Origin of the sequence: Saccharobesus litoralis, from assembly GCF_003063625.1 — a bacterium.
GTDB classification, from domain to species: domain Bacteria; phylum Pseudomonadota; class Gammaproteobacteria; order Enterobacterales; family Alteromonadaceae; genus Saccharobesus; species Saccharobesus litoralis.
Genome location: NZ_CP026604.1, coordinates 865070 through 980412 on the forward strand (window position 1 = coordinate 865070; position 115343 = coordinate 980412).

A 115343-nucleotide genomic window follows, 5' to 3' on the forward strand; every position below is an offset into this window, starting at 1 on the left:
GTGGTTATCAAATAGCAATGCTTTTAATGTCACCAACCCAGCCGACCAAACTCTGTTAATGGCCATAGCCGATGTTACTGAACAGCAAGTCGAATATGCGATTCAAAGTGCTAAAACAGCCCAGATTAATTGGCAAGCGTTATCGGCAAATGAACGCTCACGCATACTCAAAAATTGGTTTGCGCTAATCAATAAGCATCAAGAAAAACTCGCAAATATATTAACTCTTGAACAAGGTAAACCGCTAGCGGAAGCAAAAGGCGAAATAGCCTATGGCGCTTCTTATATCGAATGGTTTGCAGAAGAAGCCAAGCGTTGTTATGGCGATACCATCCCTGCGCCAAGTGGTGACAAACGCATCGTCGTTATCAAACAACCAATAGGCGTAGTCGCGGCCATTACGCCTTGGAATTTTCCTAATGCCATGATTGCCCGTAAAGCCGCAGCCGCGCTGGCAGCAGGTTGCAGTTTTATTGTAAAACCATCAGAGCTCACACCTCTTTCAGCCTTAGCCATGGCTGAGTTAGCACAACAGGCCGGTGTGCCAGCGGGAGTGTTTAACGTCATTGTCGGGAGCGATGCAAATGCAATTGGCCGGCAACTCACACAGCACCCAGATATAGGTAAATTTTCATTTACCGGTTCAACTAATATAGGCAAATTGCTTGCCTCGCAATGTGCAAGTACAGTCAAACGCGTATCATTGGAACTAGGCGGAAATGCGCCTTTTATTGTGTTTGACGACGCTGATATCGACGCAGCGGTAGCTGGCGCCATTGCTGCAAAATTTCGCAATGCCGGCCAGACTTGTGTTTGTAGCAACCGCATTTTTGTCCACAATAATATTGAGCAAACCTTTACGCAAAAATATCAGGCAGCAATGTCTAAATTGACTGTTGGTAATGGTCTGCAAAGCGATGTTGATATTGGGCCGCTTATTAACCAAAAAGCGATTAGCAAAGTACAATCGTTAATCGATGATGCCATCAGCCAAGGTGCAAAACTGTTATGTGGTGGCAAACAAGAAAACATAAACAACTTGTTTTATCCACCCACTTTATTAACCCATGTGACTAATGACATGGCGATTGCCCAGCAAGAAATATTTGGGCCAATTGCAATTATCATTAACTTTGCAAGCGAACAAGAGGTCATTAACACTGCCAATGACACCGAGTACGGTTTGGCCGCTTATTTTTACAGCCAAAATTATGCGCGAGTTTGGCGTGTTGCCGAGCAACTGGATTTTGGCATGATAGGCATTAACGAAGGTATTTTATCCAATGCCGCCGCACCATTTGGTGGCGTTAAACAATCAGGCTACGGAAGAGAAGGATCAAAGTACGGGCTAGATGACTATTTACAGACCAAGTACCTTTGTATGGGTGGGCTCTAGTTGTCTAGTTGCACATTCAAACGCGCATCGCTATGCTAGCGCCAATTTTAACGTGATTGAATACAGGTATGTCTAAAATTAGGATCGCCGTTTATGCCATTTATGTTTTTGTCGGTTTAATCGTCGGCTTTAGCTTTATTTTGCCAAACAACTACTCGGTTTATCGGGGTGTCATCGTTGATGCTCAACCAAATGAAATTCATGAATATGTCGGTAATTTAGACAATTGGTCTGATTGGACATTATGGCAACAACAGGATCCCAGTTTAAAAATTGCGGTACTCAAACCAACAGGTGTTGGAGCTAACCAGCGCTGGGGCGGCGACAGTGGTACCGGCAGCTTAACTTTTATTCGCGAAGATACTTGGTATGGCGTTGACTATGACCTTATTGTTGATAACAACCCGCCAATGCGAGCAAGTATTTTATATTCTCTTGATGGCAATATGACGAGGGTTGAATGGTTTATGCGCGGTAAAGTTAATATCCCCATTGCCGGTCCCTACATGGCTCTAATGATGGATGGCATGTTAGGCAGTATGCTGCAAGATAACTTGGACAATCTTAAACGCGTGGTAGAGTCGGCAAATTAAACGTTTGTTGGGTGTTTGTCAGCACTTGCTGTTGAATATGTGTACTATCTTCGGCGCGTAATTCAGTTAAGGTGTTAAATACATCCAACAGGGTTAACGGCGTATTGCGTTGCCCTTGCTTGCCACTCACTGGCATATCTGGCGAGTCCGTTTCTAGTAGTAAACAATCTAATGGCACTTGACTGATAACCTCTCGCGTTTTTCTCGCTCGAGGATAGGTTATTGTTCCTCCCACCCCTAGTTTGAAACCTAAATCAAGAAACATTTTAGCTTGCTGGTAACTGCCTGAAAATGCATGTAAAACACCCCCACAGTTAAATCCTGATTGACGGATTACTTTAGCCATCACATCTAAACTTTTTCTGTGATGTAAGATCACAGGCTTTCTTATCTCGCGCGCTAACTTTAATTGCTCAGTAAACACCTGCGTTTGCAACTCAAAACTATGATCGGCTAGCGAAAAGTCCAAGCCTATTTCACCAATGGCCACAAAGTTAGGATTATCTATTTGCTGTTTTATTATCTTTTTTAATTCAACTAAATCCTGCAATTGATGCTGTGCTATAAATACAGGATGTAAACCAAGGGCAAAATAACACTCATTAACTTGCTGACATAATTCAATGAGTTTATGCCATTGACTGGCTTGTACCGCAGGAATAATAAACTGCCTAATATCTGCAACTTGGCATTTGGCAAGCAACGACATTCTATCGTCATTAAAACAGTCAAAATCTAAATGGCAATGGCTATCGATAAAGCTCAATGATTCATTCATCAACCACCCCTATTAACCGCAATTAAGAAAATATAAAACAATTCACTGCATAACATACCAATAAAAATCAATAATTAGAATGCTACATTAAATCGCACTAAATCAAACTCAACTGTAATGATTCTGTAATAAAGCACTGCTACGGTGCGCTCGCTTTTATTTGCTCGATACGATTTTGGAACCCAATGAAAATTTCTAGCTTTTCACTTTTATCCGCCAGTGTTTTGCTGACCATAGCCTTTCTTTTACTTGGTGTTATTCATTGGTCTGCTGGACAACAAGAAAGCGCGCAAATAACCTTTAATCAATACCAAAAAGCAAAGAGCCAAGTCTCACAAACCTTTAAGCCTTTGGTTGATGAATACTTAGCTACCGGTAATACGCTAAAGTTAACGGAAGCAGAAAATACCCTAAAAGCTATTCAAAAAGATATATCAGAACAAGATAATGCAGCCTTGCAAGCCATTAATAACAATATAGATGGTTTACTAACAACCCTATCAGGCGATATTCGAACAACAGGAAAAATAAGCGCAAACCTATACAGTTTATTAGAAAATGCAGAGAAAGAACTATTAAGCTACACCCAAGATTTAAGTGAATACGCACTCGAAGGCTCGCAATTTAACTCCTCTTTAGCCATAAACTACCTAGCAAACATTCAAGATTTATTTGCTTTGGTCAGCCAAATTAGTCATCAAAGGGATCGTTTGTTTGCCAATTTAACCGCCGACAACCAAAACTACTTTGAACAGCAAGTTAATCAAACTGTACAACTGATTGAACAATTAGACGAATTAGATAGATTTGACCTATTTCCAGAAACTGAACAAGAGTCAGACGCTGACGAATTTGACTTACTATTAGATGATGAAGACGAAGCCGAAGAATTAGGTGATACCATTATTTCAGAGCTGTTTAGTTTAGCCCGCCGTTACCCAAAAGAATTAAACAACACATTAAACAACAAACGTAAAATAGAACAAGAATATCGTCATCTGCGTCAGCAAGTCAGTGAATTTGAGCTGAGCTTTTATCAAGCAGAAGAAGTCGTGAAAGCTTCCGTTGCCGACATTCAAACAATGACGACAAATTTACTATTTATTGCAGCTATTTTATTAATTATTGCCGCGATTATTTCAACCATTTTTCAATATACCTTAATTGTTAAACGGATCAGTGTTTTACGCCATGCGTTCTCAGATTTAGTTAAAAAAGGCGTATTAGCAGAGCTGCCGGTTTCAAATTCAAAAGCTGAAATCAATTCAGTATTTAAAAACTTTAATATTCTTTTACAAAAAATTGATGGCGAAGAACAACAAAAATCCCAACAACTACAACAAGTATCGGGTGCATTAGAGCAATTAGTACAAGAAACTAACGGCATTCAAGTTGCGACAACCCAAATAGTTGAACAGTTAAATCATTCTAATTCGTCTAGCCATCAATTGATTAAACTGGCGGAAGAAGTGTATGAAGGCTCAGCCAATGTGCAAGATGACGCCCATCAAACACAAAATGCTATCGAATTAAGTAACCAGCATATCTCACAGATGAGTGCTGAAATAAAAGTCATCGCCAATCATGTCGCTAGTAGTCATCAGTCAGTTGAAAGCTTACAGAGTTCAGTAACAGATGTATCGGCTATTGTGGAAGCGATTGGCACAATAGCCGAACAAACGAATCTATTGGCATTAAACGCCGCTATTGAAGCAGCGCGAGCCGGTGAGCATGGTAGAGGCTTTGCCGTTGTGGCCGATGAAGTCAGGAATCTATCGCTTAGTACGCAAAACTCACTGGCTGATATATTACGTATTCTCGACAAGCTTAAGCAAAGCTCCAATCAATTACGTGACAATGTGAATGATATTAGTCGATTAACAGAAAACCAAAACGTCATAAATCAACAACTGACGCAAAACAGTCAAGAGATCATTGCCAAAGCGCAAAACTCGGCGGCTGCCGCTAACCAGTGTGTATTAAATGCGAAAAGTCAGGTCGAATTTATCAATCAATACCGTACCGAAGTTGCCGCAGCCGTGAGCTCAGCGGAACATTCAAAAAACACCGCGAAAAAGGTCGCACAAAACACCGAAATTCAAGCCAACATGATTATGGATACATTTAAAGTGAGTTAGACATATCCATAGGGAAATTCTTCTAACATAACTGCATTCTTGTCTACAGATTGTCATCAAGTTTGTGTACAATCGCGCCGAAATTCGAATTTAACAAAAGGTTAACTATGTCTGGGAACTCAATACTCAGTGTATTTGCAAAATCGCCGTTCAAACCAATTGAAGAGCATATTTGCGAAGTCACCAAAGCAGCGCAGAAACTCATCCCGTTTTTCGATGCTGTGTTTGCAAAAGATTGGGAACAAGCAGAAGCTATTCGTTGTGAAATATCTGAATTAGAGCGCACTGCTGATAAGCAAAAACAGGATATCCGTATTCATTTACCTAAAGGTTTATTTTTACCTATAGACCGCTCTGACTTAATTGAGCTGCTTAACCACCAAGACAAAATTGCCAATAAAGCCAAAGACATTGCAGGGCGCATTGTCGGCCGCGAAATGGACATTCCAGCCAGTTTACAACAAGACTTTAAAACTTACTTACAGCGCTGCATTGAAGCGGTAGAACAAGCTTCACGTGCCATCAACGAATTAGATGAGTTAATCGAAACTGGATTCCGTGGTCGCGAAGCCGTTTTAGTAGAAAAACTCATTACCGAAGTGAGTAAAGTGGAAGAAGACACTGACAAGTTGCAACGTAAAATTCGCAAAGAGTTACACAAAATAGAAAATAGCATTAATCCAATAGATGCGATTTTCTTGTATGGCGTTTTCGAATGGATTGGTGGCTTAGCAGATAGCGCAGAAGCAGTATGCGGACGCTTAGAACTCTTACTAGCAAAATAATTAGCTGAGGCAGATCCAGTGGATATTTTACAAACATACGGTTTATTTTTAGTCATTTTTGCTGCTGTTGTCGGCTTTTTTATGGCATGGGGCATAGGTGCTAACGATGTTGCTAACGCAATGGGTACCTCAGTTGGTTCAAAAGCATTAACTATCAAACAAGCTATCATTATCGCGATGATTTTTGAGTTTGCTGGTGCTTACTTAGCGGGTGGTGAAGTAACATCAACTATACGTAAAGGTATTATCGATTCAACTCCTTTCTTACCTAATCCTGAACTTCTCGTTATTGGTATGATTTCGGCGTTAATCGCCGCAGGAACATGGTTAGCCGTTGCATCTTATATGGGTTGGCCAGTATCAACTACTCACTCAATTGTCGGCGCGATTATTGGCTTTGCCGTGGTCAGTGCGGGAGCTGATGCAGTTAATTGGGCTAAAGTATCAGGCATTGTCGGTAGTTGGATAATCACTCCTTTATTATCAGGCGTGGTGGCTTATCTCATATTTATGAGTGCTCAAAAGCTGATATTTGATACCAACAACCCTATTAAATACGCTAAACGCTATGTTCCTGTTTATATGGCATTAGCGGGTTTTGTATTATCGTTAGTTACCATTAAGAAAGGCTTAAAGCATGTTAGTGATATCAAATTTACTACATTAGAGTCTTACCTTGTTGCTATTGGTATTGCAGTGTTAGTTGGTTTAATTGGCGCTTATTTTGTTTCACGCGTTAAAATTGATCCAGAAGCTGACAAAGAAATGCATTTTAACAATGTAGAAAAAATCTTTGCTGTATTAATGATTGTTACCGCCTGTTGTATGGCATTCGCACATGGCTCTAACGATGTTGCCAACGCAATTGGTCCGTTAGCTGCTGTAGTCAGCATTATTTCGAATGACGGTCAAATTGTCGCTAAGTCATCATTAGCTTGGTGGATATTGCCATTAGGTGGCTTTGGTATTGTGGCTGGTTTAGCTATTTTCGGCCATCGCGTTATCGCCACTATCGGTAAAGGTATTACTCATTTAACACCTAGCCGTGGTTTTGCTGCTGAGTTAGCCGCAGCGTCAACCGTTGTTATCGCATCAGGTACTGGCCTACCTATTTCGACAACGCAAACTTTAGTGGGTGCGGTTTTGGGTGTTGGCCTTGCTCGCGGTATTGCGGCCCTTAACTTAGGTGTCGTGCGTAACATTGTTATTTCATGGGTAGTGACACTACCTGTCGGCGCCGGTTTAGCGATTATTTCTTATCTAATCTTAACCGCTGCGTTACTATAGTCAAAGCGATCAGGTTTTAGGGGAAGCCGTCAAGCTTCGAGACCCCATGAGCATATGCTCTATTATGTGATTGGGGCGAGTAAGCGCTGACAATGAACCATAAAGCCTGAGCGAGAAGACTATATAATTTGCATCCCGCAGCAGTTCACATAAACTGCTGCTTTGCTAGCTAACAATAAAATTACCTATTTCCCCAAAAATACGCAACTGCATTATTGACCTGCTCAAAAATAATGCAATGCCCTATTTAGTGCTTTAATCCCTATCAGCAAACACCTATTATGCGACTTCAGATGACGCCATTTCTTCGGTTCGTTTACAAAAAAAAATGATTAATTGAAAGTCTCTAGACAATAAGAAAAACCAAACTTATATAGGTCGAATTTAATTCGACAATAGCAGCTAAGCTGCTTCAGGCTTGGTTTGTTGGTCGAATCAGCCGCTTCATCAAAGCCTTAAAATACGAGACTAGCGTCGAACCTACAACAAGCTAGTCTTGTCTCAATTAATCAAAATTAAATTGAAAAAAGACTAGCAAACCTTACTTGGAACAATTCTTGATTGTACTTAAAACAACAGAGTATATCCCCCATTCGGTATTCAAACACGGAGACGATAAGTCATGAAAGAAAACCAAGTTAAACTCGTTCAAGAGTCATTTAGTAAAGTTGTTCCTATTGCTGAGCAAGCTGCTGAACTTTTCTATGGCAAGTTATTTGAAATAGCGCCACAAGTTAAGCCGATGTTTAAATCGACGGACATGAAAGAACAAGGCAAAAAGCTAATGCAAACCATAGGTTTAGCGGTTAATGGATTATCTAACCTTGAATCTATTGTACCTGTTGTGCAACAACTTGGAGTGAAACACATTGATTATGGTGTAAAAGATGAGCACTTCCCTATTGTAGCAGAAGCTTTACTTTGGACACTGGAGCAAGGATTAGGCGATGCTTGGAACGAAGAAGTTAAAGGTGCTTGGGTTGAAGCTTATACCGTATTGGCTAATACAATGATCGACGCAATGAATGAAGCTCGAGCGGCACAAGAAGCCCCTAAAGGCGGTTTTTTCACTAAGCTAAAAGGTATGTTTGCTTAATTTATCGAACACTAAGCTGATGTCAACGGCGATAGCAGCTTAAATCTCCTCTCTAATCATTAACTCTTATCCATAACTCCTTTACTGCCTCCGTTTCTCACCTCAATATATAGTCAAAGCGAGAAGACTATAGTCAAAGGAGATCATTTTTTAACCTCATATTTACTCCCATACAATAGTTGTCATATTTCTGTTTGAAAATAAACCAGCCACAATTGGCCAAGATTATTACAAGTAACAAAAACGTAATATTACATAATTATTTCATCCAAGAGATCACAGTGAAATACCGGCAGGTTTTTGAATTTTAAAGGCTTTTACTGTACAAAGACGGCTAAATTTATTTGCCGCTTTTTTAGACTTAAGCCTGTGTGACAGTGTGTAACAAAAGTGTCATAAAAGTATCATATACTGCGCGGCAATTTCCGTAGCCTAAGGTTAAAGATGTCCCATCTACTCACCCAAACATCTAACAAAGACCATTTTCGTAAGGTTAAAGATAACGTTGCGAAATATGGTGTCACAACAGGTGGCTTGCTAGTTCTTGCAGCCTTGTTGATGATTTTCTTTTACTTACTTTATGTAGTAAAACCCATATTCAACGACGTTGAGATCCATAAAGCAGAAGATTTATCGATAGCTTTATCTGATCAAAATACATTGGCGTTAGGTTTAGATGAACATGTCGAAAACGCTTATCGCTTTACCTCAAAGCCATCATTAGAGTTTTACGACATTCATAATGATATTGGTCGTAAGACTTTTGACCAGACTTTAGAGTTTGACGCTAATATCAGTACATTCTCGGCCTCTGCACCACATTTAAAGCAATTTGCGTTTGGTTTTGATGACGGAACGGCTGTGGTTATTAAACCAGGGTTTCGTGTTACTTTTCCAAACGACGTACGTAAAATCAGCCCAACTTATAAATACCCTTTAGGTAAAACACCAATTATCTTGAGTGAAGCGGGTGAATCAATTGAGCAAATTGCCTTTACAGTAAACGAAGAAGCAGCTGGTTTTCTTTTTACTACACAAAGTGGTGAGTTGAGCTACACCTATTTAGTAGCCGAAGAAAACTTCATGACTGATGAACTTGAGTGGCAGGGTGAAACACTCACGTTTGATACAATTCGTGGCGATATACAAGCATTACATATTAGCCCAGACTTAAGTCGTGCTTTTGTCATTCAAGATAAATTACTCTCAGTCATTGATTTGCGCGATATAGAAGAAGTTGACGTTTTATATCAATTGAATGTAGCTAACACGGAAATAGTTGCATCAACTTTATTACCTGGCGCTAACTCGATCTTAATTGCAGAGACTTCAGGCGTAATAAGCCAATGGTTTGAAATCAACGGTAAAAATGGTCGCGAGTTTATCAAGGCGCGTCAATTTGAAACCGGCAATACACAAATTAATGCACTTTACCCTGAGTTCTATCGCAAAACCTTTTTTGCCGCCAGTAACAATGGCCAGTTAGGTGTATACCACACAACAAGTGAAGCTAACCTGTTTGAAGATGCGATGTCTGATAGCAACATTAGCCACTTTGCCGTTGCTCCGCGTTCTAATGCGGCGATTATGCAAACTAACAACAGTTTGCAAATTATTAAAATTGAAAACGAACATCCAGAAGTTACCTGGTCTGCTATTTGGCAGGAAGTCTGGTATGAAGGCTATCCTGAGCCTGACTATATTTGGCAATCAACCTCAGCTGGCGATGACTTTGAATCTAAATTCAGTTTGGTACCTATTTCATTTGGTACGATAAAAGCGGCGCTTTATGCCATGCTATTTTCTGTGCCAATTGGTTTAGCTGCCGCCATCTATACCGCTTACTTTATGCCATCACGCGTGCGTAAAGTGGTTAAGCCCACCATTGAAATTATGGAAGCCTTGCCGACTGTTATATTAGGTTTCCTTGCCGGTTTATGGTTAGCACCATTAGTTGAAGAGAACTTACCCGGTATTGTTGTCCTTATGCTATTGATGCCTGTCGTGATTATAGGCGTTGCCTATGCTTGGCATGTTATGCCTAAAGCCCTAACTCAGCGCATTCCGGAGGGTATGGACTCGATTATTCTTATTCCAGTTATTCTATTGTTAGGTTGGGTTTGTTTCTCAATTAGCCCTGCAATTGAACAAGGATTATTTAACGGTGACATGCGTTTATATATAACGGATGAACTAGGAATCGATTTTGATCAACGTAACTCATTCGTTGTCGGTATCGCCATGGGATTCGCGGTTATTCCAACCATCTTTTCGATTACCGAAGACGCAGTATTCTCAGTACCTAAACAATTGTCACATGGTTCATTAGCGCTTGGCGCAAGCCAATGGCAAACATTAACTCGCGTTGTGTTATTAACCGCTAGTCCTGGTATTTTCTCGGCTGTCATGATGGGTCTAGGACGTGCAGTAGGCGAAACCATGATTGTATTAATGGCAACGGGTAATACGCCGGTTATGGACTGGTCAATCTTCCAAGGTATGCGTACCTTGTCTGCCAACATTGCAGTTGAAATGCCGGAATCTGAAGTCGGTAGCTCGCATTATCGAATATTATTCTTAGCTGCATTCGTTTTATTTGTATTTACTTTCTTGTTCAACACAGCCGCTGAATTTGTTCGTCAGCGCCTGCGTGAAAAGTACAGCTCATTATAATATCAGGAGACGATAATGAATAAGTGGTTTAAATCAGGTTCTCCTTGGATTTGGATGACAGCGGGTGCGGTTAGCATCAGCTTGATCTCAGTAATAGGTTTACTGTTACTGATTGCATGGCGCGGTTTAGTTTATTTTTGGCCCTCTGATATAATTGAATTTTCGATTGAGCAAAACAATCAAAAATACACCGTCATTGGTGAGGTCTACGACAGCGAAGAAGTACCGACATCTCGTTTACGTCAAGCGGGTGTAGAACTGACTAATTATCAACAAGACACAGTAGAGCGCTTTTTAATTAAAACCGGTAACCGTGAGTTTGTTGAGTTAGATTTCCGTTGGATACTGCAAACGGATATTCAAGATAAGCAAGCAAAGCCTGGCTTAGCTAAAATAGAGCGTATTAAAAACGGTAACTTCTATGGCTATATTCACGCCGTAGTAGAGGATGGCCAAACTTATGCAGGTGAGCAAAAGTTAGCCAAACTAGATGCCGTTATTGAGCGCGCTGTAGATTTAAATGAAGACATGCTTGATATTCAAAATAGTGACATTGGCGCTATTAACTATCAGCTGGAAAATATTCGTTTAGAACAACGCGCCATTGAGCTTAAAGGTAAACTAACTGACGCCGTCATTGCTGATTTTGCTAAACAAAAATCTGACTTACAAGCAGAGTACCTAACTTACGAAAAAAGCTTAAATGAGCTGCGTGTTGCAAGCCAACGCGACAAAATTATTGTCCGTGACATGCGTGGCGAGTTAGTTGAGATACCAGCCTACCAAATTTTGGATATTCAATTTCCAAACGATATGAATGGTTTTTCAAAAGCCATTAGCTTTGTCGCGCAAATCGGTAAATTTATTTCAGACGATCCACGTGAAGCGAACACCGAAGGTGGGGTATTCCCAGCCATATTCGGCACAGTATTCATGGTTTTATTAATGGCTGTCATCGTTACACCATTTGGTGTTGTTGCTGCGATTTATTTACATGAATATGCAGCAAAAAATGCCATCACGAAAATTGTCCGCATTTCGGTTATAAACTTAGCCGGTGTACCGAGTATCGTTTATGGTGTATTTGGTCTTGGCTTTTTCGTTTATATGCTAGGTGGCAACATTGACGCCTTGTTTTACCCAGAAGCGGCACCAAACCCAACATTTGGTACACCAGGGGTAATATGGTCTGCTTTAACCTTGGCTATACTAACCTTACCAGTCGTTATAGTATCAACTGAAGAAGGTTTATCACGCATCCCAAGTGCATTAAGACAAGGTAGCTTAGCACTAGGAGCAACCAAGGCTGAAACGCTATGGCGTATTGTTATCCCCATGGCGAGCCCAGCAATCATGACAGGTTTGATTTTGGCAGTTGCTCGAGCGGCAGGTGAAGTTGCACCGTTAATGCTGGTCGGTGTAGTTAAAATGGCTCCGACTTTACCGTTAGATGGTAACTTCCCATTTATCCATCTCGATCGTAAATTCATGCACTTAGGTTTCCATATTTATGATGTAGGTTTCCAAAGTCCAAACGTCGAGGCGGCACGACCACTCGTTTATGCTACAGCTTTCTTATTGGTTACCGTGATTGTCACATTAAACATTACGGCTATCGGTATACGTAACCATCTACGCGAAAAATATAAATCGCTAGAACACTAAAAGCCAAGCTAATTTAAATAGTAACCAAATTAATTAAATAGATGACGGTTGTAGGCCGTCATCATTAAACAGAATACTTAGGGTAATTTTATGATTTCAGTAGCCCCAGATATTGCCAAGATCACCAACGCGGTCGACCCAAAAGATTTTAAGCCTGAGCAAGTGGCATTAGAAATGCAAGACCTCAGCTTACACTATGGTAACAAGCAAGCGCTTTACAACATCAATATGAAAATTCCTAAAGGTAAAGTTACCGCCTTTATTGGACCGTCAGGTTGTGGTAAATCAACCTTATTACGTTGTATTAACCGCATGAACGACTTAGTAGATATTTGTCGAGTTGACGGCGCCATCAACCTTGAAGGTAAAAATATCTATGATAAAGACGTAGATGTTGCCACATTACGCCAAAATGTTGGTATGGTGTTCCAGCGCCCTAACCCTTTTCCTAAGTCTATTTACGAAAATGTGGTCTATGGTCTACGCTTAAAAGGTATCAACGATAAACGCCATTTAGATGAAGTTGTAGAAAGCTCTTTACGTAAGGCCGCTCTTTGGGAAGAAGTAAAAGACAGACTAAACGACAGTGCGTTTGGTTTATCTGGTGGTCAGCAACAGCGTTTAGTTATTGCCCGCGCCATAGCCATAGAACCAAAAGTACTTCTGTTGGATGAACCGACATCAGCGCTCGATCCCATTTCAACTTTAACAATTGAAGAATTAATCAACGAATTAAAAGAAGCCTACACTGTGGTCATTGTGACACATAACATGCAACAAGCTGCACGTGTATCAAACTACGCCGCATTTATGTTTATGGGCGAATTAATCGAATATTCTGATACAAACAAACTATTTACGGCTCCGTCTATTAAGAAAACGGAAGACTATATTACAGGGCGTTACGGTTAAACCCGCACGAAAGAGGTATCAAGATGGAATTAAACTTAGATAAACACATATCCGGACAATTTAATAAAGAGCTGGAACAAGTACTAAGCCATGTTCTCGAAATGGGCGGTTTGGTAGAAAACCAATTAAAAGATGCGTTAACTGCCATGAATGATTTAGATTCATCTCTGGCTGATACTGTTATTGCCAATGACAATAAAGTTAACTCGTATGAAACGATTATCGATGAAGAGTGCACGCGCATTATTGCTAAGCGCCAACCAGCGGCAATTGATTTACGTTTAGTTTTAGCTATTGCAAAAACCATTGCCGATTTGGAACGTATCGGCGATGAAATATGCCGTATAGTAAAAACGGCTCGTGACAAATACTCCAATGAACAAAAGCAGTTATTAGTCGATTTGGACCATATGGGACGCAAAGTGCTAATCATGTTATCTAAGGTGCTAAATGCCTTAGCCCGCATGGACAGCAACGAAGCATTTGAAGTTTACCAAATGGATACACAAATTGATAAAGCTTATGAAGCAATTAACCGCCAACTCATGACTTACATGATGGAAGACCCAAGAGCCATTCCTAAAATTATGGATGTCATGTGGGCAACGCGTTCATTAGAGCGCATTGGTGATCGCTGTCAAAATATCAGTGAACACGTCATTTACTTCATTAAAGGCACAGACGTTAGACACTTCAATCGTGATCAAATAAAACAAACTATTGCTCAATAACCTTTTTCATAAAAAGCTCCTACTTGGAGCTTTTTTTCTTCAATAAATTCAAACACTAAGTCTACAAACTCCCCAAAAACCCACTTATTTAACTTTTAGCGCTGGTAAATTAAACATTTGCATATACAGTTATTTTTAAGCAGCAATTTCAGTAGCTTGAAACTTTTATTACAGTTTTATTTACCCTGTAATATTAGTGTCATATTAGGTACATAAAATCGCAACCAATTAGAAATGTAACTGAAATACATCTGTCATCTTTCAGTTTTAAAAATCGTAATAATTCACTTTTTGTAGTGGGAATAAATCATGAAATCACTAGTTACCGCCACCCTTATCACGTCAGCCATGTTTGCTTCTTTTGCACAGGCAGACGACAGTAAAGCCATTCAACTTTATGGTAAAGCCAACTTAGCAGTAGTCGTTGCTGACGAAGGTGTAGACACTTACAGTGATATTAAAAGTCACGCTTCACGCTTTGGTGCTAAAGGTGAGTTTAAATTAGACAATGGTCTAACTGCACTTTATGTTTACGAATGGCAAGTAAACCCAGATGACAAAAAGGATAACTTAACAGCTCGTAACCAATATCTTGGTGTTAAAGGTAACTTTGGTGAAGTGGTTATTGGCCGTATTGATACAGCATTTAAGAAGTCTCAGGGTAAAGTGGATTTATTCAGCGATTACAAAGCCGATATCAAAAACCTTTGGGAAGGCGAAAACCGTTTAGCCGACGTAATTAACTTTAAATCTGCATCATTTAACGGTTTTAAAGTTGCTGCGACTTACGTTACTGAAGCAAGTGACGATCCAGAAGCTAAGCCAGGCGTATCACTAGCTGTTAGCTACGGCGACGAAAAATTGAAAAAATCTGACACTTATTTTGCCATTGCAAATGACAGTGAAGTTGATGGTGTCGACGCAACGCGCTTTGTTGCTTCAATAAAACTTGACCAATTAAAGCTTGGTGCAATTTATCAAACTGAAGAAAAAGTTGACGGCACAGACGAGTTAGACGGTATTTTTGTTAGTGCTGCATATAAGCTAGGTAGCGCAACATTAAAAGCCCAATATCAAACAGCTGACCAAGACATGGGTGCCAACAAAACCAGCACTACATTAGGTGTTGATTACAAGCTAGGTGCGGCAACTAAAGCCTACACTTGGTACTCTCGTATTGATAACGATATCGACGGTTCTGACGAAGGTTACTTCGCGCTAGGCCTAGAGCAAAAATTCTAATCAATAGTCTTCTCGAACAGGTCTTATAGTTCATTGTCATCGCTTACTCGCCCCAATCACATAGTAGAGCATATGCTCATGGGGCCTCGAAGCTTGACGGCTTCCTCTAAAACCTGCTCGCTTTGACTATTTAGTTAATCTATAGCCACTTTTTAGTGGCTATATTCTCTTAATTACCCTTAATCAAACTAATTTATTTTCGCGATTGTCGTGCGTTTTCGGCTGCGTTTTACCCAGAGAAATTATCTGAAAATAAAACGTACTGAAATAACTGACTGTAATATTACTGACATAAAATCGTCATAAAATTTATCGCAATTAAATACGACACCGTTTGGAGTTAATAATGAAACTTAAAGCACTCGCAAAAGTAGTAGGTTTTGCTGCTGCGACTTTATTCGCCGCACAATCTGTTGCTATCGATGAAAATTTACCTAAATACAAAAAGACCAGTGGTATTTCTGGCAAGCTATCATCTGTTGGCTCTGATACATTAGCTAACATGATGACTTTCTGGGCTGAAGAATATAAGCGAATTTATCCAAACGTAACCATTCAGGTTCAAGCTGCTGGTTCATCTACAGCTCCGCCAGCGTTAACAGAAGGTACTTCTCAATTCGGTCCTATGAGCCGTAAAATGAAATCAAAAGAAATTGAAGCGTTTGAAAAACGTTTCGGTTATAAGCCAACGGGTGTACGTGTTGCTATCGATGCATTAGCGGTATTTGCTCACAAAGATAATCCATTAAAAGGCTTAACAATCAAACAAGTTGATGCCATTTTCTCAAGCACTCGTAAATGTGGCGGTAATGAAGATATTGACCGCTGGGGCCAATTAGGTCTTTCTGGTGAGTGGACACGTAAAGATATTCAATTATTTGGTCGTAACTCTGTATCAGGTACTTACGGTTACTTTAAGTCAAAAGGCCTTTGTAAAGGTGACTTTAAAAATAACGTAAATGAGCAACCGGGCTCAGCATCAGTAGTACAATCTATCTCTTCTTCTTTAAATGCGATTGGTTACTCTGGTATCGGTTATAAAACATCGGGTGTTAAAACAATTCCTTTAGCGAAAAAAGGCACTAAGTATGTTGATGCAACAATGGCAAACGCGATCTCTGGTAAATATCCGCTTTCTCGTTACCTATATGTTTACATCAACAAGCACCCTAACAAAGCACTAGACCCGTTAACAGCTGAGTTCTTACGCATGATTTTAGCGCAAAAAGGTCAGCACATTGTTGAAAAAGACGGCTACATTCCTTTACCAGCTGCAGTGGCTAACAAAGAATTGAAAAAGCTTGGTTTACTATAAACGTTAACCAACTAGATAATGCCAAAAGCCAGCGATAAGCTGGCTTTTTTGTATCTTCATACCTAAGTTTTTTTCTTTTTAAGCAGAATACCTAGTTGGGTTTTAATTAAACGTTGACCAATTACAGTTCCGCAAAGAATTGATCAGTTGAGGCGAAGTAATATTAAGAAAAATCTAAAATAGGTTACTGTGCGCTGTTCCAGACGCTTTACTGCATTCCCACATCCATGTAGGTCGAAATTTATTTCGACAATAGCAGTAAAGCTGCTACAAGCTTGGTTTCTAGCTATTAAATTGCCTAATATTTGATCCTTTGGCGAGACTTGCTTATGCCCCCCTACTTTTGGTGCCTGCTGGGATGCGGTACTTAGAATTTGCTGGGAACAAAATTCTGTAATCTTACTCTTTTAGTCAGTAAGGTTTTCTGGCTCTGCAAGCATAAATGCTCGCCCACAAAAACTTTAGATTTTTAAACGATTATTTTCGACAAAAGTCGGTGGATTAATTACCTTACTCGAAGTGATTAGGCTTAATAGTTAATAGAAAAACTAATAACTCGCAATATTGAGGTTAAGGCGTTTTAAACTCAACTTACGTAGTTCAATGATCTCTTGAGTGGAAATTTGGTTTACCGCAAAAAACGCTTTTGCTTCTTGCTTTGAAATTAAATTATGGCGCTGCAGCATTTTATAACGCGCGTAGGCAATACCTTTAGACAACAACTTAGTCGCTTCAGAATACTCATCAAAGCTCACATCGCTGGCGTAATCTTCAATTAGTGGCAATACCATCATGCGTTTCAGGTTAAAACTTTCCACTATATTGGCACTAATAGGTGCTGAAAATTCCATCATCAAATTACGTAGTTTGATTGGATCAGGCTCTAAATCGACTAACGCATCATGCTCTTCTTTCATGCGACCATCACGCGCTTCAGTTAATTTTTTCTTCCACACTTCGTCAAAAACGCGATAATACAAGCGAATTATGGCTGATTTGCCAATGTCATGAAACATGCCTGCAACAAATAAAGCACTTTCATTTTGATCATAGATTTGGGCTAATTTACGACAGCATATTGCCGTTGCTAGGCCATTTTCCCAAAGCTTACGCTTCATCAATCGAAACGGCTCTGTGCTATGTGGCACCCACTGGCGCAATGCAAATGAAGGGATAACAAAAGGCAGGTTTTCTAAGCCAATATAACTTAACGCCGTTTTAAGTTTATCTACCCGTACTTTTTTCGCTTCTGCCGATTTACGATATACAGGCAAGTTAACAAATTTAATCAGATCTTCCGTTAACCATTGCTGAGATGCGACTAGCGGCTCTAATCGGCTAATAGATGCAGCTTTAACCGACAATATATCTAATGAGGCTGGAACGGCATCTGAAGTGCCTATTGTTCGCTCTACGACACTGTCTGTTTCTAAAATACGCTCGCGAAAAAGCAAATCGACTTCAGAATTGACCTCGCTGGACATTTCTTGTTTATGAACTGCTTTACTAAACTCTTGAGCTTGACGGCTTTCGCGAGCGTTTTTCTCTACATCCAGTAATCGGCGAGCATCATTTACATAGTCGTCTTCTTCGTACTCACCCAAAGCAATCATACGCTGACGACGGGCAAAGTCGTAACTTATCAGCAGGTCATGAAATCGTTGCTGAATACTCTCAGCGGTTGCATCTAGTGGCATATAGTTTTATTTATTCAGCATTATTTTCGGGGTAGATTTACGATCACAAACCTTAATCGGCACCACTTTTATCAAAAAGCTCTCCAATAAAAAATAGGTTTGGACACCAAACGTTTATCAGCAACCCTAACTTTGCCCTAAACATTAAAGTAAAAGATAGCCAAAAAGCTCAGCTATCGCAATGGTAACCATTACAAATCAGCAAAGCCATTTTGCAAAGGTTAAAAATGCCAAACTGTGAAACAAAGCTTAAAGTGATAAAAAGTTCTCTAACAGCTGGTAACCGTATTCAGAGGTCACTGATTCAGGGTGGTACTGAACCCCCCACAAAGGCAAAGATTGATGAGCAATGGCCATTATAGTTTGTTGATCATTATCTTGGGTTGTCGCAGTCACAGTAAAATCACGACTCAATGTATTAGGTTGAATCATTAAGGAGTGATAGCGAGTAACTGAAAAATTGCTAGGTATGCATTTAAACATTGCATGGCCGCTATGGCTAACAACGCTGTTTTTTCCATGCATGATCACCGGCGCTCGAACAATTTCAGCCCCATAAACTTGAGCAATGCTTTGATGGCCCAAACATACCCCTAAAATAGGAATATCACCAGCTAGCTCAGTGATCACATCTAACGACACGCCTGACTCATTTGGCGTACACGGACCAGGAGAAATGACAATGTGCTTGGCCTTGGCACGCTTAATGGTAGCAAGATCCCATTCATCATTACGCACCACTTTGACTTCAACATCCAATGACTGGAAATAATGCGCTAGGTTGAATGTAAATGAATCGTAGTTATCGATGAGCAGTAACAAGATATAAAACTAAAAAAGCAGGAAATTAAACAAATTATACTGGTTTTATTGGCCCATGTAACGCGGTACATGACACTGCTCAAGATAAGTAATAGATAGGGGCGAGAATGAAGAACAACAAACATAAAAAAGCCGCTGCAGAGTTAGTTATACTCGCAGCGGCTTTCAATTAACGTTATAAAAGCAACTAAATCAATGACTCTTGATCAGCACCTTCTTTTTCAACTACGGTTGGGATCAAGTCTTCTTTGCTAATACCAAGACTTAACGCGATTGAACTCGCAACATAAATAGATGAGTAAGTACCAACAAACACACCAAATAATAAAGCGGTTGCAAAACCGTGGATTAAGGCACCACCTTTAAAAAATAACGCTAACAATACTAGAATCGTCGTCACAGAGGTAATCATAGTACGGCTTAATGTTTGCGTTAACGAGATATTAATAATCTCTTCAGGCCCACCTTTACGTAATTTACGGAAGTTCTCGCGAATACGATCAGATACTACAATGGTGTCATTTAATGAGTAACCGATTACCGCTAATACAGCCGCTAAAACGGTTAAATCAAACTCTAAGCCCAAAATTGAAAATAAACCTAAAGTTAATAACACATCGTGTGCCAATGCCGACACAGAGCCTAAAGCAAAACGCCATTCAAAGCGAAATGCCACATAGATCAAGATACAAATAAGCGCGGTTAACATGGCAAGACCACCTTGCTCAGTCAACTCTTTACCGACATTAGGCCCTACAAACTCAATACGGCGCATGTCGACTTCACCTTGATCCGCTTTGCGCAGTGCTTTTAATACCGAATCACCAATTTCAGCGGCTTTAGCCCCTTCACGCGGTTCTAAACGGATCAACACTTCTGAGCTTGAGCCAAAATGCTGTACTACTGCATCGTCAAAGCCATTTTCATCTAGTACCGCACGAATACCTTTAAGTTCAGCTGATTGCTCAAAACCAACTTCAATTAAGGTACCGCCAGTAAAATCTAGGCCGAAATTTAACTTGTTCACCGCTAACGATGCCAGTGAAGCAATCATTAACAAAGCTGAGAATGCCATCGCAATTTTACGCGCTGACATAAAGGCGATAGTTTTAAAATTTACAGCTAACATATGACCGCCTCCTTATATTGAAAGTTTTTTAACATTACGACCACCATAGGCCAAATTGATTACCGCGCGTGTACCAACAATCGCAGTAAACATAGATGTTGCAATACCAATCGCTAGCGTAACGGCAAAACCTTTAATCGGCCCTGTACCCACAGCGTATAGAATAACCGCAGCAATAAAGGTGGTGATATTGGCATCAGCAATGGTCGAAAATGCACTATCGTAACCATGATGGATTGCTTGCTGTGGCCCTCGGCCATCGCGCAACTCTTCACGAATACGTTCAAATATCAACACGTTAGCATCTACCGCCATACCAACGGTTAATACAATACCCGCCATACCCGGCAAAGTTAGGGTTGCACCAGGGATCATCGACATCACGCCAACAATCAGTACCAAGTTTAAGCCCAATGCCAAGTTTGCCACCATGCCAAACCCCTTATACCAAGCTACCATGAATAACAACACGCCTAAGAATCCCCATTGAATAGCTTGCATACCTAAATCAATGTTTTCTTGGCCTAAGCTTGGCCCCACTGTGCGCTCTTCAACAATTTGAATAGGCGCAATCAAAGCACCCGCTTTGAGTAATAAAGCTAAATCATGTGCTTCTTGCGGTGAGCCTGCCCCCGTAATACGGAAGCTACTACCTAAACGCGCTTGAATAGTGGCAACACTGATAACGTCAGCCACTTTCTTAAATACTGGGTTACCGTCTTTGTCACGTTTACCCGTTGGCTTGTATTCAATAAACAGGGTGGCCATTGGTTTGCCAATCGCATCTTTGGTGGCACGCGAGAAAATGCTACCGCCCTTGCTGTCTAAGTCGATATTAACTTGCGGGCTACCGTATTCATCAAAGCTAGATGCCGCATCAATGATGTGATCACCGGTTAACATAACGCGACGTTTTAACAATACAGGCTGGCCATTATCACGACGATAATACAACTCTGAACCAGCAGGTACACGACCGCTTTGTGCCGCATACGGGTCACCGTTTTGGTCAACCATACGGAATTCAAGCGTTGCGGTGGCACCTAAAATACGTTTTGCTTGGGCGGTATCTTGTACACCCGGCAATTCGACAACAATACGGTCAGAACCTTGGCGCATAACCACTGGCTCTGCAACACCAATTGCGTTAACTCGGTTACGTATGATGGTGATGTTTTGTTGCAGTGAGCTTTCTTTAATTTCTTTAACTTTTTGCTCACCCATTAATGCAGTTAAGAAAAAGCCTTCATCGGTAGAATCATCAAAGGTAAGATCACCGTGTTTTTTCTTTAAGGCACGCTTGGCGTTAGTTAAATCTTCTTCAGATTTAAATTCAACTTTTACCCCGTTGCCAAACTCACCAATACGCGCATAACGAATTTTTTCTTCACGAAGATCGGTACGGAACGACGAAACCGTTTCTTCCTGATTTTTCTTAATCGCCACGCTCATGTCGACTTCCATTAAGAAGTGAACACCACCACGTAAATCTAAACCTAATTTCATAGGATTAGCATTTAAGTCGGCTAACCATTGTGGTGTGGCAGGCGTTAAATTAAGTGCAATAATATAGTTTTCACCATAAGCATGATTTAACGCTTCTTTGGCTTTTAACTGTTCTTCCGTATCAGCGAAACGAACTTCAACTTGGTTGTTAACTAAACCTGCAGATTGATAAGCTAAACCCGCTTTATCGAGTTCACCTTTAACCTTATCTAAATCAGTTGCTTCAAGTTGCACACCACGTAAGCCTGAAATTTGCAACGCGGGATCTTCGCCGTATAAATTGGGTAGCGCGTAAAGAAAACCTGCACAGATAATAAATATCAGCATCAGGTATTTCCATAAAGGGTATTTGTTTAGCACGGAAACATACCTTCTTTGAAATGAAAAAAGCGCTCAATGAGCGCTTAATGATTAAATTGACTTAATAGTGCCCTTTGGCAATACAGCTGTAATAGCTGATTTTTGCACTGCAATTTCAACGTTATCCGCGAAAGACACCTGAACAAAATCTTTGTCTTCAGCAACTTTAGTGATTTTACCCACTAAACCACCTTGTGTGAGTACTTCATCATTTTTAGATAGTGAAGCAACTAAATTTTTATGCTCTTTAACACGCTTAGCTTGCGGACGGTAAAGTAAAAAATAAAAGATCAATACCATCACAGCCAACATAACTAGGCTCATGAAGCTACCACCTTGTGGTTGCGCAGCATCGTTGGCATACGCAGAAGCGATAAATAAATCCATTGGGTTTCCTCGAATTTAAATTTTAGTGATTTTTTAAGCAGCGCACAGCACTGTACAGTGCGCCACATTATAATATTGTGTTATTTAATTGGGGCAATGGCTGGGTAATCAAGCCAAACTGCCTAATTAATTATTTCAGCTAGTTTGATTCAGCCTTGTTAAAACCAATATCGGCTAAAGGCGGCACGGGTAAATCACGTGCTGCGTAAAAGTCTTCAACAAACTTAGCAAAAGCGCCTGCTTCAAGTGCATCACGCATATCACTCATCAGTTTTTGGTAAAAACGTAAATTATGAATGGTGTTTAAACGCGCACCCAAAATTTCATTACATTTATCTAAATGGTGTAAATATGCGCGAGAGTAATTTTTACAGGTGTAACAATCACAATTTTCATCCAGTGGGCCAGTATCTGTTTTGTGTCTCGCATTGCGTAGTTTTAAAACACCGTCAGACACAAAAATATGACCATTACGTGCATTACGTGTCGGCATTACGCAGTCAAACATATCAATACCACGACGCACAGCTTCCACTAAATCTTCTGGCTTACCTACTCCCATCAAATAGCGAGGTTTATCTTCTGGCATTTTCCACGCTAAATGATCAAGAATGTTGATCATATCTTCTTTCGGTTCACCAACCGACAAACCGCCAATGGCGTAACCATCAAATTCAATATTAACCAAACCTTCAAGGCTTTCATCACGTAAGTGCGGGTACATGCCACCTTGCACAATACCAAACAAAGCATTTGGATTACCGTCATGTGCGTCTTTTGAACGCTGTGCCCAACGCAGTGACAATTCCATAGAATCGCGAGCTTCTTTTTCAGTCGCTGGGTAAGGTGTACATTCGTCAAAAATCATGACAATGTCAGACCCTAATTCGCGCTGCACTTGCATGGCTTTTTCAGGTGTTAATTCGATACGCTCACCGTTAATGGGGGAACGAAAGATAACCCCGTCTTCATTAATTTTACGTAAGTCACCTAAGCTAAATACCTGAAAACCGCCAGAGTCGGTTAAAATTGGCCCTTGCCAATTCATAAAATCATGCAGATCACCATGTTGACGAATAATTTCAGTGCCTGGACGCAGCATAAGATGGAAAGTATTGCCTAACACAATATGCGCCCCGATATCTTTAATTTCATCAGGCGACATACCTTTAACCGTACCGTAAGTACCGACCGGCATAAATGCGGGGGTTTCGACAACTCCGCGCTCAAAAATCAAACGGCCGCGGCGCGCTTTGCCTTCTGTAGTGATCTTTTCGAATTTCATTAGCTAACTTCAGTTTCAAGCTCTGAATATCCGAGTCGAATAACGAGCTTCAATTTGCCTAAATTTAAAGGTCGCTAATTTGACCAAAAACCCCCTTGAAAAGCAATGAAACTGGCGTTTTATTTACAGTTTGTTAGTGATTGTGTCATGATCATGCCATTATTCATTTTAAGATAGCGGCTGAAACACCCATGGCTCGAAAAATTCAATACACCTTTAAAGGTGAAACAAAACTCATCAACTTTGCTTTTGATCGATTTAATGACGCACACGAAGCTGCGGCGGCCGCTGAAGGCATCGACATCACTCGTTTTTTGGCTATGGAACAACAACTACAAATGTCAACGCGCGATAAAAAAGCTTGGCGCAGCTATCGTGATGGGGAATTTCAAAAAATGGGCTTTGGCGACATTAGGTTAGTTAAAGACGAAGAAGGCGCTTAGAGATTAGATCTCAAAAAGTAACGTCTATTGTACTTTTGACGAAGCCACGGCTTCGTCAAAGGCTTTAAATACGACGCACCGGATTTTTGTTACCGACAAATCCTATGTACCTGCTGTCCTGCAAGCACAGGATTTTGTTCCCGACAAATCCTAAGTACCTGCTATCCTGCAAGCACAGGATTTTGTTCCCGACAAATCCTAAGTACCTGCTATCCTGCAGGCACCAAAAACAGATGCCTAATGCGAGCGTCTAACCTACAAAGTAGCGCCTATTTATCAATCATATCTTTCGCGACTTTGCCGTTAGGCATCCGCATATCACCGCGATACAATACATTGGGTCGCTGAGTTTCCCCTGCCGCCAACGCAAGGCCATCTTGCACTATATTGGCTTGGCTTAAATCAACTGGAAAAAAGCCCACTTTAGCAGATTGGTCTCCTATTTCAGTCGCAGATAATTGCGAAAGAACTAATACAGGAGCGGTAGGAAATATTAAATACCAACGTTGACCAGAACGATTGCGCTGTAAGTCATTGCGTGAGATCGTTTGTAAGTTTTTACCTGTCCGTTTAGCTAAATATTGTCGGTTGGCTTGACTAAGAAAGTAAGTCGCCAGATTACCCACTTCCGCCACTGGTTTATCAAAAACCGTTTGGCGTAAAATAATATCGCCGGTAATAGTCAAATTATTAATCCGCCCTCGAGTTAAATCTCGACACCTTGTTTTACAAGCAAAAGAACCTTTGCCAATAAGCAACGCTGTACCGCTGTCTATCGCTTCAATATTTTCGACATGAATATTTTTCATTATTTTGCTGTGTGCTTTTAGCCAAATGCCCGTAAAGCCATTAGTCACTTTAACGTTTTTAATACTAATGTTATTCATAGATGAATAATACGGCCCAGCACGGTTGTTATTATCCTTGTTCGTACCATTACCGGCTTCTAAACGTACCGCAATGCCATTAAATGATTCGATATTTTCTATCTCAACCCAATCACCGCCATAAACTTGAACCGTACCGTAGCCTGTATGCACAGTGTGCGCTTTAACGTTTTTAATTGAGCCTTTTATTGGTGTTCGACCGTACGTCGGGTTACGCACAATAGCAAACATATCAGGAATAACATTACCAACATCATCAACAAATTGACCTTGGTCATTAGTGGCTAACGCGACGTTGGCCGAGTTCATGGGTTTATTTTTACTAATGACAGGCGTTTCACCTTGTTTAGTAATAACACTTTTCGGGTTTGGCTGATAACGCGCCTGCAAATAAACAGGCTTTTTGCCAAACCGATACGCGTAAGCACCATCTTTATAATCGCGATCAGATGTTAATTGCACTGAAACAGATTCGGTGTGGTTATCCAAAATGGTTACATTCGATACCGCAAAATTTTCCACAAAGTAGTAACCAAATGGAATGGCTCTGGTTATGTTCACTTTACCATTACCAAAACCACCATTCATTTTCCCATAGTTCAATGGCATATTGGTGCGGGCGTCAACCGTAAAATTACGAGCTGGATCGGTAGAGCGGATCTCTACATTCTTGACCCGTTGTTTAATTAGTTTATTAGTATTCATGCTGCGCCCAAACGAGAATAAAAACGCTTTGTTAGGACGATACCCCGCTTTACCTGTTGGATGGGAATTTTCTTTAATACCACGCATTTCCAACACAACCTCAGGTTCGATTTCAAGGCGCACATTCGAAGGCACTGGAACATGGGCTAAGCTAAAACGATTATTGTTGCCATTTGGTGCAACCCGTAACCGTACTACACCGCCATTTTGCTCTTTAGAAGCTTGCTGCAATGCCTGTATTAAGCGTTTAGTGTCATTAACTTCAGCATTAAAAAGCTCAGTTGCAAATAACTCGGTTGGCGAGTCATCAAACACTTTGTTCTCGAAATAGCCTACATATTGGCCGGTATTGGCAGATAAGTCCGTATCGGTACCTGTTGACCATAAAGGCTTATTGCTGGCATAAAGCTGCTCAGCAACGGTTGGAATATCGCTATTCGTATTCGCTACCTTGACCTTGTTGCTTAAAATTTGGTTTTGCTTATTACCGTCACCCTTGGCAGCACCAGTACTCGTGCAGGCTGTGGTTAATAAAAGACTTAGGGCAGCGCAAGACAAAATGTAGCGATACACCTTGGCGCGATTCAATTTCAATTGACTTGTCATGACTAAGTGTCACCTCTAACGATTAATAAATGCGATTGACTTAGTTTTTGCTGTGTTTAGGTTGCTTTGCCGACAACGCTTCAACCTTAAGTCTATCCTGTAATGTTAATCGTGAGTAACAATAAAGTGATAATTATTGTAAAGGTAGGATGTTTTAGCTATTAATGATAGTTTGAGTTATCAAGCACTGCGCTCAAACCTAGTGAGAGCTAGCGGTGATTTAAGCCCTGTGGGCGGCGACTTTACAACTATGCAGACACTTTGTTGATGCTCTTCATTTACAGGAGGGGTATACATTAACCATAGCGTATTTCCCCATATCCGACGCATTCCAAGCCTTGTTAGGGTCGACACTGTCTGTATAAATACCTCGGATACTACCCGCCATACCCGGTGCAACTTATCGCCCCTTGTAATGGTTCATTTTAAGGTGTCAAATTAGCAAACTTAACAATTTGTTACTGGTTTACAGTCGACAGGAAGCCTAAAATTTAGCTATCGCTAAACGACAATATAAAATATGCAAGAAACGCTAATAGAATGGCCTATCTTTGTGCGCGCCGTTATCCCCTTCACCGCTGCCCACCTTTTTTTGATGGTACTCATTTATTTTACGCTAGTTAGGCGATATATCGGTGAGGCTTACATTTACTTAGCAATTTTTCTCGGCAGCTTTGCCTTGTTTTTGTGTGGCCCGTTAGTCAATGTATTACCTTTTACTGAGCTAAAACCTTGGTATAGCCTATTCAGAAACCTATTACTGTTTTCCATTGGTATCCCGACGCTAGTGAATGGCTTGTTTATTTTAGCCCAACGAAAACTGCCACTTGCATTAAGCTTGTTACCGTATGCCATAGGTTTGGGTTGGTCTATCTTCTTTGCTCTAACCAGCTTTCGTTACGCCGCATTAGGCTTACCAGCATTACAAGGCATGAATATTACCGATGCTTGGGCTGGGCAAATTGCCACCATTGCATTAATCCTAATTGCACCTTGTATCTATTTATTAACCACTAAACCAAGTAAAAAAGTCGCCATGTACATATATGGCGTACTTAGTTTCTGTACCTTTATGATTATTGGCAACGCTTCGCGTGCGTGGGAAGTTTATTATGCAGGTAGCAGTTTGACCGCTATTATTTGGGGCTGGGTGGTAGTCAAAGACATCCAACGCACAAGTCGTAAAGCGGAACAACATCATCAACATGAAAAAGCCCTAGCGAAAGCGCAATTTGCTACGGCTTCTAAACAAGCCTTCAGTGAATTTTATCCCGCCGAGCTAGACGTTAAATACCCATTTAAGGAACGAGAAGAGCTCATTGAAGTCGTTAAAACAGCCAGTCATGGGTTAGTTGAACAATATGCTAAAACACTGACTATTGCCCTACAACAATACACTAATGACAACTTAGCCACATTTAAACTACGGACTCGTGAGTTAATGTTTATGCTGTACGACGTGACTATTTTTGCTAGCGGCGAATCGCAACCACTTATCCGACGCCTTGAATCTGTTGGTCAAGAAATTGAGCAATGCCAAGATTTAGAGCAAATCCAAGAAAACGTAATCGGCGAATGCCTGTACTTAGTTAGTGTCATTGCCGCCCAACCGACAAGATCGACAGACAGCAACGATTTAGTCGATTCGATAAAAAGTTTTGTCTTAAATAACTATTATAAAGAGTTTTCTAATCATGATATTGCCAAAGCGATTGGCACTAGCCAGTCGCACATGATGAAAGTCTTTAAGCAAGTAACAGGCACTACCATTAATCAATTCTTAGTCGAGATCCGTATTGAAAAAGCCAAACAACGCTTGTTGTCTCAGAACGTCACAGACACCGCACTGGACGTAGGTTTTAACAACTCAACCTATTTTGCCACCGTTTTCAAAAAGCACACCGGCTTGTCGCCTAAGCAATACCAGAAACTAGCCAAGCAGCAAGGCTAATTAATTCATCTCGTTACTGCTAAATAACGATCTGACTGACTACAAAAACATTCACCTTGCTGCGTAAGTATTTGCCTACAAATGAAAAAGCCCGCGTATTGCGGACTTTTTTCTAACTTAAGTTTGTTAACAAAAAATCAATTATCTGAATATCAATTTACTTAATATCTATAGTGATTTTTTGCTCGGCTAAGCCTTTAGCACTGGCCGTGATCGTAACTGGTCCAGCTTGTTTAGTTGACTGAATTATCGCTAACGCTCGCCCTTGGTCTGTATCTAAACTATTGGCTTGAAAGTCTTGGATATTATCCGGCGCACCATTATCTACACCCAATAATTTTGCAGGGCCTTCAATAGTAAAGGTAACGTGAGTGTCGGCCACTTTAACCGCATTACCGCGCTTATCACGCAACTGTACCACAAGATGAGCCACATCATAGGCATCGGCTTTTAACTCAGTTTTATCTGTAGTAAAAGTGAATGCCACGGGTTTTGTGGTAGTCGCCAAGTGTACTTCTTGCTCTTGGCCTTTAAGCCCTGCTTTAGCAGTTAATGTTCCGGCCTCAAAAGGCACAACCCAACGCATAATTCGGTTGCCGCTTTCTGACATACTGCGATAGCCCAGTGAACGACCATTAAGCAATAACTCAACTTGTGCATGGTTAGATGCCACCTCAACTAAAACCTCTTCACCTTGCTGATAGTTCCAATGCATTTCAGATTGGCGCCATTTGTAACTACCACCCCAAGCGGAATCCGATTTAGATTTTGGCAGGGCAAAACCTGATAACGGATCTTTCTTAAAGCCTGATTTAGCGATTGGCAATGTGCCTATCGATAAGTGTGGTGTATCTACCCAAATGCTTTTAAAGTAGTTCCAACCTTGGCGTTTAAAACCAGCTAAGTCGAGCATATCACCCCAACCGCTTTTTTCTGGCCATTTGTTATGACGCTCACCCATGTAGTCGATACCTGTCCACATGAAAATACTAAACACACCTGGATTTTCCAGTACTTGTAACCAATCGCCCCATACACCTGGGTTTTCATTAATAGTGATCAACTTATCTGGGAAATGTTTTTGCGCCCAAGGAATAGTAATGTTGCGATAGCTAAAACCGGCAATATCGACCGCATCGGCATAACCAGTAACCATACTGACTTGTGGGATAATCATGTTAGTCGTTACTGGGCGTGTTGTATCAAGCTCGCGCGTCCACTTAGCTAATTTTTGCGCGGTTTCATGCAACAGATATTCGTTTTTAGGCGTTTCGTCGTAGCGTTTTTTCAACTCTTCTGGCGAGAATTTAGGTTGACCGCCCCAAAAGTTGCTGTTGGCTTTTTCTGGTTTGTTGGGATCCCAATAGCCTGTAACGTAACGATAGTTAAGATACGTCCATTCAATTTCGTTACCTATACTCCATTGCACAACACTTGGATGGTTACGATCACGCAACATGGTGCGGGTTAAGTCACTTTTATTCCATTTTTGAAAATGTCTATCATAACCGCGCGATATATAATCATCATGTCGGTCATGTTTGTTTAAGCGCTTATCTTTAGGGTAGTCAAACTCATCAAAAAACTCGTTTTGCACCAAAATTCCCATTTCGTCGCATAATTGCAAAAACTCTTTAGAGAACGGATTATGCGCAGTTCGAATAGCGTTAACCCCACCGTCTTTCAACATTTGTAAACGGCGTTGCCAAACACCTTTAGGTACAGCGGCACCAACTAAACCACCATCGTGATGCAAACTAACCCCTTTCATGAAAGTAGGTTTGCCGTTTAAGAAAAAGCCCTTTCCGGCTTCAAATTTAATATCACGTATACCAAAACGAGTTTCGTATTGATCGACCACTTTATCGTCGCGGATCACTCGCGTGATCGCGGTATATAAATTAGGCGTTTCTGTATCCCATAGTTTTGGCTCAAATACGTTAAGCTCTTGCTCTATTTCTTTAGTTTTTTGGCTGCTTAAACGATACTTTTTACTAACCTCTGCAACATGCTGGCCTGAACCATCGACAATTTGCGTATTCAACAGGAAAGACGCGCGACGGCTATTTTGATTAGTGACATTAACCTTTATATTAACCCTAGCTTTTTCATTTGAGATTTCAGGTGTAGTAACAAAAGTTCCCCAAACCGGAATATGCAACTTATCGACTGTCACTAATTTTACGTTACGATAAATACCACTACCTGTATACCAGCGGCTATCTACGTAGCGCGAATGGTCAACATGGACAGTTAGTACGTTCTGACTACCATCGGTTTTTAACTTATCGGTTAAATCCCAATAAACCGGTGAATAACCGTAAGGGTTTTCTCCTAAACGCTGACCATTTAACCAATACGTTGCATTATTATATACACCGTCAAACAACACATAAGTGGTTGTGTTGTTTGGATCGGCAGGTGTCGCAAAATGTTTTTGGTAAATACCTACACCGCCAGGTAAATAACCGGTTGCGCCTTCCCATTTTTCAGCAAATGAAGCTTCAACACTCCAGTCATGCGGCAATCGTACATCTCGCCAACCACTGTCATTCAGAGGTAAGTTTTTAGGTAAGGCAGTATCGTTAACTAAAGTAAACTTCCAATCAAAGTTAAAGTCGACTTGACGCTTAACAACACTGGCTTGCACTGCGCTGATACACGCAAACAAAGCTAGTCCAGTTAGGCATAACCAACGCGCTATTTTATTCGTTTTCATGAGGCTCGGTACCATTAATTACAATCATTAAATGTGGTCGACAAACCCTAATTAGCTTACACAACCACATTTATCAGTAGAGTCGTAATTTTATATTCTAATGAATAAAAGTTTATTGTTGACAAATTTTTCGTTTATTTACAATTTTTACGTTGCTATAAGTAAAACAATACTAATTTTGAACATCTATTTGCTATTTTAAATTCGCCTTTCACCACACATTAACTCCACTCAAAGTCAATACATGAATATTACTCATGGTTTTATTAGTTTTTACCATTTTTATTCATTAAAAAAACCACGTATAAATTCTCGCAAGCTTTAAACAGGTGACTAAATAGTGATGGCTTAAAGTCGGTCTGGCTTCCACTCAGACAGCCGCCATTACGTAGCTATTACATAACAATGACTGCGACTATAAAGACGGTACGCAATTATCAACGAATTAATTAGGATGCTAATTCATCATGAACCACGAATTTACTTTCGCAATTAAACGCATTTTGTTTGACGAGCATTATCAACCCGCAGACAACACACGCATAACCACCAACTTTGCTAATTTAGCAAGGGGCGAGCGCAGACAAGAAAATTTGCGCAATGCGTTAAAGATGATAGATAACCGCTTTAACGCCATGGCGCATTGGGATAATCCACAAGGAGATCGATACTCAGTTGAACTCGAAATCATCTCAGTCGAGATGAGTTTGCAAGGCAGTACGCAAAGCTTTCCATCAATCGAGATCTTAAAAACTCATATTATCGACCTGCTAACGGGTAAACGCAGTGCCGGTATTGTCGGCAACAACTTTTCATCATACGTACGCGACTATGATTTCAGTGTAGTTTTACTAGAGCACAATAAACAGCAAGCACAATTTAGTATTCCGGATAACTTTGGTGAGCTGCATGGCAAACTGTTTAAACATTTTGTTAATTCAGACACTTACCAGCAAAACTTCGAAAAACCACCAGTTATTTGCCTCAGTGTGTCAGATAACAAAACTTATTTTCGAACGGAAAATCAACATCCGGTATTAGGGGTGGAATACAAACCTAACGACACTTCGTTAACGGAGCACTATTTCAAAAAAATGGGCTTGGCCGTGCGTTATTTTATGCCGCCAAACAGTGTAGCGCCATTAGCTTTTTACTTTTTTGGTGACTTGCTAACCGACTACACCAACCTTGAATTAATTAGCACCATTAGCACCATGGAGACGTTTCAAAAAATTTATCGACCTGAAATTTATAACGCCAATGCTGTCGCTGGGAAATGCTACCAGCCTAATTTAAAAAATAGCGATCATTCACTAACTCAAATCAATTATGACCGCGATGAACGCAGCCGTTTAGCGATACAACAAGGTAAGTTTGCTGAAGAAAACTTTATGAAACCTTATCAAACCGTGCTGGAACAATGGTCGGCCAACAACGCGAATAGATGAACAGAACACAGGTAAACATAATGAAACGATTATTACCCACTTCCACGGCTGGCAGTTTGCCTAAGCCATCTTGGTTAGCTGAGCCTGAAAAACTTTGGTCGCCATGGAAGTTAAAAAACCAAGCATTAATCGATGGCAAACAAGACGCGCTGCGTATTGCATTACAAGAACAACAAAGTGCAGGGATAGATATTGTCAGTGATGGCGAACAAACTCGTCAGCATTTTGTCACCACCTTTATCGAGAACCTGAGTGGGGTCGATTTTGAGAACAAAAAAACGGTGCGAATTCGTGACCGCTACGACGCCAGTGTACCTGGGGTTGTCGGTCCAATAGCAAGACAAAAGCCGGTATTTGTTGAAGACGCCAAGTTTTTGCGTTCACAAACCAAACAACCCATAAAATGGGCATTACCAGGTCCCATGACCATGGTTGATACCTTATACGATGATTACTACCAAGACCGCAAAACATTAGCCTTTGAATTTGCCAAAGCACTTAATGCCGAAGCCAAAGAGCTTGAAGCTGCTGGCGTCGATATTATTCAATTTGACGAACCCGCTTTTAATGTTTTTCTTGATGATGTTTGTGATTGGGGAATAACGGCACTGGAAAAAGCCACGCAAGGACTTAAATGCGAAACAGCTGTGCATATTTGTTATGGCTACGGGATTAAGGCAAATACTGATTGGAAAAAAACCTTAGGCAATGAATGGCGTCATTATGAGCAGACCTTTCCCGCATTACAACAATCGAGTATTGATATTGTCTCGCTCGAATGCCATAACGGACGCGTACCGCTAGAGGTACTTGAAATGATCCGCGGTAAAAAAGTTATGGTAGGCGCTATTGATGTCGCCAGCGAACAGATAGAAACACCTGAAGAAGTGGCAGAAACCTTACGAAGTGCACTTAAGTATGTTGACGCAAACCAACTATACCCTTGCACTAATTGCGGTATGGCGCCATTACCACGTCATATCGCCCGCGCTAAGCTCAATGCACTGAGTGCTGGCGCAGCCATTGTAAGGCAAGAGCTAGAACAAGCTTTATAGTCTGTATGATCTGATTTTATGCTTCTAAATTAGCGCAATAAGCAAATGCTCACCAAAAAAAGCGGTACAGCCAATTTCTATTAGCCATACCGCTCAAGCACACAACTTCTAAATCTAACTCTTTATTGAATCAAGAGAATAAAGCAGGCTGTTGGGATTTTTGTTCCAGACAAATCCCAACTACTTATATCCCTATAAGCAAAACCTGCCCTACATTGATTTACGGTGCGACTGTGTAGTCCAGTTTAAGTCCACCGATATTGCAGCAGTAGTTAGCTGAGGTATCGATTTGTAGGCGGATACCTTTGTACTCAGCCATATTACGATCGCTATCTAGCGTTCCTTCTTGTGAAAGGTATGGGTCGTTCCAGCCACCGCCACCAGGTAGTTGGAAAGAGCCAAGTAGCTCTTCGCCACCATCGTAAATACCGTACAAGCTTGCGGTGCCACCGCTACCGCCAACATGTTGGATGGTGGCTTTAATATCACCGACTGGAGCAAAATCTAAATCGTACGATACCCAAGCGCCATCCTTAATTGAATCTAGCTTGTCGGCTTTTACATTTAAGATATTGCTATCAGTCGCGGTATCTAACACAAACTGTTTCGCTGCTTTTACTGGTTTAACACTACCAACATTAACCTTGAACCAGTCAACATTAACCCCAGACGAAACCACAATGCGTAAGGTATCAATCTTATCTATAGCGCTAGTATCTAGGCTTTCAAAACCAAACTCCTGATACTTCTTCCAACCGCCAGTCGAGGTGGTTTGTAATTCACCCAGCATAGTGCCATCAGCATAGACAGTGAATTTAGGGCCACTAAATGATGCTACGCGCGCACTGATAGACAAGTTAGTTACGCTATCTTGGTTAATATCAAACTCAAACCAGTCGCCAAAGCCAATATGGTTACGGGCAGTACCGCCGTCACCTGTATCTTCGGTTTTCATAGCATCTGGGTTTTCGCCATCTTTATCACCAATGCGGTTAGCGTCTTCAGCTTGTAGAACCAGCTCGTTAACGTCGTAGCGCACAAAGGTTGCTTCATAGCCATCAACATTAATTCCACCGCCAACTTGAACAAAACGTAGCGAGGTTACATTACCGCCAGTTGGAGCATTAAGTTTTACTTTATCAGACCATGCATAGTCACCCCAACCACCAATATCAACAGTAGTAATGTCACCTAAGTAACCATTTTCACCCAGCTCAGCATAGTTAGCATACACTTTTAAGGTGCGAACATTGTTTGAGGTATTAGCACGGACATGCATATAAGCAACATCAGCCATATTCACATCAAACTCAAACCAAGCGCCGTCATAGGTATAACCGACTTGTTCGCCACTGTTCTCAAGTTTTAAGCCAGACTCACTATTGCGTGCCGTGTCAGAACCAAAGGTCGCTTCCGCTTCTAACGCTAAGGTAACAGGTGGTTTACCAAATACTGGCGCTTGGCCGATATGCGCATTATAAGCAAAGGATTCTGCGGTACCGATTGAGTCGCTCGCTGCATATAGTGGCGCTTCGCTGCTGGTACTGGTTTCCATACGCAGGTACAAGCCATTGGCTTTCGATAGTAATGAGAAAGTGCTATCGCCATTATCTACCCAAATAAACTTAGCGTTATCTGAGATATCATCCGACGGTAACGTTTGAACATGGGTATAACCGTAGCGGCCCGTATCTACTTGGACATAACGACCTGTATAGTCACGTAAAGCAACCATATTCTCACCGGCATCTTCAATCACAAAACCTTGATCAACAGCCGTAGCATTTGCCGTTAGCGGCGATAAGCTCTGAGGTAATGTTTCATCAGATTGCACATAGCTACCGTTATCCGCCATGATAGCCACGTACTCGCCAATCGGCGCTTGCGCATAGCCATTAGTCACCGAATCTATATCGACCGCATCCGGTAAGCTGAACAAGGTCATGGTATGTAATAACAAGCCATCATCATACTTAAAGTACTGCTCAAACTCGCTGATCGTATCGATATGCTCGCCTTCGATCACTAAGTTATCAAAGTGGAAGAAACGTAAATACGCTTGCTTATTTAAGCTTAAGTTCGGCTCGGTTAATAACTCTTCCATATTGTAAGACGCTTGGCGAATGTTAAAGTCTTTAAAGACTTTATCGCTGATCATGCTTACTGTATCTGGCGTGGTATCACCCTCATCCCAAATACGTAAGTTAAAGATCACTGTCTCTTTGCCATAAAACTCAAAGTTCTCAAATACGCCCCCTGAGTGGTTTTGTAATGGCCCGATACGTAAGCGGCTATCAAATACACCATGATTTTTCCAAAACGAATCGGTACGGCGATCTGAACTTAAGATAGTATGGTTAGTGACTTTAGTTTCGATATTGCGATCACCCGAGAACACACCTTCCCAACCGAGTTGGAAAGAAGGACCATTGTGCATTACATAACTGGTGCACTGATCCATAGTGTAGTTTTCATGTACATAGGTAATATCGTCATCGTTGATTAACAAGCTGCCTTTGTAAGCCACTTCAGCACCGTTATCTTGGTAGGTACCGCCACCATATCCAACATCTTTATGGTTGTTCACCTCGGCTTTACCATTGCGAACCATCACACCCATACGCGCGCCAATGTTAGTAAAACCTTCAAATACGGTTGGCTCAGCTTTATACGCACCTTGGAGCCAAACGTGGGTATCCCAAGCTTGAGTGATACCCCAAGGGTTACCTTCAATTGCATCTAGGTGTGACCATTTACTACGCGCGCGATCACTCCAAACATAGCCGTCGGCGTCGCCTTCAGCAGTGGTATAAACATTAAACATTTCGTCTGAGTACATAGCGCGACCCCAGACTTTCAACGGATAACTATCGTTCTTAAATAAGAAACCATAATGTAAAAATGCATCGCCCGGCGCGTACATCTCACGCACCACATCGTTACCTTGGGCACCGCCATCTTCAGCCGGTACCGAGCCACCTTCACCTAAAAATTGATATTTAGGATTAGGCAAGTGAATACCTGAACCAAATACCACTAGCTCGCCATCGTTAAACTCTTTGATTTCACCTTGAGGTGCCGACCCCGGCGCAACATGCATAGGGTTAACGAAGATAAACAACGGCGCTTCAATCGTGATTGGGCCGCGATCTGCAGTATTTGCGGCATTAGTCCAGGCATTGCGATTAACAGCAATTCGGTAATGCTTAGCCGCATCGCTTGCTCCCTCCAAAGTGACATCAAAGGTTTGATCATCAACTTTAACAACATCGACTGGCGTTGGGTGGATCTCAAGATCGCCCATATCAACCATGCCCATCTCATCGTTAAGGCGAACACGGACAATGACTTTCTCGCTGGCATCAAAGTTAGTCCAATGCTTGCTATGTAATGAGCTACCTAACTCCCCTTCAATCGGCCCATAGTGACCATACCCATATGGACGATGACCTGATAAGTTGTCAGAACGATAGGTATGGCTACGATCATTCTGCGCTAAAAAGTTACGAATTTGCGGACGGGTTTCATAAACAGGTGAGATCAATGGTTCACCATCCATTGTTCTGACTTGTGCAGAGAAATAGCGAGAAACGCGCGTCGCTTTACCTTCATCTGGTTCGTTTGGCGTTTGGTATTGCATCAATGGGAAGGTGATATCACGCGTGACCAAATTGCCGTCATCATCGGTAACGTCTTTGGTGACCGTCATCATTTGATTAGCTTCGATCGCCGGTACTTGCGGATACACCTCTAGTGTGTCGTTAGTACCAACTATACGAATGGCCTCACTACCGTCCGAGCTTAAATCATCACGGATCGCACGTACACGTAATAGGCTGGTTTCATCACGCGAGAAATTCGAGATAGTTAACATCTCTTCATCAACAGCGGCTTGGCCTAGAGTTGTCCAAGTATCAGAACCTTCGATTTGTTGCTCAACCACAAAGCCAGATTCGTTCACACTGTTATCTGTCCAATAAGCGGTAAGCTGTGAATAGGGCGCACGTGATTGGAAGTGAACTTTAGTAGGCGCATTAAGATAAGCCGAGTGATCAGCAGCAACCATTAGCATGCTATCCACGGTATGGTTTAAACCATCGCTGTCGATTGCCACTAAGGTTAGCTTATGCATACCCGCCTCTGGCAAGGTTAAGCTTGCTGTGTAATCTGGCGCGGTAGCCGATTCCGCTAGCTTTTCGCCTGCCAAGTAGTATTCAACTTTAACGATATCGCCGTCTTTATCGCTGGCGGTAACTGCTAAGTCTAATGATTCACCTGCCACTAACGGCGTATCATTAGTAGGTAATACTAAGGCGACTGTAGGCGGCTTTAACGCGGCTTCGACGACTAGCCTCATTTCGCCCGACGCCTGTGCTCCTTCTTTATCGGTAACCGTGGCACTTAACATATTCTCGCCAAGTGACGCGTTAATGGGCACCACAAAGCTAGGCATAGTGAATGGAGCTTGTGTAACACGCTTGATTAACGCGCCGTTCCAAAAGTATTCCACAAAAGCGATGTTGTTATCCGCATCGCTAACTTGGCTACTAATTTGGATCTCAGTACCAATCGCATAGCTATCTTGTGGGTCGACAATGCTGGCGGAAATAACCGGCGCGCTATTGTCTTTTTGCTGTGCGCAGTCGTCAGCGCTACAGCCAGGATCTTGAGTTGTTTTGTTATCGTCGCCATTACAGCCTGCTAACGCAAGCGCGATAAAAAATGGCAAAGCTTTCATTTTTAAAGCCATGATGAGCCTCTTTAAAATTCTTACTGACAAACATTAATTGAGTTTGTGAAGAGGAGTCTTTTCACTGGAAGACTCCTCACGCTATATACATTGCGTCTTGCCTGAGCCTATTGGCTATCACCCTGTACTAGGTAAACCACTTCACCGGTAATTTGGTCGATAGCGTACAAAGCGCTTTCGGTGCGATCGGTTGCTACCAAATAAGGTAAGCCACCTTCCGAGACAATAGAGCTCAACTCACCTATGGTGTTTTCAGCCGACAATAATGGTTTAAGTGTGACTAACGTATTGCCGCCAGCTAAGCCACCTTGCGGTGTTGCTTCCACTAACTCAGCTAAGTTTGCTAGATCTAACTCTGCCACTTGATTGCCGTAAGCCACATAAGCTTTGTGGTACTGGCGATCAACCGCAATAGAGTGGCTATCCAGTAACACAACCGCATCGCCATTACTATCAACCAGATTTAGTTGGGTAAATGGCACTGTTTGGTCGTAGATGTCTTTGCGCACAGTGGCATAAACACGGGCTTGTTTATCACCTTTGTTTTGCGCAAGCGTAATGATGTATTCGGTGCGCGCATCACCTTCACCTACATAAAGTAAGTCGGCCGATACCGTACCTTCATAGTTAGTTGTGCTGCCAAAGGTCTTTCTCGACAGCCATTTACGATGCGTGGTCGAATCACTATTTTGGATTGGGCTACCTTCAAGGTTGTAGTTCATGGTGATACGACCAATACCGTCATTACCTGTAACGTAAAGCGTATTACCGTCTTCCGACATCACCATTTGGCGGCCATCCCATATAGTATTACCAAAGCCAGATAGCTTGGCATCCGAAGTCGCGGTTTTCTTCAAGTCTGGATAGTTTTTCAGATCCGATACTCTAAGCTCGGCTTTATCCCACTTGGCACGCACTAAATAGTTACCATCAGTGACTGGACGATAGTTATTAACCGCAACACCACCAATTTTCTTTTCAAGCTCGGTTTTACCGTACAAGGCCAAAGGCGCTGTTAGCTTGCTAGGGCTAGATACCATCTTAAACTCGGTAACTTGTTTGCCTTCTTTCTCCGCCATATAGAAGATAGGGAAACCGCCGCGACCATCTACCGTAACATCAATCAGGTCGGTGTAAGCACCCGCTTTGGCTGGGAACAAGGTATCTTTATTCTCCAAACGACGTACATACAAAGTCAAAGGTTGTAAGTTGATATCGTCAAACGGTGTAATGGTGGCATCAACCGCTGAAGTTAATACAAAGGCTTTATCCTTACCCACCTCAACATCAGTCATGCTAGCAACGTAAGTCCAAATACCTGTTGCTGGGTCATAACTGGTAATCGGGTTGCCATTAACTAATAAATTAGCCGTGGTCACAGCATCATTACCGGTATTTAAGTGAGCTTGACCACGCAACGTCACCGTATCCGAGGCCGTTGCACTCACAGCAGATGGGAACTCAATCTTGGCATCTAAAACCGGTAAGCTTGGGTCGGCTTTAGTTTTAACCGTCCAGCTAAAGGTTTCATCACCAACGCTAAAGCTAGGCTTAATCGAGGTAACATAGGTTTCAGGTAGCATTACCTTAATTTGTAGGGTTTGTCCTGGCTCTATTTCTGCATTCGGTGAATCGGTAAAGAAACGACCATCAATTGAGTAAAGTACTTTACCCGATAATGCATTGCCATCAGCGTCAGTCGCAGAAACATTAACCGGTAACGCAGCGTTGTAGCCTTGTAACGATACGTTGTAGATCAGCTCTTGAGGTGCTTCGGCAGTACTTAATGGCGCACCAGAGTTACGAGGATCATTGATAAAAGTATCAGGATCAATCTCATCAAACTCGGTATCTTTACCTTCGGTTACCACTTCAAATGGTACGATTTGCGTACGGGTTTCACGGCTTTTCACCACCTTAACCCCGCGCTCATCGGTTTTAGCCACCATCACAGTTTCGCCACTGTCGGTTAGCTGCGCCACCATTTCGTATTCAACCACTTCATAATCCCAAGTCAATTGCGCACGATAGGTTTGGTCAAATACATAGTCAGGTAAGGCAAAATCAACCCGCAGATAATCACCATTGCTAGCACAGGTGTTATACGCGTATGGCGTTGAGGTTTTAAAATCATCATCGCTATACACCGAGACATTAGCCACAGGTAACACTAATGGATTACCTTCTTCGTCTTCACCGACATAAGTGTCTTTATCTGAAGTAAAGGTAAACTCTGATTTAGCAAAGTTGCTTAAGCCACCAACTGGCATTTTCGATACAAAGCTCACCACTTGGCCATCGGCATATTCAGTGGCCGGTTTTACATCAAGCAATTCAAATTCTAATTGCGCTGCAATTTGCTTAGCGATAGCTTCTCTTTGCGTTAAATCATTGCCGTCTTCATCCTGATTGTCATAAGGATCAAAGGTAACATCACGCAACATGTCTGATGCCGAAGGTGTGCTTACGGTAAAGTCAAAGGTATCATCAGCATAAGTAAGGCTGGCGCCAAACTGCATGTCGTAATAGCCTTCACCTAAAATAAAGTCGATAGAGATCGTATCGTCATTTAATACCGAGGTGATAGTGCCATCGCCGGTTGTACCTGAGCCCGGTACCGTCGATTGCACGTTAGCAATAACCATTTGGTGCTTAAACGGGGTGGCAACCATATAGCCTTCTTCAGAAGGACACTTGTCTGGATCGGGAGCAAGAATGGTTTCCGGCGCAGTTAAGGTAAAAGCATGGCTTTGAAATGGCGCTAAACCAGATACTTTTTCTTGATCCGGCTTAAACGACAACTTAAGGGCATTACCATTATATTCAGCGCCCTGTAGCTGGTTAGCATCAGTGTAGGCTAAGTCAGCTTGCGTACCAGATTGACTAAAAGTAATAGCATCTGCGGTTTGTAAACGAGTATCCGCTGGTTTAGAGGTATCATCACTACAGCCCACTATACTGAGCACGGAACAAACAGCTAAACAAACCGGCGTATTTTTAAAATATTTTGAAATCATGGTGACTCCGAAAAATCGAGTTTTAACGCCCCACCATACGGCAGGGCTCTTAAATTTATTGACTGCAGTGGGTCAAATCAGGATCGCCGACTATGATGTTGTTAGTGCGTAGCACATAACCCATGTCGTAAGTTTCAAGATCCATCACTAACAGCGCCGAGTAGTCCGCATCATTCTTAACATCCGAAATCAGCATGTAATCCATATCACCTTCGATAACCAAGGCTTTAATATTGCCAAGGGTTGGCTGATTAGCATGTTGAGGACTGGCGATAACCTTGGCGGTTAACACGTCACTGGTGGCAATATCGGTTAAGTCGACTTCGTAGATAAGCTTGTCTTTGTTATCCACTATGTAGGCTTTACCACGTTGGTTTGAAACAGCCACTGCATCCGATTTATACAGTTTGATTTCAGCGCCGCTGTCATCATATAAAGTGATCCGTGTAGACGCTTGATCAGGCACATAACTGGCACTGACTTTAGTCTTACGTAGATAGGTTTGACCATTGTTGCCAAGCGTTAAGTTGTCTTTACCATCTAGGGTCAGCAAGTACTCTTCATACATGGCTTCCGGATCATCACTGCCCGTCACTGTGCTGTAAATATCAAGGCTTACCGCATTGTTATTCATTTTCGCAGCGTCTTGCGTGCTGTCGGTTTCTTTAGCAATGATGCCCACACCTGCACCAAAACCTTTAAATACATTGTCTTCGATACGTGGTGTTTTAAGACCAATAATCGCTTGGTATTCAGGTTGTTGGTTGAAGTTTGATTTGGCACTCATAAATAATTGCGTGCCATCCGCTGAGTAAGCAAAATGCCCTGGGTGTTTAACCCCTTCCCAGTTGGTTTGGTAGTTACCTTTATTTGAGAAGGTCACGTCACCATTTAGATCATCATCGGAATAGTAAGCTAGGTTACCCGGTGAGCCACCAATCACCACACCGCCTACTTCTGGTAAGGCATGGTTAAACTGCACACCATTAACCCCAGCGTCTTGCCAAGACCAAGGTAAGGTTAAACAAGTTGGTTTTTCGGTGCCTTCTAACGAATAGCGCCATAAAATACCCGGCGCTTGGTTACCCGTAATTGAGTCATTATTTCCGCTTTGATCCAGCAAGAATAACGAGTTATCGCGCGGATCGAGCGATACATCCGCGATATGTTCTAAAACACTAGTAGTCATAAAGCTTGGGAAGTACTCAAGCTTTTCACCGGCAGCAATACGGGTAATTTTAGCAATCGACTCATCTGTCATCGCCACTTGACGATCGCGATTTTGATCGGCTGGCCAATCACGCGCTAAGTTACTTTCGGCAATGACCGCAAATTGGTTATCACCATCTGCAAGTGACACTTGGAACTGCCAAGCATAAACATTGCGCTTCACTTGCTGATCACTGGTGGCTGAGTCAACCATAATGGATTCATCCGCTAACAAGGTTAACTGGCTAGCATCAAGTTGACCTTCTGCCACGCGGTTACCATTGGCATCAATACGGTAAATCGTCAGCTTATCAACCGTATGTTCAGTTGGAATAGTCGCGTCTGGTACCTTACCATTATTAGCAAAGTCGAGCTGGTCTTGGCTAATGGTGACCTTACCACGCAACGTCACTTTATCTTGATAGGTCGCGCTGCTAGCAACTGGATAGTTCCACTTTAGAGTTGGCCCTGGCAAATAATCGATAGCGTGAGTATGCACTGTGGCAGTGGCTGTCGATTTTTCAATACCTTCTTCACCGACTACCGTACGTACAACCAAAGTTTGGTCGTAAAAGCTAGCGATATCGTCACCATCTTTACTTTGCACGGCAAGGTTAAGCTTTTGACCATCACGAATCGTCAATTGGGTAACGCCCGGCTCGTAAACCTTAAACAAGCTGAGATCCGTTTCGTTAATAGCGTACAGAATATCGAAATCAGTAAAGCTTGGAATAACTTCACCGTTTTCATCAACGTCATTCTTACTTAATACCACAGGCGCATTAGTATTAAAGCCAGTAAAAGTAATTGGCTTCATGACAAATGTTCGACCCGGTTTTAAGTTACGCTTGCTAGATAAGAAGTTTTCTTTTTTATCAACACTCGGATCACGTGATGCCGTGTTAATAATAAACTCATCTTGGTGATTACCAACTTGGATCACCGCCTGATAGGCTTTGTCCCATTGCGTATCGTCTAAATCAAACGTCGGGGTGATATTAGTCAGTAAGGTTAATGTGCCCTCGCCTGTTGTCATCGCCGCGCTTTTACCGACAAACTCTTGGCTATCAACATCAAATGTTGGCTTTAACTCGTATTTAAAAAAGCCTAACTCTGTTACATCGATAGCATCAGCCATAGGTACTGGCGTAATTTGCGCCAACTCATACAAGTATTCATCGCTGTCACAGGTTTCCAAGACGAGATCAACGGGCTGTTCTGGTGCGGGACGACCATTAGCTTCGGCATCTGCTACCTGAGCTTGCCAATCTTGTTGCGCTTTAATGTTGGCAAACTCGGTATTGGCGTTACGAGCTAAACAATCATCTTCAGTAATAGACAATAAATTCTTAATTTTTGGATCGTACAAAGTGCCGGTAATATCTTTTACAGATACCACGTTAACTGGCACATTGGCGTCTTCGCTCATGCCATAAATACCGACACTTTGTATTTGTGTTGGGTAATCGGCATTAACCCCGGCAAAGTTCGCGCCTGAGTTTTCAAAGTAGTATTCCAGTTCGGTTTTACCCGTCTCAGAGTTAGTCACTTCACGTGAGTAACGCTTAAATGAAGTACCGCCCTGATATAAAATCGGCTCTATCGTTTCTATGGTTCCGGTATCAATACCTGCATTATCAATATCGGTATCGCCACAACCAAATAACGAGCTACATGCTAAAGCGATGGCACCCATCCGAAAGCAAGATAGTGGTTTAATTTTTTGCATTTTATTTACCTAAATTCTTAACCTAAACAATGGCGCGACAATTAAAAACGGCTTCTGACACCAAAGGTGTAGAAAGCGCCCGTTTCGTTGTAACTGCGCAACAAATGCTTGGTATGGGTTAAGTCACCAACGTAGCGTTTTTTCTTCTCGTTGAGCACGTTACTCGCTTGCAAGTAAACCGTGGTTCCCTTGTGGCGGTAGCTCATCGACAAATCCAAAGTCTTGAATGTGTCGTTCCAAACAGGAAGAGAGATCGCAGCTTCTTTCGAATCTTGTTTACCTTCAGAGGTAGTGAAGTATTCACGGATCAAAGGATCAGCACCCGCTGTCGAGTTTTCACTGTAAGATTCATCGCGATAGTTGTAGGCCGCACGGAAGTTAAAACCTGCTTTGTCGTAGAACAAAATGAGGTTGGCACTGTTTTCCGATAGATCTTTAATCGGCAAAATTGAACCATCAAGCTCGTTAAAACCAGATTGCTGACTACTGTCGGTAAAGGTGTAGTTACTTTGAACACCAAAGCCATTTAACCAGCCTGGTAAGTATTCAAAAGTATGCGTTGCTGCTAATTCAATACCCTTGATCTCACCGGTCGCACCATTATCTGGTTGACGAATAGAGACAGGATCATTAGTGCGATCGCCATCTTTGTTTCTATCCTCTAACGAAAAGTAGTTGGTGTAGGTATTAGTTAAAAAGTCTTCTAACTCTTTGTAGTAAACCGCAGCACTAAATTGGTTTACATCGCTTGGATACCATTCCCAAGAAATATCATAGTTAGTGGCTTTTTCCGGTTTTAACGCTGGATTACCGCGACTACCTGATAAACCATAGGTCGGAACACTAAACGAAGGTGATAAATCGACTGGATTTGGACGTGTCATGGTTTTGGCATAGGCAAAACGTAAGAACATGTCTTCAGTGATCAATAGATTTAAGTTAAACGACGGCAATAAGTTTGAATAGGTTTGCTCGTGCGCCACCCATTTATAATGCTCGGCATTAATGCGGTTGTAATCTTGCGCTTGGCGTTCGGTATCTTCATCGATAATACGATACTTGTTCATACCTAACGCTTTAGTGTCGGTTTCGACATAACGCACACCGGCATTACCCATATATTCATAACCAAAAATTTCGTTGGCGAAATTGGCTTTGAAGTAAGCGGCACGGGTTTCCTCTTCAATCACGTAAGGATAATCTTGATCCAAGACCATGGTTGCAGCTGGGATCTTTAAGGTGTAGTTGTACTCTCTAAACCCTTCAGGTGTTTCATCGTCCACTGGATACGGATAGCGATCGGTACAAATACGCTGCACGTCTTTGTCGTACAAAGTACAGTTGCCTTCACTGCGGCCAGGGAACAACTCGGTCACTAAATTTTTAAGATCGGCATGTTGCATATTAACGCCAAACCAAGACGGCGTACCGGCAGAGTCAGAGCCTGGGAAGGTATCAGAGATCGGCATAAGGTAACGCGACATATAGTTATCGACGCCATACATCTCTTTACCAATTTCATCGATCCAAGGAATGGTTGGATTTTCCCAACCTATGTGATCGCCTAACATGGTTTTGGTTGATAAATCTTGATCGTAACCGCGCCAGTTATCTGATGTAATGGCATGCACGCTTGGGCTAGCATATCGTAAGTTAGTTTGCTTGCGGTTAACGTTGTTGGTAGCAACACGAGCACCAAACTCAAGCTCAGTGAAAAAGTCGCCATCTAGCAATAAGTCAAAATCTAACATCAAAGAATCTTTCTTGTTGATGTTAACCTTCTCGTTACCCCAGACATTGCCCAATGCATAAATGTTTTGATCTAATAGCGCCGCTTGCAATGACTCAATATCACCATCACCCGTAACAATACCGACTTGAGGTAAATCACCCGGAGCTGCATAGTTGTAATACACATTGGCACTTTGCAGATTAACAACGTTAACGTCTTCATCTATGCCTAAAAATTCGGTAGCACGTTCGTCAACCGGACGTAATAATTGCCCTGCATTTAGGTTTAAGGTGTAAGACTCAACCTCTTTTTCTGAAGCCGCGTGGGCATACACGACCTTCATTTTCAGCGATTCAGTTAAGAAGGCTTCTACGCCAACCTGAAAGGTTTCTTGTAAAAGAAACTCGTCGTTACTCGCAAACTGGGATTGCGCTGGTGGATTATACTGATCACCTTTTGGTGTCATGGTCGCGGTTTGCATTAAATAACGCGCCATTGGCTGTTCAATTTGCTCAAGCTGTTTGTTATCAACATCAACTGCATACAGCTCACCTGCGCGTGGTTGACGATACCAAGGGCCGGCTAAGCTAAGCGCGTCGTTTAAGTTGGTAGACTCTAAATCACGATCCAGCGGATAGTTACGGTCGTTATTAGTACGGAAGCCTAAACCTTGCTTAGTGTAGATACGCGATAATTCCATACGCGTACCACTAACGGAAAACTGTAAGTCGTCATTAATTTTCCACTGCAAGGCGGCATCAAAGCTTAATCTTTCGTCTTCATACGGCTTTTGCTCAATCGACATATTGTCTGGGCGAAATACCACGAGGTTTTTCAGTTGAGCACTGTTGGTCGCTTGGGTTGGTATTAGTGGCGCCCAGTTACTGTTAAAAGTATGCGAATCACGATAACTGGTTTCTGCCGCCGAGTTTACTAAGACACCGACTTCACCCAAGCTGCCTAAATCAAAACGCGTGGTGCCTAACCAAGTGCCTTTAAAACCTGTATCGTCGGCAATCTCGTCTTGGGTGCCTTGCAGCGACATATTCATGATGGGCTTTTTAAAATCAAGCGGCTTAAAGGTATGTAGGCGAACCGTGGCACCGGTTGCACCTTCTACCATATCGGCAGTGGGTGATTTAATAACCTCGATTTTGGCGAATAAAGCAGAATCAACGGCGCTAAAGCTATTTGAACGCTCGTCACCGCCACTACCCATGCCTTGGCCGTTAATTTCTACGCGGTTTTGAGTTAAACCACGTACCTGAACACCAGAGCCTTGTCCTGTGCCATCACGTTGAATTTGAACCCCGGTTACCCTTTGTAGCGCTTCGGCGATATTGTTATCAGGTAATTGACCGATATCTTCGGCAGATATGGCATCGAGGATCTGCTGGCCGCTTTTTTTCATAAACGCGGCATCTTTAAGTGAATTACGAACCCCTTGAACCGTGATAACTTCCGTTTCGTCGTCTTCGACTTTTTCTTGTTGTTCAGCAGCATTAACTAGCGGTATGCTAAAAGGCGCGATGGCCGCTGCAGAAACTAGCAAGTGCCGTCGGATGTGTTCAGCGAGGGATTTACGTTTGTACATAATAATGAGTCCCAGTAACTTTCTAATAAATGTGTGTGAAACAGTCTTGTCGCTCTCTTGTCGCTCATTTGTCAAAATAGTGCTTGAGTACGTTCGGCAACCTGTTTGCATTGAAATAAGCCGTTAACTTGCACTTAAATCTTGCTACTTAATTTATAAAAAGTTGTTAACAGATACAGTGACTGAACATCCGCAATCGTCTACATACACATAACAAAGTGTCTCAAACTCACTAATAAATAATATAAAATCACAATTGATTATTTTCAGACCTATATTCATAAAAACAATAAATATCAGTTACTTAAAAAAATGCGACACATTTCGTCACCATAAAATGCGACATAAAGTCATAAAAACTTAGTCGTTATGTATGTAAAAATGGCACTTGGCTTACAGGGGATTTCTGTAATACTTTATTAACAAGATTAAGGAAGCTAATAACCTAATGACTTTATGCTTAAAGTGGCTTTGTTTGATATTAATAGTGCTAGTCACTTTGCCATCCACATTTGCTAGCCAGCAGTTTTATCCGGTTTTTCCTAACGCGTTAGAAAGCGACGCGAAATGGCATAAAGTGGAAAACATTCCCAATCGCTTAATTAAAAGTGCAGACTTTGGCCCTAACAATGATTTGTGGTTTGCCACTTCCGAGGGCGTATATCAATTTGATGGTTATCAAGGGCAATGGCATAACAGTGAAAACGGCTTAAATGTTAGTGAAGTACAAGCCATTAAATGGTTGGGCGATAAGCTTTATATTGTCAGTTTTGATGCAATTTACACCTATGACGGCAAGCAATGGCAGCAAATTGGCGAGTCATTCGAATTTTTTCCTGAACATTACACCCACCAAATCGTCACTTTAGCTGCTGACAGCAAGGGCGATGTGTGGTTTTCTGCGCAGCAACATGTCGTGCAAATAAAACAAAACAACTACACGGTTTACGAAGTAGAGGACAAGTTTTTAGCTAGTCTAACGCTAGATACGCAGGATAATATTTGGACTTTGGATGGCCGCAGTGGTCATGTTCGTCAATATAAATTAAAGAACCATAAGCTCAATCAGCAAAAGATTTGGCGTCATTTAATGCGCCCCAAAGCCCAACTGGTGTTGCCATTTAATGGCGTGATCCAACAATTATCTGACGGCAGCATTTGGGTAACCAGCAGTGAAAACAGCCATACACCAAAATACCTAAACCCAAATAGCCAAACGGAAAACCAAGAATTTACTACAGTGCGTATACCGCGCGTTTTTACCCGAGCCATCAACCATAGCTTGTTACAAGTCAGTAATGGCGATATTTATATTACCAGTGGTAACGATATTTTATTCTCACGCGATTTAGGTAAAACTTGGCAAAAACAAGATATAGAGCAACATAGGTTAGATACCAGTTTTCTGGGTCATATGCTGCTAGAATCAAACGATAACCGTTTATGGTTACTCGAACCTGGGATCAGCATAAAGCGCTTTCCGCTCGATCTAAACAAACCCCATATCTATCCGAATATGTTGTATCAATGCAACGATAGCGATAATCGCCAATACTTTATTGATGATCAGGATAATATTATTCAGTTCGATGTCAGCTCCGATACTTGGAATCGCTATTCACCACAAGATACCCATATCAGCAAACCTAACTTAGTCTATTGCACCCGCAATGGTCGGGTATGGGCAGCAGGCAGTGACCAGCAACAAACTGCTATCAGCTATTTACGCGGCAATAAATGGTATCAACAACAACATACGCCATTAGAAACCAGTATTCACTACCAAGCCACTTTAGAGACCGAACGCGGTGATATCTATTTCGGCAACAGTTATTCAGAGCGTAAAGCCGACAACGGCTATATCATCAAACTCAATAATGAAGACAATGTTTATCGCGCTGAACAAGTACTGGTCGATTACCCTAAGGTGTCAAAAATAATCCCGTGGGATCAAGACTCAATTCTGCTGAGTGGCCATCGCTTACGCTTTATCAATAAAGGCGCATACAAAGCCATGGAGTCGCCACCTGAGCTGAAAAAAGGCTGGATTGAAGATGTGCTTAAAACCCAAGAAAACGGATTATGGGCCGCGACTTGGGGCGGCGGCATTAGCCAGTATAAAGATTCGACTTGGAGCCAATGGGATAGCAGCAACGGTTTACCAACCAATAATATTACTAACCTAATGCCACATGGCGACAGCATATTGGCTTTGTCTGATCGTGGGGTTTTAGAGTTCAATACCGGCACTTGGTACTTGCGCAACTATGCGGGTGCTAAAGGCAAAAGCCAAAGTAGTAACCTGCTTAAATCCAATGACAATTCCATTTGGGTAACTCAATTTCCACGTATGTGGGTGCACAGGGATTTTCGTAAATTTAACCTAAAAGTCGCCATGGCTAGTCAACGTTACTACCCTGATTATGCAGCGCCGCAAACCCAAATTAAACTGATGCAATCGCTAGAAGCGTATGATTCATCGGTTTATGTTAGTTGGCAATCCACTGATAAATGGTCGACTACGGCCAATGAAGATCTGTTTTATCAATATAAATTAAATGATCAAGATTGGTCGCCATCGACTTCTGATACCACCTTACTGTTGTCACGTTTACTACCCGATGACTATGTATTACAGGTACGCGCTCGCGATGCCCATGGCAATATTGAAAACACACCAGCCGAGTTACGCTTTACCATCAGCTTACCGTTTTGGCAAAGCGCTTGGTTCACTGCTTTATTAATTATTACGCCTATCATTATTGGTTTATTGTTGGTTGCCTTATTGGTACAACGCATAAAACACGTCACTAAACTTGACCAAGTACGCTTGCGCTTTTTAACCAATATCTCGCATGAATTGCGTACGCCGTTAACCCTAATACTTGGGCCTTTACAAAAAGTAAGGAAGGACTTACTTCCTGAAGATCCCAAATTAAAATCGCTAGACTTAGCCATAGAGAATAGCCAACGCTTAAATGAGCTAGTCGATCAACTACTGGATTTTAGAAAAACCCAGCTCGGTGCAGTAATACTAAACCCACAGCATAAAAACCTAGTTGCCTTTACCCGCATGCTGGTCAATAACTTTGAAAACTTAACCGAAGGCCAACATCAACATATCAGTTTTTCTTGTAATCAAAGCTCGTATATTTGTAACTTTGATCCTGATGCTTATCGTAAAGTGTTGGAGAATTTGGTGGTTAATGCCATCAAGTATTCGGATGCTGGCGCGACAACCAAAGTCGAGTTGCATATCGATCCGGATAAACACAATAAAGTACGCTTAACTGTTGAGGATCAAGGTTATGGCATTAACCCTAATGCAATCGATAATATTTTTGATCCCTTCTATAGCGGCAATCAAAAACTCGATACTAACTTTACCAGCTTTGGAGTTGGCTTAGCCTTAGTTAAAGAATTGGTCGAAGCACAAAACGGCAGTATTAATGTAATCAGCCCTGTTCCCTACCAAAGTAATAGTAAAATTAATAATAAAGACGATAGCGGCGACAACCCTGGCACCCGTTTTACTATTGAGTTTAATGAATGGCATCAAATCACCCCGCCAACGGTACCAACCGAAACTAAAACCGACAGTGGTGCAACAAATGATGATCAAGTGATTGTGCTGCTGATTGATGATCATCCATCATTAACCGAATACCTAGCTGATGAACTGAATGATCATTACCGAGTAGAAACCGCAGAAAGTGCTGAGCAAGGTTTTAAAATTGCTACCGAGTTAGTGCCGGATATTATCGTCTCCGATGTCATGATGCCGGGGGGTATGGACGGGCTAGAGCTTTGCGAGTTATTGAAAAAAACCGAAGTCACTAACCATATTCCAGTGATTTTACTCACATCGCTGTCATCGAAAGAACATCAAGAGCAAGGCTTAAAAATTGGCGCCTTGGATTATCTGACCAAGCCAGTTTCAACCAATGTGTTAACCGCAAAAATTGAAAACCATTTAGCCAGCCGCAAAGCGTTAGCGCAAAAACTGACTAAGCAATTAGCCAATACCAATAACGTTAGTAAAAGCGAAACAGCTAGCACTGAGCCTTTAGCAACTGAAGAGCCTACTCCGCAACTCAGTACAGCCGAACAAAAGTTTATTCAACGCTTCTCGGATATCATTGCCAAAAACTTCGCGAATTCCAATTACACCGCCGAAGTGCTAGCACAAGATATGAATATGAGCCGCAGCGCCTTTTATCGCAAATTCAAGGCCTATACCGACCAATCTCCGGCTGATTATTTAAAGAATTACAGGTTAGATAAAGCCATCGAGCTACTACACGACCCTGATTGTGTAGTGAACCATATAGCCGAACATATCGGCTACGCCGAACAAAGCCCCTTCTACCGCGCGTTTAAAAAACGCTTTGGCTGTACGCCGACGGAGTATAAGAAACGGCATTTGTTGTAGGTTGCATAGCGCCACTTGGCCAGATCGCTATATTGGCGCTATACAAAAATAAGTTCAATATTATCAATATCTATTGCTGAAAATTACTAAAATGATGTTGACTAATTTTTAAGCAAATGCCAATGGCCATTTTTCTTTGCGCCAATTCGTTTTAGCAAATTGCAATCCTTTAAGATTTTAATTCTTCGTTCAATACTTCGAGCAGATTTCCCTGTTTTATCCGCAAGTTCGGTATTATTAATGTACGGGTTGTTTTCTATACAGGCTAATATCTGTTTATCTAAAGACGAAAGCTTTAAACCGACACTTAAACCGTCATTTAAACCGACACTATTGTCTGCGACAAGTGTACTTTCATTGATGGCATCCAATATCATCTGCAACATAAATTCAATAAATGGTGATGAATCTGTCTGTGCAGTACTACGGCGAATCGCTAAATAATATTCCTCCTGATGTTGATGTACTAAACTTTCAACTGGAATATTGATAAAAACTTTATGCCATTTAGACAACATCAAAGTTTGCCAAAGTCGCCCCATCCGACCATTACCGTCAGAAAAAGGGTGAATAAACTCAAACTCGTAGTGAAATACACAACTAGCGATAAGTGGATGAAGGTCGGTATTACCGACCCATTCCAACAATTCCTGCATTAATTTAGGTACGCGCTCTGCCTGAGGTGCCATATGAACCACCTGATCACCAGACATAACTCCAACACCACTTTTACGATAAACTCCAGCATCTTCAACTAAACCTTTCATTAATATTTGATGCGCCATTAGCAAGTCTTGAGTATTCCTAGGTTGCCAGTCATTGATGGTGTCATACGCTACGATAGCATTATGTGCTTCCTGCACTTCTTTAGGTGGTGCAATAACACGCTTACCATCAAGTATCGCGGTAATCTGATCTTCAGATAAGGTATTACCCTCGATAGCCAAAGATCCTTGAACCGTACGCATGCGATTTACTTTACGTAGTCGGAGCAGTTTTTCTTGTTCAAACTCTACAGAGAGACGGCCAATCGACTCACTTATACTAGCAACCAAATTTAAAGACTTATTGGAAATAGAAAACGGAGGAGAATAATTTGGCATTAATCAGAGCCTTTGCTTACGTTAGGAAGCGCTTTATTGAGCTTTTTGAGTTCGCTCTGTATTTTAGAAGTAATGCTACTGTTATAGCGCCAATTCCGAATAAAACAAAAAATATCATTAATCCTGCTATTCTCTTTTTCCCATTCAGAACAAAGCTTTTAGGGTGATCGTAACTAAGAAACTCTTTACTGCCTATTTTGAGTTGCCAAATAGAACATGAATAACCTAGAGCATGAACACATTCCTTTGCTCACTATCTATCAACACTTGAACCTTTAAATTCTTTCCATTCGCTGAATTTAGATATTGCTCAACAGAATGGTCTAGCTTACTCATTTTAAATATCAAGTATGGTTCAAAATTTACTAACTTAAAACTAAGTCCATTTGAATACCATTTAGTTTGTTCTAGTTTTCCTTCAACAATCGTCAATTCATCCCTACGTGGGACTTCTTTTCCTATGTTAAATAGATAATATCCAATTATTCCAGTGAATATAAATGCTATACCGATATATAACCATATAGTTAAATTAGAGCGTCGTTTTTCACCAATTTAGGCTATAGACACTTTTATATCACAAATTCTAGCCATCAGTGTCATTGGAGAAAACGGCGATTCAACAAAGCCAAAGCGTTGATAAAACTGCTTAGCTGATGCGTCAATTGCATGGACCAAAATACCCGCACCACCGATAACGTCCATAGCATGAACCGAGCGAAGGACACAATCTTTAAGCAAGCCAGCACCAATTCCATATCCTTGATAATCAGAGTGAACACCAAGTCGCGCAAGTACAACCATAGGTATCGGGTTTGGGCTATTCCTTCTCAGCGGGCTTATTGCATCTTCTCGCCGCACTGAGCCCATCGCTATTGCGTAATAACCAATGACTTGATGATTTTCATCAGCTACAACATAAACTTTTGTGTGATTGCGTTTTTGGCTCTTATACGCTTTTTTAGTTAACCACTCATCAAGGTCACGATTACCGCAGTTAAAGTAACCAAGATTATGTTGTTCAGATAGTAATCTGGGAGCTGTTATTCCCACGGAGCCTTCCTACTCAGTAAATCTGCCATCCCTTCGTTTCTAGTTGGTGTAGCATCCAACGCTTGCTCAAATGCTGCAAAGGCTTGTTCATCCAGCGTAAAATCTTTTTGGTTAGCTAAGACTTCGTAAGCCTCTGCTAGTGCAGCTTGTTGGATAAATACCGTTCTATCAACTTTTAATATACTCGCCGCGGCATCCAATATATTACGAACAGAAGGCTCTACACGCATATTAATGGGGGCTGTTTTAGTCGCCATTAGCTTATTCCTGTATATTTATTAACTACACAATTATAGTATAGCTATTAGATACACACAAACAATAGTTGGTTAATTTTACACCTGCTAACACAAGGTTTATCGATATAAAATCGACCCTACAATTGCGTATATCTCAATGCGAATATTTATCGTAGAGCTGGTTTTACACCTGCTAACACAAGATTTATCGATATAAAATCGATCTTACAACTGGCCATCTATTAGTCGCTTTCCCGCCGAAATACCAGTGTAATTACAATTTATGTTAATAAATTGCTATACAACCGCTAAAACATGTTTATAATTTGAATATTGGCCTTACCATCTTACAATCATACTTGGTTATCAAGATATGCAGGCAGGTATTAGCATTATTGAATTTGCGGTCTAGGATTAGATCTATATTTAGTAATCTTTAAGTTTCACAAGTAATTAAACGTAGTAGGACAAAACATGAAAAAAAGTGTTTATTTAAGCGCCCTAATCACCAGTTGCCTAGCCGTTATTGGATGCTCAAAACAAACCGAGGTGAATGTTCCTCAGCAAGCTTCAGAAGTTGCTAAAACTGTCGCTAGTTCAAATAAGTCATCGCCCGTCTTCTCCGTTGATGCCGCCAAAGAAAACTTAACCTTTGCTAAAGATCAATATTTAAAACTATTAGATCACGCATTAAATGAGCGTCATTTACACCCTAAACCCGCCTGTATAGAAGATAAAACCATGATTTGTGTGCCGCGCTCAGAAGAACATGGCGGTATTTTTATGGAAGAAAAAGCAAAATGGACCAATGGCTTTTTCCCAGGCGCGATATGGAAAATTTTATCCGCTAAACAACATATCAACTGGGCAAATAATCAAGAACAAACCTTATTCGATGGGGCAAAATATTATCAACAAACCTTATTTTCAGAAGCTAAGCGTGGTTCAACTCACGATTTAGGCTTTATTTTGTACGACTCATTTGGCGAAGCATTAAATTATGATGGATTGGATGATGCAAACCGCAAAGCCTATGTAGAGGCGTTAGAAACTGGCCGAGCCACTTTAGCTACTCGTTATCGTGACGAGAAAGGCTTAATTCGTTCTTGGGACTGGATCCCTCGCATGCGAATTAAAACCATTGAGAATGGCGAAAAGGCCATTGATATGTACACCCTATCAAACCCATGGACCTATCCCGTCATTGTCGACAATATGATGAACTTAGAGTTCTTATTTGCCAGTGACAGTAAGCGATACCATGAAATAGCCTTTAATCATGCTAAACATACCAGTATCAACCATTACTTTTATGATGAATCTGACACAAATAAGCAATATCCATTGTCTTATCATGTTTTCGATTACGGGGCACACAAGCCAGGTAACTGGCAAGGTATAGGTAATGTATCCGCTTGGGCGCGTGGTCAAGGTTGGTCTTTGTATGGTTTTGTTACCGTGGTTGAAGCAATGCAAAAAGCCAATATTGATTTAGCAAACTACCCAGATTTTCACGCGCATTTACAAAGAGTATTTGGCAGTGTAGAGCATCTTTTGCAAGACGGTTACGTACCTTATTGGGACTTTTTCGCAGCGCGTGACAACGCTTATGAAATCGCAGAAAACATTTCATCAGATACTACCGTATTCCACGGTGTGTTAGCGCTATGCGGTAATTCGATTGAAGACTTTATCAAGCCATACGAGGGTTATCGCCCGATGACATTAAATGCATCTATGTTATCAGATGAATCTTTAGCAAGATTAAAAGGTAAAGAAAGCTGGTATGGCGAGCCGGTAATACAAGGTGATAAATTATTACCTTGTGGCACCAAACCTTACCCTAAGTCACATAAAAAGATCCCAAGAGATACATCAGCCGCTGCAATTTATGCTGCCGCTATGTACCGCTATGCAACCTTCACTAAAAACCAAGATGAGAAAAAACGCTACAGCGAGTTAGCCGATAAAATCATGGCAGAATTATCAACTCACTATCGTACCGATCGCAGTAAAAATGGTCGCCCAAACAGCTATGATTTCGGCTTTGTTTTAGCGGAAGCAACTGGCGATATGGGTAATGGTGGCGAAATTGACACGCCAATTATCTATGGTGATTTTTACTTTATAGAAGCCAATGTCAGAAAGATTGAATTTCAGAACAGTTTAAAGCAATAATCAATATAAACATTTAATTCAACAAACCGGTGGCGATTAAACGCCACCGGAATATTATTTATAAATGCTAAACAATTAAGTTAACCTGAATTGAGTTTTTCAATATTCTAAAGACACTCTTTATTGTTTGATTAGTCTAATAACTAAAGTTTCTCTCGGTTTTAAAACCCGCTTAACCGTATCACCTGTTTTACCAATAATTTTATTCGACCAAAGGTCTTGCATAATAAAAGGATGATCAAAGGTGTAACTTTTCCAACCATTAGGATCATCAACATCAAATACATTCAACCCAGTAAAATCCCAAGAGAGTGAATAAGGTTCTTTGCTGCGATTCATGAATGCCAATGCATAATCACCGTTATGCAAAGGTTTGAACCACACTTCAAAATCACCATAGTCCCGCCATGGAATAGCGGCTATCCCTAACGGGTCTTGGTTTAACGCAATAATATTTTTATTAGTTAAAATTGCCCGCGTTTTTTCATCCATGTTACTTAAATCATTTCCGGTTATTAATGGTGATGCCAACATACTCCACATACTAAAATGCGTTTTATTCTCTTCGTAAGTCAATACGCCATTGCCAACCTCTAGCATGTCCATATCATTCCATTGACCAGGCCGGACAAACTTTCGTATGTTACGTTGCTGGTCCAGAATAGATAACACTCCGAATCCCCAACCATTATTTACACAGTCAAAACAGTTAATTATGTCACCCGTAGTACGCCACATATGCCCTACATTTTGAGCCCATGTCCAAGGTTCACTCTCTCCCCATTCACACAGGCTAAACAAAATAGGGCGCCCCGCTTTTTCTAATGCTTGACTCATAGTAGTGTAAGAAGGCTCAGCCAATTGTTTACCATGATGACACCAATCATATTTAAGAAAATCGACTCCCCATTCGGCATAAGTTTTAGCATCCATAAATTCATAGCCTCGACTACCTGGCCGTCCTGCACAGGTTTTTGTGCCCGCATCTGAATACAAACCAAACTTTAATCCTTTAGAATGAACATAATCTGCTAATGCTTTAATTCCTGACGGAAATTTTGATTTATCAGCCAGAATACGCCCGTCTTCGTCACGACCATTTTGCCAACAATCATCAATGACAATATATTCATAACCAGCCTCTTTCATACCTGAACTAACCATGGCATCGGCTTGTTTCCTAATAATGGTTTCGTTAATACCCTCACAATGGTATTTATTCCAGCTGTTCCACCCCATAGGAGGCGTTTTACCTAGTTCTGGAAATTTTTCTGCTGTGGCTATGACTGGCATAGTAATAACTAGCAAGGTTAGCGCTTTTATTGTTTTTCTCATTATTTAATTACCTTATTCTATGGGTGTTAGCTTAGCAACGTAGCCACCTGCGACGGCAACGTTAAATTGAATAACATCATGGCTATTTAGAATTTTTTGCTGTTTTTGCAGGGTGTTTTTTGTTGTGCCATCTTGATATATCAAAGCTTGAATTTGGTCTGCTATAAGGATGTCACTTAACTTAATATTTATTGAAGTCACGTGCTCTCCCGATAGCACCGCCAAATACCAAATTTTTCCTTTTCGCTTGGCCATAACTACACTTTTACCTATTTCGCTTCCCTCTAACACCCTAGTTTCATCCCATGTTGTAGGTAGGCTCTTTAACAATTGAGCTTCAGGCTGCGCTAGCAATTGCTTAGGATGAACAGCAAACGCATTCATCGGTGAATTAAAAACTATACTAGTTGCTAATTGATGGGCTCGACTTCCCGCTATAGGATGGGCGCGTCCAAGTACAGGGGTATAATCGCCATGTCCCACGACATAACGAGTGAAAGGTAAAATAGTATTCAGTTGAAAGAGTTTTTCTTGTTTCCAAACAAACTCCATACCGCGAACGGCTTCACGAGTTAGCTCATTTGGGTATGTACGATCTAAACCTGTTGGTAAATTGGAACCATGAAAATTAATGACAAATTGATAGTCTGCCGCATGGTCTAATATCGCTTTGTAAATATTAACCCTCTGTAATGTATCTTCGTTGACAAAATCAACTTTAAACCCTGCTACTCCAGCCTTACGAGCCTGTTTAAATAACTTATCTCGTTGTTCAAAATCTAAAATTCCCGAAATGGTTGGTAAAGGGCCAAACTTTTTTTGTTGCCAATGAGCACTATAATCGCCCGTTGGCTTCCATAGAATAATACCAACTCCAACCTGCTTACCAAGCTCACACAAAGTTGTTATTTTTTGCCACTTATCTTGCCAATGCTCCCAGCCATCATCAATTATCAAGTATTCCCAGCCTAACTTTGCGACATGATTAATATGCTCTCGCATGTTGGCAAAATTTTGACCTTTAAAACCACCTGTGATCCAAGACCAGCCAGAACGACCTGGCTTAATCCAATTGGCATTTTTAAATTGAGGTTTCTCAGGGTCAGCAAGTTCATACACTAAACTATTGTTCACTAGCTGATTTAAAGTTTTGCTCACCATAATTACCCGCCAAGGACTGGCTTTTTCATCATTGATAATTACTGAGATGGGCTCCTTTTTTCCAACAAATTGCGTGACTAATGTCGAATGGTTACGCTTTACTAAATGGACGGCATGATAGTTGTGATGCTTAGCTTGCGTGAGTAATACATAATGCCCCTGTGTTTTAGCAACAACAGGGTAAGTCATTGTCTGACTTAATTTAATTTGAGATAGTTGCTGATATTGCCAATCGGCTTCATAGTCATTGGCATACCAAATTTTGCTATTTGCCGACAAATTAAACTCAGTTTGTTCATTATGTACAGGCCATATCGAAGCATCAGATGGCGCACCTACATATCGAAAAGCCACGCCCCTCTCTGACAAACTAACATCTAAAAATAATGACGGTGAATTAAATGCTTTGCCGTGCATGTCAACAAGTCCAAGTTGATATCGAACCTGCAGGCGTTGACTATTCACTTGCGCATAATTTCCGGCGATTGTGAAATTGTCCTGAATCTGCTTTTGCTCAACTTTAAGTATCTCTTTAACACGTAAAGGTTGACCATCTATTGTTATAGCTAAATTTGAAGGAGAAACTAAAGGCTCTCCGGTAGCTAAATTCAATTTGTATTTAAGTTCATTCATCTCACTTATGAATAACTCAAAAGAAATATCGGCATACTGCAACTTCTGAGTTTTTTGATAATTTGGTAACAATTGACAACCAATTAACAGCCAAGCCATAACACTTACATACAAAATACGAAACATTTCACACCATATTAAATCCACACAAATATGCGCATAAAATAACATTTACTTTTTAAATGTAAACAATTAACTTAAATGTAACAATAAAAATAAAAACCCTACAGAACAAATATGTCAATTAAATACAAAGACAAATCAAATAAGTTAGTGCTTACATACATATTGATTATTTTATCAACATGCTTCAAAGCACATTGCAAACAAAATAAAAAATTTATATACAAAACAGTAGATACAACATCTGACAGTATTTACACAAAAAGTAAATTTACAGAACCTTATCGAAATCAAGTGCACTTTTCTTCTCATGCTGGTTGGATAAATGACATAAACGGCGTATTCCATTACCAAGGAACATATCATTTGATGTTTCAACACTACCCATATAAAAATGAATGGGACAATATGCATTGGGGTTATGCCACCAGCTCAGATCTTTTGCATTGGCAACAACATAATCCAGCATTGGTACCAGGAGAAAATGCGAAAGGTATGGCCTACTCAGGAACAGCCTTTATCGATCACAATAATACGTTAGGCAAACAAACTGGAATCAATGCGACGTTGGTACTGGCTTATACAGACACTCAATTAGGACAAGCCTTAGCATATAGCACAGATAAAGGTCGCACTTGGCAAGCTCATGAAGCTAATCCGATTCTAGCCCCTGATCCAACGAGTAAAAAAATAGAATCACGACGCGATCCAAAAGTATTTTGGTTTGAGCCTGACCAAAAATGGATAATGGTTGTATTTGAAGAAAAAAAAGGAATGCTTTTTTACTCCTCAAAAAATCTGCTCAACTGGACTTATCACAGTACTTTCAAAGCCAATGGTTTTTGGGAGTGTCCAGATATGTTTGAAATAACAATAACTGGAACAACACAGAAAAAATGGGTACTGATGGCACCAATTGGCCGTTATGAATATGGTGAATTTGATGGCGAAAAGTTTACTGCTGAAAGTAATAACCTATCTGTCTTCAAAGGAGTTGATTTATATGGTGGTCAAAGTTTTTACGATTCTAGATCAGATAAAAGAATCCAATTCGTTTGGCTAGGTATGTGGAACCGTGAGCCTGTTAAATCAATATGGCATCACGCTGTCAGCTTTCCTGTTGAGTTACGCTTAGAGCATATAAACAAAGCATTACATTTAACACGGTCACCCATTCCAGAAATTACATCCTTGTATCAAGACAAAACACAAATAAGTAACATTACAATTGATAACAGTAATAATCCATTGGCTCACATACGAAGCAATGTGTTTGATATGCAAATCAAATTAAATTTAAAAGGAACCAAGGCCCAAAAGTTTTGGATAAAAATTGCTGATAAAACTCTTACTTACGACCTTACGAACCAAACATTCAACGATATTAAAGTAGCCGCAGTGGGAGACGAACTCGATATTCGATTAATTGTAGACCAAGGAGCTATCGAAGCATTTATCAATAAAGGCGTATTATCTTGGGCTGAAGAGTTTGCATTTCCAACTGATGACAGCAGTATTGCCATAAGCGCGGATAAACCAATTAAAATAAATACTGTAACCGTTCATCCACTGCGTTCTGTTTGGCAACGGCAACGTTAATACAAATAAATGGAGCATATTACTACGACAAGAAGCAATTATCCGAAACTGCAATTTATTCAGTAACTCAAGTAACAAAGCGCTTCACCTCTATTTGTCATCTTAACAATATAAAGCTCATCTTGATGATCTATCGCTTATACATTAAAAAAAACAATATAAATCACTTTCACTCATTTTATTTCATTTTAAAAATTATTTTATTGCCTTTTGGAATATTTTGATCAATTATAGCCAAAGTTATTAACAACACAGCAACAATTAATCAAATAATTGATAACTGGAATAAAAATATGAATAAGCCAATCATTGCAAACGTATTAAAATTAGCACTTACGACTAGCCTTTTATGTACAACCAGCTTTGTTCATGCTGTGTCATGTACAGGAACCCCTGCCGATCCTAAAGGCAGTGTAAGTCAGTTAAAAGATGCCTTACAACTTGCAACCAATACCGGTACCCCTTTACGTATTACAGGCACATACAATATCAGTACAGATATCAAAATTTATTTAAGAAAAGATTTAATTGTTGATGCTACAGGCGCAACATTTAATGGCACATCAAGTTTAGATGGCGATATGTTTAGCTTTGACGCTCATGAAACCAAATCAAAAGAATGTGGTGCAGGTACAGCTAAAATGAATTTTACTTGGAAAGGTGGCAGTTTTGATATGGCGGATGCCAAGGTATCAACAGTGGTGCCATACACAAGCTTAACACCAGCGAACAAACAGGGGACAAAATCAACAGCAGACGCTCTGTCAGTGCGAGGTTATGCTAATAGCTTACACAAACTCGATGAATTACTAATTGAAAATATAACGTTTACAGGCACTCAATCTAGTTCAGACCCATATCATTTAGCCGGAGGCGACAGTGGTATTTTAATGACAGGCGCGTTAAAGGCAACTATACGCAACAATAACTTTTATGGTGTTCGCGATGCTGCTATTTATGTATCAGCTAGTGCTGGCACAGGCGGAGACAGTACTTGGGGTGATCATTACACTATGCACGGAAATTATATTGAACGAGCGTTTGATGGTATCACGAGTAAAAGAGGGGCTGACAATATTCAAATGTACAACAATACATTAGAAGACGTTAACGTGGGTTTAAGCATTAAACGCGTGTTTTCCGGCAGTAGCTGGACAGCAACTAATGTCACTATTCGCAACAACGATATTGATACAGCAGGGCGCGCGATAAGTCTTGAACGAACTAACAACGCAACCATTAAAGACAACAATATAACCAATTTAGGAGCGCAAGTTGGCAACAACAATAACAACCGTAATAAATATGGCAGTCAATATGAGGGTATCTCGTTAAATGGTGTGCAAGGGGCGACAATCACTAATAACGACATAGTTGGGGTGACAGGTTCACGCCAAAGCAGTACAACAACCTGGGGAATAGTGCATCGCTCAGATGATGGTCGCAGTACCACTAGTATTACTAAAACAGGTAATACCTTTTCTAATTTGGATAACAATACCAAGTATCAGTAACATTTACTAAGTTCAAACAATAAATACCGGCTGGGTAACTTGCCGGTATTTTTTTGCGCTATATTCCCTATCAATTAAATCACTTGATTATTCACAAAGTTAACCTTGCATAAACAATCATCATGACACATAATTAATCAATACCAATCACGAATTTGGCCGTTGCAAGGTGAAATAATGAAACCAACGCTAGCCCATTCAAAATGTAATTTGAATAAACTAACGCGATGGACCGTTCAATATTTAGCTTTATTTTTTTTATGTAGCTGTAGCAACCAATGGGCGGTCGACACACCATCAACCGCAAACCAGCAAGCGACATTACCTTCACACCAGCAAGTGCTCGCCAGTATGCATAAAGTCGCAAACTGGCAATTACCTAAGATCAATAAACTCAGCTACTTACCCGAAAAACGTGGTGAGTCTTTACAAGAAAAACGCTGGATGCAAAGTGCTTTTTATCTAGGCCTGACAGAGATAGCCGAGCGCTCAAATAATGATCTATACCTAGAATGGATCAGCTACAAAAACAAAAAGTGGCAATGGCAGCTCGGTCCCCATGCTTACTTTGCAGACGATCAACTCGTTGCACAAACTTATATTTGGTATTACCTAACACAGCAGCCCGAGCAGAAGGTATTAGCTCCAACTCGAGCTGCCTTTGATCAAGTTATCTCTAATAACCCCAACCATTCACTTACATTTAATGACGACTCAGATAGCAATGGTTTATTTGCTTGCCAAGCGCGATGGTGCTGGGCAAACGCATTATTTATGGCTCCCGCCTCTTGGTTTGGACTCAGCGCGGCAACAGGCGATCCGAAATATGCGCAATATGCTCACAAAGAAGTCAAAGCTACCCTAGACTATCTATATGATCCTGAGCATGACCTACTTTATCGTGACAGTCGTTTTAAAAACCAAAAAGATGAATTTGGTAATCCATTGTTTTGGGCACGGGGCACAGGATGGGGATTTGCTGGGTTAGCCAGAATGATGGAGTTTATTCCAACAGAAGACCCTAGGCGCGCCTACTATGAAAACCGATTTAAAAAAATAGCCGCCAAACTAAAGTCCTTACAAAAACAGGATGGTTCATGGGCTATGTCATTATTAGCAAAAGAAAATATGCCGCAACCCGAAACCAGTAGCACAGCTCTTTTTAGTTACGGTTTTGCTTGGGGATTAAATAATGGTTTGTTAAACGCTGAAGAATACCAAGCCACACTAAACAAAAGCTGGGCATTACTTAACTCAGCAATACACCCTAATGGCAAATTAGGTTGGGTACAACAAGTCGGCGTCGCACCAAGTGAAGTTACGTATGATGACTCGCAGATATATGCTGTTGGCGCTTTTTTGTTGGCCGGTTCAGAAATTTACGATTATCAAAAACGTTTAAACATTTAGCGTTGATACAGGAGTTAACAGAAACAATGAAAAAATTAATTCAACACGGGTTAAAACCCGTAACAGTTGCCTTAAGTGCAGTGGCTTTATTATCAGCATGTGCCTCTTCGCCACAGCAGAGTGCCGCAGATAATATAAAACAAAGTAAAAATGGCACGCCTGTCGTTATGGCATACGGCCGTTATGTACCAGAGCGTCGTGATGATTTTGCGTGGGAAAACGACAAAGTCGCATTCAGGGTTTATGGCCCAGCAGCGCCAATAAAAGGACACTCAAGTGGTGTCGATGCTTGGCTTAAAAAAGTAGATTATTCAATTATTGACCGCTGGTACAAGGGCTATACGGAAGGCCGTTCTTATCATGAAGATAGAGGCGAAGGTTACGACCCTTACCATACAGGTATAAGCCGAGGTGTGGGTGGTTCTGCGGTTTGGATTGATGGCCAAGCTTACCCTGCCCACACTTACAAAAGCTTTAAAGTATTAGAAAGCGGTACAGACAAAGTTAAATTTACCCTAACTTACCAATGGGAAACCCCGTTAGGTAAAGTCAAAGAATTAAAAACCATCACACTGCCACTAGGTACGCATTTATATACCGTTAATTCAAAATTCACTTTGAATGACAAACCAACCTATTTGCCAATAGCAATCGGTATTGCCACCCATGATGAAAAAGCCAAAGCTTATTCAAACAAAGCTAACGGCCACGTTTCAGCTTGGGAAGTGATCCACGGTAATGGATTAGCGACCGGCGCAGTTATCGACCCTAATTTGCTGGAAGATATTAAGCATGTAACAAGCCAAGTGCGTGATGAAAGCCATATTTGGTTGATCACCAAAACTAATGCTCAAGGTGAGCTAAGCTATAAAGCTGGCTTTGCATGGCAACCCGCTGGTGAAATTACATCTATAGAACAGTGGCAAAATTACTTAAGCAAAGCTAACGCTAAATAACCCAGATTACTTGTAGGCGAGCATTTATGCTTGCAGAGCCTGCAAACCAATCTAGCAAAGCCTCACCTTGTGAGGCCATTATACAAAAGAGAAAATTATGGAAAAAATTGCCTTTGTTATGACCTTATTGCCAGGTCATGAAGCTGAATATGAAAAACGTCACGATGAAATTTGGCCAGAGCTGGTAGACGCGCTCAAAGCCGCTGGCGTGTCTGATTACTCAATTTTTCATGAACCTTCTTCAAACAAACTATTTGCAGTTTTAAAAAGAACAGAAGACCACACAATGGAACAACTGCCATTAGAGCCGATTGTTAAAAAATGGTGGGCATTTATGGCAGATATTATGAAAACCAACCCTGATAACTCGCCAGTAGTTACCCCTATCGAGCAAGTATTTCATTTAGATTAAAGCTAAGTATTAATCTCGCTATCATTTTCGCCTTGCTCTTTCATTCTCAACAAGAGATAAGGCGAAAATATAAAGCTAAAGTATGAAGCGAAGATACGAGATACGAAATAAGAGACAAAGGTCAAAACATCCTTCCTTCAGCAATCCAAACCCACCAATTTTCATCTAATTAGTAACAACTGATTTTTTCAAAACCACTAAAAATCCCTAAATAATTTAAAATATTGTAATACAAATATTGATCTAAATATCACCTTATGCGAATATTTGTAACGCATTTGCAACAATAGGTGAACAAATGAAAAACATAACAACTAAAGCACTACTAACTACTCTAGCACTCACTACCAGTTCAATCGCTTTCGCAGGGGGGACTTTAACCGTATCTAATCAAACTGGCGTTATCACGATTGATAGCAACAGCGATTGGGACAATATTGTTATTCCAGCCAATACTACGTTACAAGCTCGCATTCATATTTTGAGTGGCCGAACCAATGACGTAACCATTATTGGCCAAAACCGTGATAGCTCTATTATTGCGCCTTATGGTTTGTATGCTGAATCGGCACCTAACGAAAAAGGTAAAGCGGGTAAGATGTTGAGTAACATCTATTCTGATTGTAACTGTACTGTTTCAATCTCTACCCTTACCAGCCGTAACCCTCGTAAATTCCATATTTTAGGTGATACGGACAACTCAAAAATGGTGGTAGATAACGTCAATATCTTCACACGTTGGAAAGATGGCGATCCGCATAACCACCATACCACAGACGGCTTTGGCGGCGGTGTCGACTCCTCAATTCGTAACTCAACCATTAGCACATTCGACGACAGCATTAAGGTTTACAACGACCTCATAACCGTTGAAAAAGTTAAAGTTGAACATCACGAAAACGGCGCACCATATCAATTTGGTTGGGGTGCAAGTGCCTTCCCATTTGCCAAGTTAATTCTAAAAGGCGAGAACATTGTATTAGATAAGTTTGACGAAACATCAAGCAAAAAATACAAGCACGGTGTGTTTGGTTGGGTATGGGCAGATAGCTCCAAAACCATTACTCGCAAAGTTGACTTTAGAGGACCATTTAGTCACAACGTAGGTAGTGGTGCGGACAGAAGTAGCCTATATACCTTTGGTCATAGAACGAACTCAGCGCAGTCAGTTGGCAGCAATGGTAAGTTAGATTTATTTGGCCAAAACTGTAAAAAACTGACATCAAGCAACAGCGAATATCGCCAAAATAGTAACCCAACAATTTGGCAAAACTCGACTTGTAGCTAGTCACCGCGTGTATAAAGCCTCTAAATTTCAGGGGCTTTTTGTATGATGAATATTAGTTAAAAAGATAACGTCTTTCCTGCGACCGCTCGGGACCTGCGTCCATATTAATTATGCAGAAATACTGATAACAGAAATTGCCCGAAAGTAATTGAAAAAGCGGATTATCTGCATCAAAAAGTGGTTAATAAAGTACCGTCTTTCCTGCGAATGCAGGAACCCAGTAACTTTTTTTAAAGCAGGCTAAGTTTATCCAACAAAAGTCGCTAGATCCCCGCATGCGCGAGGATGACGAGGGTACTGTCCTAGACCATGATGATAAAAATGCCGAATTATCGACATAACATATCGACTCTGAAACTTATGTTGTATGCGAGGCAGATTTACATCCATGCTGGCCGAGGATAATGAACAAAGATTTTAAAAATTGCCTAGGCATTAATATCATGCAGTTCAAAATAAACAAACCAAGCATCACCCTACTCTCAATTTTTACACTAGCCGCAATTGGCTATCACTTAACCACGTTTACCAATGTTTCAGACACAGATAATTCAAACAAGAGCAAAACTCACTCAACAACTGACAGTGAAATAAACGCCATGCTCGGTGGGAATGGCAAGGTTGAAAATTCTGTTCAAGAACACTTAACCTCGCCTAAAGACGATCAAAGCCCCAAAAATCAAATCGACTATCACGCACTATTGTTAACGCAATCTATAGATAATTTAAGTCGTGATCAGCTAACAAAAGCGCTGGAAACTAACCCAGAGCAGCTAATCGAATATTTAAAAGCGGATCCCAATTTAAACTTTTTAAACACACGTTTGCTGTTAGATGTTGTGTACCGCTTTTCCGATCAATACCGCACTGAGGTTGCATTTGAAATGATGCATGCCAGTTTCCCAACAGTGCGCAGTGCGGGTTATCGACTGTTAGCTAACGCCAGCTCGGAAGACTTAACTCATAGAGACTATCATCTCGATTTAATTATTGATGCTAGCTTTACCGAAACTGAACCTAACGTAATCGCAGATCTGCTCACTATATTTAGCGAAACCAGACTCAACGATAAACAACAGCAAAATGTTGAATCAAGATTAGCGACCTTAGTAGATAACCAAGACTCAGAGATCCGAGTTAACGCGCTAAGTGCGCTGGTGAAAATCTCCAATATCGAAACCGTCGCTCCTATTATTTCTGGCTACCTAAATAACCGAGAAACAACGCCTTCCCTAACCGTCATTAGCGCATTATTTGAGGTAGAAAAGCCAACTGCCGAATTGTTAAATCAAGTCAGAAGTGTCGTTGATAATAAAAGTTTTAGTGAAGATATCAGGCAAGAAGCACAAGCAGTGTTGCGCAATTGGATGTAGGTGTACCTGTGCTTATTCCCGAACACCAGGCACTTCCTACATCCCTGTAGGTGCACCGATGATCGTTCCATACTGCTCGGCACTTCCTACATCCCTGTAGGTGCGACGTGTACGTCGCATTAACCGGAACTAACGGATCCATACGATACTAACCATCACCAAATACAGCTTATATTTTTTAGACACGCGAAGGCTTAAAGAATATTTACCGCAATGAAATGTTTAACCCAATTTGGCAGTGACTAGTACCTCTTCAATTTAATTTTGATTAGTTGAAAACATTGGTGATCACTTTCACACTGAGCGTAGTTCGTCGAGCTCACTATAAACCAAGGCAGTCGAAGTGTCGGTAAATTAGAAAGTAATAAGACTTCGACAAGCTCAGCCTGAAGTTGTTTATTTAATCTAAATATGGCTAAAAACATCACTAGTGATAGTAAATTATGCGAGTGATTCAACTGATCATTTCTTTCTGGAAACAGTACTAGTTTATCTACTACCGGAAAGTCTGTGTTTTTCGACTAAAGTCGAACCTACAACGCCAAATAAGGCTTATGAATTTGAGGCAGACGAAGGCTTAAAAAGTATTCATCGTAACCAAATGTTTAACCTAATTTGGCAGTATTAGTCTTGCTTCTGCAAAGCGAGACTTGGCTTATAACAAGCCCCCTACTTTTGATAATCTTGCTCTTTTAGGCAGAAAGGTTTGCAGGCTCTGCAAGCATAAATGCTCACCTACAAAAATCTACAAAACAAATATCGAGGCACCTGCCAGAAAGGCAACAAACAAGATAATTGGCTTAATAACGTCACCATTAATATAACGATTGAGGTGATAACTTAACCCTAATCCGACCAAAATAGCGGGCGCACATTTTGCGAAGTTAATTAAATCATCTTTTGTCACGAGACCAGTAACAGCTAGAGTTAAAAAAGCTAATCCATTAATGTAAATAAAGAAGATACTTAAGTTGGCACGAATCGATTTTTGCTTGGCATTTTGATAAAGCAAGCCCATGGGTGCGCCGCCAGCTGCAGTTAATGTGCCCATAAAGCCAGCAAAACCACCAGCAATTAAGCTAGTTGACGGCATCACTTTGGGCTGCAGACCAACCACAGATAAGCCAACCCCCAACAATATCAACCCTCCAAAAATCATACGATATACTTCATATTGCACATTAAGCATAACAACACTGGCGATAACGATACCTACGGTGCCACCTAACGTGGAGTAAGTGGTCTGCTTAAAGTCAACATCACGAATATTGCCATAAGTGATAATAGAAGTAATAAGTAAGGCACTTAAGATCATAGGCACAGGTACTAATTCAGGCGCAATATGCATTAATACAGGGGCGCACAGCAAACCAAGGCCAAAGCCTATGGTGTTTTGCAAACACGCGCCCATAATTAGCAATACATATATATAGATCCAGTCAGACACCTAATTACCCACTTTATTCATAAAAACCGTTTTCAGGTATGTAAATCGGCTACTTGTATAACCATAGTTATATCATGTTATATTACAAATTAAAATATTGGTTACGACTAAACGTTATATTAATTGAGGGTTTTCGTAATAAGAGGAGTCCAAATAGTCAGTATTAAGTTTTCATGTCCAGTTAGCTTGTTTATTGAACTTTAACCCCCATTCACTTTTTCAATCGTTGTAATAAAGCAATTGATTGAAAAGGAACCCTGTAATGCAAAAGCTCATTAGCTTTATAAAACTCGCCAACCAAGTTTTGTTCTTTCTAGCTGCGCTATTCGTGCTAGCACTTTTAGGTAAACAATTATACAAAGAGTTGTTTCCTAGAACTTATGAGCCCCAAAAAATTGAAGTGAAAAAGCAAGATAAAGATCTACAAAACTTTGATAAACCTGAATATTTTTTAGACTATTACGATAAATACAAGGATGTATATATTTTTACAATCACTTCGAGTTTCATTAACCGAGGGCCTGAAATAGAAAACTTTAATAAGCCAATGGAATTTATTCGGGCTAGCGATGGTTACAATTCAGTTGGAAACAATGTAGTTAATCTCCTTTTTTCTAGCAAAAGCGGGGAAAAGCACAAATTATTTGCCCACGATGTTTATGTAACAAGTTTTGAACTTGTAATAGAAGAAAATAATCGCAATAAAAAACGCCTTAGCAAAAACATATATTCAGTTGTTGAAAACGATTCAAATAACGATGGCTTTTTAAGTAAAGAGGATAACCGCAATTTATACATTTCTGACTATGACGGTACGAATTTAAAGAAAATTGCTAGCCAAGTAAAAATGTACCAAGTGATTGCAGATGATGAGCTGTTAATTCACCAGTACGATCAGGCAAATTCTATATATTATTCTTACAATGTAAAAACGTCTGAGTTATTGAAATTGAATACTGATCTGGATGCTGCAAACGAATAGCTTCCTGTGCCAGTCAATAATAAAAAACGCCATCAACTACTAAGCTGATGGCGTTTTACTATAGGTTGTTTTGAGCTAATTAGTTAGCGTTCTTACTAATAAACACGCGATCACCTGTCGATAAATCAACAGCCACTAGTGCATTGCTGTTTCTGTCCACCACAACTGCATAGCCCATACCTTCTTCAGTAGCGATAGCAGCTACTTGCTTAAGGGCGTTTTTATCTGAACCAGTTGCGCTTAAGTCAGTAATTGACGATCCATCAGCTAGCGACACTAATTTAATTGCATTGTCGCCGTTATCACCAACTACTAGCATACCAGCACTGCGGTTTACATCGATTGACTGAGCATCGCCAAATCCTGTAGCAAACACTGATTCGGCATTGCCATTAGCTAAGTCGATCATAACCACTTCGGTTTGTGAACCTTTACGAACGAAGAAGTATCTATCGCCGGTATCACCTGCCACACCGTCAACATCAACTGCCACTGATAAGGCTTTGTTATTTGGTGTTTTATTAGGCATAAAATTACTTCTATCACCCGAAGCTAAGTCGATGGCGATAACACCCGTTAACTGTGTACCGTTCTCGGTAGCGACAATTAATAAGTTACGCTCGGTATCAATATCCATTTCGACTGGATCATGCATTTGTGCGCCATTAGCCACTTTAGAATGAGCTGGATGTGCACTTAAAATTGAGCCTGAAGTAATACGACCCGCGGCATCACCCGCAACAGGAATTTGATAAACCGCATCATCTTTAAAGTTACCGACATACACTTCTTTGTCTAGGCTTGAATAAGCAACACCCATTGAGCGAGTGCCCTTCTTACCTTTATCGATACCCTTGTCACTTTGCAACACTTGAACATCAACAAATAAGCTGCGTGCACCTGTCGCCATATCGACTTCAAATACTTTAGCGTCATTCGCCGAAGTTGAAGACATTACATAGTATTTTTGTGCATCCATATCAATTGCAACATCTTCCATATTAACAAAACTCTCACCTCCAGCTGGGAACGCATCTGTTACCGCGCCACGAGTCACTGTAACACTTGAATTCCACAAGCCGCTTAAGCTGTCTTTTGCTTCAATCGCTAAGGTATTTTGCCCAACTTGCAAATCAGTTAAGGTTACACTCCAATTGTTGCCATCAAGCGTTGCGCTTTCACCATTAACGGTAACAGATGTTGGTACACCGCCAGTTGGAGGGGTTAATGAGCCGCGAACAGTAATTTTGTCATCTTCAGTAAATGAATTTACCGGCGGGAATAGCACCTTACCCTCTAACTGCAAAGCCGCTGTTACAACATAGTCAGCAGTGACACCACCAATATCTAAAGTAACATTGGTTTTGTCACCTAAAGTAGCCCCCGCCATAGCGCGAATTGACACCTTATCACCTGCAGTAACTGTACCGGCTTGGCTAGTGAAGTCTGCTTGACCGATTTGATACTCACCACCTGTAATCGTAATCGGTGTCGCGTCATTAATACCCATGACTGTGATTACAGTGCTAGATACACCATATGTACCAGGTGCTGCATTTTTTGGATCAAAGCTAAAGTCGTCTGGAACAAGATCTTGAGATTCAGTTACCACAGTGACTTCTTGAGTAACGCCGCCAATATCTAACACTGCAGTTACTGAGCCATCAAACACTTGGCCAGCTGCTAGTTTGATAGTGATTTTGTCACCCTCTTCAACTAAGCCTGCATCCGCTGTATATTCGCCAGTAACGCCGTCTCTGGTGATCTTATATTGGCCGTTGGTAATACTAATAGGGGTTGGAATATTGATGCCCACCACTTCAAAAGCAGAGGTTTCAAACGACTCGTCTTGTTCTTTAGTCGTTTCAGGCTGATTAAATTCAATCGCCTCAGGTGTCGTATCTTGGTCTGTGGTGATTGTCCACGTTTTTTGTACGCCACCCACATCAATAGTAACCGTCGCTGTTTGGTCATAATCTAACGGAGCTGTTGCGGTTAGCTTAACCAATTGCCCCAGTTTCTCTTTGTCAAACGCTTCGGTTAATGTGGTTTCAACTGCTAGTTCAGCTTCTGCTACCGCAGCAGGTAAACGAGCAGCGATTTCAGCTTGGATTTCCGTTTCATCGTCTTTACCATCATCCAAAAAGTCTTTGCGAACCTGTGTTTCAACATCTGTGGCTGCAGTTTGTGCAGCTACTGCCTTAAAGTAAGTCAGTGCAACATCCAAATCACTTTGCGCGGCTTCATCATTATCGATTGTTGAATCAAGCAATCTGTCTTCAAAACCAGCAATGCCGCCAGAGCCAATCGCAAAGCGTGCCGAGCCTAATGCGCTGCTCGTATCATCATCTGCTTTTGGAGTGGTATCCGTCACTAGGCTAATAGGTGTGGCGTAATCGATACCAGTAACATAGAAAGAAATTTCTAATTCTTCACCAAGGTGAGCACTAATTGAGTCTTCAGTCCCGATAAATTCAAAATCATTAGGTACGGTATCAGCCGTTGTCGTCACCAAAGATAAAGGAACTTCGGTTAAACCTACTTTAGCTTGCCCCGAAATACTGGTCGAAGGTTCAACTGACGCAATCGCACCTACTGTCACTACATCGCCATTTTGTACTGTACTGGTAAATGAAGTGAAACCAACCGGTATTCTTGGCGTATAAAGTTTCAGACTATCAAGGTCGCCGTTAGAACCATCCTGATAAAAAATCTGAAAATCATCAACACCAGGTTTATTAGTTGCGCGTAATGTGATCAACTGGCCATTACGTTCAATCTTGTACACAAAAGGCTGAGTAACAAAGATAGTCGCCTCTGTACCCTCAGCTAAACCGTCTACGGTAAAAGACTCAAAGCTGTTAAAGCTCCCCAGTCTTGCATCATCTATGCTAGATACAACAATAGGAGACGTTGTTGCACCGTCATTATTTGGGCTTTCTAAATCGATAATTTTGCTGTCTTCACCGCCACATGCCACCATAAACATAGGCAAGCTAGCTAGAAACAGGTTTCGACATAAGTTTTGTTTAAGCTTAAATTGTTTCATGATAAATCCTCTGTTTGCGCCTGATAGCATCTGCCAATCAAGCGCAAAAAACTGTTACTCGTGCTGCCTACTTAGTGATGATCATGCGTTGACCGGTTTTTAGGTCTACCGCAAATATCGCGTCGCTATCAACATCCGACACCAATGCAAAGCCAAGCGTATACTCGACAACAACTGCTTCTAGGTTACTAAATGGCACATCAAAATTAGGCGTACCATTGTTAGAGAACACTTCGCGACTGCCGTCTTTAAGGTTAACTTTGTATAAAGTGTCGTCGGCGTTTTCACCTACTAGAGCAAAACCAACTTGGTCTTCTTCAGCAACTGGGTCGCCATTACTTTGTTTAAAGCCATCCGCTGTCCAAGCTTCGATGGCTTCAGAGGTTTCATATTCTTTGTAAGATACAACCGCGATAGAGCGAGCATCGGTAAAGTTGTCACCCAACTGCGCATCCGTTTGTAAAGGCACTGTGCCCAATTCGTCCGAGCTAGGAACAATATCTACCGCTTTAAGGATTTGGCCTTTGTTACCTGTTAGCATCAAATAACGATTTAAATCGTGATCAACGGCTACTGATTGCACCTGACCTTTAACGTATTGCCAACGCTCACCGGTTTCGAGGTTTATCACGTTAACACCGCGTTGGTTACCACCATTGTTATTGGAAGACACCAAACGATTGTTAGCATAGTCAATATCCATTTCAGCTGGGTCTGCAATAGCAGAGCCACTGCCCACTACCGTACCGTTATGACTACTAAAGATACTGTGAATACTGGTATCACCAAGGTTAACCTGATAAATATCATCAGACGGTCGGTCACCCGTAAATACGCGATTGTTACGGTTATCTACCTGAACTGACTCGGTATTAGATTTGCCCCAAATACCATGCAAATCAATCAACTCGGTGCGCTCACTGGTGTCCATATCAACCGCGATTAAACGCGCTTTACCAAAGTCACTTTCCAGCACTATGTAACGGTTATTAGCAAGATCTACCGATAAATCCATCGCTTTAACCAGCTTGTTTTCGTTGTTAGGAAAATCTGTCGGAATGGTCGCTGATTGCGTAACCGTGAATTTAGCGCTGACCGTTTCATTTAATGAAGTAACCGCTTCAAGTACATATTGAGATTTCGCTTCTGCCGCTAACGATAACTCCTTCTGCCAAATACCGTTGACTGGGTTATAGCTGTCGAAAATATCTATGATTTCTTCAACTGGTTCGTCATCGCTTACGATAGTACGCTTTAACACCAATGAGGTAATTGTGGTATCAGGCTCGGCTGAATCACGCAAAACAACGCGACCACGTGCAGGCACTTTAACTGCGTTGGTAAAAGCGCTTTTCGGTGGATATAAAACACCACCACTGGCATTAATATCGCCTAAGGTTTCAACAACCCATTCATCAGATACCGCATTATCACCTTCACCAATAGTCAATGTCGCTTTGACGATTGCCAGTTTAGTTTGCGAAGCTGTTACCTTCATCTCAACTCGGTCAAACGCTGAAACGACACCGGGTTCGCTTGTCCACTGTTCAAAAGTTTCTGAGCCGCGACGCTTGATACGATATTGACCCGCACCATCAGGACTGCTAACAGCAATAGGTACATTGGTCGCGGTGATACCTGTGATCTCGTGACTTTGCTTAGTAGTAAAATCATCAATAGCTTCATCGACAATATCTAAGTTGGTTACGGATATGCTGGTGATCTGCTCTTCACCGGCAATTGCCGCATTTAACCCGGTTCTATCGGCAAAGGTAAACTCTAAGCCTTTTGCTTGCTCGGTTGGTGTGGTCGCAATGATAGTGGCGGTTTTAATACCTTCGACTAGATCAGTATTGGTTAACGGGTTTTGCGTATTACCCACATACAAGGTAGCTTGACGAGTTTGGTCATATTCAGTAACCGGAATTTTAACCCAAACCCAAGTGCCGTTAGTTAGCTTGGTTTTATCTTTGCCAAAACTAAGCTTAGACATATCGTCTTCGTAGCTGGTTTCGCCAAATAGTCCTGTCGCCTTATCTATGGCAAACTCGGCAAAATCGCCATCGCTTTCAATCCACACATCAGCTTCAACATCGGTAGCTAAACCTGTTACCAACACACGGGTATACAAAGTATCGCCGGGTAAACCATCAGCCAAAACCGTGTTTTGCAGCTTAGTACCCGTATAGTCATCGCTATAGGTAAACTGCAAATATGAGTCGTTTAATTGAAACTGTAAGGTCTCGCTGTCGTACTTGATACGATCATAAAAATCGTTCGGTACGTAGTAGTGATCTTTTTGTTCATCAGTAACCTGATCACCTAAGGTATCTAAATTGGTGTTGTCACCTGAACCACCACACGCTGTAAGCAAACCTGCTAGCACAGCAATAGTCAGTGACGAAAATAATGGTTTTGTCATGTTCATGTCTGTGCCCTTATTACTTAAAGCTAATACGAATGGCTGCGCGGTATGATGCACCTGGGTCAAGGAAACTCGTGGTTAACCCTGGTACACCTCGATAACGTTGAATGGGTTCATTGGTAACGTTATTACCTTGCAACGACACGGTGACATGCTTGTTGAAGCGATAGCTCATGGACAGATCCAATACCCCACGCTCTTCTTCGAATTGACCTAAAGCAACGCTGTAGTTTTCTTCCAGTAATTCGCCACTTGGCAGCACGGTAACAGACTTAAGGCCACTGCGATCTTCAAAGCCATTGTCTATGCCTTTAAAGTTAGGATCACGATAGTTGTATGCAGCACGGAATTGGAAGCCAGAACGATCATAGAAAAAGATCACGTTGTAGCTGTTTTCAGATAAGTTCTCGATTGGAACTTCTTCACCGGTTAATTCATTAACACCTGAATTTTGGCTACTGTCGGTGTAGGTATAGCCGGTTTCAGTACCAAAGCCACTTAACCACCCCGGTAAGAAATCAAACGTTGCACGATAAGATAATTCCAGACCATTTACCGAACCACCATCCGTATTGATTGGACGTTTGATGTTTAACAACAACTCATCGTTTATCTCTTGAATTGAAGATGCTTTAACAATGAAAGTTTTAAGATCTTTACGGAAGTAAGCTGCCGAGAATACAGCACTCTCAGATATGTACCACTCGTAAGATAGATCGTATTGGTTTGCTTCATATGGATCGAGATTTAAGTTACCCGTATTATGGTTAATCAAACCCGTGGCAGCATCATTGATTACAGGCGCACTTTCTACCAAGTCATTTGGGTTTGGCATAGAGACCACTTTTGCCGCAGCAAAACGTACCATCATATCGTCGGTAATTTGCAGACTAGCGTTACCACTTGGTAGCAGTTTATTAACGTTGCGATCAGCGGTAGACGCTAAATAACTATCAAGCTCGACTTCTGTAGGCACGCCATCAAGCGAGATAACAGTTTCGTTAACTTTTACAATATTACCGTTGTCGTCAGTTTGCAGCTGATTCCAGTTTATATTGAAGTCATAGTTAATATAACGGGCGCCAACATTACCTTTAATTGGCATACCAAATATTTCGCTATCGAAATTGGTTTTAAAGTAAAACGCTTGGCTTTTTTCTTCATTACGGTAGAAGTTACCCGCATTATCACGCCAGAACGCATGACCATTTAAACGGTCAAACCATAAGTGATATTGGTCGTTAAATACTTGGGTTAACCAACTACGAGGAAATACGCTTGAAGCGGTATAATCGTCGATAAAGCTTGGCGTAGAGGCCAAACCATTTAATACAAAAGACGGCTCTAAATCTTCAATATTGACATATATATCTGTGCCATCACCTGTTACGCCATCAAAATTGCCATCACCAATTACTGGATCAACGTTTAAGTTAGCATTGGGGTTACTATTGGTCGCATCAAGGCGTTTAACCTGAACTTGGCTTCTTGAGTATTCAGCACTAGTGAAGCGCGCACCAAATTCAATTGAACGGATAATGTCGCCATCAATTTCATAATCAAAATCTATGGTGGCAGAGGTTTCTTCACCACTAAACCATTTGTTTAAACCATTAAAGCCACCAAATTTAAACGATGTCCAATCTTGTAAGCTGGCACCACAGCTGGCATCGGCAATACTACCTAAATAGATTGGATTGGCATCAGTGCTGTCTTCATGTTGTTGGTTGGTGTAACAAGTATCAGTTGCAGAATCGTAAGTCGTATCTGGACCAATTAAACCTGCCGTTGGCATATCAAAGCGATTATCGCGTAAATCCCAATAGCTGTTTGGTGCTTCCGAAAAGTTCATGTTTAAGTTAAGTTCATCTTGGAATGTTTCTGACGATGAATAGTTAACTTCAGCATTTATTTTCCAATTATCATTCGGAAAATACTCAAAACCAGCGGCTAATATACGTTGGGTTTCGTCTTTATTTTGGTTGTTATTGGCAAAGCGGACTGCATCACTAGATAAACGACCTGCAACCAAAACACCATGGGTGATATCACCCGTTACTGGCTCCAAATAATGGCTAATTTGGTTATCTTCATAAATCGGATAATCAGTAACCTGATTGGTAACTCGGTATTCGCTGCCGGTTGAAGGGCGAGTAAATTCTTGAATAACAAAACCGTCTTGCAAACGAGAGTTAGAACCCCCGCCACCGGCTGGGATCACGATTTTAGTTTGTGGTCGTAATTGCGAGAACTTGTTGTAAGTTGCCTGAATATAAGCACTTAAATTTTCACTTGGCGCCCATTGGATATTAAAGTCAACACCAGTTTTTTCGTTATTAAATGGCTTGCGTTCCCATACGAAGTTATTCGGGTGAATAACCGAGTAATCCAATAACGGATGATTAGGTGCAAATACTCCGCTGGAATTAAGACCATAGTTGTAATCAGCCAATGGATAAGGTTGGCCACTGGCAACCGAACCGTCTGGACCGACAATAGAGCCAAGAGCGACAGCCGGACAGGGATGCGTATCTAAAATACTATCGCGACTTGGATCAAACACACCTAAGGTATCGTTACTGGTGCCTGACGAACATTGAACATTTGGACGTTTTTGCGGTACATCCCAGTTATTACCCCAACGTACAGTTGAGATATCACGATCCTCATAACTTAGGTTAAGTAACATCCCTAAGTCACCCTCACCGACTTCAAAGCGTGTAGCAAATAATGAAGAAGCGATTATCCCTTCATCTTTATCAGCATTGTCTTGTGCAACACCTTGGAAGTTACCTGCATAGGTAAAATCTTTTTTGAAATCTAACGGTTGGAAGGTTTTTAAACGAATAACCGCACCTAAGGCACCTTCAACTGTATCGGCAGTTGGCGACTTAATAACTTCTATGCCCTTGAACATCGCAGAGGATGTAGAACTAAATGAGTTACTGCGGCTGCCATCGGTATTAGACACCATAGAGCGACCATTTACTTCAACTCGGTTTTGGCTAATACCACGAACCTGGAAACCGGCACCGTCGCCGGCATCGTTGCGGTCGATTTGTACACCTGTAACTCGACTTAGTGCTTCAGCAACGTTGGTGTCTGGTAATTTACCGATATCTTCTGAAGAAATCGCATCCATAATTTGGTCGGCAGCGCGTTTGGCCATAACCGCGTCAGACAAAGAACGCTTAATACCCGTTACCTCTATAACTTCGATATCTTGCTTAGCTTCATCTTGGCTTTCTTCTTGTGCGTTTGCAGCCGAAATACCACAGCAAAATGCGACGGCAGTCGCTATGGCACTTGGTTTAAAACGCATAGCTCGATTAAGAGCCGTTTGTTGTCTAGCAGGCATAAAAGTGTTACCCCTATTGTGTATGCTTTTTAAAAGGCACCCTGTGTTTCCAAGGTTTTAGTCTATATATGATACAAACTTTAAATTATTATAATACAAATAAAGATGAATTGCGCTAGGAAAATTTAATATTTTTTTTACAAATGGACGAATTTCGTAAAGATAACGATACAAACATTGACCTAAGCAAACACATTAAAACCATGTAAGTGCTTTATTTTAGTCTAGTTTTTCAGTTTTGCAGGCTTTATAAATGGGTTTTAACTAATGAGAAAGCATGATCTAAATTAAACCAAAATTTAAAATGATTGAAATGTCTCTTGCCTAAAACAAGCAAATTATATAATAATACTTATTGTTTATTCTCTAACTAACTTCACTAGAAATGTATTCGCTGTTAGAGAGTAAATACCCCGAGGCATACTCGGGGTACTTTCTTAAATATAACAAATTATAGTCAAAGCGATCTGGTTTTAGGGGCAGGTTTCTAGTTCCAGACGAAACCTAAGTACTTACATCCATGTCTCTTGATCACAAGTTTCAGAAGCGTTTTTTTCGGTCAATGGGGGTGAAGTTTTATCACCGAGGCTTAGGAAAATACACTCGTCATCCTCGCGCATGCGGGGATCCAGCGACTTTTGTTGGATAAACATAGTCTAGTTTAAGGCAAAAGACACTGGGTTCCTGCCTGCATGGATGCAGGTAAGCTTCGAGGCCCCATGAGCATATGCTCTACTATGTGATTGGGGCCGCCGCTCTTAATGGAAGAAAGTGGATTTAGGTGTTAGAACGACGCAGGAGCCACAGGTTTCCTGTTCCAGACGAAACCTAAGTACTTACATCCATGTAAGCAAAGTCGAGAGTAAGCGCAGACAATGAACCATAAGACCTGAGCGAGAAGACTATACTAATAATCAAGAAAACATTTAGACGCCAGTAGTACTTTTGGGGTTATCGAAAACTGGATACAAGATCTTACCTCCAACACATCGACTAAGCTGCCAATGGCTCGCACTACTTTCCCGTTTGGCTGGTGTATAAATAACAATTGGCTGCCACAATGTTTTGTTTGAGGTTAGTTCAAAACTAGGCGCAAGGTACAAAGCTTGTTTGGGTAATTTGTAAATATCTCGTGACTTTAAAAAGCGTGCTGTGCTTATAAAATCATGGTCGGCGTTACTTCCCATATATAACCAACGATTACCAAATTTAGTATCCACGGTAGCACATATGATGTCGTTTAACTCAGCAACACTAACCTGTTTAGCAAATAATGATGGGCTAACAGATTTAGAGGTATCAAGGCTAGCATTTGATGCAAGCTTGCCACCTCCTGCACTCACTAGTAGGGTTTGCGCGCAACTAGATAGACAAATTACGCTGGCAATTAAAAGACCGATTTTCACATGACATCCTTACCCGTTGTTAGGTCAAAAACTTTGTCATGCTGTTATAGCAAGATTAGCTAATCGTTAAATCAAATTCAGCCCAAAGCGGCTTAAATCAAGTTTAGTTGAAGATGCTTGCTTATATAGATAAGTAAGTAGCAGAACTTCATTCTCCATTGCAACCTACAGGATGTAGGAAATGCCGTGGGCATCGGGAACAGACCACGGTAAACCTACAGGATGTAGGAAGTGCCGTGGGCGCAAAATCTACAACAATTTAATGACATTGTTCAATCTATTCGCCCACGAAGTATAGTCAAACAAACAATTAGCGAGCGGCCATTGTTTGCCCAACATTATCCTTGGCCCGATATTCAAACCAGTCAAATTTAGCTTGGTTATTCGATTGGCTGCCTGAGCTAGTGGCATACATACCAACATACGGGCCATTAAACCCTAACGCAATATTGTCACTAGTGGCATCTGCATTCACCTCATCCGCTAACACTGACAAGTTATGCTCATCCTGACCATAGCTAAAGGTCAACTTAAGATCACTATTGGATTCAACTTTAAGTACCACTTGTTTGGCTTTAAATGCGGTCGAGGCAACTTGGGTTAACTTACCTTTGCGCCAAAAACGTACATCTAACGAGTCAGACGTTTTCACAAATTCGTACCAGTTGTCTTTATTTCGATAAATAACTAAGCCGGCTTTTTCATTACCTTTGTTAGTTGAAAAATCCAATTTGGTTTGTGCTTGATAGGCTAAATCTTTAATACGACGTACCACCATTGACGGATTCGCCTTGTTATCGCGACCCGTTTCAGGGCGTAAATCTAAGGCCAGTTTACCGTTGCCGGTTTTATACCAAGCCTCGGTTGGAATGCGTAAAAAGTTAAATTCCATATTTAGCTGTGATGACTTAAATTCGTCACGTGCTTGTGGTTGTGCCAAAGGCGACCAAGGTAATTTAGGACGCTTATCAATCTCTAATACTCGGGCTTTACCTGGGTTGAAAATAGGCCAACCTTTTTGAAATTGTACTGGGGTTAGGTAAGTCTCACGCGCTAGCATGGTCTTGCCTTTGAAGTTACGCTTGGCCAACATTACCGCCCACCAATCGCCATTTTGAGTTTGCACTAAATCAGCATGACCTGTGGTATGAATAAATGCGCCCCATCCCATATTGCGATGTGTCATCACTGGGTTGTTTTGGAATGGTTCGTAAGGCCCCGTGACTTTATCAGCACGGAAAACCGATACAGCATGACTGCTGCCTGTACCGCCCTCAGCAACCATAAGTAAGTATTTACCATCAATTTTATATATGTGTGGCCCTTCTGTGTAATGCGCTTGTGCTGCATGACCAAAAGTCAGTTGAGTTTTTTTACCTAACAATTTACCGGTTTTTAGGTCAATTTCCTGAGTCCAAATACCATTAGCGTTTTTCCACGGCGCTTGCGATTTATCTAAGATACCTGTGCCTGTGTAATAAACTTTGCCGTCGTCATCCCAGAATAAATCTGGGTCAATGCCACGATCACCCTGTACCCAAATTGGCTTACTCCATGGACCACGTGGATCTTCTGCAGTCACGTAAAAGTTATCACCACAACGCACACAGGTGGTGATCAAATAAAATAAACCATCGTGATAACGCAATGTCGGCGCATAAATACCGCGGTTAGGATCAATATCTGCCAGCTCAGGTAAATAACTAGGCTCGGACACTGCATAACTGATTTTTTGCCAATTAACTAAGTCTTTGCTGTGAAAGATTGGCACGGCAGGAAACCATTCAAAACTTGAAGTGGCTAGGTAATAGTCTTCCCCTACCCGAGTAATACTGGGATCAGGATAAAAACCGCTAATGACTGGATTCGTAAAGGTATTGGGTGCTGCCTTGGCCTGAGCAAAAACTGGAGTATTAGTGAACAAGGCACAACAGAAAATAAAGCTAATTGTTGAGAATATTTGTTTCATATTATTACCTGAATTAAACCTTTAAACTTTGCGTTAGCAAAATAAAAGACGTTACGTTTGCTGTAACACCATACAAAACAATGAAAAAACGCGTAATGACGCGACGTGCTTAGTTACTGACCATTCCGTTCTAAATATCCATTTTTGTGAAAAGCGGATTATTCAACCCTTAATATATTGACCTATTGTGTTAAAGAGCATACCGATTGACACAATAAGTCTCTGAGCAAACCACAAGACTAGAGAATAAGCTTGATTAGTGAATACGCTCGCAATCAAGTTCGACCAATTCTGCCATGGTATTTTTGGCGACATCGGCACGGTGGGTCTTAATCGCTTGCACTAATTTGTCATACAACGTTAGTGCTTTGACATTGCTCGGAATACTGTCTAACTCGTTATCGTAAAGACTGGTGATCGCGGTTTTCAAAAACGGCTGCATATTACAATAAAAGCGATTACGGCTAGCCTTAATAATCGCGAGATGAAATTCACAGACAGCCGCAGAAAATTGCTCCGCTTGTTGTTCTTGTACAACCTTGAACAAATGACAATAAGCGCTATCAATAGCAATCACATCATCAACTTGGCCTTGCGTGGCAGCATAATAAGTCGCTTCTGGCTCTATCGCTTTGCGCATCTGAATAAATTCAATTTGCAGTTGCCTACTGGAGCCATATTTTTGCGACCAAGCTAATACATCGGGATCTAAAATATTCCAATTGTCACGCGGTAAAATCGCTATGCCTTGGTTGCGTTTACTGTCGATAAGCCCTTTAGCCGACAGCATTTTTACCGCTTCGCGTATCGAACTGCGACTGACCCCAAAATGCCGAGATAAATCCATTTCCGTTGGTACTGGGTTATTCGGGTTGTATTGGCCAGAAACAATTAAGCCACCTAATTCTCGGGTAATTAATTGCGGTATGGTGAGTATTTGACTTAGTAACGGACTCATAGCTGCCTCAGTAAAAGGTATAACCAAACTATTTGGGTATCTTCTGATTTAGAGGCCAGTCTAAGCCGCTTGCTTTTGTTAACAATGGCATAGCGTGTCTATCTTTTTTCCACTAGCTACTAATTACCTATCTTGTAAACAACCAGCTAATCATGACTCCCGACTACCCAAGTCACTACGCCGAATCGTTATACAAAACGCCACTTTGTTAGCCGATATGTGTGATAAGTCGCTGATTAATCTTGCCTTACTCGCGGCTTGTGAAAATAACCACCCATGGTTATGGAACCTAGTAATTCAATGACGTTCGCCAGAGCTTTATGGCATATCAAGTCACCTAAATTTACCTGCAAATTTTAATAACAACACAAGCTGCCAGCCAATTGAGTACAAAGGGTCATCTCGCAAAGTGATTGCAAAATGTAATATCAACTCGAGGTCTTTAGTCGAACATGAAGGCCTCATTATAAAAACTTTATAGTCAAAGCGATCGGATTTTAGGCACAGGTTTCAAGTTCCAAACGAAACCTAAGTACTTGCATCCATGCAAGCAAAGCTTGTCAAGCTTCGAGACCCCATGAGCATATGCTCTACTATGTGATTGGGGCTGCCTAAATGGATTTAGGTATTAGGACGACGCAGGAGCCAAAGTCGAGAGAAGTGCAGACAATGCAGTCATAAAATTCGAGGGAGAAGACTATCGTACACTCAAAACACTAATGCTAGGAAACAACATGAATCTACTAAAAAAATTGCATGTGGCTGGCGTGCTATTAGTTGGCTTAGTCGCCACTAGTGCTTACAGTCAAATTTCCAAACCCAGTTGGCCTGCTGCACAAGGCTACTTAAAAAACTCCAACTACTACACGGTAAAAGTGAAGCAAGGTAACAACAGCTTTACCACTATCACCACCTTGATGACAGAGTCGCAAGACGAGTTGATTGCGTCATCAAACAACAATATGTTTAAAAACCGCTCGTTTAGCTTTGCTCCTTTCTCTTATGACCCAAATGCAGGCGCGTTAACCGTGCAGATCGAAAAGAAAAATATGTCGGGCACGGTTGCCAGTAACCTATCAAATGTTGAAGTGATGAATGCCGATAGTAACGTCAGCAAGATCAATAACAACACTGTGCAATTCACACTGAACGAACCTAAGTATGTTTCAGTTAATTTTCAATTTGGCAGCAACCAAAACACTCATAACAATCATAGCGTGATTAAAAATATGCTAATGATTTTCGCTGATCCTATCGACAGCGACTTAAACGAACCTAGCGGCTCTAACAAAGTGGTGTACAGCTCAAATACCACCGCCAACCAAATTAAAAATGCCGATATTGTCGTATTCCGTAATGGCTATCACGATGTGGTAAGTCGTTTTGGTAACGATGGTATTCGCGTAACTAGCGGTACTAAAGTATGGCTAGCACCGGGCGCAGTTGTCGCAGGTTCAATTGCCGGTATCAACAGCAACAACCAAACCGGTTTTAACGTCGCACCCGATGTCGAGATTTTTGGTCGCGGTTTACTGTATATGGGTGAACACAGAAACAATCCCACCACGCCAAATAGTGGTCCTTTTTGGCGTCCAGATGATCCCGACTTTGTTCACTCTGGTGCTATGACAGAGGCAATCTCACTAGAAGGCGCAAAGCGGGTTGATATTCGCGGTATTATCATTGGTGACCTAATGTGGCACGGCGTGGTAGTGGGCTCTGATGCCTTAATCGAACGCGTTAAAATTTGGGGCTGGCATGGTAACAACGACGGCATGCGCCCAGGTGAAAATTCAATTGTACGCAATAACTTTATCCGCCCAGTGGATGACGCCTTTTACGCCTTTGCTATGTATGGCGAAAACAACGTCATTTGGCCTAGCTATAACGGTGCGATTATTACTGCTGGTTGGGTGGGTAAATACAATACTGGCGGTATCGAACTGAATGACACTAAAGTGATTTACCCAGAATGGACAGGGAAAGGTAACAACAATGGTATCGTTGCTTCGCAATTAGGTGACACCCAAGAATGTACCGGCATCACCATTAATGATATGGAAGTATGGGGCGATCCAATTGCCATCCTTAACTTAAAACCTAGCTCGCGCCGTCACGAATCGCAAAACTTTAATAACCAAGCCGCTAACCCAGGCGTGCGTAATGTCAGCATCAGCAACTTAACCATTCATGGCATAGTAAAAGAGCCTAACCTGCTGCAATCTGACGCTGCGTTTGAAGTGAAAAATGTTGATTTGCACAATGTAAAAGTCAACGGTGTAACCCTAACTAATGCCGACCGTTCTAACTCGTCTATTTTTGAAGGCAATAACCTAACCAACAGTGCGTACCTAAATATCACAGGCTCTAGCAATGGCGGCGGCGGAAACAACGATGTGCAAAACGGCACTTACTTCCTTGAAGCTAAACACAGTGGTAAATATGTTGAAGTTGGCGGTTTCTCAACAAGCAACGGCGGCAATATTCAACAATGGAGCAGTGCCACAGGTAATCAGAAGAAATGGCAAGTCAGCAATGTATCTGGCGATTGGTTTAAGCTAGTTAATGTACTAAGCGGCAAAGCCATGGATGTTGCTAATTACTCAACTGACAATGGCGGTAATATTCATCAATGGGGCTTTTCGGGTTCAGACAACCAATTGTTTAAGTTTGAAGACCTAGGCAATGGTTATTATTCGATCCGTAACAAAATGAGTGACAAATGTGTCGACATTTCCGGCGTCAGCCAAGACAACGGCGCTAATGTCCACCAATGGGGTTGCTCAGGCAATAATAACCAACAGTTTAAGCTGATTGCGACTAATTAAATCCTATCAACCTCTTTAGAAGTTGGATGTGAAAAATTCAACGACGAGGCACCCATTGGTATAAACAATTGGTGCCTCGTGATACTCGGCTCAACCTATAGTCAAAGCGATCAGGTTTTAGGGGCAGGTTTCTAGTTCCAGACGAAACCTAAGTACCTACATCCATGTAGGCAAAGCCGTCAAGCTTCGAATCCCCATGAGCATATGCTCTATTATGTGATTGGGGTGAGTAAGCGCAGACAATGAACCATAAAATCTGAGCGAGAAGACTATACGATTATTGCTTTGCTCTACCTCTAGGCGCGACATCTTGATAGGTCGCATTGGCGGCATCGGTTGTTCTGATTTCATCTAAGTATAAATAATGGTCGTGTTTCATCACACTTAAGTCGCCATTAAAATACATACCCCAAGAAGGATAAATGCCTTTATCGTCGTTGTAACCGAACTGGACATTTTGCTCGTTTAAGACCTTTTTACCATCAACCCAAAGTTCAACTATGCCGTTTTTTGCTTCGGAGTAGTCCACTTTGACATGCACTACAAAATCGACCCATCTATCTAAGTAATTGCTTTTGGCACCAGGAATGCGGTAGCGTTTAGTGCCTTTACCTTTACGCGTAATACTCTTTTCATCTGGATCCCATTTATAGCTACCGTGCAGGCCATCTTTATCCATAGTGATACTAAATGGCGGGTTACGCGAATGCTCTTTTAAGCGTTTATCTGCGCTGCCGTGGATCTGAAAGAACAGCCATTCGTTAAGCTCGTCTGCCGTACCGTCACTCGGAAAATAAAAACTAAAACCATACCATGCATGTGCCCCCATGACTTTTTTAGTTTTAAACCCATGGAACATGGCTTTGCGATCGACATTATCTACTTTGTTCTTTTTACCATTATAGGCTGCAGGATTTGTATGATGCCAAACGAGCTTGGCCGCATAATTTCCATCGCGAACAATTTTGTCTTCCAGTACAAAGGCGTGATCGCCTTGATGTTGATTAAACATAAAGTTTTGCGGCAAATCTTTTTTTAACCCTGGGGTAAAACCTCGCGCATGAGGCGCATTCCAACCGCCATTTTCAAACGACTCGTTAATCATCTTGCCGTTAAGCTCAACGGGGGGATTATTGGCTGGTTTTGTAACAGGCTTACTAGCAGACTTAAGCTGAGTATTAGCCGGTTTTGCCTTAGCAAGCTTTGCATTAGCATTAACACCTGAGGTATTGGCCGTATCATTACTGACGCAACCGGCCCCAAACAAAGCTAAACTAATAGCGAGAAGTGTTGTTTTTTGCATAAAATTTATTTCCACAATATCTATTGGGTATTATCGTTTATCCACTCTTCTGAACTAGTACTGGTTCCAGAAAGTAATGATCAGTTAAATCTCTCGTAGAAGCTGCTGCTTCGTCAAAGTCTTAAAATACGACGCGCAGGATTTTGTTCCAGACAAATCCTAAGTACCTGCTATCCATGCAGGCACCAAAAGTAGGCGCCTGAAGCGAGCGTCGAACCTACAAAAATAGCTAGCCTTGTTTCAACTAATCAAAATAAAATTGAAACAGTACTAAGTTTCCCTGAACAATTCTGTTCTGAGTAATGGATTTTTCAAACACCAAAAAAGTTAATCCGCCAAAGTCGCAGTTAGGTTATAGCTACCCGCGCTTAAGTTTTGTAATGCCTGATTAAGTGCCACTGAGCCATTGAGCTTTACTGTGCTCGCTATTAACTGTTTGGGTAAAATAATCTCTGCCGTGGTATTACTTGGCACCACCAGTTTTAGATTGAATTGCTTATCTGTTACTTGCCATGCAACTTCTACCCTACCTTGTGGTGTATCGTAAAAGCCCTGTGCTTGATTAAGTTGCTCACCCAGTTGTGGCGCAATAGTGATCTGTTTAAAGCCCGGTGTTTTTGGTTGAATACCCAGCATGCCTTCGTAGAACCAACGTGAAATACTGCCGTATGCATAATGGTTTAACGAGTTCATGCCTTGTGGGTTAAAACCGTCTTTTAATGAATAGGAATTCCAACGCTCCCATGTGGTCGTAGCCCCGTTATTGACCGAATAAAACCACGACGGATAGGTCTCTTTAAAGATCAACTCGTAAACTAAATCTGAACGACCAGCGTCTTGTAAAACTGAAGCCAATAATGGTGTACCTAAAAAGCCAGTGCGTAAATGATTGTCTGCCTCTTTTAACAGCATGATTAAAATCTGTTGGGCAATTTCAATCTCTTCACCGTCAAATAAATTAAATGCTAGCCCTAACAAATAAGTTGTTTGCGTGGCTAACCCTTGAGTGGGGTTAAGCTGAGAATCAAAAAAGTGTTGGCGAAAAGCCTGTTTCACTTGCTGATGCAAGGCTTGTAATTCAGCAACGTCTGCCGTTTTACCTAGCTCTTTGGCCGTTTTTAAGGTTAATTCAATTGAACGGGCATAATACGCGGTCGAGATTAAATCAAATGGCGTATCACCACGATTCACTTGCTTACTTTCGGTAAAGGGTTGCAGCCAATCACCAAATGTCATCATACTGGAAATGGCGTTTTTACTATGACTGGTGTGGTAACGAACCCAAGCTTGCATCATGGCATAGTTATCTGCCAGCACTTGTTTATCGCCAGTCATCATGTACAAATCCCAAGGGATAATAGTTGCAGCATCGCCCCAGCCTGAAGAAGCCCATTTCACCTTCCACTCTTTGTAAGGCACATAACTGGGGATTTTGCCTTCTGCAGTTTGGTCTTCGCGTAAGCTTTGTAACCAGGCCGACCAAAACGCATAGGAATCCGCCATATACATAGACGGTGTCACGAATACTTGCGCATCGCCTGTCCAACCCATGCGTTCATCGCGTTGTGGGCAATCTAATGGAATATCGTAAAAGTTGCTTCTAAGGCCCCAAACGACATTACTCAGTAACTGATTCAGTTTGCTATGCGAGCTTGTGAAGTTGTTGGCTAATGCCATATCAGAATGTTGGACAATAGCTGTTACCCAATCTTTACTTGGTGTTTGCTTAGGATCAAAACCACTAATTTCAACGTAGCGATAACCATGGTAAGTAAAGCTAGGTTGATAGTGAATGACGCCGGTTTTATCTGCAGTAAAGTAGTTAGTTGAATGTGCACTGCGGTAATTGTCGGTATAAAACTCACCCTTGTGCAATGCTTCGGCAAAGCGAATTTTCGCGGTTTGTCCGGCTAGCATAGGAATACTCACTTTGGGTACGCCGACCATATTCTGACCAAAATCAAACACCACTGAGTTTGTATCGGCTTTAACAATTTGTTGCACGGGTAGGCTTTCAATTACGCGAATAGGCGCATGGCGTTTCGGGCTTAAGGCAACGTCTGCGTCTAAGTTTTCGGTTGTTACCTGAGTCCATTTGCTAGATTGGAGACTAATATTCTTATTAACAGCGTTCCAGCCTGGTATTTCTTTAGCTTGATCATATTTTTCACCATCATAAATACTGGCAAAACGAATAGGACCTTGTTGACTGGCTAACCAAGTTTCGTCTGTGGCAATAGTTTTAATACTGCCATCTTGATAAGTCACTTCTAGCTGAGCAATGAGCCGCGGCGGTTGGGTGTGGTCTTGATCTTTAAGATCAAAAATACGCCCCGAATACCAACCACCGGCTAAAGTCGCTGCCAGCGCATTTTGACCTTGTGCCAACAAATCAGTGACATCATAAGTTAGGGTTTCGATACGTTTTTGGTACGGTGTCCAACCCGGTGTCATCACGTCTTGCGGTGCGACTTGCTGACCATTGATATAGGCTTTAAACAAACCTTTGGCACTAATATACAAGCGGGCAGTTTTTACGCTTTTATCTAAGGCGAACTCAGTACGTAAATACTGTGGCGTGGCTATTAATGCTTGGCTTGGTGATTTTGCTAACTCAGTGTCGGTATGGCCTATCCATTTTGCTGTCCAATCCTTATTAGCTAATAAGCCCATTTCCAGTGATTGTGCAGAACTCCACTTTGACGCTTGCTTGGCTTCATTCCAAACTTTGACTCGCCAAAAAACCGTTTGCCGTGATTGTAACGGCTGACCTTGATATTTAATCCAGCTATTAGCACTAGACTCGACTTGACCTGAATCCCAGATGATTGGCGATTTAAATTGCGCATCACTGGCCACTTGGATCTGGTAAGCCGTTTGTTTAAACGAATTTAAGCCTTGCATGAGTCGCCACGAAAAACGCGGTTTTGATTCGTAATAACCCAAAGGCTCAATAAAACCTTCACCGACTTTAAGTTGCACCGGTGCTTGTAATAAGGTTTTTGATACTAGCGGCTCAGCTGTGGTGTTTTGTTGTGCTTCTTGTTGTGACTCGTGTTGGCTGCAACCAAGTAATACACTTGATGCAAAAACCACTAAGGCTGCTGATTTTTTAAGTTTCGTTCGAAACATTGTGACTCCGAATTCTGGTTAAATCGTCATTTTTGCGGCGGCAATCACGACTATATTTGTATTGGCTTTAAGCAAAATACTTACTGGACTAATTCATTATTTTTAATATGGCGTTTTTCATAGAAAGACGGCGCTGATAATGGAAATTTGTCATGCAACAAGTTTTTGAGCTTAGCCTCTAAGTTAACGTGCTCTACTTGCCCCGAAACATTGCTGGTAGCAATATCGCTTTCACTGTGGTCATACAGCTCAGTGAACCTAATCTGTTGTGTTGCCGCGTCACGCCACTCTGTGTAGCGCCACTGTCCATCCGTCACCGTCACCCCCATGATTTTTCCACGGTTAAATAAACTATAAGCGGCGTTAGTCCACGGCATATTTGGCTTGTCGATTAATGTCACAAGGCTTTTGCCATCGACCTTTGGTTGAGGTAAACCACTGATCTCAGTCACGGTGGGGAAAATATCAACATTTTCCACTACAGCGTCTGAGGTAACGCCAGCTTGGCGATTAGGATGAGAAAGCTCACGACTAATAATTAATGGCACTCGGGTATCTAACTCCATATTGGTATGTTTATTCCAAGTACCGTATTCACCCAATTTGTAGCCATGATCGCTCATTAAAATAACCAAGGTATTGTCACGTAAGTTCAAATCTTCCAAGGCTTGCATTACGCGCCCAACCTGCGCATCCATATAGCTAACGGTGGCGTAATAGCCATGGATTAAGGTTTTGGTTAACTCATCACTGGTATCACCTTGTTTAGGAATGCCACCATACATGCGTAATTCTCCCCAACGGGTAAGCGCTAAGCGATACATATCATCAGGCTTTTTGCGGCTAGGCACAGCGAACTGCTCTGAGTCGTACAGGTCCCAATATTTTTTGGGTGCATTAAACGGTAAATGCGGTTTGCTAAAACCAACAAACATCAAAAACTTGTCGTCTTTTAGTTGTTGTAGCGTTTTAATTGTATCTGTCGCGACTTTGCCGTCTTTGTAAAATTCGTCATCGACATCACCGGCTTCATAAGCAAATTTGGCTTGCTTATTACCGGGTATCGAATAAAAGTTATCGAGCTTCTTGATATGAGTTGACCAGCTATCTTGATCGTCGGTGACGGCGTGATAAACCTTGCCAATGCTCACTGTTTGATAACCATTGGCTTTAAATAACTGCGGCATAGAAAGCGCATCAGGTTGATTTGGTCGTAAGCGCCCATCACGCCGAATGGTGTACAAACCCGTGGTTTCAGGGCGTAAGCCGGTCATAATACTCACACGCGAAGGCCCACAGATAGCTTGTTGCGCATAGGCTTGGGTAAAGGTAACCCCTTCACTTGCCAGCTTATCAATGTTAGGGCTAATCACCTGTTGATGACCATACGCCCCCAAATCAGCGCGTAAATCATCCACTAAAAACACTAAAATATTCGGTGTTTCTTTGCTGTGTACCGTTTGTGTGACTTTTGTCATTGGTGCATCAGTCGCATCTATATCCGTAGCTCGATCCGTAGCTCGGCAAGACAATAGCGCTAAAAAAGCCACCCCAAAAAGTACAAAACCCAATCGTGTATTACGCGTCATCTCAAACCTTTGACTATATTTACTTTGACTATAGTCTTCTCGCTCAGGCCTTATGGTTCATTGTCTGCGCTAACTCTCGACTTTGGCTCCTGCGTAGTCCTACTACCTAAATCCCTTTAGGCAGCCCCAATCACATAGTAGAGCATATGCTCATGGGGTCTCGAAGCTTGCCTACATGGATGTAGGTAAGGAGCGAGAGCAAGGATGCGGTAGCTTTGACGGCTTTGCCTAAAACCTGATCGCTTTGACTATACATATTAAATGGCACCTAAAAGTACCCCTAAATAGAAAATGCCCTAAATCCGCAAATTGATACCCTGTATTTTATATTTTTTTAAACGTAAATTGATATAAAACCAATCATAAATATACATTAATAATCATATTAATTCACATAAAATCAAACTATAATCATTTAACCAACATGAAAATTAACAAAATTTCCACGAGTGACAGTAAGAGGCCAACTCAATGCAAGACTCAACTCAACAGTCCTTTTTTAAAAGCCAGCGCCTAAACCGCGTTCTACTTGCCAGCGTATTGGGCGCAGCAGGTTTACTAACAGTGGCGTGTTCATCAACAAGTGTGACTGACCAAGATAACCAACAAGGTTTCATGGAAAAAAGAGCGGCATTGATCGCCAAATATTCAGCGAAAGACGGCACTTTCGCAGCCCTACAAGCCCAAGCCGATCCTAAACAACTAGAAAGCCGTGAATATTGGCGCTGGCGAATTGACCAATACATGTACGGCCAATACCCAGAGTACCAAGCGCTTTACGATACCTATACGCAAGGCAAAAGTTTTCAGCAAATATATGATTTACCAGCGGAAAATTTAGGGCCGAAAAAGCCATTGCCTAGCCAATTACCTAAATTACCAAGCGGCTATTTCAGTGACAATTTGCAAGGTAACCCGCATACCGGCGAGTACAATTTAGTGGGCGATAAAGTTTATATTACTTATCAAGGACACCTCACCGACCCTTACATTGCGAGCTTTGATCTTAAAACTCAACAATGGCAAGGCCCTTATAAAGCGGCTGAAAGCACCCTATCCAAGGGCGAACGAAAAATAGACAGTCATGGCCGTCCGCTTATTGAGCAAGACGCATTAGGTCACTTTCATATTATTTACGGTGGACACGGCGGTGAGCGTGAAGACGGTTTAAACCCTTACTCTATTGATACACCACATGCAGGTGGGCGCATGCTGCACGTTATGTCGGCCAAGCCAAATGACATTAGCCAATTTGTGCCGGTTAATGACATAACTCCTTTTGCCTCTTATACCGCAAGTGAAAAAATGGACAATGGTGATATCTACTTTTTTACTCGCGCCGGTACTCATAAGTCACCGTGGATTTATTACAAAATGAAAAATGGCCAACAGCGCTTTGAGCCGCCTGTTACGATTACTTGGCCAACACCACAAAAACAAGATCCTATTCATGTTGATACGTTTTACATTAAGCCGCGTAAAGTATCTGCCACAGATATTGTCATCAGTTCGTTATGGCATACCTGTAATTTTAACGAGATCCACGATAAAACCACGTATGGGCGCATTAACACCTATTACATGCGCTTAGACACCACGACAGACACCTTTTACAACGCGCAAAATGAACCGCTTACCTTGCCTATTACCTTAGCCAGCGCGAATAAAAAAACCTTAGCGTTTGACTCTACTCAGCGTGAAGAAACCCCGTTTTCAACCATGCCGCTGATCCTTGACGATAAAAAACCTGCGGTGGCTTATCAAGCGCGCGCTAAAAACCTTCGTGAATGGCGCATGACTAAATTTGATAACGGTCAATGGCAACACAGCTTACCTATGCCAGGCACCACAAACCGCGTGGTAGTTGACAGCGGTAACCAGCCAATTAAAAACATTATCACATTTGAAGAAGTGAATGGCCAAACTCAAAACACGGCATTAGTGCTTTACAAAGATAAAAAAGGCCAAGCGATTTTTGCGACAGCGACTAAACAACAAGGCAAGCAAAACACATGGCGTATTAAGCAGCAACATGCCGCCGTCGCCAAAGCGAGAATGGAATTACAAGCGGTGAAAAACAAACAAGGCGAAATCGTAGCCGCGATTTTAAATATTCGTAAAGGTGGCGCTCAACGTTTGTATTTATGGCAAAACGGCCAATTTAAAACACCGCTTTAACTAAACCACGACAAGCTGTTTATTGAGCGGTTTAATTTATCACCATAGTCCAATTGATAGGGTCGTTTTTACATCGGCAAACCTTGTGTTAGCCGAAATGAATTCGGCCCACAATGGCTTTAGTTCCTTGTTGCAAATATAGAATATTTCAAGCCGCGAACTTCTGACCGTTTATAAATTATAGTCAAAACGATCAGGTTTTAGGGGCAGGTTTCTGCTATTTCGATCGACAACGGCCTATTGGGTTATACAGGCATTATTATTAAAAGATTAAAGCCGCAGGCTGAAGGGGCGATATTTATGCATATAGCCAAGCGGAATCGTCTTGTCATCTGCGGTGTTTCAAGATACAAATGGTATCTGAAATATTTGCCAGATTAGCTTAATCGCTAAACCGATTTAATTAAACCTTTAGGTAGTTATGCAAAAACAGAACAACCCACTCTTAGAGTTAATTTTTAATATTGTTGTCCCTTCCGTAATCTTAATGAAGTTCAGTGGTGAGGATGCATTAGGTCCAGTTAATGGCTTAATTGTCGCGTTAGCCTTTCCTTTGATTTACGGTGTTTTTGAACTAATCAAATACAAAAAATACAATTTCTTCTCTATCTTAGGTTTTGTCAGTGTATTAATGACAGGTGGTATTGGTTTACTGGAATTAGATAATCAGTGGCTCGCGGTGAAAGAAGCATTAGTGCCTGGCTTGATCGGCCTTGTTGTGTGGATATCAGGGTTATTAGGTAAACCATTAGTCTCCAAGTTATTAATCAATGACACGGTAATGAAGACTGACATGGTTTATGAGCAGCTAAAACATAATAACTCTGAGCAGGCCTTTACTCATTCTTTAGCTCGTGCCAACTACTTCTTCGCTGGGACCTTTGCCTTCTCTGCTGTGGTTAATTACTTTTTAGCCACTTATATCGTTACCAGCCCATCAGGTACCCCAGAATTTAATGAAGAGTTAGGCCAACTGACCATTTGGAGTTATCCAATGATAGTTATCCCGTCAATGCTTATGATGTTTGCCATTATGTATTTTATTTGGAAAAGCATTAACAAGCATACTCAGCTATCGTTTGAGCAGGTGTTTAATACACAATAGTTCTGGTTTAATATTCTTTTTTCATGTCAAATCGCCCACTTTCTGTGGGCGATTACGTTTTAAAACCTGTTAGTTTTATCTCTCCAACGCTCACGCAGTGTAACGTTTTTTGCAAATGCTTAATCTAAAGAGAAATACTGCTCACCCGTGTATTACTTAAAAATACAAAAATATTAGCCTTGGCAATGCCAACGATTTAGCGGACTGTTTGGCTCGACGGATTGCCCGCAAATACGTAACTCGGCGTGCATATTCCAGCGTTTACGTAAAGTCTTAACTTGAATATTGGACTGTTCAAACATGATGTTCGCCGTGCCAATAAAAGAACTTGGCGAGTGCTGTTTTTTAGGCGCTTCATTCCAAAAATTAAGCAATACTGAATTAGGCGCATTAATCGTCACATTGTTAAACGTAAGTTGCTTATCATATTGGCCCTTACGGGCATCTATAATCGCGTTGCCGGTTGTCGTGCGTCCGCCATCACCGAATATAGTAACATTGCGAAAAGTCCCTTTAGCACCATTACCATAATTGCCCCAGCCTAGTTGAATAGGCACAGTATTGGTAATTAATTTAACTTGCGTATTTTCTACGGTTAAATCGTTATAAATTTTAAAAATATCATCGCCCGTTGCAAAGTAACTATTACGCACAATACTGCCACTCGCAGCAGACACACCGTCGCTGTTGTTATGATGTCCGCCCCGTGCATCTATCGCCCGTACCCCATCGATAATCATCACAGCGCCATCCCGACCCGTGAAATGAAAACCAAATGGATCGAGCGAGGTCAAATTATTAATGTTAATTACAATTTTTCCCTTGCCTAATACGGCCGATTTACACAAACCACAACCGTTATTAAGCTTATTGTATCGTTTAATTGGAGTACCATAGATAACCGAAGTTTTAGCATTTTCCCCAGTAATGGTTAATGAGTGTAATACATTAAAACGCCCTGTAACCCTTACGTTTTGTGCAATGATAATTCGCTTAACTTGCTTAGCCACTGTCCAGCCAAGATGACTGTCGGCCAAAAAGCCATCACTGGTAAAGGTTAATTGCTGCGCTTGCGGATCCCACTCGTATTGACCTGTGTAGGGAACCGACAAAGAACGAGTCGAAATAGAATGACAACCAACAACAACTAAACATAAAACACTAATAATCAGCGTACGCATGCTTTATCTCTTTTGACATGTAAAAATTAACCGTTAATTACCCACACTAATTTCCCACATTGCCTAATTTGACGGCTACCTTAAATCAGTTAGCAATGACTTACTCATCAATAAAGAAGTTTATCGCAGCGAAAAACGATATATTGTCGCTGTTTGATAAACCTCACCCGGCGCGAGGATCGTATTAGGAAAGTGTGGTTGATTGGGTGAATCAGGGTAATGCTGTGGTTCTAATGCGATCCCATATCTATGCTCAACCGGTTTACCGCCTTTACCAATAACTGAACCATCCATAAAGTTACCCGCATAAAACTGTAATGCTGGCTCTTGGGTTTCTATTGACATATGACGCCCACTCACAGGATCATACAAAGACGCTTGCACCTTCATAGAACCGTCGTAATCACTAAACAGCCAATTATGATCATACCCGCCAAATACGCTATCAACCCCACCGCCCATTTTTAATTGCTGATCATGTGTCCGAATTTTCTCGCCAATTTTCATCGGTTGACGAAAATCAAATGGTGTTCCTGCTACAGGTACTAACGCCCCTGTAGGGATCAGTAGATGGTCAACTGGTGTGATTTGTTCGGCGATTATTTGCAGCTTTTGCCCTTCAACATCACGTTGCATGTTACCGGATAAATTAAAATAGGTATGTGACGTTAAATTCACCGGTGTTTTTTTGTCTGTCGTGGCTTGGTAGGAAATTTTAAAACCGTTATTTTGATCTAAACTAAAGGTAACTTTAATCGCTAAATTACCGGGATACCCTTCCTCACCGTCAATTGATAAGTAGTTAATTTCTACTTTATTATCAACAATTTGACCTTGCCACAAGCGCTTATGCAATCCTTTTAAACCACCGTGTAATTGGTTGATATTATTATTGGGGCCGCCATTATTCGTCGTTAACTGATAAGTGACACCATCAATCTCAAACTGCCCTTTAGCAATACGATTTCCAAAACGTCCCACTATAGGTCCTGAATAACAACAATCGTTGTAATACTCTTGCCAAGTATCATAACCGAGTATGACATCTTCAAATTTACCATGGCGGTCTGGCACCAAAATAGATTGCACATAACCACCCCAGTTTGACACTTTTACTGTCATACCTTGTGCGTTTTTTAAGGTATATAAATAAACGGCTTGGCCATCGACTTCACCCCATTTTTGCTGGCTGACAGTTATAGGTGGCACTTTTTCATGTGCTTTTTCATGCGGCACTCTTGCATGATTAAAAAGCTGGCACCCGCTCAAAGCCAACCCCAGCGCTATTATCCAAACTGTTTTTTTCCAAGTTGTTGTAAACATCTTTAACCCAATACCGTTTTATGTGTGTGTTTTTATTTGCTGTAGGTCAGGCTGGTGTGCCTGAAGGGGTGAACTAATTAAAAAACAAGCACGGTTACAAACGCTTAACAGTACTCTTAGCAGCACCCCCTACACCCGTAGGTTGAAAAATATTTCGACAATAGCAATAGGGTGACTAGAACTTGACTACGTGCTGCGCCACTGCCTTATATCTTCAACCCTTGTAGAGGCACAGGGTTTTATGCCAAATAAACCCTAACTATCTGGTTTCCTATGCGGTTAAGCCTCGCTACCAAACAATTGCAGTTCGTTCATCTTCCAATCCACGTCGGAACTGCCATGTGTTAACGTAATACGAATAAACTTAGTCTTGTAGCCTAGCGTCTCACTGGTCAACATAAAGCCGCTCTTAATACTGGTATCAACCAATTGCCAATTTTCACCATCCATCGAAAACTCCAATTGATAACCGCGTGGAAATTGCTTCTTAGAATATTGGTTATTAAGCAACACTTGGCTTATGTAATATGGCTTTTCTAGCTCGACTTGCAACCACATGCCTGCTTGTTGTTTAACACGAGTCATCCAACGGCCACCACCCGCTTTACCATCGTTAATCTTATTTAACCACTCTTGGCCATGACTAGCGGTTACCTTCCACCCCGATTTATCCGTAATTTCATTCGCAAACAAAGCGTTAAGCTCAGCTTGCGTCCAAGGTGCATGTCTACCTTTGGTTAACGCTTTAACTTGTTTAATTTGCTCAGCGCTTACACTATTCGCTTCGTTGCCATAATTGTTACGTAAGTAGTTGAGGACATCAGCCACCCATTGGTCATCATTACTAGCCAAAGGCGCCATCACACCACCACCATAATTAACCCCGTCAATCGGTCCCGTTAAACCTTGTGCCATGATGCGGCCCAAAATAGCCAAATTACCGGCAATACGCTTGTTGTTATGGAATGATGGTGCCAACAACCCTTCGCCCATCGGAGTGCCTTTTGCATCGGCTCCATGACAGGTATAACAAAGCGATTTATAGTTTTTCTCGCCACGAGCAACTGATTCAGCTAGCTTTGCGTCACCTGCCGCTAACTTAGCCATTTTCGCTTTTTGTTCGAGTAAAAAGTGCATACTGTATTCAACAGCCGCTAAACTTTTACTATTCGCAAATCGCTGTTTAGCCGCGTCTAATAGCTTAAGGCGCTTGTTCTGTTCAATGGCAACATAAAAAGCCGATAAAATAATTTGCTGACTGGTTTCAAGATCGGCGCTTTTCAGTAAGTGACTCCATAAATCGACCATGCCGCCATCATTTTCTGCTGTCACCAATTGCTCAGAAATACGCACCGCTGCCGTTCTTACATTGGTATCTGGATCAGAAAACTTACTAATTAACAATCGCTTATCAACAACGCCTAATCCTTCTAATGTCCATAAAGCATGCAGGCGAGCGTATTGAGAAGTATGTGACTCGGCCATTTTCTTAAGCTTGCTGATAACAGACTTCTCTTGACCTATTACCAATAATTTTTGCGCAGTAATCCGCCACCAAAAATTAGGGTGCGCAAGGTGTTCAACTAATTGAGAAGGGGTTTCTTGATACATACGTGGTTGAGGGCCGAGTTCAACTCCAGGTCGAGTTACACGATAAATTCGACCTCGACCAATCACTTTATCAAATCCATATTTTTCAATAACCCCGCGTAAATAAGACCCTTCTTTAGTCCAGTTCCCTTCTTGAATAATGCCGCGATACATATCTGCAATCATTAACGTGCCGTCTGGCGCAGTGTCGCTCCACACAGGTCTAAAATTGGGGTCGCGGGTTGCGATAAATTCTTTTTGCGCGTTTTGATAAGGATGAGATAAAACAGAATAACCGTCTGTGCGAGTTATATCGGCGCGGCGAACTAGGTTACCAACGGGTTCCGGTGCAATGTAGTTACCATATAATTCAGGTAACTTATCACCTAAATAAACACTTTGCCCACCTACCGCGGTAAAATGATTTAGCGTATTGTCGTCGCGTACACGGCGTAAGCCACCTTGCACATCAGGTGTGGTTGATAATGGAAAAACCTCTCTAAACCCCTTGGCTTGCTCACCGTTTAATGAAACTTTGCCATATACACTCGGGAACTGAAAAGTAAATGCAGGGTTTTCACCACCAGCAGATGAATAATACAAACGTCCTGCGGCATCTTGCCCTAACCCCCATTGACCACCGCCATAAGCAATATTCTGTGTTTCAATACTTCCATTGCGATAGCGATAGCGCTTATCTGTGTAGGTGACATACATCCAATTGTCGATACCGTAGATTAAACCGCTAGGTTGATGTTCCAAGTTACCACCACGGCGTCCTCCTTTGTACAAAGTGGAACGTTTATCCGCCTTACCATCGCCGTTGGTATCTTCCAATAGCAATAAATCAAAGGTGTTAGTTTCGCGCACTAAAATACGACCATCGTCTAACGTTTGGATCATCCGCGGTAAAAGTAAACCATCAGCAAACACAGACATTTTATCCATCACTCCATCATTGTCTGTGTCTTCTAAACGTTTAATACGGCTAGCAGGCTGCATTTGTCCCGTGCCATCAGCGTCCAACATATAAGTCAGCATTTCAGCGACATACATGCGGCCATTACCATCAAATGTAAATAAAACGGGCTCTTCAACCAGAGGCTCCGCCGCAACCAGCTCCATTTTATAACCGTCCTGCAACTCCATACTCGCTAATGCAAGCTCTGCGGGTAAGGGTAAAACCTTACCTTGATCATTCAGATGCTGAATTTGCTCTGGTTGAATTTTCTTAACTTGAACTAAGGACTGACTACTTTGGCTAGCATTGGGCTCTGAACTACAGCTCGACAAAAAAGCTAAGCTGGTCAAACTGCATAAGGCAGCACAGATGGGAGAAAGCAAATGACGCATGAAATAAGCTCCGAGAAAATAGATAAAGGGGTTAAACCTTGATTTTATTAATATCCAGCCACAACTCCGGTCGCTGTAAAGGCGTTTCAGCACTTAAATGCGGATTGTCAATTTTGAATACGCGGCGATCTTTTACATGAGCTTTTTTCAAAACGTCGCGTACTAACGGATGACTAAAAAAGAAATCATCAAAGCTGCCATCGGCAATAGTACGTTCAAGCTGCACACGTATATCCGTGGCTAACTCTGTATTGTTTTTACCAACAAACAAATACAGCGGCAGTGGATATACCAACATAAGATCAGGCTCGACCACTAAATTTAAGTCCTGACGTGAGGCAACCTCTGAAAACGGTTCGTGCACCGCCCGCGGGAAGTAATCAAAGCGACCGCCTTCTAGCATATAAAATAAATTAGGATATTTATTAGTCACTACCGTTGGAATACCAGCACTGCGTAATACTTGTGTGTCTGTCCACAATTTACCTTGTCCAGCTTTTAAATCTTGTAAACTGGCAAAATCGTTAACCTTGGAAAATTTATCTTGCTCACCATCGCGAATAATAAAAATTCGATGACCTAACAAACCTTTTAAAATGGGAATACGCACTGGTTGTAAACGCTGTTCAATGTCTTTGCCAGCAGCAAAGGCCGCAACCGATAATCCTCCATTTTGCAATTCGGCTTCTTGACGTGATTCAAGCATTTTATGGGCTGCCACCTGCAAATCATATTTAGTGGAGTCTTTAAATAAAAACTGAATAAGGTCAACTTGATATTGGTCTTTAGGTTCGGCAACGTTTAAATATATCAAAGCTTGTTTAGCAAAAACCGTTGTACATAACAAACTCATACCAATAACGCTTAGCCATTTAAAAAGTTGGTACATTCTCAAACCCCATCAAATTAGTATTATATTATAATATACGTTTTAACAAACTTAGCAAGTTGAATGTAAAAAAATAGTTAACAACGACTTTCATCTAACTTTTTTGTTTTTGATTGAGTATTTATACCAATGCCATTGAGTTAACAATTTCTGGTAGGTTTACCGTGGTCTGTTCCAGACGCCCACGGCATTTCCTACATCCTGTAGAAGGTTGAGCTGAAGAATGAAGCCCAACAAAACCGTGGCTTGTGTTGGGCTTCGCAAGCTCTAGGTTTTTTTGTTCCAGACAAATCCCAGCTACTTATATCCATATAAGCAAGCGCCAACCTACGTTGGCTTAAGTTAACGACATTGGAATTTATACTTGCCGTACCGGCAAACTATTCTGCGTAAAAGAGGCAGTTTGTCCGTTTAGATGATTAGCCAACCGCGGTGCGAGATGTTGAATGGTTACTCTCTGTTTTAAATTGATTCAATTGTCACGCCAATATTACGCTGTTTTGACTTCTCCCTTACTCTATAAATTTTTAACCCTAGACGCGCTAAACCAAGACAGCCGTATTTATTGCTCTTTACATACAAGCCTTGCATCAAGTGAAATAAGCTCGTGGCTTACTTATTTGTAAACATGCGTTAATGATATTGTTAACTAAATGACTATTATATAAACTACAATTCGTTTCTAATATAGCACCAAAATAACAATTATGACCAAGCACGCATTGGGTTTTATTGTCAGAAAAAAACAACAACCCCACTTTTCATTATCAAATTCACTGCCAACTTTGTTAGTTTCCTTACCATTACTACTGAGTGCCTGTGGTGGTATATCTAAGCAAAACGTTGAATCAAAGCCCAGTACCATTCAATTTACAGATATTTCAGAGCAAGTTGGCCTTAATACTGAACTGGCTTGGAAATATGGCGGTCCGGCTGTTGCTGATATCAACAACGATGGTCATTATGATTTCGGCCTCACCAATCACAATAAAACCCCAGTAAAAGTCTTTATGGACAAGGGGAATGGCACATATCACCAAGTACCTAAGGTATTTCGCCGAACGGATTTACATGGCATCACCTTTGGTGATTATGACCTCGATGGCGACGGCGATTTATTATTATCAGTCGGCGGTGGTAGTGGAACCAAGCCGAAACCGCCACGTTTATTGCGCAATGATCAAGGCAAATTTACTGACGTGACTAAGCAGTCAGGCATCAGTGAGATGGGTGCTCGTGGTCGTTCTGTACGTTGGATCGATCTCGATTGGGATGGCGATCTCGATTTAATGCAAATCAACGCAGAAAAGATGATCACCGAAGACGTGCCAAGAAATATTTTGTTTGAAAATATTGGCAATGGACAATTCCGTTATCGCGCCAATAAAGATTTTGAAGACATGCGTGCAGAACGTGTACTGCTCACCGACTTTAACTTGGATGGCAAATTGGATTTAATCGCCTTTGAACAACGCGGTGCTTTTTCGGTTTGGCAAGGCACTCAGGCTTTTAGTTTTAAAAATGTCTCAACTCAATTTTTACCGAAAAACACCAATTTTAGTCAGGTGTTAGCTGCCGCCCACTTTGATTTAGACAATGATGGCGATTACGACTACTACCTGTCGCGCGGTAAAGACCATTATTTAATGGCCAACAACAGCCTGTCATTTGATAAAAAATCAGGGCGTTTGGATATTCGAGATCAAGGCAGTGCTAGCCACGATGGCTTATCTTTGCAAACCGATGGCGACATCACCTTAACTGACTTTTGGCACTGGAAACGCGGCAAAAACATGGAATACATGCCAGTGTTTATCGGCAAAAATAAAACTAAACTCAAACCTCCTAGTGAACCATTAACTGTTTCACCCGAACAAGCGGCTGGCTTTCCGGACGAGCTCGATAAAAATGGCTGGTACTTAGGTTATCTTGGCAATGGTCAATGGCGTTTTGAATGGAAACTATTTAACGCCGATGCATGGGGCATACGCGCTGCATTTTTAAACATTAAAGATTACGAAAGTGATTGGCCGCGCGAAGAACCCAATTTACAAGATATATTGCTACGTAATGATGGTGACAAGTTTGTCGACGTTTCACATATGCTACCCAAACAAACTCAGCACAATAACTGGGGGGTGGCTCCGGGTGATTTTGATAACAACGGTACCACTGATTTGATCGTATATCGTTTCGGCCAATTAGAGCTGCGTTTAAACGATTTAATCCTGCTGAATAATCATGGTCAAAACTTTACATTGGTCACCAAACATGGCGCCACTACTGAGGCTGGCACAAAATCGCATGGCGATATGGGCACAACCTTTGACTATAATTTGGATGGTAAAATTGACATACTCAGTGGCGATGATGACTACGGAAAATGGCATTTATACCGCAATGACTCAATCAATGAGCACAATCACTCACTGGTTAGAGTCGGCTATTCACCGAAAGGCACAGATCCTTATGGCGCAATGATCAAAATACAAGCCGGTGATCTACAACAGTTTCATCTTGTGGGTTCGACAAGTGCATCACATTCTCAAAGCTTGCTCAACATCGCTCATTTTGGTTTGGCAAATCACACTAAAATTGACCAGATCAGCGTAAAATGGCGCGATGGTAGTACGAAGAAACTCACTAATCTACCCGCCAATCAATTAATCGCTATTGGCCGAATCAATTCGCCAGAGTAAAAATAATTTTAACCCATTTTATTCATGGCATGAGAATTCAAATTTTAACTTGAATTCTCATGCCATGATCCTCATAAACTTAATCAGTTTCGAATTTAACCTTGTTTTAACACATGACGTCGTTTACGACACACGTCTAAGTAAAATAACATAACGGGAGGATCTACAATGTTATATTCGACTTATTCAACCTTAGCGTTATTTAACCCTGCTCTTCAGCCCAAACAAAGTATTTAATCTCAACCAACTTATGCATGCCGAGGTGATTCTATGAACTCGTTGAAATGCTTATTTGTATTAATATCCATTACACAGTTAATTATCGCTATTCTGCTTTACCAATCTAATGCACAGTCCTTTTATCAAGGTGGAAAAAATGCTTTACCCCCAGATATTGAAATACGGCAAATTAATATCGTGGATGAAGACTCGCGCCTTAAACTCACTAAGCTTGATAACCGTAATATCTGGTATGTGAATGATGAACAGCAAACCTTTGCTGATAACAACAAAGTCGAACAACTGCTCAATGAAATCGTTAATATGCAATTGCAGCTCCCCATTACCGCTGCTCACAATGATTTTGCGCGATTGCGACTAGACGACAACCAGTTTAACAAAAAGGTCAGCGTACAAAGTAAAACAGGTCAAGAATATATCTTTTATGTGGGTGATGCAGTGGGGTTTAATCGGGCGTATTTACGGTTTAGCAATCAAAGGCAAGCCTTTAATCAAGGTATTGATCTGGCGTTACTTAATGCCGATAAACGCTTTTGGTTACATCAAGCTATTACAAGCTAAAAACCAAGTCATTTAAATTTTATGCGTTGGCTTATTTCAGGCCATAGTTTTTACGGTTTAGCGCCCATAACTAGCCCGTAGCGAGTGTGACTGTCTAAATGCAGGTTATTTATAAAAATATGCGTAATTTTTATAAAAATCCCGCTTGAATAGCTAAACCACTAGCCTTAAATAATGACATGTAATGAGTGCTTAATCGATAAATAAGGCTTGTTACATTTTGAATTTGTTATGTATTGCTTCTTTGGAGGATATGTTATGAACTCAATTGATTTAACCCCACTATATCGCAACAGCGTAGGCTTTGACCGCTTTGCAAACTTAGTCGACAGTGCGTTAAACACAGAAAGTGTTACCACTGCCTACCCTCCCTATAATATTGAAGTACTTGATGACAACCGCTACGCCATCACATTAGCTGTGGCCGGTTTTGAATTAAGTCACCTTGATATTGTAGTCGAGAAAAATATTCTCTCAGTTAAAGGTAAAAAGCCGGAAACAGACGAGAAACGCGAATACTTATATCATGGTATTGCAACGCGCACATTTGAGCGTAAGTTCCATTTAGCGGACTTTGTTGAGGTATCTCGAGCCGATTTGGACAAAGGGCTATTAACCATAGAGTTGGTAAAAGAAGTACCGGAAGCCATGAAACCCAAAATGATCGAGATCAATCAACCCGCGGCCGAAGCGATAGAGCATAAAGTCGCATAGTGGCTCAATGTAAACCGAGGTGTATCACATATCTATTGTGATACACCTTTACCTTAGTATTCGCCTGTGTGAGGGACAGGAGGGAATTTAAATGACAACCGTTTTAACAACAGCTCCCACTTCAGACAAACTTGACGGCACTGGTGGCTTTCATGCCTATATTAATTACGTTAACCGTCAACCTATACTCGATGAAAAAGAGGAAAAGGAACTACTCACGAAATACCATACAGAAAAGGACATTGAAGCCGCGCGCAAGCTCGTTTTATCTCATCTGCGCTTTGTCGCGTACATTGCCAAAGGGTATTTAGGTTACGGGCTTAGCTATGAAGATTTAATCCAAGAAGGCAATATTGGATTAATGAAATCCGTCAAAAAATATAAAGCTGAGTATGCAGTTAGGCTTGCTACATTTGCGGTGCATTGGATCAAATCTGAGATCCACAACTACATTATCAACAACTGGAAACTCGTGAAAATTGCCACAACGAAAGCCCAGCGCAAACTCTTTTTTAAACTTAAAAGTCTCAAACAGCACGTTAACTGGATGACTAAGGAAGAAACAACTGATATTGCGAACGGCTTAGGGGTGCCTGAACACGAAGTTAGGTTAATGGAACAACGCCTTTTTGCCAATGACTATTACATTATTGAAAACAATGAAACAGATGACAGTGAAAGCGTACCCCTCGCTTTTTCATTAGAACAAAACTTGGGGGATACTAGCCTTAATCCTGAACAAAAAACCATAGAGCACATCGATGCACAATCCAGACGTAAACAAATCCAAACCGTGTTAAATCAGCTCGACATGCGCACCCGTGATATTTTAGTGAGTCGTTGGTTTTATCCGGATGAATGTAAGCTTTCATTAAAAGATTTAGCTCAGCAATACAAAATATCCATAGAGCGAGTTAGACAAATTGAACAGGCAGGATTACAACAGTTACGCCAAGGCATACAAGAATAAATCCTGCCCTACATGAATACCTTGTAGGGTCGGTTTTATATCGACTAACACAGCGCATCTATACCATATCCCAACCAACATTGGCAGGGATAAACCCTGCCCTACAAAAATACCTTGTAGGGTCGGTTTTATATCGACTAACACAGCGTTTCTATACCATATCCCAACCAACATTCGCAGGATAAACCCTGCCCTACATGATTACCTTGTAGGGTTGGTTTTATACCGACTAACACAGCGCATCTATCCACCCCTGCATTCGCAGGGATAAACCCTACCCTACATGAAGTCCTTGTAGGGTCGGTTTTATACCGACTAACACTGCGTATCTATCCAACCCTGCATTGGCAGGGATAAACCCTGCCCTACAATGTAATTGCTAGCCCTTTCTTGCCCGTTTATAAGCCTGTAACGACGGGATCGCTGAAACGATAACGGCTGCTACTAAAATACTCGCGATCAAATACCAAGCATTAGTCGACAAAGCTTGAATTTGAATAAATAACCCAAATTCAGTCGCCAAGTAATCACTGGCAAATATCAAAGTTAAATACAAGCTAACAATACCGAGTAACACACTCAGCAAGGTGATCAACAAGGCTTCAAGCTCGATTAATACAAATAAAAACCAAGGTCTAGCGCCCATCACTCTGAGTAAATAAATTTCTTGTTTACGCTCCCGAATGGAGGCAAGTAGCATGGCACTTAAGCCCAAAATAGCCGCAAACAAAATTAGCACCGAAACTAAGCGTAAGGTATTTTCCAGCACACTCATCATGCGCCACAATTCAGACAAAGCGACACCCGGTAAAATCGCTAGCAACGGCTCTTTTTTGTAGGTATTGATTGCGCGCTGGACACGAAACGTCGCCATACGGCTTTTCAAGCCAAGCATAAACGCAGTAATAGCTTTAGGATCTTGATTAACCCCACTGCGCCTATTTTGTTGCCAATTGGCGTGAATAGCTTCAATACCCGCTAAACTAACATGTAACGTTTGATCAACGGGCGTTCCCGTTGGTGCCAAAATACCTACCACCTGAAACGGTTTGTCTTTATGTAAACTAAAGCTATTACGGGCCACTCCATGCGCCAACACGAGTTTGTCGCCTAGCTTATATTGTAATTTTTTCGCCACTTCTGCGCCAAGTACAACATCAAACAATTGGTTAAACGCTTGGCCATGGGCAAAGCTCAATTTGTGTTTGTTGCCGTAACTAAACTGACTAAAATATTCAGGTGTGGTGCCCAATACGCGATACCCTTGGTGTGAATCACCCAGCATCATAGGCACTGCCCAATCAACTAAAGGATTGGAGGCAACTTCTTGATAAGCCTGCCAAGAAATATTGTTAGTTGGTGAGCCCATACGAAAAACCGAATACAGCAATAAATTTAAACTGCCGGTTTTTGCTCCAACAATTAAATCAACACCGGACACAGATTTAGCAAAACTCTCTTTTGCTTGATAACGAATTTGCTCTACTCCCAATAAAACAAATACGCTTACTGTCATCGCCAGCACGGTTAACAACACTGAGCCCTTACGATCAACTAAACTTTTAAATGCTAATTTGGCAAACATTAACTTAACTCGGTTTGATGATTAAAATCGGCTAACGCCTCAACTCGGCTAAAGCGGTCAGCCAAACTCATGTCGTGGCTGGCAAATAACAAAGTCGCCTCAACTTCTTTTGCCAAGGAAAATAGTAATTGCATAAAATTATCCGCGTTATGTTGGTCAAGCGATGATGTGGGTTCGTCAGCAATAATTAATTGTGGGCGATTAACTAAAGCTCGTGCAATAGCAACACGCTGTTGCTGACCAAGGCTTAATTTATCTGTTGTTTTGCGCCAATCACTTTGTGCTATGTTCAGTGCGGTTAACAAATCCTCCATCGCCGCGCGTTTGTTGGCTTGCTTTCGCTTGCAAAAATACTGTGCCAACTCAATATTCTCCAGTGCGTTTAAATACGGAATAAGGTTAAATTGCTGAAATATCTGCCCTACGTGTTGAGCGCGAAATTGGTCTCGTTGCGCTTGGCTCATACGCGTTATATCTGTGCCTAGAATATTTAAACTTCCCTGCGTAGGCCGCTGCATACCACTCAATAATTTCAAAAAGGTTGATTTACCACTGCCAGAAGGACCATGAATAAACACTTGTTCACCTTTATTTACACGCCAGTTAGCAATATTTATGATAAGGTCATTCGGTGCGTCTGCGTAAGCAAACTGCATTGCATTAATTTCAATTGTCATGAGTCATTGACACCCTGTTAGCAAACTATAAAACCGCACTTCGTTATGATATAACGTAACCCATAAAACTTGAACGATTAATCAGTATTCCGCGATGGCTAAAATTGTGAAACACGCACCCTTACTTCCCGTTATTCTATTTGCCTTATTAACCTCAGGCGTTCAAAGTTCAGCTTTGGCAATTAATCCACCTGTTACGCCAGATACACCGATTAATGCTAAAAACACCCAGCCGCAAAAACAATCCAGCATGGTGGTGCAAGAGCAAAAAGAAAAACCAGTAACGGGTTATGAAACCATTGAATGGGTCAAATTGATCCCTAAAGAGGATTTAGACGCGTTAATGAACCCACCTGAATATTTGAATGATATTCAGGATGGTTCAGAACAAGATCAATTTAGCAATCAAGTGCAAAATGCCATTGAAGCCGCAAGCAATGACACTTATCAGCAAGCCTTGGTATCAACCAAAGTGTTGACTGAAATGAACGGTAAAAAAATAAAAATCCCTGGCTTTATCGTACCTTTAGAATTTGATGATGAACAAAATGTTATTCAATTCTTTTTAGTCCCCTATTTCGGTGCCTGTATTCATGAGCCACCACCACCGCCAAATCAAATGATTTATGTCACTTACCCTAAAGGGCTAAAAGTTGATGATTTGTATCAAGCGTTTTGGATATCGGGTAAATTGCAAACAGCCTTATTTGAAGACCAATTGGGTACTGCCGCTTACACCATGAATATGGATGAATTTGAGTTATTTTAGTCAGTAAGTTTTGCAGGCTCTGCAAGCATAAATGCTCGCCTTGTAGGGTCGGTTTTATACCGACTAACACAGTGCATCTACCTAAGCCAACATTCGCAGGGATAAACCCTGCCCTACATGAAGACCTTGTGGGGTCGGTTTTATACCGACTAACACAGCGCATCTACCTAAGCCAAGATTTGCAGGGATAAACCCTGCCCTACATGAATACTTTGAGTCGGTTTTATACCGACTAACGCAGCGCATCTACCTAAGCCAACATTCGCAGAGATAATGCCCTACATGAAGTCCTTGTAGGGTCGGTTTTATACCGACTAACACAGCGCATCTACCTAAGCCAAGATTCGCAGGGATAAATCCTGCCCTACAAAAATACCTTGTAGGGTCGGTTTTATATCGACTAACACAGCGCATCTACCTAAGCCAACATTTGCAAGGATAAACCCTGCCCTACAAAAATACCTTGTAGGGTCGGTTTTATACCGACTAACACAGCGCATCTACCCAAGCCAAGATTTGCAGGGATAAACCCTGCTCTACAAAAATACCTTTTAGGGTCGGTTTTATACCGACTAACACAGCGTATCTACCTAAGCCAAGATTTTCAGGGATAAACCCTGCCCTACATGATTTACCTGTTGAGGCGCAATTGTGCTTGGTTTTTAGTTAACACGTTAGCGCCTTGTTGCGTTGTACTTATCCAACTGGCGTTAATTTTATACAGCGCTGAAAACTGGCTGAATAAATTAACCGTGATCGCCGTCAATTCACTAGCATTGTTACATTCAAATTCATAGCTCGCCGTTACTTCACCATGCTGATCAGAATGCGCTTTATGGTCGGAATGCGCGTGCTTTTCATGTTCTTTATGATGGTCTGAGTGTTTTTCGTGTGTTTGTTTGTCATGCGCGTGCTTGTCGTGATCGTCATGATGCTGATCATGACTGGTTAGCACACTAGAAAAATCTGCGTGGCTATGATGTAAATGACAATCGCCACCGGTCAGCGTAAACACCTTGTTTGCTTGCCGTAAATAAGCTTGCGCCTTGGCCACTGCTTGCTTTTCTTGCTTGGTGCTCGCCTGGTATTCAAAGCCGACTAAATTAGCGGCCGGAGTGGTGATTTCTATCGCTAATTTATTGTGCTCTAACACAAGCATTAACTCGGCTTCGCCATGCACATGGGCTTGATGTATTTCTGCGTTCACGACTGTGCTACAGGCGAATAAACCACAAGCCAACCCCAATAAAGAAGGCTTAACTAATCGTATCTGTTTTTTTTACTCGTCTAATCATAACTACTCAGTACTAAACCTTGGTCTAAAAATGTTACATTATAACATTTTAACGCTAGACTTCTGACCAAAGCAATGAATTAAAAGCAAGATTATCGCCACTAACAACCAATCAAAAAAAGCCCCTCACTCGGAGGGGCAACTCACACACAAAGATCGTGCATTTAGGGGCACGAGAACCTAAATCTTAGCTAGCAACTAATGGGGCTTTTTACTATTTTTAATGCGGTGTAGCTGTTCTTTACTAAGTTTCTGGCGAAAATACACATCAGGCTTATGTTTAACTCTGTGCTCTTTCATTTCAGGATCATGTAAATCTAAACTTAAATCACAGTCAAAACGCACTAGCATAGAATGATATTGGCCTCTCTTACCTAAGCCGATAAAGTGCGCCATCCCCCAAGTAATACCACGCCCATATTTAGTGTTGGTAAACGCATCCGGCACATAAGGCGCGGCTGCATAGGGCATCATTTCTGTTATAGAGGCAATTTCAAAATTAACCCCATCTTTCGCATACTGAATGGTATTGTGTTCAGGTCCATCTTTATAAACTAAAGCGGCCATTCCTTCTTTAAAAGGGAATAAAGAGGTTTCATGTCCCGACGTAATAAGCGGATTTAAAGGATGCTTTTTAAAAGGCCCTAGCGGATTGTCAGCAATGGCTAACCCTTGCATCCGCACTTTATGCGGGTTACGGCCAAAGTCAGATTTATAGTAAAGATATATTTTGCCGTCACGCACTAACGGATAAGGGTCGTGGATCGAATATTGATCCCATGCACCTTCTGGACCATTAGGAATAACGATTTTGTTATACGGTGTCCATGGCCCTTCCGGTGAATCTGCCCAAGATACGGCAACAGGGCAATCGTCGCCACGCAAGCCACTGGCTTCCATAAAACCTTGGTAGTATAAATAGTATTTGCCTTTCCATTGTAAAATATCTGTAGTGGTCACCGAGCGCCAACCAACTTTCGGTTTTTCAGGGCGTTTAATGGCGACACCCTGCTCTTGCCATTTAAAACCATCTTCTGATGTAGCGTACCAAATCTCTGATAAATCCCAATCTGAAGAAGGTATTTCATCGGTTGCAAACTTAGCTTTACTCATGCCTATAGGCGGTACTTTTGTATGGCGCTTGGTGTACCAGACATAGTATTTGCCATTATGAAAAATGATTTTAGAAGGATCGCGGCGTGAAATTGTGCCATCGCCACCGTTGTAATCAAACCCTTCTAGTTTCGTGTATTTAAACTGCGAAAACAGTTCATTATATTCAGGCTGAGCAGCAGGGTAGTTGTCAAAAATGCGGTGCATGGCCGCACTCAACGGCATATCCGGTTTTTCCCTTGGCATTTCATAAGGAAAATCTTTGGCGATCCCAGGTAAGGCAAAGCACATTGCCAGCGTGGCGATAAGTATTGGTAAGCGTTTCATTGTAATAACCCATTGGTAATTAATGCAATAAAAGTAATTTATTGCATGTTTATACAAACAAAACTTACACTCAAGATTGTCAACAATCTACGTTATTTACAATTCTTTAAAATCAGATAAACCGCGATAAAAATACCTTGCAGGGTCAGTTTTATACCGGCTTACACTGCGTATCTATCCAAGCCAACATTCGCAGGAATAAATTCTGCCCTACATGAAGACCTTGTAGGGTCGGTTTTATACCGACTAACACTGCGTATCTATCCAACCCTGCACTTGCAGGGATAAACCCTGCCCTACAAAAATACCTTGGTGGGTCGGTTTTATACCGACTAACACTGCGTATCTACCCAAGCCAACATTCACAGGGATAAACCCCGCCCTACAAAAATACCTTGCAGGGTCGGTTTTATACCGACTAACACAGCGTATCTATCAAATCCTAAATTGGCAGGAATAAATCCTGCCCTACATTTTCGGTGCGGTTCGTCAAACTCACGGCACCTTACGTTAGGAGAGATAATTACTCACCGTCGATTGCGGCACCGGGATCTTCACCGCCAATACCAATTTCGGCTTCATCGTAAAGGTTAATCTTGTAAGTAAGTGCCAACTGATTGGGTATGTCATTTGGCTTTTCAATCTCTAAGCCGTTAACCGTGCGCTGCCATTTAACTGGCTCGTTACTGCCTAGCAATTCGATACTACGAATGCTTGAAGATAATACCGCAAGGTTAGTATTTAGCGTTTGGATCACGATATCGTTTTTCGGCACATCCATAACAAATGCATAAACCGTGTCGTCACCTTTTTTGGTAAAACGAATATCTTTATCTGTGTATTTAATTCTTTGCTTCTCGATTTTATGACCGCCACGGCGAATACGCGTTGGCCCTTCACCGAACACTGTCCAAGGGCGAGTACCGTAAATACCTTCACCATTCACGGCTAACCAATCACCCATGTTGATCATTAATTCCTGCATTTCTACTGGGATCGAACCATCTGGATTTGGTGGCACGTTAAGTAACATTAAACCGTTTTTAGATACGATATCGATGATAATGTCGACGATTTCATTTGGTTCAACAAACTTAGCATTTTCATAGTAATACCAAGCACCAGGTGATGTGTCAGTCATCCAGAACTCATCTTTTTGCTTATTCGGGCGGCCACGCTCGTAATCTAATACGCCAACCGATGACGGGAATGAGGTATTTTTATAGTTGATAACCACATCTTTGCCCCATTTCTTGGCTTGATTATAATAGTAAGCGACGAATTTCTTACGGTATTCTTCGTCTAACTCCTCAACCCACCAGTCAAACCAAATAACATCCGGCTGATACTTATCGATAACTTCTTTTAAAATGGCAAACCAGTTATCGTGAAAACGTTTAGTTGGTTTAAAGTCTGTTAATTCATGCTGATCCGTGTATAGATCTGAAGTCTCTTGCGTTGCATCAAATTTATATGCATTTGCGTAGTAAACCCACGTGAACGCATGGTGGAATGACGTAATAAACTTCATATCTCGTGCTTCAATTTCGCGCTTTAACTCTCCCGTGACATCAATACCAGTAAAGTCTTTTACGTTCCAACGTGTCACTTCGCTGTCCCACATCGCAAAGTTATCATGATGAATAGCGACAGGACCGGCAAACTTAGCGCCTGAACGTTTAAAGAGCTCTGCCCATTCAGCGGCATCAAACTTGTTTGGATTAAATTTTTTGATGATGTCTTTGTAACCAAATTGCGATGGATGGCCATGGTTTTTTACATGTTGTTCAAACACATAGTGAGTTTTCGGCTGACCGTTTTTATCTAAAATGGGTTCACCGGTTTTCCAGTCGTAGCTTTGATCCATATACATGTTTA

At 41.4% G+C, this 115343-nt stretch carries 71 protein-coding genes (2 of these 71 running past the window's edge); 34 read left to right on the forward strand and 37 right to left on the reverse strand.

Annotation, left to right across the window (positions count from 1 at the left end; all coding sequences use genetic code 11):
* Together C2869_RS03240 and C2869_RS03245 are read left to right on the forward strand one after the other, a co-directional pair.
* A protein-coding gene (locus tag C2869_RS03240) for an NAD-dependent succinate-semialdehyde dehydrogenase (protein ID WP_108601583.1) crosses the window boundary here: on the forward strand, window positions 1-1396 show its 3' portion. The gene continues 56 nt to the left of window position 1, outside the view; the window shows 1396 of its 1452 coding nt (coding positions 57-1452); its start codon lies off the left edge, out of view; its stop codon occupies window positions 1394-1396.
* A gap of 68 nt (window positions 1397-1464) precedes the next feature.
* Entirely contained in the window at window positions 1465-1989 is a 525-nt protein-coding gene (locus tag C2869_RS03245; RefSeq protein WP_108601584.1) for an SRPBCC family protein, read from the forward strand.
* On the opposite strand, the gene C2869_RS03250 is transcribed toward C2869_RS03245, so the two are convergent.
* Entirely contained in the window at window positions 1961-2767 is an 807-nt protein-coding gene (locus C2869_RS03250; protein ID WP_108601585.1) for a TatD family hydrolase, read from the reverse strand. The two genes, C2869_RS03245 and C2869_RS03250, sit on opposite strands and share 29 nt — an antisense overlap.
* A 185-nt stretch (window positions 2768-2952) precedes the next feature.
* On the opposite strand from C2869_RS03250, the gene C2869_RS03255 reads away from it, so the two are divergent.
* The 10 genes from C2869_RS03255 to C2869_RS03300 all read left to right on the forward strand — a co-directional run bounded on the left by C2869_RS03255 (window position 2953) and on the right by C2869_RS03300 (window position 16611).
* Entirely contained in the window at window positions 2953-4905 is a 1953-nt protein-coding gene (locus C2869_RS03255) for a methyl-accepting chemotaxis protein (protein WP_108601586.1), read from the forward strand.
* A gap of 107 nt (window positions 4906-5012) precedes the next feature.
* Complete coding sequence (locus C2869_RS03260) at window positions 5013-5690, forward strand: TIGR00153 family protein (protein ID WP_108601587.1); 678 nt, start codon at window positions 5013-5015, stop codon at window positions 5688-5690.
* An 18-nt stretch (window positions 5691-5708) separates the two neighbouring features.
* Window positions 5709-6977, forward strand: coding sequence for an inorganic phosphate transporter (locus tag C2869_RS03265; protein ID WP_108601588.1), 1269 nt, complete (start codon window positions 5709-5711; stop codon window positions 6975-6977).
* 622 nt (window positions 6978-7599) lie between these two features.
* Window positions 7600-8073 carry a globin family protein gene (locus tag C2869_RS03270; RefSeq protein ID WP_108601589.1) on the forward strand — a complete coding sequence of 158 codons (474 nt, stop codon included), beginning with the start codon at window positions 7600-7602 and terminating at the stop codon, window positions 8071-8073.
* Between the two features lie 444 nt (window positions 8074-8517).
* Window positions 8518-10746 (forward strand): ABC transporter permease subunit, encoded by a 2229-nt coding sequence (locus C2869_RS03275; protein WP_108601590.1) that lies wholly within the window; start codon window positions 8518-8520, stop codon window positions 10744-10746.
* 12 nt (window positions 10747-10758) lie between these two features.
* A complete protein-coding gene (gene pstA, locus C2869_RS03280) occupies window positions 10759-12411 on the forward strand; it encodes a phosphate ABC transporter permease PstA (RefSeq protein WP_108601591.1) in 1653 nt (550 codons plus the stop codon).
* A 90-nt stretch (window positions 12412-12501) separates the two neighbouring features.
* On the forward strand, window positions 12502-13323 hold the full coding sequence (gene pstB / locus C2869_RS03285) for a phosphate ABC transporter ATP-binding protein PstB (RefSeq protein ID WP_108601592.1): 822 nt from the start codon (window positions 12502-12504) through the stop codon (window positions 13321-13323).
* Window positions 13324-13346: 23 nt separating this feature from the next.
* Window positions 13347-14054 carry a phosphate signaling complex protein PhoU gene (phoU, locus tag C2869_RS03290; protein WP_108601593.1) on the forward strand — a complete coding sequence of 236 codons (708 nt, stop codon included), beginning with the start codon at window positions 13347-13349 and terminating at the stop codon, window positions 14052-14054.
* Between the two features lie 309 nt (window positions 14055-14363).
* A complete protein-coding gene (locus C2869_RS03295) occupies window positions 14364-15296 on the forward strand; it encodes a porin (protein WP_108601594.1) in 933 nt (310 codons plus the stop codon).
* Window positions 15297-15642: 346 nt separating this feature from the next.
* On the forward strand, window positions 15643-16611 hold the full coding sequence (locus C2869_RS03300) for a PstS family phosphate ABC transporter substrate-binding protein (protein WP_108601595.1): 969 nt from the start codon (window positions 15643-15645) through the stop codon (window positions 16609-16611).
* A gap of 548 nt (window positions 16612-17159) precedes the next feature.
* Here C2869_RS03300 and C2869_RS03305 read toward each other — a convergent pair.
* From C2869_RS03305 to tgt, 6 genes are all read right to left on the reverse strand, one after another.
* Window positions 17160-18308, reverse strand: a complete 1149-nt coding sequence (locus tag C2869_RS03305; protein WP_108601596.1) for an HDOD domain-containing protein — start codon at window positions 18306-18308, stop codon at window positions 17160-17162.
* Between the two features lie 249 nt (window positions 18309-18557).
* Window positions 18558-19130, reverse strand: coding sequence for an anthranilate synthase component II (locus C2869_RS03310; RefSeq protein WP_108601597.1), 573 nt, complete (start codon window positions 19128-19130; stop codon window positions 18558-18560).
* Window positions 19131-19317: 187 nt separating this feature from the next.
* Window positions 19318-20259 carry a protein translocase subunit SecF gene (gene secF, locus C2869_RS03315; RefSeq protein ID WP_108601598.1) on the reverse strand — a complete coding sequence of 314 codons (942 nt, stop codon included), beginning with the start codon at window positions 20257-20259 and terminating at the stop codon, window positions 19318-19320.
* A gap of 12 nt (window positions 20260-20271) precedes the next feature.
* Window positions 20272-22125: a protein translocase subunit SecD gene (secD, locus tag C2869_RS03320; protein ID WP_108601599.1), complete on the reverse strand. Its 1854-nt coding sequence runs from the start codon at window positions 22123-22125 to the stop codon at window positions 20272-20274.
* A 51-nt stretch (window positions 22126-22176) separates the two neighbouring features.
* Complete coding sequence (gene yajC / locus C2869_RS03325) at window positions 22177-22512, reverse strand: preprotein translocase subunit YajC (protein ID WP_108601600.1); 336 nt, start codon at window positions 22510-22512, stop codon at window positions 22177-22179.
* Between the two features lie 139 nt (window positions 22513-22651).
* Window positions 22652-23797: a tRNA guanosine(34) transglycosylase Tgt gene (gene tgt, locus C2869_RS03330; protein ID WP_108601601.1), complete on the reverse strand. Its 1146-nt coding sequence runs from the start codon at window positions 23795-23797 to the stop codon at window positions 22652-22654.
* 191 nt (window positions 23798-23988) lie between these two features.
* On the opposite strand from tgt, the gene C2869_RS03335 reads away from it, so the two are divergent.
* Complete coding sequence (locus C2869_RS03335) at window positions 23989-24240, forward strand: DUF2960 family protein (protein ID WP_108604948.1); 252 nt, start codon at window positions 23989-23991, stop codon at window positions 24238-24240.
* A 269-nt stretch (window positions 24241-24509) separates the two neighbouring features.
* On the opposite strand, the gene C2869_RS03340 is transcribed toward C2869_RS03335, so the two are convergent.
* A complete protein-coding gene (locus C2869_RS03340) occupies window positions 24510-26438 on the reverse strand; it encodes a hypothetical protein (protein WP_108601602.1) in 1929 nt (642 codons plus the stop codon).
* 520 nt (window positions 26439-26958) lie between these two features.
* Between C2869_RS03340 and C2869_RS03345 the strand changes: the two genes are divergently transcribed.
* A complete protein-coding gene (locus C2869_RS03345; RefSeq protein WP_108601603.1) occupies window positions 26959-28389 on the forward strand; it encodes a helix-turn-helix transcriptional regulator in 1431 nt (476 codons plus the stop codon).
* 157 nt (window positions 28390-28546) lie between these two features.
* Here C2869_RS03345 and C2869_RS03350 read toward each other — a convergent pair whose 3' ends face one another.
* The gene (locus C2869_RS03350; RefSeq protein WP_108604949.1) at window positions 28547-31108 is read right to left on the reverse strand and encodes a glycoside hydrolase family 2 TIM barrel-domain containing protein; all 2562 of its coding nucleotides are present in this window, start codon (window positions 31106-31108) and stop codon (window positions 28547-28549) included.
* A 467-nt stretch (window positions 31109-31575) separates the two neighbouring features.
* On the opposite strand from C2869_RS03350, the gene C2869_RS03355 reads away from it, so the two are divergent.
* Window positions 31576-32556, forward strand: a complete 981-nt coding sequence (locus C2869_RS03355) for a DUF1852 domain-containing protein (RefSeq protein WP_108601604.1) — start codon at window positions 31576-31578, stop codon at window positions 32554-32556.
* 20 nt (window positions 32557-32576) lie between these two features.
* Window positions 32577-33611: a methionine synthase gene (locus C2869_RS03360; RefSeq protein WP_108601605.1), complete on the forward strand. Its 1035-nt coding sequence runs from the start codon at window positions 32577-32579 to the stop codon at window positions 33609-33611.
* A 220-nt stretch (window positions 33612-33831) separates the two neighbouring features.
* Here the strand turns inward: C2869_RS03360 and C2869_RS03365 are convergent, their stop codons facing one another.
* From C2869_RS03365 to C2869_RS03380, 4 genes are all read right to left on the reverse strand, one after another.
* A complete protein-coding gene (locus C2869_RS03365; RefSeq protein WP_108601606.1) occupies window positions 33832-38361 on the reverse strand; it encodes a carbohydrate-binding protein in 4530 nt (1509 codons plus the stop codon).
* A 107-nt stretch (window positions 38362-38468) separates the two neighbouring features.
* Entirely contained in the window at window positions 38469-41378 is a 2910-nt protein-coding gene (locus C2869_RS03370; protein ID WP_108601607.1) for a hypothetical protein, read from the reverse strand.
* A gap of 55 nt (window positions 41379-41433) precedes the next feature.
* Window positions 41434-44316 carry a hypothetical protein gene (locus C2869_RS03375; protein ID WP_108601608.1) on the reverse strand — a complete coding sequence of 961 codons (2883 nt, stop codon included), beginning with the start codon at window positions 44314-44316 and terminating at the stop codon, window positions 41434-41436.
* 41 nt (window positions 44317-44357) lie between these two features.
* The gene (locus C2869_RS03380) at window positions 44358-47642 is read right to left on the reverse strand and encodes a TonB-dependent receptor (RefSeq protein ID WP_159084010.1); all 3285 of its coding nucleotides are present in this window, start codon (window positions 47640-47642) and stop codon (window positions 44358-44360) included.
* A gap of 475 nt (window positions 47643-48117) precedes the next feature.
* Between C2869_RS03380 and C2869_RS03385 the strand changes: the two genes are divergently transcribed.
* Window positions 48118-52074: a hybrid sensor histidine kinase/response regulator transcription factor gene (locus C2869_RS03385; protein WP_159084011.1), complete on the forward strand. Its 3957-nt coding sequence runs from the start codon at window positions 48118-48120 to the stop codon at window positions 52072-52074.
* A gap of 101 nt (window positions 52075-52175) precedes the next feature.
* On the opposite strand, the gene C2869_RS03390 is transcribed toward C2869_RS03385, so the two are convergent.
* The 3 genes from C2869_RS03390 to C2869_RS03405 all read right to left on the reverse strand — a co-directional run bounded on the left by C2869_RS03390 (window position 52176) and on the right by C2869_RS03405 (window position 54487).
* Window positions 52176-53177 carry a Fic family protein gene (locus tag C2869_RS03390; RefSeq protein WP_108601611.1) on the reverse strand — a complete coding sequence of 334 codons (1002 nt, stop codon included), beginning with the start codon at window positions 53175-53177 and terminating at the stop codon, window positions 52176-52178.
* Between the two features lie 555 nt (window positions 53178-53732).
* The gene (locus C2869_RS03400) at window positions 53733-54230 is read right to left on the reverse strand and encodes a GNAT family N-acetyltransferase (protein ID WP_108601613.1); all 498 of its coding nucleotides are present in this window, start codon (window positions 54228-54230) and stop codon (window positions 53733-53735) included.
* Complete coding sequence (locus tag C2869_RS03405; RefSeq protein WP_108601614.1) at window positions 54221-54487, reverse strand: type II toxin-antitoxin system TacA family antitoxin; 267 nt, start codon at window positions 54485-54487, stop codon at window positions 54221-54223. Before C2869_RS03405 ends, C2869_RS03400 begins: the two co-directional genes overlap by 10 nt.
* A gap of 456 nt (window positions 54488-54943) precedes the next feature.
* On the opposite strand from C2869_RS03405, the gene C2869_RS03410 reads away from it, so the two are divergent.
* On the forward strand, window positions 54944-56647 hold the full coding sequence (locus C2869_RS03410) for a glycoside hydrolase family 88 protein (protein ID WP_108601615.1): 1704 nt from the start codon (window positions 54944-54946) through the stop codon (window positions 56645-56647).
* Window positions 56648-56767: 120 nt separating this feature from the next.
* Here C2869_RS03410 and C2869_RS03415 read toward each other — a convergent pair whose 3' ends face one another.
* Both C2869_RS03415 and C2869_RS03420 read right to left on the reverse strand, forming a co-directional pair.
* Window positions 56768-57982, reverse strand: coding sequence for a glycoside hydrolase family 27 protein (locus tag C2869_RS03415; RefSeq protein ID WP_108601616.1), 1215 nt, complete (start codon window positions 57980-57982; stop codon window positions 56768-56770).
* 12 nt (window positions 57983-57994) lie between these two features.
* Window positions 57995-59875 carry a glycoside hydrolase family 97 protein gene (locus C2869_RS03420; RefSeq protein WP_159084012.1) on the reverse strand — a complete coding sequence of 627 codons (1881 nt, stop codon included), beginning with the start codon at window positions 59873-59875 and terminating at the stop codon, window positions 57995-57997.
* Between the two features lie 138 nt (window positions 59876-60013).
* On the opposite strand from C2869_RS03420, the gene C2869_RS03425 reads away from it, so the two are divergent.
* The 7 genes from C2869_RS03425 (at window position 60014) to C2869_RS03455 (ending at window position 68451) form a co-directional block, all read left to right on the forward strand.
* Complete coding sequence (locus tag C2869_RS03425; RefSeq protein ID WP_108601618.1) at window positions 60014-61498, forward strand: glycoside hydrolase family 32 protein; 1485 nt, start codon at window positions 60014-60016, stop codon at window positions 61496-61498.
* A gap of 293 nt (window positions 61499-61791) precedes the next feature.
* The gene (locus C2869_RS03430; protein WP_108601619.1) at window positions 61792-63012 is read left to right on the forward strand and encodes a right-handed parallel beta-helix repeat-containing protein; all 1221 of its coding nucleotides are present in this window, start codon (window positions 61792-61794) and stop codon (window positions 63010-63012) included.
* 177 nt (window positions 63013-63189) lie between these two features.
* The gene (locus C2869_RS03435) at window positions 63190-64422 is read left to right on the forward strand and encodes a glycoside hydrolase family 88/105 protein (protein WP_108601620.1); all 1233 of its coding nucleotides are present in this window, start codon (window positions 63190-63192) and stop codon (window positions 64420-64422) included.
* 26 nt (window positions 64423-64448) lie between these two features.
* Window positions 64449-65378: a DUF4861 family protein gene (locus tag C2869_RS03440; RefSeq protein WP_108601621.1), complete on the forward strand. Its 930-nt coding sequence runs from the start codon at window positions 64449-64451 to the stop codon at window positions 65376-65378.
* Between the two features lie 97 nt (window positions 65379-65475).
* Window positions 65476-65790 (forward strand): L-rhamnose mutarotase, encoded by a 315-nt coding sequence (gene rhaM, locus C2869_RS03445; RefSeq protein ID WP_108601622.1) that lies wholly within the window; start codon window positions 65476-65478, stop codon window positions 65788-65790.
* 298 nt (window positions 65791-66088) lie between these two features.
* Window positions 66089-67078, forward strand: coding sequence for a hypothetical protein (locus C2869_RS03450; RefSeq protein WP_108601623.1), 990 nt, complete (start codon window positions 66089-66091; stop codon window positions 67076-67078).
* Window positions 67079-67521: 443 nt separating this feature from the next.
* Entirely contained in the window at window positions 67522-68451 is a 930-nt protein-coding gene (locus C2869_RS03455; protein ID WP_159084013.1) for a hypothetical protein, read from the forward strand.
* 745 nt (window positions 68452-69196) lie between these two features.
* Here the strand turns inward: C2869_RS03455 and C2869_RS03460 are convergent.
* Window positions 69197-69898, reverse strand: coding sequence for a sulfite exporter TauE/SafE family protein (locus C2869_RS03460; protein WP_108601625.1), 702 nt, complete (start codon window positions 69896-69898; stop codon window positions 69197-69199).
* 262 nt (window positions 69899-70160) lie between these two features.
* Here C2869_RS03460 and C2869_RS03465 point away from each other — a divergent pair, with 262 nt between their 5' ends.
* Window positions 70161-70880 carry a hypothetical protein gene (locus C2869_RS03465; RefSeq protein WP_108601626.1) on the forward strand — a complete coding sequence of 240 codons (720 nt, stop codon included), beginning with the start codon at window positions 70161-70163 and terminating at the stop codon, window positions 70878-70880.
* Between the two features lie 79 nt (window positions 70881-70959).
* Here the strand turns inward: C2869_RS03465 and C2869_RS03470 are convergent, their stop codons facing one another.
* The 6 genes from C2869_RS03470 to C2869_RS03495 all read right to left on the reverse strand — a co-directional run bounded on the left by C2869_RS03470 (window position 70960) and on the right by C2869_RS03495 (window position 84045).
* A complete protein-coding gene (locus tag C2869_RS03470) occupies window positions 70960-73929 on the reverse strand; it encodes a hypothetical protein (RefSeq protein ID WP_108601627.1) in 2970 nt (989 codons plus the stop codon).
* Window positions 73930-73996: 67 nt separating this feature from the next.
* On the reverse strand, window positions 73997-76357 hold the full coding sequence (locus tag C2869_RS03475) for a hypothetical protein (RefSeq protein WP_108601628.1): 2361 nt from the start codon (window positions 76355-76357) through the stop codon (window positions 73997-73999).
* A gap of 13 nt (window positions 76358-76370) precedes the next feature.
* The gene (locus tag C2869_RS03480) at window positions 76371-79712 is read right to left on the reverse strand and encodes a TonB-dependent receptor (RefSeq protein ID WP_108601629.1); all 3342 of its coding nucleotides are present in this window, start codon (window positions 79710-79712) and stop codon (window positions 76371-76373) included.
* 926 nt (window positions 79713-80638) lie between these two features.
* Entirely contained in the window at window positions 80639-81118 is a 480-nt protein-coding gene (locus tag C2869_RS03485) for a hypothetical protein (RefSeq protein ID WP_108601630.1), read from the reverse strand.
* Between the two features lie 310 nt (window positions 81119-81428).
* The gene (locus tag C2869_RS03490) at window positions 81429-83087 is read right to left on the reverse strand and encodes a glycoside hydrolase family 43 protein (RefSeq protein ID WP_108601631.1); all 1659 of its coding nucleotides are present in this window, start codon (window positions 83085-83087) and stop codon (window positions 81429-81431) included.
* Window positions 83088-83343: 256 nt separating this feature from the next.
* A complete protein-coding gene (locus C2869_RS03495) occupies window positions 83344-84045 on the reverse strand; it encodes a FadR/GntR family transcriptional regulator (protein WP_108601632.1) in 702 nt (233 codons plus the stop codon).
* A 734-nt stretch (window positions 84046-84779) separates the two neighbouring features.
* Here C2869_RS03495 and C2869_RS03500 point away from each other — a divergent pair.
* The gene (locus C2869_RS03500; protein ID WP_159084014.1) at window positions 84780-86873 is read left to right on the forward strand and encodes an RICIN domain-containing protein; all 2094 of its coding nucleotides are present in this window, start codon (window positions 84780-84782) and stop codon (window positions 86871-86873) included.
* A 277-nt stretch (window positions 86874-87150) separates the two neighbouring features.
* Here C2869_RS03500 and C2869_RS03505 read toward each other — a convergent pair whose 3' ends face one another.
* The 3 genes from C2869_RS03505 to C2869_RS03515 all read right to left on the reverse strand — a co-directional run bounded on the left by C2869_RS03505 (window position 87151) and on the right by C2869_RS03515 (window position 92897).
* Window positions 87151-88176: a heparin lyase I family protein gene (locus C2869_RS03505; RefSeq protein ID WP_108601634.1), complete on the reverse strand. Its 1026-nt coding sequence runs from the start codon at window positions 88174-88176 to the stop codon at window positions 87151-87153.
* 327 nt (window positions 88177-88503) lie between these two features.
* Window positions 88504-91308, reverse strand: a complete 2805-nt coding sequence (locus tag C2869_RS03510; RefSeq protein WP_108601635.1) for a family 78 glycoside hydrolase catalytic domain — start codon at window positions 91306-91308, stop codon at window positions 88504-88506.
* Between the two features lie 80 nt (window positions 91309-91388).
* Window positions 91389-92897, reverse strand: a complete 1509-nt coding sequence (locus tag C2869_RS03515) for a sulfatase (protein ID WP_228710753.1) — start codon at window positions 92895-92897, stop codon at window positions 91389-91391.
* 471 nt (window positions 92898-93368) lie between these two features.
* Here C2869_RS03515 and C2869_RS03520 point away from each other — a divergent pair, with 471 nt between their 5' ends.
* Complete coding sequence (locus tag C2869_RS03520; RefSeq protein WP_108601636.1) at window positions 93369-95075, forward strand: hypothetical protein; 1707 nt, start codon at window positions 93369-93371, stop codon at window positions 95073-95075.
* Window positions 95076-95496: 421 nt separating this feature from the next.
* Entirely contained in the window at window positions 95497-96180 is a 684-nt protein-coding gene (locus C2869_RS03525) for a VC0807 family protein (RefSeq protein WP_108601637.1), read from the forward strand.
* Window positions 96181-96353: 173 nt separating this feature from the next.
* Here C2869_RS03525 and C2869_RS03530 read toward each other — a convergent pair whose 3' ends face one another.
* The 4 genes from C2869_RS03530 to C2869_RS03545 all read right to left on the reverse strand — a co-directional run bounded on the left by C2869_RS03530 (window position 96354) and on the right by C2869_RS03545 (window position 102516).
* Window positions 96354-97361, reverse strand: coding sequence for a hypothetical protein (locus C2869_RS03530; protein ID WP_108601638.1), 1008 nt, complete (start codon window positions 97359-97361; stop codon window positions 96354-96356).
* A 120-nt stretch (window positions 97362-97481) separates the two neighbouring features.
* Window positions 97482-98684, reverse strand: a complete 1203-nt coding sequence (locus C2869_RS03535) for an aldose epimerase family protein (protein WP_108601639.1) — start codon at window positions 98682-98684, stop codon at window positions 97482-97484.
* Between the two features lie 279 nt (window positions 98685-98963).
* Entirely contained in the window at window positions 98964-101627 is a 2664-nt protein-coding gene (locus tag C2869_RS03540) for a DUF7133 domain-containing protein (RefSeq protein WP_108601640.1), read from the reverse strand.
* Between the two features lie 31 nt (window positions 101628-101658).
* The gene (locus C2869_RS03545) at window positions 101659-102516 is read right to left on the reverse strand and encodes a diguanylate cyclase (RefSeq protein ID WP_108601641.1); all 858 of its coding nucleotides are present in this window, start codon (window positions 102514-102516) and stop codon (window positions 101659-101661) included.
* Between the two features lie 707 nt (window positions 102517-103223).
* Between C2869_RS03545 and C2869_RS03550 the strand changes: the two genes are divergently transcribed.
* The 4 genes from C2869_RS03550 to C2869_RS03565 all read left to right on the forward strand — a co-directional run bounded on the left by C2869_RS03550 (window position 103224) and on the right by C2869_RS03565 (window position 107700).
* Window positions 103224-105215 carry a CRTAC1 family protein gene (locus tag C2869_RS03550; protein WP_108601642.1) on the forward strand — a complete coding sequence of 664 codons (1992 nt, stop codon included), beginning with the start codon at window positions 103224-103226 and terminating at the stop codon, window positions 105213-105215.
* A 270-nt stretch (window positions 105216-105485) separates the two neighbouring features.
* A complete protein-coding gene (locus C2869_RS03555) occupies window positions 105486-106016 on the forward strand; it encodes a DUF4340 domain-containing protein (RefSeq protein ID WP_108601643.1) in 531 nt (176 codons plus the stop codon).
* Between the two features lie 258 nt (window positions 106017-106274).
* Complete coding sequence (locus tag C2869_RS03560) at window positions 106275-106730, forward strand: Hsp20 family protein (RefSeq protein ID WP_108601644.1); 456 nt, start codon at window positions 106275-106277, stop codon at window positions 106728-106730.
* A 91-nt stretch (window positions 106731-106821) separates the two neighbouring features.
* The gene (locus C2869_RS03565) at window positions 106822-107700 is read left to right on the forward strand and encodes an RNA polymerase factor sigma-32 (protein WP_108601645.1); all 879 of its coding nucleotides are present in this window, start codon (window positions 106822-106824) and stop codon (window positions 107698-107700) included.
* A gap of 379 nt (window positions 107701-108079) precedes the next feature.
* Here C2869_RS03565 and C2869_RS03575 read toward each other — a convergent pair whose 3' ends face one another.
* Window positions 108080-109285 (reverse strand): ABC transporter permease, encoded by a 1206-nt coding sequence (locus C2869_RS03575; protein WP_108601647.1) that lies wholly within the window; start codon window positions 109283-109285, stop codon window positions 108080-108082.
* Window positions 109285-109962, reverse strand: coding sequence for an ABC transporter ATP-binding protein (locus C2869_RS03580; protein WP_108601648.1), 678 nt, complete (start codon window positions 109960-109962; stop codon window positions 109285-109287). Before C2869_RS03580 ends, C2869_RS03575 begins: the two co-directional genes overlap by 1 nt.
* Window positions 109963-110068: 106 nt before the next feature.
* Between C2869_RS03580 and C2869_RS03585 the strand changes: the two genes are divergently transcribed.
* Complete coding sequence (locus C2869_RS03585; protein ID WP_228710754.1) at window positions 110069-110731, forward strand: DUF3299 domain-containing protein; 663 nt, start codon at window positions 110069-110071, stop codon at window positions 110729-110731.
* A 631-nt stretch (window positions 110732-111362) separates the two neighbouring features.
* Here the strand turns inward: C2869_RS03585 and C2869_RS03590 are convergent.
* The 3 genes from C2869_RS03590 to C2869_RS03600 all read right to left on the reverse strand — a co-directional run.
* Window positions 111363-111938 (reverse strand): ZrgA family zinc uptake protein, encoded by a 576-nt coding sequence (locus C2869_RS03590; RefSeq protein WP_159084015.1) that lies wholly within the window; start codon window positions 111936-111938, stop codon window positions 111363-111365.
* Window positions 111939-112223: 285 nt separating this feature from the next.
* On the reverse strand, window positions 112224-113465 hold the full coding sequence (locus C2869_RS03595) for a glycoside hydrolase family 117 protein (RefSeq protein WP_108601650.1): 1242 nt from the start codon (window positions 113463-113465) through the stop codon (window positions 112224-112226).
* 523 nt (window positions 113466-113988) lie between these two features.
* Window positions 113989-115343, reverse strand: partial view of an alpha-L-fucosidase gene (locus C2869_RS03600; RefSeq protein WP_108604952.1) — the 3' portion only. The gene runs 316 nt beyond the window's last position; 1355 of the gene's 1671 nt are visible here — the last part of the coding sequence; its start codon lies beyond the right edge, outside the window; the stop codon is at window positions 113989-113991.

Coding starts and splice junctions, on each gene's coding strand:
- C2869_RS03245 (WP_108601584.1), top strand. CDS start 1,465: ATGTCTAAAATTAGGATCGCCGTTTATGCCATTTATGTTTTTGTCGGT.
- C2869_RS03250 (WP_108601585.1), bottom strand. CDS start 2,767: ATGAATGAATCATTGAGCTTTATCGATAGCCATTGCCATTTAGATTTT.
- C2869_RS03255 (WP_108601586.1), top strand. CDS start 2,953: ATGAAAATTTCTAGCTTTTCACTTTTATCCGCCAGTGTTTTGCTGACC.
- C2869_RS03260 (WP_108601587.1), top strand. CDS start 5,013: ATGTCTGGGAACTCAATACTCAGTGTATTTGCAAAATCGCCGTTCAAA.
- C2869_RS03270 (WP_108601589.1), top strand. CDS start 7,600: ATGAAAGAAAACCAAGTTAAACTCGTTCAAGAGTCATTTAGTAAAGTT.
- C2869_RS03275 (WP_108601590.1), top strand. CDS start 8,518: ATGTCCCATCTACTCACCCAAACATCTAACAAAGACCATTTTCGTAAG.
- pstB (WP_108601592.1), top strand. CDS start 12,502: ATGATTTCAGTAGCCCCAGATATTGCCAAGATCACCAACGCGGTCGAC.
- phoU (WP_108601593.1), top strand. CDS start 13,347: ATGGAATTAAACTTAGATAAACACATATCCGGACAATTTAATAAAGAG.
- C2869_RS03295 (WP_108601594.1), top strand. CDS start 14,364: ATGAAATCACTAGTTACCGCCACCCTTATCACGTCAGCCATGTTTGCT.
- C2869_RS03300 (WP_108601595.1), top strand. CDS start 15,643: ATGAAACTTAAAGCACTCGCAAAAGTAGTAGGTTTTGCTGCTGCGACT.
- C2869_RS03305 (WP_108601596.1), bottom strand. CDS start 18,308: ATGCCACTAGATGCAACCGCTGAGAGTATTCAGCAACGATTTCATGAC.
- secF (WP_108601598.1), bottom strand. CDS start 20,259: ATGTTAGCTGTAAATTTTAAAACTATCGCCTTTATGTCAGCGCGTAAA.
- yajC (WP_108601600.1), bottom strand. CDS start 22,512: ATGGATTTATTTATCGCTTCTGCGTATGCCAACGATGCTGCGCAACCA.
- tgt (WP_108601601.1), bottom strand. CDS start 23,797: ATGAAATTCGAAAAGATCACTACAGAAGGCAAAGCGCGCCGCGGCCGT.
- C2869_RS03335 (WP_108604948.1), top strand. CDS start 23,989: ATGGCTCGAAAAATTCAATACACCTTTAAAGGTGAAACAAAACTCATC.
- C2869_RS03340 (WP_108601602.1), bottom strand. CDS start 26,438: ATGACAAGTCAATTGAAATTGAATCGCGCCAAGGTGTATCGCTACATT.
- C2869_RS03345 (WP_108601603.1), top strand. CDS start 26,959: ATGCAAGAAACGCTAATAGAATGGCCTATCTTTGTGCGCGCCGTTATC.
- C2869_RS03350 (WP_108604949.1), bottom strand. CDS start 31,108: ATGAAAACGAATAAAATAGCGCGTTGGTTATGCCTAACTGGACTAGCT.
- C2869_RS03355 (WP_108601604.1), top strand. CDS start 31,576: ATGAACCACGAATTTACTTTCGCAATTAAACGCATTTTGTTTGACGAG.
- C2869_RS03360 (WP_108601605.1), top strand. CDS start 32,577: ATGAAACGATTATTACCCACTTCCACGGCTGGCAGTTTGCCTAAGCCA.
- C2869_RS03365 (WP_108601606.1), bottom strand. CDS start 38,361: ATGGCTTTAAAAATGAAAGCTTTGCCATTTTTTATCGCGCTTGCGTTA.
- C2869_RS03370 (WP_108601607.1), bottom strand. CDS start 41,378: ATGATTTCAAAATATTTTAAAAATACGCCGGTTTGTTTAGCTGTTTGT.
- C2869_RS03375 (WP_108601608.1), bottom strand. CDS start 44,316: ATGCAAAAAATTAAACCACTATCTTGCTTTCGGATGGGTGCCATCGCT.
- C2869_RS03380 (WP_159084010.1), bottom strand. CDS start 47,642: ATGTACAAACGTAAATCCCTCGCTGAACACATCCGACGGCACTTGCTA.
- C2869_RS03390 (WP_108601611.1), bottom strand. CDS start 53,177: ATGCCAAATTATTCTCCTCCGTTTTCTATTTCCAATAAGTCTTTAAAT.
- C2869_RS03405 (WP_108601614.1), bottom strand. CDS start 54,487: ATGGCGACTAAAACAGCCCCCATTAATATGCGTGTAGAGCCTTCTGTT.
- C2869_RS03410 (WP_108601615.1), top strand. CDS start 54,944: ATGAAAAAAAGTGTTTATTTAAGCGCCCTAATCACCAGTTGCCTAGCC.
- C2869_RS03415 (WP_108601616.1), bottom strand. CDS start 57,982: ATGAGAAAAACAATAAAAGCGCTAACCTTGCTAGTTATTACTATGCCA.
- C2869_RS03420 (WP_159084012.1), bottom strand. CDS start 59,875: ATGGCTTGGCTGTTAATTGGTTGTCAATTGTTACCAAATTATCAAAAA.
- C2869_RS03425 (WP_108601618.1), top strand. CDS start 60,014: ATGTCAATTAAATACAAAGACAAATCAAATAAGTTAGTGCTTACATAC.
- C2869_RS03430 (WP_108601619.1), top strand. CDS start 61,792: ATGAATAAGCCAATCATTGCAAACGTATTAAAATTAGCACTTACGACT.
- C2869_RS03435 (WP_108601620.1), top strand. CDS start 63,190: ATGAAACCAACGCTAGCCCATTCAAAATGTAATTTGAATAAACTAACG.
- C2869_RS03440 (WP_108601621.1), top strand. CDS start 64,449: ATGAAAAAATTAATTCAACACGGGTTAAAACCCGTAACAGTTGCCTTA.
- rhaM (WP_108601622.1), top strand. CDS start 65,476: ATGGAAAAAATTGCCTTTGTTATGACCTTATTGCCAGGTCATGAAGCT.
- C2869_RS03450 (WP_108601623.1), top strand. CDS start 66,089: ATGAAAAACATAACAACTAAAGCACTACTAACTACTCTAGCACTCACT.
- C2869_RS03455 (WP_159084013.1), top strand. CDS start 67,522: ATGCAGTTCAAAATAAACAAACCAAGCATCACCCTACTCTCAATTTTT.
- C2869_RS03465 (WP_108601626.1), top strand. CDS start 70,161: ATGCAAAAGCTCATTAGCTTTATAAAACTCGCCAACCAAGTTTTGTTC.
- C2869_RS03470 (WP_108601627.1), bottom strand. CDS start 73,929: ATGAAACAATTTAAGCTTAAACAAAACTTATGTCGAAACCTGTTTCTA.
- C2869_RS03475 (WP_108601628.1), bottom strand. CDS start 76,357: ATGAACATGACAAAACCATTATTTTCGTCACTGACTATTGCTGTGCTA.
- C2869_RS03480 (WP_108601629.1), bottom strand. CDS start 79,712: ATGCCTGCTAGACAACAAACGGCTCTTAATCGAGCTATGCGTTTTAAA.
- C2869_RS03490 (WP_108601631.1), bottom strand. CDS start 83,087: ATGAAACAAATATTCTCAACAATTAGCTTTATTTTCTGTTGTGCCTTG.
- C2869_RS03495 (WP_108601632.1), bottom strand. CDS start 84,045: ATGAGTCCGTTACTAAGTCAAATACTCACCATACCGCAATTAATTACC.
- C2869_RS03500 (WP_159084014.1), top strand. CDS start 84,780: ATGAATCTACTAAAAAAATTGCATGTGGCTGGCGTGCTATTAGTTGGC.
- C2869_RS03505 (WP_108601634.1), bottom strand. CDS start 88,176: ATGCAAAAAACAACACTTCTCGCTATTAGTTTAGCTTTGTTTGGGGCC.
- C2869_RS03510 (WP_108601635.1), bottom strand. CDS start 91,308: ATGTTTCGAACGAAACTTAAAAAATCAGCAGCCTTAGTGGTTTTTGCA.
- C2869_RS03515 (WP_228710753.1), bottom strand. CDS start 92,897: ATGACGCGTAATACACGATTGGGTTTTGTACTTTTTGGGGTGGCTTTT.
- C2869_RS03520 (WP_108601636.1), top strand. CDS start 93,369: ATGCAAGACTCAACTCAACAGTCCTTTTTTAAAAGCCAGCGCCTAAAC.
- C2869_RS03525 (WP_108601637.1), top strand. CDS start 95,497: ATGCAAAAACAGAACAACCCACTCTTAGAGTTAATTTTTAATATTGTT.
- C2869_RS03530 (WP_108601638.1), bottom strand. CDS start 97,361: ATGCGTACGCTGATTATTAGTGTTTTATGTTTAGTTGTTGTTGGTTGT.
- C2869_RS03535 (WP_108601639.1), bottom strand. CDS start 98,684: ATGTTTACAACAACTTGGAAAAAAACAGTTTGGATAATAGCGCTGGGG.
- C2869_RS03540 (WP_108601640.1), bottom strand. CDS start 101,627: ATGCGTCATTTGCTTTCTCCCATCTGTGCTGCCTTATGCAGTTTGACC.
- C2869_RS03545 (WP_108601641.1), bottom strand. CDS start 102,516: ATGTACCAACTTTTTAAATGGCTAAGCGTTATTGGTATGAGTTTGTTA.
- C2869_RS03550 (WP_108601642.1), top strand. CDS start 103,224: ATGACCAAGCACGCATTGGGTTTTATTGTCAGAAAAAAACAACAACCC.
- C2869_RS03555 (WP_108601643.1), top strand. CDS start 105,486: ATGAACTCGTTGAAATGCTTATTTGTATTAATATCCATTACACAGTTA.
- C2869_RS03560 (WP_108601644.1), top strand. CDS start 106,275: ATGAACTCAATTGATTTAACCCCACTATATCGCAACAGCGTAGGCTTT.
- C2869_RS03565 (WP_108601645.1), top strand. CDS start 106,822: ATGACAACCGTTTTAACAACAGCTCCCACTTCAGACAAACTTGACGGC.
- C2869_RS03575 (WP_108601647.1), bottom strand. CDS start 109,285: ATGTTTGCCAAATTAGCATTTAAAAGTTTAGTTGATCGTAAGGGCTCA.
- C2869_RS03580 (WP_108601648.1), bottom strand. CDS start 109,962: ATGACAATTGAAATTAATGCAATGCAGTTTGCTTACGCAGACGCACCG.
- C2869_RS03595 (WP_108601650.1), bottom strand. CDS start 113,465: ATGAAACGCTTACCAATACTTATCGCCACGCTGGCAATGTGCTTTGCC.